The organism is Brachybacterium ginsengisoli, assembly GCF_002407065.1.
Classification (GTDB): domain Bacteria; phylum Actinomycetota; class Actinomycetes; order Actinomycetales; family Dermabacteraceae; genus Brachybacterium; species Brachybacterium ginsengisoli.
Genome location: NZ_CP023564.1, coordinates 223,060 through 338,402 on the forward strand (window position 1 = coordinate 223,060; position 115,343 = coordinate 338,402).

93 protein-coding genes (1 of these 93 running past the window's edge) are annotated in these 115,343 nt (G+C 71.4%); 64 read left to right on the forward strand and 29 right to left on the reverse strand.

What is annotated here, in order from left to right:
* Positions 1-499: 499 nt before the first annotated feature.
* Positions 500-1,021, reverse strand: a complete 522-nt coding sequence (locus CFK41_RS01040; protein ID WP_227873155.1) for a GtrA family protein — start codon at positions 1,019-1,021, stop codon at positions 500-502.
* A 236-nt stretch (positions 1,022-1,257) separates the two neighbouring features.
* On the opposite strand from CFK41_RS01040, the gene CFK41_RS01045 reads away from it, so the two are divergent.
* The 17 genes from CFK41_RS01045 (at position 1,258) to CFK41_RS01125 (ending at position 15,719) form a co-directional block, all read left to right on the forward strand.
* On the forward strand, positions 1,258-2,058 hold the full coding sequence (locus CFK41_RS01045) for a hydroxymethylpyrimidine/phosphomethylpyrimidine kinase (protein WP_096797996.1): 801 nt from the start codon (positions 1,258-1,260) through the stop codon (positions 2,056-2,058).
* Positions 2,059-2,442: 384 nt separating this feature from the next.
* The gene (locus tag CFK41_RS01050) at positions 2,443-3,333 is read left to right on the forward strand and encodes an amino acid ABC transporter ATP-binding protein (RefSeq protein WP_227873156.1); all 891 of its coding nucleotides are present in this window, start codon (positions 2,443-2,445) and stop codon (positions 3,331-3,333) included.
* Between the two features lie 106 nt (positions 3,334-3,439).
* Positions 3,440-4,411: a glutamate ABC transporter substrate-binding protein gene (locus tag CFK41_RS01055; protein ID WP_096797997.1), complete on the forward strand. Its 972-nt coding sequence runs from the start codon at positions 3,440-3,442 to the stop codon at positions 4,409-4,411.
* A 127-nt stretch (positions 4,412-4,538) separates the two neighbouring features.
* Positions 4,539-5,237: an amino acid ABC transporter permease gene (locus tag CFK41_RS01060; RefSeq protein ID WP_096797998.1), complete on the forward strand. Its 699-nt coding sequence runs from the start codon at positions 4,539-4,541 to the stop codon at positions 5,235-5,237.
* A 114-nt stretch (positions 5,238-5,351) separates the two neighbouring features.
* Positions 5,352-6,173 carry an amino acid ABC transporter permease gene (locus CFK41_RS01065; RefSeq protein WP_096797999.1) on the forward strand — a complete coding sequence of 274 codons (822 nt, stop codon included), beginning with the start codon at positions 5,352-5,354 and terminating at the stop codon, positions 6,171-6,173.
* A 12-nt stretch (positions 6,174-6,185) separates the two neighbouring features.
* Positions 6,186-7,010, forward strand: coding sequence for a class II glutamine amidotransferase (locus tag CFK41_RS01070; protein ID WP_096798000.1), 825 nt, complete (start codon positions 6,186-6,188; stop codon positions 7,008-7,010).
* 118 nt (positions 7,011-7,128) lie between these two features.
* The gene (locus CFK41_RS01075; protein WP_096798001.1) at positions 7,129-7,980 is read left to right on the forward strand and encodes an ABC transporter ATP-binding protein; all 852 of its coding nucleotides are present in this window, start codon (positions 7,129-7,131) and stop codon (positions 7,978-7,980) included.
* The gene (locus CFK41_RS01080; RefSeq protein WP_096798002.1) at positions 7,977-8,627 is read left to right on the forward strand and encodes an ABC transporter permease; all 651 of its coding nucleotides are present in this window, start codon (positions 7,977-7,979) and stop codon (positions 8,625-8,627) included. Before CFK41_RS01075 ends, CFK41_RS01080 begins: the two co-directional genes overlap by 4 nt.
* Positions 8,624-9,292 (forward strand): ABC transporter permease, encoded by a 669-nt coding sequence (locus tag CFK41_RS01085; protein ID WP_096798003.1) that lies wholly within the window; start codon positions 8,624-8,626, stop codon positions 9,290-9,292. Before CFK41_RS01080 ends, CFK41_RS01085 begins: the two co-directional genes overlap by 4 nt.
* Before the next feature lie 47 nt (positions 9,293-9,339).
* Positions 9,340-10,299, forward strand: a complete 960-nt coding sequence (locus CFK41_RS01090) for an ABC transporter substrate-binding protein (RefSeq protein ID WP_096798004.1) — start codon at positions 9,340-9,342, stop codon at positions 10,297-10,299.
* A complete protein-coding gene (locus CFK41_RS01095) occupies positions 10,299-11,138 on the forward strand; it encodes an SDR family oxidoreductase (RefSeq protein WP_096798005.1) in 840 nt (279 codons plus the stop codon). Before CFK41_RS01090 ends, CFK41_RS01095 begins: the two co-directional genes overlap by 1 nt.
* A gap of 78 nt (positions 11,139-11,216) precedes the next feature.
* The gene (locus CFK41_RS01100) at positions 11,217-11,705 is read left to right on the forward strand and encodes an SRPBCC family protein (protein WP_096800876.1); all 489 of its coding nucleotides are present in this window, start codon (positions 11,217-11,219) and stop codon (positions 11,703-11,705) included.
* 116 nt (positions 11,706-11,821) lie between these two features.
* The gene (locus CFK41_RS01105) at positions 11,822-12,301 is read left to right on the forward strand and encodes an SRPBCC domain-containing protein (protein ID WP_096798006.1); all 480 of its coding nucleotides are present in this window, start codon (positions 11,822-11,824) and stop codon (positions 12,299-12,301) included.
* On the forward strand, positions 12,298-12,741 hold the full coding sequence (locus tag CFK41_RS01110; RefSeq protein ID WP_096798007.1) for an ArsR/SmtB family transcription factor: 444 nt from the start codon (positions 12,298-12,300) through the stop codon (positions 12,739-12,741). Before CFK41_RS01105 ends, CFK41_RS01110 begins: the two co-directional genes overlap by 4 nt.
* A 56-nt stretch (positions 12,742-12,797) precedes the next feature.
* Positions 12,798-13,307 (forward strand): SRPBCC family protein, encoded by a 510-nt coding sequence (locus tag CFK41_RS01115; RefSeq protein ID WP_096798008.1) that lies wholly within the window; start codon positions 12,798-12,800, stop codon positions 13,305-13,307.
* Between the two features lie 118 nt (positions 13,308-13,425).
* Positions 13,426-14,298 (forward strand): formate dehydrogenase accessory sulfurtransferase FdhD, encoded by an 873-nt coding sequence (gene fdhD / locus CFK41_RS01120; protein WP_096798009.1) that lies wholly within the window; start codon positions 13,426-13,428, stop codon positions 14,296-14,298.
* Positions 14,299-14,636: 338 nt separating this feature from the next.
* Positions 14,637-15,719 (forward strand): hypothetical protein, encoded by a 1,083-nt coding sequence (locus CFK41_RS01125; protein ID WP_096798010.1) that lies wholly within the window; start codon positions 14,637-14,639, stop codon positions 15,717-15,719.
* Positions 15,720-15,933: 214 nt separating this feature from the next.
* On the opposite strand, the gene CFK41_RS01130 is transcribed toward CFK41_RS01125, so the two are convergent.
* Entirely contained in the window at positions 15,934-16,893 is a 960-nt protein-coding gene (locus CFK41_RS01130; protein WP_096798011.1) for a sugar-binding transcriptional regulator, read from the reverse strand.
* 142 nt (positions 16,894-17,035) lie between these two features.
* On the opposite strand from CFK41_RS01130, the gene CFK41_RS01135 reads away from it, so the two are divergent.
* The 4 genes from CFK41_RS01135 to putP all read left to right on the forward strand — a co-directional run bounded on the left by CFK41_RS01135 (position 17,036) and on the right by putP (position 23,192).
* Positions 17,036-18,778 carry a glycerol-3-phosphate dehydrogenase/oxidase gene (locus tag CFK41_RS01135; RefSeq protein ID WP_096798012.1) on the forward strand — a complete coding sequence of 581 codons (1,743 nt, stop codon included), beginning with the start codon at positions 17,036-17,038 and terminating at the stop codon, positions 18,776-18,778.
* A 153-nt stretch (positions 18,779-18,931) separates the two neighbouring features.
* Positions 18,932-19,651 (forward strand): MIP/aquaporin family protein, encoded by a 720-nt coding sequence (locus tag CFK41_RS01140; RefSeq protein WP_096798013.1) that lies wholly within the window; start codon positions 18,932-18,934, stop codon positions 19,649-19,651.
* An 86-nt stretch (positions 19,652-19,737) separates the two neighbouring features.
* Positions 19,738-21,282: a glycerol kinase GlpK gene (gene glpK / locus CFK41_RS01145; RefSeq protein WP_096798014.1), complete on the forward strand. Its 1,545-nt coding sequence runs from the start codon at positions 19,738-19,740 to the stop codon at positions 21,280-21,282.
* A 332-nt stretch (positions 21,283-21,614) separates the two neighbouring features.
* Positions 21,615-23,192, forward strand: coding sequence for a sodium/proline symporter PutP (gene putP, locus CFK41_RS01150; protein ID WP_096798015.1), 1,578 nt, complete (start codon positions 21,615-21,617; stop codon positions 23,190-23,192).
* Positions 23,193-23,246: 54 nt separating this feature from the next.
* On the opposite strand, the gene CFK41_RS01155 is transcribed toward putP, so the two are convergent.
* Positions 23,247-24,098 (reverse strand): SMP-30/gluconolactonase/LRE family protein, encoded by an 852-nt coding sequence (locus CFK41_RS01155; RefSeq protein ID WP_096798016.1) that lies wholly within the window; start codon positions 24,096-24,098, stop codon positions 23,247-23,249.
* A gap of 303 nt (positions 24,099-24,401) precedes the next feature.
* Here CFK41_RS01155 and CFK41_RS01160 point away from each other — a divergent pair, with 303 nt between their 5' ends.
* From CFK41_RS01160 to CFK41_RS01170, 3 genes are read left to right on the forward strand one after another with little or no spacing between them, the layout of a single operon-like run.
* Complete coding sequence (locus CFK41_RS01160; protein WP_151904629.1) at positions 24,402-25,280, forward strand: carbohydrate ABC transporter permease; 879 nt, start codon at positions 24,402-24,404, stop codon at positions 25,278-25,280.
* Positions 25,277-26,209: a carbohydrate ABC transporter permease gene (locus tag CFK41_RS01165; protein WP_096798018.1), complete on the forward strand. Its 933-nt coding sequence runs from the start codon at positions 25,277-25,279 to the stop codon at positions 26,207-26,209. The genes CFK41_RS01160 and CFK41_RS01165 overlap by 4 nt, the downstream gene beginning before the upstream one ends.
* 40 nt (positions 26,210-26,249) lie before the next feature.
* Positions 26,250-27,605 carry an ABC transporter substrate-binding protein gene (locus CFK41_RS01170; RefSeq protein WP_096798019.1) on the forward strand — a complete coding sequence of 452 codons (1,356 nt, stop codon included), beginning with the start codon at positions 26,250-26,252 and terminating at the stop codon, positions 27,603-27,605.
* 236 nt (positions 27,606-27,841) lie between these two features.
* On the opposite strand, the gene CFK41_RS01175 is transcribed toward CFK41_RS01170, so the two are convergent.
* Together CFK41_RS01175 and CFK41_RS01180 are read right to left on the reverse strand one after the other, a co-directional pair.
* Complete coding sequence (locus tag CFK41_RS01175; RefSeq protein WP_096798020.1) at positions 27,842-29,863, reverse strand: glycogen debranching N-terminal domain-containing protein; 2,022 nt, start codon at positions 29,861-29,863, stop codon at positions 27,842-27,844.
* 80 nt (positions 29,864-29,943) lie between these two features.
* Positions 29,944-31,431: an FGGY-family carbohydrate kinase gene (locus CFK41_RS01180; RefSeq protein WP_096798021.1), complete on the reverse strand. Its 1,488-nt coding sequence runs from the start codon at positions 31,429-31,431 to the stop codon at positions 29,944-29,946.
* A gap of 341 nt (positions 31,432-31,772) precedes the next feature.
* On the opposite strand from CFK41_RS01180, the gene CFK41_RS01185 reads away from it, so the two are divergent.
* The 4 genes from CFK41_RS01185 (at position 31,773) to CFK41_RS01200 (ending at position 36,380) form a co-directional block, all read left to right on the forward strand.
* A complete protein-coding gene (locus tag CFK41_RS01185; RefSeq protein WP_096798022.1) occupies positions 31,773-32,726 on the forward strand; it encodes a sugar-binding transcriptional regulator in 954 nt (317 codons plus the stop codon).
* Positions 32,727-32,978: 252 nt separating this feature from the next.
* Positions 32,979-34,067, forward strand: coding sequence for a zinc-binding dehydrogenase (locus tag CFK41_RS01190; RefSeq protein ID WP_096798023.1), 1,089 nt, complete (start codon positions 32,979-32,981; stop codon positions 34,065-34,067).
* Positions 34,068-34,147: 80 nt separating this feature from the next.
* The gene (locus CFK41_RS01195) at positions 34,148-35,503 is read left to right on the forward strand and encodes an MFS transporter (protein ID WP_096798024.1); all 1,356 of its coding nucleotides are present in this window, start codon (positions 34,148-34,150) and stop codon (positions 35,501-35,503) included.
* A gap of 91 nt (positions 35,504-35,594) precedes the next feature.
* Positions 35,595-36,380, forward strand: coding sequence for an SDR family oxidoreductase (locus tag CFK41_RS01200; RefSeq protein WP_096798025.1), 786 nt, complete (start codon positions 35,595-35,597; stop codon positions 36,378-36,380).
* A 31-nt stretch (positions 36,381-36,411) separates the two neighbouring features.
* Here CFK41_RS01200 and CFK41_RS01205 read toward each other — a convergent pair whose 3' ends face one another.
* From CFK41_RS01205 to CFK41_RS01225, 5 genes are all read right to left on the reverse strand, one after another.
* Entirely contained in the window at positions 36,412-37,782 is a 1,371-nt protein-coding gene (locus tag CFK41_RS01205; RefSeq protein WP_096798026.1) for an MFS transporter, read from the reverse strand.
* Between the two features lie 208 nt (positions 37,783-37,990).
* Positions 37,991-38,482, reverse strand: coding sequence for an NUDIX domain-containing protein (locus CFK41_RS01210; protein WP_096798027.1), 492 nt, complete (start codon positions 38,480-38,482; stop codon positions 37,991-37,993).
* A gap of 27 nt (positions 38,483-38,509) precedes the next feature.
* Positions 38,510-40,234, reverse strand: coding sequence for a 5-oxoprolinase subunit B/C family protein (locus CFK41_RS01215; protein ID WP_096798028.1), 1,725 nt, complete (start codon positions 40,232-40,234; stop codon positions 38,510-38,512).
* Entirely contained in the window at positions 40,231-40,998 is a 768-nt protein-coding gene (locus tag CFK41_RS01220) for a LamB/YcsF family protein (RefSeq protein WP_096798029.1), read from the reverse strand. The genes CFK41_RS01215 and CFK41_RS01220 overlap by 4 nt, the downstream gene beginning before the upstream one ends.
* Positions 40,999-41,058: 60 nt before the next feature.
* On the reverse strand, positions 41,059-42,417 hold the full coding sequence (locus tag CFK41_RS01225; protein WP_096798030.1) for an NtaA/DmoA family FMN-dependent monooxygenase: 1,359 nt from the start codon (positions 42,415-42,417) through the stop codon (positions 41,059-41,061).
* Between the two features lie 239 nt (positions 42,418-42,656).
* On the opposite strand from CFK41_RS01225, the gene CFK41_RS01230 reads away from it, so the two are divergent.
* The 6 genes from CFK41_RS01230 (at position 42,657) to CFK41_RS01255 (ending at position 50,124) form a co-directional block, all read left to right on the forward strand.
* Positions 42,657-44,318, forward strand: coding sequence for an ABC transporter substrate-binding protein (locus CFK41_RS01230; RefSeq protein ID WP_227873157.1), 1,662 nt, complete (start codon positions 42,657-42,659; stop codon positions 44,316-44,318).
* Position 44,319: 1 nt separating this feature from the next.
* On the forward strand, positions 44,320-45,366 hold the full coding sequence (locus CFK41_RS01235) for an ABC transporter permease (protein ID WP_227873158.1): 1,047 nt from the start codon (positions 44,320-44,322) through the stop codon (positions 45,364-45,366).
* Complete coding sequence (locus CFK41_RS01240) at positions 45,363-46,253, forward strand: ABC transporter permease (protein WP_096798032.1); 891 nt, start codon at positions 45,363-45,365, stop codon at positions 46,251-46,253. Before CFK41_RS01235 ends, CFK41_RS01240 begins: the two co-directional genes overlap by 4 nt.
* Positions 46,250-47,908, forward strand: coding sequence for a dipeptide ABC transporter ATP-binding protein (locus CFK41_RS01245; protein WP_096798033.1), 1,659 nt, complete (start codon positions 46,250-46,252; stop codon positions 47,906-47,908). The genes CFK41_RS01240 and CFK41_RS01245 overlap by 4 nt, the downstream gene beginning before the upstream one ends.
* Positions 47,905-49,185 carry an acyl-CoA dehydrogenase family protein gene (locus tag CFK41_RS01250; protein ID WP_096798034.1) on the forward strand — a complete coding sequence of 427 codons (1,281 nt, stop codon included), beginning with the start codon at positions 47,905-47,907 and terminating at the stop codon, positions 49,183-49,185. The genes CFK41_RS01245 and CFK41_RS01250 overlap by 4 nt, the downstream gene beginning before the upstream one ends.
* 63 nt (positions 49,186-49,248) lie before the next feature.
* Complete coding sequence (locus tag CFK41_RS01255) at positions 49,249-50,124, forward strand: hypothetical protein (protein WP_096798035.1); 876 nt, start codon at positions 49,249-49,251, stop codon at positions 50,122-50,124.
* A gap of 7 nt (positions 50,125-50,131) precedes the next feature.
* On the opposite strand, the gene CFK41_RS01260 is transcribed toward CFK41_RS01255, so the two are convergent.
* The 6 genes from CFK41_RS01260 to CFK41_RS01285 form a co-directional block, all read right to left on the reverse strand.
* Positions 50,132-51,127 carry an NAD-dependent protein deacetylase gene (locus CFK41_RS01260; protein WP_096798036.1) on the reverse strand — a complete coding sequence of 332 codons (996 nt, stop codon included), beginning with the start codon at positions 51,125-51,127 and terminating at the stop codon, positions 50,132-50,134.
* Positions 51,124-51,774, reverse strand: a complete 651-nt coding sequence (locus tag CFK41_RS01265) for a DedA family protein (protein WP_096798037.1) — start codon at positions 51,772-51,774, stop codon at positions 51,124-51,126. The genes CFK41_RS01260 and CFK41_RS01265 overlap by 4 nt, the downstream gene beginning before the upstream one ends.
* 104 nt (positions 51,775-51,878) lie before the next feature.
* The gene (locus CFK41_RS01270) at positions 51,879-52,886 is read right to left on the reverse strand and encodes a hypothetical protein (RefSeq protein WP_096798038.1); all 1,008 of its coding nucleotides are present in this window, start codon (positions 52,884-52,886) and stop codon (positions 51,879-51,881) included.
* A 135-nt stretch (positions 52,887-53,021) separates the two neighbouring features.
* Positions 53,022-55,124: a hypothetical protein gene (locus CFK41_RS01275; protein WP_096798039.1), complete on the reverse strand. Its 2,103-nt coding sequence runs from the start codon at positions 55,122-55,124 to the stop codon at positions 53,022-53,024.
* The gene (locus CFK41_RS01280) at positions 55,121-56,434 is read right to left on the reverse strand and encodes an ABC transporter substrate-binding protein (protein WP_096798040.1); all 1,314 of its coding nucleotides are present in this window, start codon (positions 56,432-56,434) and stop codon (positions 55,121-55,123) included. The genes CFK41_RS01275 and CFK41_RS01280 overlap by 4 nt, the downstream gene beginning before the upstream one ends.
* 38 nt (positions 56,435-56,472) lie before the next feature.
* Positions 56,473-57,786, reverse strand: a complete 1,314-nt coding sequence (locus CFK41_RS01285) for an ABC transporter substrate-binding protein (protein ID WP_227873159.1) — start codon at positions 57,784-57,786, stop codon at positions 56,473-56,475.
* Between the two features lie 300 nt (positions 57,787-58,086).
* Between CFK41_RS01285 and CFK41_RS01290 the strand changes: the two genes are divergently transcribed.
* The 12 genes from CFK41_RS01290 to CFK41_RS01345 all read left to right on the forward strand — a co-directional run bounded on the left by CFK41_RS01290 (position 58,087) and on the right by CFK41_RS01345 (position 73,249).
* Positions 58,087-59,391 carry an ABC transporter substrate-binding protein gene (locus CFK41_RS01290; RefSeq protein WP_096798042.1) on the forward strand — a complete coding sequence of 435 codons (1,305 nt, stop codon included), beginning with the start codon at positions 58,087-58,089 and terminating at the stop codon, positions 59,389-59,391.
* A gap of 89 nt (positions 59,392-59,480) precedes the next feature.
* Positions 59,481-60,419, forward strand: a complete 939-nt coding sequence (locus CFK41_RS01295) for a carbohydrate ABC transporter permease (RefSeq protein WP_096798043.1) — start codon at positions 59,481-59,483, stop codon at positions 60,417-60,419.
* Positions 60,412-61,338 (forward strand): carbohydrate ABC transporter permease, encoded by a 927-nt coding sequence (locus CFK41_RS01300; RefSeq protein ID WP_096798044.1) that lies wholly within the window; start codon positions 60,412-60,414, stop codon positions 61,336-61,338. The genes CFK41_RS01295 and CFK41_RS01300 overlap by 8 nt, the downstream gene beginning before the upstream one ends.
* Positions 61,339-61,428: 90 nt before the next feature.
* Positions 61,429-62,781 carry a Gfo/Idh/MocA family protein gene (locus CFK41_RS01305; RefSeq protein ID WP_096798045.1) on the forward strand — a complete coding sequence of 451 codons (1,353 nt, stop codon included), beginning with the start codon at positions 61,429-61,431 and terminating at the stop codon, positions 62,779-62,781.
* Positions 62,778-63,947, forward strand: a complete 1,170-nt coding sequence (locus CFK41_RS01310) for a Gfo/Idh/MocA family protein (RefSeq protein ID WP_096798046.1) — start codon at positions 62,778-62,780, stop codon at positions 63,945-63,947. The genes CFK41_RS01305 and CFK41_RS01310 overlap by 4 nt, the downstream gene beginning before the upstream one ends.
* Positions 63,948-63,961: 14 nt before the next feature.
* Positions 63,962-66,691 carry a glycosyl hydrolase gene (locus CFK41_RS01315; protein WP_096798047.1) on the forward strand — a complete coding sequence of 910 codons (2,730 nt, stop codon included), beginning with the start codon at positions 63,962-63,964 and terminating at the stop codon, positions 66,689-66,691.
* Between the two features lie 309 nt (positions 66,692-67,000).
* The gene (locus CFK41_RS01320) at positions 67,001-68,101 is read left to right on the forward strand and encodes an ABC transporter permease (protein ID WP_096798048.1); all 1,101 of its coding nucleotides are present in this window, start codon (positions 67,001-67,003) and stop codon (positions 68,099-68,101) included.
* Complete coding sequence (locus CFK41_RS01325; protein WP_096798049.1) at positions 68,098-69,015, forward strand: ABC transporter permease; 918 nt, start codon at positions 68,098-68,100, stop codon at positions 69,013-69,015. The genes CFK41_RS01320 and CFK41_RS01325 overlap by 4 nt, the downstream gene beginning before the upstream one ends.
* Positions 69,015-70,103: an ABC transporter ATP-binding protein gene (locus CFK41_RS01330; protein WP_096798050.1), complete on the forward strand. Its 1,089-nt coding sequence runs from the start codon at positions 69,015-69,017 to the stop codon at positions 70,101-70,103. Before CFK41_RS01325 ends, CFK41_RS01330 begins: the two co-directional genes overlap by 1 nt.
* Positions 70,096-71,187: an ABC transporter ATP-binding protein gene (locus CFK41_RS01335; protein ID WP_096798051.1), complete on the forward strand. Its 1,092-nt coding sequence runs from the start codon at positions 70,096-70,098 to the stop codon at positions 71,185-71,187. The genes CFK41_RS01330 and CFK41_RS01335 overlap by 8 nt, the downstream gene beginning before the upstream one ends.
* Positions 71,184-71,435: a hypothetical protein gene (locus tag CFK41_RS01340; protein WP_096798052.1), complete on the forward strand. Its 252-nt coding sequence runs from the start codon at positions 71,184-71,186 to the stop codon at positions 71,433-71,435. Before CFK41_RS01335 ends, CFK41_RS01340 begins: the two co-directional genes overlap by 4 nt.
* A complete protein-coding gene (locus CFK41_RS01345) occupies positions 71,432-73,249 on the forward strand; it encodes an ABC transporter substrate-binding protein (RefSeq protein ID WP_227873160.1) in 1,818 nt (605 codons plus the stop codon). Before CFK41_RS01340 ends, CFK41_RS01345 begins: the two co-directional genes overlap by 4 nt.
* A 216-nt stretch (positions 73,250-73,465) precedes the next feature.
* Here CFK41_RS01345 and CFK41_RS01350 read toward each other — a convergent pair whose 3' ends face one another.
* Both CFK41_RS01350 and CFK41_RS01355 read right to left on the reverse strand, forming a co-directional pair.
* On the reverse strand, positions 73,466-74,773 hold the full coding sequence (locus tag CFK41_RS01350) for an ABC transporter substrate-binding protein (RefSeq protein ID WP_096798053.1): 1,308 nt from the start codon (positions 74,771-74,773) through the stop codon (positions 73,466-73,468).
* Between the two features lie 184 nt (positions 74,774-74,957).
* Positions 74,958-77,246, reverse strand: coding sequence for a family 78 glycoside hydrolase catalytic domain (locus CFK41_RS01355; protein WP_096798054.1), 2,289 nt, complete (start codon positions 77,244-77,246; stop codon positions 74,958-74,960).
* Between the two features lie 546 nt (positions 77,247-77,792).
* On the opposite strand from CFK41_RS01355, the gene CFK41_RS01360 reads away from it, so the two are divergent.
* The 4 genes from CFK41_RS01360 to CFK41_RS01375 all read left to right on the forward strand — a co-directional run bounded on the left by CFK41_RS01360 (position 77,793) and on the right by CFK41_RS01375 (position 82,008).
* A complete protein-coding gene (locus tag CFK41_RS01360; RefSeq protein ID WP_096798055.1) occupies positions 77,793-79,085 on the forward strand; it encodes an ABC transporter substrate-binding protein in 1,293 nt (430 codons plus the stop codon).
* Positions 79,086-79,089: 4 nt separating this feature from the next.
* Entirely contained in the window at positions 79,090-80,022 is a 933-nt protein-coding gene (locus CFK41_RS01365) for a carbohydrate ABC transporter permease (protein WP_096798056.1), read from the forward strand.
* On the forward strand, positions 80,019-80,849 hold the full coding sequence (locus tag CFK41_RS01370) for a carbohydrate ABC transporter permease (protein ID WP_096798057.1): 831 nt from the start codon (positions 80,019-80,021) through the stop codon (positions 80,847-80,849). The genes CFK41_RS01365 and CFK41_RS01370 overlap by 4 nt, the downstream gene beginning before the upstream one ends.
* A gap of 172 nt (positions 80,850-81,021) precedes the next feature.
* Positions 81,022-82,008 (forward strand): LacI family DNA-binding transcriptional regulator, encoded by a 987-nt coding sequence (locus CFK41_RS01375; RefSeq protein WP_151904805.1) that lies wholly within the window; start codon positions 81,022-81,024, stop codon positions 82,006-82,008.
* 17 nt (positions 82,009-82,025) lie between these two features.
* Here CFK41_RS01375 and CFK41_RS01380 read toward each other — a convergent pair whose 3' ends face one another.
* The 11 genes from CFK41_RS01380 to CFK41_RS01430 form a co-directional block, all read right to left on the reverse strand.
* Positions 82,026-83,534, reverse strand: a complete 1,509-nt coding sequence (locus CFK41_RS01380) for a rhamnulokinase (protein ID WP_096798059.1) — start codon at positions 83,532-83,534, stop codon at positions 82,026-82,028.
* A gap of 86 nt (positions 83,535-83,620) precedes the next feature.
* On the reverse strand, positions 83,621-85,693 hold the full coding sequence (locus tag CFK41_RS01385) for a bifunctional aldolase/short-chain dehydrogenase (RefSeq protein WP_096798060.1): 2,073 nt from the start codon (positions 85,691-85,693) through the stop codon (positions 83,621-83,623).
* A 2-nt stretch (positions 85,694-85,695) separates the two neighbouring features.
* Positions 85,696-86,874: an L-rhamnose isomerase gene (gene rhaI / locus CFK41_RS01390; protein ID WP_096798061.1), complete on the reverse strand. Its 1,179-nt coding sequence runs from the start codon at positions 86,872-86,874 to the stop codon at positions 85,696-85,698.
* 158 nt (positions 86,875-87,032) lie between these two features.
* A complete protein-coding gene (locus tag CFK41_RS01395; RefSeq protein WP_096798062.1) occupies positions 87,033-88,970 on the reverse strand; it encodes a polysaccharide lyase family protein in 1,938 nt (645 codons plus the stop codon).
* 46 nt (positions 88,971-89,016) lie between these two features.
* Complete coding sequence (locus CFK41_RS01400) at positions 89,017-90,354, reverse strand: Gfo/Idh/MocA family protein (RefSeq protein ID WP_096798063.1); 1,338 nt, start codon at positions 90,352-90,354, stop codon at positions 89,017-89,019.
* Between the two features lie 54 nt (positions 90,355-90,408).
* Complete coding sequence (locus CFK41_RS01405; protein ID WP_096798064.1) at positions 90,409-92,517, reverse strand: hypothetical protein; 2,109 nt, start codon at positions 92,515-92,517, stop codon at positions 90,409-90,411.
* Positions 92,514-94,121: an extracellular solute-binding protein gene (locus CFK41_RS01410; RefSeq protein WP_096798065.1), complete on the reverse strand. Its 1,608-nt coding sequence runs from the start codon at positions 94,119-94,121 to the stop codon at positions 92,514-92,516. Before CFK41_RS01410 ends, CFK41_RS01405 begins: the two co-directional genes overlap by 4 nt.
* A gap of 34 nt (positions 94,122-94,155) precedes the next feature.
* Positions 94,156-95,022, reverse strand: coding sequence for a carbohydrate ABC transporter permease (locus tag CFK41_RS01415; RefSeq protein ID WP_096798066.1), 867 nt, complete (start codon positions 95,020-95,022; stop codon positions 94,156-94,158).
* A 65-nt stretch (positions 95,023-95,087) separates the two neighbouring features.
* Positions 95,088-96,098 (reverse strand): ABC transporter permease, encoded by a 1,011-nt coding sequence (locus CFK41_RS01420; protein WP_407641132.1) that lies wholly within the window; start codon positions 96,096-96,098, stop codon positions 95,088-95,090.
* A gap of 240 nt (positions 96,099-96,338) precedes the next feature.
* Positions 96,339-97,340: a LacI family DNA-binding transcriptional regulator gene (locus tag CFK41_RS01425; protein WP_096798068.1), complete on the reverse strand. Its 1,002-nt coding sequence runs from the start codon at positions 97,338-97,340 to the stop codon at positions 96,339-96,341.
* A 107-nt stretch (positions 97,341-97,447) separates the two neighbouring features.
* Positions 97,448-98,446 carry a LacI family DNA-binding transcriptional regulator gene (locus CFK41_RS01430; RefSeq protein ID WP_096798069.1) on the reverse strand — a complete coding sequence of 333 codons (999 nt, stop codon included), beginning with the start codon at positions 98,444-98,446 and terminating at the stop codon, positions 97,448-97,450.
* Positions 98,447-98,837: 391 nt separating this feature from the next.
* Here CFK41_RS01430 and CFK41_RS01435 point away from each other — a divergent pair, with 391 nt between their 5' ends.
* The 14 genes from CFK41_RS01435 to CFK41_RS01500 all read left to right on the forward strand — a co-directional run.
* Positions 98,838-99,494: a DUF1961 family protein gene (locus tag CFK41_RS01435; protein ID WP_096800879.1), complete on the forward strand. Its 657-nt coding sequence runs from the start codon at positions 98,838-98,840 to the stop codon at positions 99,492-99,494.
* Complete coding sequence (locus CFK41_RS01440; RefSeq protein ID WP_096798070.1) at positions 99,494-100,174, forward strand: DUF624 domain-containing protein; 681 nt, start codon at positions 99,494-99,496, stop codon at positions 100,172-100,174. Before CFK41_RS01435 ends, CFK41_RS01440 begins: the two co-directional genes overlap by 1 nt.
* An 86-nt stretch (positions 100,175-100,260) precedes the next feature.
* Positions 100,261-101,793 carry a type 2 periplasmic-binding domain-containing protein gene (locus tag CFK41_RS01445; protein WP_096798071.1) on the forward strand — a complete coding sequence of 511 codons (1,533 nt, stop codon included), beginning with the start codon at positions 100,261-100,263 and terminating at the stop codon, positions 101,791-101,793.
* A gap of 73 nt (positions 101,794-101,866) precedes the next feature.
* The gene (locus tag CFK41_RS01450) at positions 101,867-102,856 is read left to right on the forward strand and encodes an ABC transporter permease (protein ID WP_096800880.1); all 990 of its coding nucleotides are present in this window, start codon (positions 101,867-101,869) and stop codon (positions 102,854-102,856) included.
* 8 nt (positions 102,857-102,864) lie between these two features.
* Positions 102,865-103,743: a carbohydrate ABC transporter permease gene (locus CFK41_RS01455; protein WP_096798072.1), complete on the forward strand. Its 879-nt coding sequence runs from the start codon at positions 102,865-102,867 to the stop codon at positions 103,741-103,743.
* A 67-nt stretch (positions 103,744-103,810) separates the two neighbouring features.
* Positions 103,811-105,886: a rhamnogalacturonan lyase gene (locus tag CFK41_RS01460; protein WP_096798073.1), complete on the forward strand. Its 2,076-nt coding sequence runs from the start codon at positions 103,811-103,813 to the stop codon at positions 105,884-105,886.
* A gap of 43 nt (positions 105,887-105,929) precedes the next feature.
* A complete protein-coding gene (locus tag CFK41_RS01465) occupies positions 105,930-108,590 on the forward strand; it encodes an exo-rhamnogalacturonan lyase family protein (protein WP_227873161.1) in 2,661 nt (886 codons plus the stop codon).
* A complete protein-coding gene (locus tag CFK41_RS01470; protein WP_096798074.1) occupies positions 108,587-108,946 on the forward strand; it encodes an L-rhamnose mutarotase in 360 nt (119 codons plus the stop codon). Before CFK41_RS01465 ends, CFK41_RS01470 begins: the two co-directional genes overlap by 4 nt.
* 39 nt (positions 108,947-108,985) lie before the next feature.
* The gene (locus tag CFK41_RS01475) at positions 108,986-109,984 is read left to right on the forward strand and encodes an alpha/beta hydrolase (RefSeq protein WP_096798075.1); all 999 of its coding nucleotides are present in this window, start codon (positions 108,986-108,988) and stop codon (positions 109,982-109,984) included.
* Between the two features lie 4 nt (positions 109,985-109,988).
* Positions 109,989-111,389 carry a BNR-4 repeat-containing protein gene (locus CFK41_RS01480; RefSeq protein ID WP_227873162.1) on the forward strand — a complete coding sequence of 467 codons (1,401 nt, stop codon included), beginning with the start codon at positions 109,989-109,991 and terminating at the stop codon, positions 111,387-111,389.
* The gene (locus CFK41_RS01485; protein ID WP_227873163.1) at positions 111,386-112,414 is read left to right on the forward strand and encodes a glycoside hydrolase family 43 protein; all 1,029 of its coding nucleotides are present in this window, start codon (positions 111,386-111,388) and stop codon (positions 112,412-112,414) included. Before CFK41_RS01480 ends, CFK41_RS01485 begins: the two co-directional genes overlap by 4 nt.
* A gap of 277 nt (positions 112,415-112,691) precedes the next feature.
* Positions 112,692-113,681 carry an ABC transporter permease gene (locus tag CFK41_RS01490; RefSeq protein ID WP_227873164.1) on the forward strand — a complete coding sequence of 330 codons (990 nt, stop codon included), beginning with the start codon at positions 112,692-112,694 and terminating at the stop codon, positions 113,679-113,681.
* Between the two features lie 13 nt (positions 113,682-113,694).
* A complete protein-coding gene (locus tag CFK41_RS01495) occupies positions 113,695-114,648 on the forward strand; it encodes a carbohydrate ABC transporter permease (protein WP_151904630.1) in 954 nt (317 codons plus the stop codon).
* Positions 114,649-114,727: 79 nt separating this feature from the next.
* On the forward strand, positions 114,728-115,343 hold the 5' end (the start) of the coding sequence (locus CFK41_RS01500) for an ABC transporter substrate-binding protein (RefSeq protein WP_096798076.1). 944 nt of this gene lie beyond the right edge of the window; 616 of the gene's 1,560 nt are visible here — the first part of the coding sequence; the start codon lies at positions 114,728-114,730; the stop codon falls past the right edge of the window.

Genomic DNA, 115,343 nt, shown 5'->3' on the forward strand with positions numbered 1-115,343 from the left:
ACGGAGCCGACGCAGGAGCAGCAGCGCATGGAGATCATCGTCCGACCGGGGGACATCACGCTCGAGACCACCGACGCCGTCGTCAACGCCGCGAACTCCTCCCTGCTCGGCGGCGGGCGAGCGGGCGGCGCGATCCACCGTGGCATCGGCTGCGCGGACTGTCAGCTGGCGAACCAGATCCGCGCCGCCTGCCGCTGCCTGCCGCCGCTTGCCGCCGCCTGCCGCCGTCCGCCGCCGCCTGCCGCTGCCTGCCGCTGCCTGCCGCTGCCTGCCGCTGCCTGCCGCTGCCTGCCGCTGCCTGCCGCCGCCCGCCGTCGCTTGCCGCCGCCTGTGCGGACTGTCAGCTGGCGAACCAGATCCGCGCCGAGAGTGGCTCGCCAGCTGACGGTCGACGGCGCGGGGTCTGGGCGCGGAGCGCGTCGACGGCGCGGGATCTGGGTGCGAGTGCGGGCGCGGGCGTGGCGCGCAGTGCGGCCCGGGCGTGCCCCGATCGCGCCGCTCAGTGCTTCGGGAAGACCAGCCGCCCGTAGGTGACATACCGGAACGAGGTCGAGACGACCTGCCCGATCAGGGTGCCGGAGATGTTGTCAGCCAGCACGGAGTCGAGCCCCAGCACGTAGCGGGAGAAGCCCAGGCAGGAGAGCTGCAGGCCGGCCGCGATGAGGTTGACCAGGATGAACAGCATGATCGACCGGGTGGTGCCGGGCCGCGGGCGGTCGCCGAAGGTCCACAGGCGGTTGCCCAGATAGGTCAGGCAGGAGGCGACCGCGATGGTCAGCACCTTCGCGGTCAGCGGGGTCCCGTGCATGAGCCCGGTGCCCCAGCCGTGGCTCGGGCTCCAGAACACGAGCAGGTTGTACATCGCGGTGTCGAGCAGGAACACCACGCCGCCCACCAGCAGGAACTGGATCGTGGGGCGCAGATGCTCGCGGAGCATTGCGGAGCTGCGATCACGCAGGGAGGTGCTGGTGGAAGTGGGGCGGGCAGGGGTCTCCTGCGCGGTCGGATCCGGCGTCAGCACGCACGGCACTGTACCCGAGGCGATAGGATCGGGCCTCGCCGTCGCGACGGGTCGGAGCCACCTCACAGGTGCCGGCCCTGGGAGCGCGCGGCGCATCCGCGGCGACGGGCTGGCGGGTCCTCGGAGGATCCCGGCCCTGGGAGCGCCCGGACCCCGCCGCAGCGACGGCTCCGTCGGTCTCGGCCGACGGGCGCGGACGCGCGGCATCGATGACGACCCCTCCAAGGAAGGCCCCCATGACTCACGTCGCCCTCACCATCGCCGGCTCCGAGACCACCGGAGGCGCCGGGGCGCAGACGGACCTCAAGACGTTCCATCAGCTCGGCACCTTCGGCACTGCGGCCCTGACCTGCATCGTCTCCTTCGACCCGAAGAATGACTGGGGCCACCGCTTCGTGCCCGTGGACCCCCAGGTGATCGCCGACCAGATCGAGGCCACCACCGCCGTGCACGAGATCGACACGGTCAAGATCGGCATGCTCGGCACCCCCGTCACGATCGACACGGTCGCCGCCTCGCTCGCCGAGCGCTCCTTCACCAATGTGGTCCTGGACCCGGTGCTGATCTGCAAGGGCCAGGAGGCCGGCGCCGCTCTGGACACGGACAACGCGCTCAAGGAGAAGATCCTGCCGCTGGCCACCTTCGTGACCCCGAACCACTTCGAGGCGCTCACCCTCTCCGGGATGGACAGCATCGAGTCCGTCGAGGACCTCACCGAGGCGGCCCGCCGCATCCACGACACCTACGACGTGATCGTGCTGGCCAAGGGCGGCGTGGTCCTCGAGGGCGACGAGGCCGTGGACGTCTTCTACGACGGCGAGCAGACCGTCGAGCTGCGCAGCCCCAAGATCGGCGAGCACCGCGTCTCCGGCGCCGGCTGCACCCTCGCCGCCGCGGTCACCGCCGAGCTCGCCAAGGGCGCCACCCCGCTCGAGGCCGCCCGCACCGCCAAGGCCGTGGTGACCAGCTCGATCGAGAACCGCCAGGGCGGCGCGACCCCCTTCGACGCCGTGTACCAGGGCGCGTATCAGGGCTGAGCCGCCGCCGCCCCGCGCGGGCTGAGCCGCTGGCGCCCCGCGCGGGCTGAGCCGCCAGGGTCCCCCACGCGGGCTGAGCCGCCAGGGTCCCCCGCGCGGGCTGAGCCGCCAGGGTCCCCCACGCGGGCTGAGCCGCCAGGATCCCCCGCGCGGGCTGAGCCGCTGGCGCCCCGCGCGGGCTGAGCTGGCGGGCTCCCGCCTCCCCGCTCGGTGACCGAGCGGTCATGCGCGGTTCTGAACCAGGATCTGGTTCAGAACCGTGCATGACCAGGAGGTAACGCGACCCCGTCAGGCACCGTCATCTGCGGTCACGAAAACATCCCGACATGCGACCAGTCGTGCCGTCATGTGGACAGATGTCGCCGAGCACAGCATTCTCGGGGGATGGACGACAGCAGCACGCCCGCCTCGGCCGACGGGTCCGGCGCCCCCGACACCGCCGCAGGCGCCCCCGACACCGCCGCAGGCGCCCCCGCGAGCGCTCCCGGCGGTGCCTCGGCCGGCCAGGCCTCCGCGGCCCCCGTGCCGAAGCAGATCGGCGAGGCCCTCATCTCCGCCCGCGGGGTCGACAAGTTCTTCGGCGACTTCCAGGCGCTGAAGAACATCGACCTGGACATCCATCGCGGCGAGGTGGTCGCGCTGATCGGCGCCTCCGGCTCCGGCAAGTCGACCCTGTGCCGCTGCCTGAACCGCCTGGAGACCATCTCCGCCGGCGAGATCACGATCGACGGCGAGAAGCTCCCGGAGGAGGGCAAGGACCTCACCCGCCTGCGCGCCGACGTGGGCATGGTGTTCCAGAGCTTCAACCTCTTCCCGCACCTCAAGGCGATCGACAACGTCACCCTCGGCCCGCGCCGGGTGCGCGGCACCGCCAAGGCCGAGGCCGACGAGCAGGCGATGGAGCTGCTGCGCCGCGTCGGCCTCGAGGACAAGGCGAACTCGCTTCCCACCGCGCTGTCCGGCGGCCAGCAGCAGCGCGTGGCAATCGCCCGCGCGCTGGCGATGAAGCCCAAGGCGCTGCTCTTCGACGAGCCCACGTCGGCCCTCGACCCCGAGGTGATCAACGAGGTCCTCGACGTCATGACCGAGCTCGCCGAGCAGGGCATGACCATGCTCGTGGTCACCCATGAGATGGGCTTCGCCCGGCACGTGTGCGACCGCGTGGTCTACATGGACCAGGGGGAGATCGTCGAGCAGGGCGATCCGGAGGCGTTCTTCACCGCGCCCGAGAGCGATCGCGCCAAGGCGTTCCTGTCCAAGATCCTCGCCCACTGACCCCTCGCCCCTGACCTCCTCGCCACCGACCCCGGCTCCCCGCCAGGCGCCGTCCCATCCATCCCCGCCGCACCGCCCGGAGCGGCACGAGACATCGGAGAGATCCATGACCCGCACCAGCTTCCGACCCGGCCGCCGCGCCGTCGTCGCCGCAGCCGCCGCCCTGCCCCTGGCGGGCCTCGCCGCCTGCTCCTCCGACACCGGTGAGGGCCCCGACCTCGGCGGCGGCGGCGAGGGCGAGGAGAAGGCCGGCTCGATGGCCGACGTCCTCGCCTCGGGCCCCGTCGCCTCCGAGGAGGCGATCGCCAAGAGCCCCTGGGCGCAGTCGATCAAGGAGAAGGACCAGCTGATCCGCGGCGGCACCGTCGCCAACCAGGTCTTCTCCCTCGCCTCCACCAGCGGCGACCAGCCCACCGGCTTCGACGCCGGGATCACCCAGCTGCTGGCGAAGTACATCCTGGGCGAGGGCGGCGAGGAGAAGGTCGAGTACATCGACACCACCGTCGAGACCCGCGAGACCCTGGTGCAGAACGGCACCGTGGACTGCGTGATCGCCACCTACTCGATCACCCCCGAGCGCCTGGAGGTCATCGACTTCGCCGGCCCGTACTACCTCTCCGGCACGGCCATCCAGGTGCGCGCGGAGGACAAGGACACGATCTCGGGCCCCGACGACCTCACCGGTCTCAAGCTCGTCACCCAGTCCAACTCCACCGGCGTCCAGGCCATCGAGGACAACGTCACCGATCCCGGCGACGTGCAGTCCCTCCCGGACAACGAGTCCTGCGTGGCCGCGCTCAAGCAGGGCCGGGCCGACGCATACGTCCTGGACCAGGGCGTTCTGCTGGGCAACTCCGCCGCGGACCCCGACGTGGTGGTGGTCGGCGAGCCCTTCGTCGACGATCCCTACGGCGTGGGCCTGTCCCAGGAGGCGGAGGGAGCGCTCGACCTCGTCAACGCCTTCCTGAAGGAGATCATCGACTCCGGCACCTGGAAGTCGCTGTGGACCGCCACGATCGGCGAGGTCGTCGACGGCGAGGCTCCCGAGCCGCCCGTGCCCGGCGACCTGCCGGCCTGAGCCGCGCCGCGGCGCGGACCGGCACCGTCGGCCGCGCCGCTGATCCCCACCCCCGACCCGCGCCGACGGGGGCGCCCGCACCGGGCGCGACCCGTCGGCCGCCCCGGACCCCACCGAGAGGGACCCGATGGATGCCATCCGCGAGAACCTCCCCCTGCTGCTGCAGGGGGTCGGGACCACGATCGCGCTCACGCTGCTGGGCTACGCCTTCGCGCTGGTCCTCGGCACGCTCCTGGCCGTGGCCAGGGTCAGCCCGATCCCGCCGCTGCGCGGGATCGCGACGGTGTACGTGGAGATCTTCCGCAACATCCCGCTGCTGAGCCTGCTGATCCTCATCTCCTTCGGCCTGCCGGACGTGGGCCTGCTGCTGCCGTACTTCTGGTGCGGCGTGCTGGGGCTGACCCTCTCCTCGGCGGCGTTCGTGTGCGAGAACGTGCGCTCGGGCATCAACACCGTGCCGATCGGCCACGCGGAGGCGGCGCGGTCGATCGGGCTCGGCTTCTTCGGGACGCTGCGCTGGGTGGTGCTCCCGCAGGCCTTCCGCTCGATGGTGCAGCCGCTGGTCAACGTGTTCATCGGGACCGTGATCGGCTCGGCGCTCTGCTCCGCGATCGCGGTCCAGGAGGTCACCTGGGTGACCCAGACCCTGAACATCCGCTACGCGCAGGCGGTGCTGATGTTCCTCATCGCGGGCGCGGTCTACCTGGTCCTGTCCCTCGGCGGCGCCGCGCTCGGCGGCGTCATCGAGCGCGCGGTCGCCCCCGGCCGGACCCGCGGCGCCGGGTCCCGCCCCGCACTGGACGTCACGGCGGGAGCGCAGGCATGAGCACTTCTTCAGCCGGTCGACGAACTGCGAGGAACGAGCGGGAGGAGATGGGCGCATGAGCACTTCTTCAGCCGGTCGACGAACTGCGAGGAACGAGCGGGAGGAGATGGGCGCATGAGCACTTCCTCAGCCACGCAGGTCCTCTTCGACGCCCCGGGCCCGAAGGGGCGACGACGCATCCTGCTGCTCTCGATCCTCAGCGTGGTGCTCATCGCGGCGCTGCTCGCGGGGGCGCTGTGGCAGTTCCACGCCAACGGGCAGCTGGACCCGAACAAGTGGGTCGTCTACCTCCGCGCCGACTACCTCGCCTTCCTCGGCCAGGGCCTGTGGGGCACCCTCAAGGTCACGGCCCTCGCGGCGGTGGTCGCCTTCCCCTTCGGCCTGCTGCTCGCGCTGGCGCGGATGTCCCGCCTGCGCCTGCTGAGCGCGGTCGCGATCACCTGGATCGAGTTCTTCCGCGGCATCCCGATGCTGCTGGTGGTCTACGCGTTCCTGCTGGCGCTGCCCGCCTTCGGCGTCACCTTCCCGCGGTTCTGGATGCTGGTGGTGCCGATGATCCTGGTCTCCAGCGCGGCCACCGCGGAGGTGTTCCGGGCCGGGATCCGCGCGGTGGACAAGGGCCAGCACGAGGCGGCCGACGCGATCGGGCTCAGCCGCCGCGACTCCCTGCTCTACGTGATCCTGCCGCAGGCGGTGCGCCTGGTGCTGCCCAGCCTGATCCTCGCCCTGGTCACCCTGCTGAAGGACTCCACGCTCGGCTACGTGGTCAGCTACAACGAGCTGCAGTTCCAGGGCAAGACGCTGGTCTCGATCACCCGTTACCTGGTGCAGACCTACCTCGTCGTCTCCGTGATCTACATCGTCATCAACCTCCTGCTCACCCGCCTCGCACTCGCGCTGGACGCGCGGATGAAGAAGCGCGCGGCGGCGAGCTGAGAAGGGATCCCCATGTGCCGTCTGCTCGGCGTCGTCTCCCGCGAGGGCGGGACCCTGCCCCAGATCGTCCCGGCGGAGCTGCCGCTGTTCACCGCGCTGTCCGAGCGGCACAAGGACGGCTGGGGCGTGGCCTGGTACCCGGACGGCTCGGGGGCCGACGGGGGCGATGACCCCGCGCCCCGTCGGCCGATGCTGCGCCGCGGCGTCGACACCGCGCTGGCCTCCGGCGACTACGGCGAGGCGGTCGAGGCGGCCCGCGGCGAGGTGATCGTGGTGCACCTGCGCCGTGCGAGCGTGGGCCTCGCCCTCACCCCCGACAACACCCACCCCTTCGACGAGGGGGAGCTGACCTTCAGCCACAACGGCCAGTTCGACCTCTCCGACGAGCTGCGCGAGAGGATCCTCGCCCGCGGCGGCCGACCCCCGCACGGCACCACGGACTCGGAGCTGTTCCTCTCGCTGATCACCGCCCACCTCGCCGAGCTCCCGGCCCGGGAGGGCCGCCCGGACCTCGCCGGCGCTGTCCAGCACGCCGCCGCGGAGCTCACCGACCTGCTGCTCGAGCTGTCCGGACGCCCGCCGGAGTCGCTGAACTGCCTGCTGACCACCCCGGGAACCCTCGTCGCCTACGCCCAGCACGATCCCTCGCAGGCCCCGACGGATCAGCCCCCGGAGGTGTACGACCTGCGCTGGCGGGCCGATCACGACCGGGTGCTCGTCTCCTCGACCGGCTACCCGCAGCAGGGCTTCGCGACCCTCGCCCAGGGTGCCGCGCTCGAGGTGCACCGCGGCAGCCTGCGGGTCGAGGAGCGGGCACCGCTCGACGACGGCGCCTGACCGGCGGGATCATGCGGTGTCGGGACAGCCCGGGACCGCAGAGGGGCCCGAAGGATGCAGTACTGTCGACACCGCAGAACTCGACCTTCTGTACGACGATCCCAACCAGGGAGGCCCCGTGATCGGCTTCGAGAACGTCCGCAAGGAGTACCCCGGCGGCACGCTGGCCGTCGAGGACTTCAGCCTGGACATCGACTCCCATGAGGCCGTCGTGCTCGTGGGCACCTCGGGATCGGGCAAGACCACCCTGATGCGGATGATCAACCGCATGGTCGATCCCACCGCGGGCCGGATCCACATCGACGGCGATGACGTCGCGAGCCTGGATCCCGTTCAGCTGCGCCGCTCGATCGGCTACGTCATGCAGGCCTCCGGTCTGCTCCCGCACCGCACCGTGCTCGACAACATCACCACCGTCCCCGTGCTGCGCGGCACCGGTCGGGCGGAGGCCCGCACGCGCGCGCACGAGCTGATGGAGACCGTCGGCCTCGACGCCGCGCTCGCCGAGCGCTACCCCTCCCAGCTCTCCGGGGGCCAGCAGCAGCGCGTGGGGGTGGCCCGGGGCCTCGCCGCGGATCCGAACATCCTGCTCATGGACGAGCCCTTCGGGGCCGTCGACCCGATCGTGCGCGCAGAGCTGCAGCACGAGCTGCAGCGCCTCCAGCGCGAGCTGCGCAAGACGATCGTCTTCGTCACCCACGACATCGACGAGGCCTTCCTGCTCGGCGACCGGGTCGTGATCCTGAAGCCCGGCGGCGTGATCGCCCAGGTCGGCACCCCGCAGGAGATCCTCGCCGCTCCGGCCGACGACTTCGTGACCAGCTTCGTCGGCGCCGACCGCGGCGCCCGCACCCTCCATGTCGAACGGGTCGACGGGCGCGACGTCGTGATCGACGCAGACGGGCGCGCCGCCGGCGTGCTCGCCGCGGCCGACGGACCCCGGGACGCGGGCCCGGAGCGCTCCTCGTGACCTGGATCCTGGCGAACCTCGGCGTGATCGCCGAGTACACCGGCGCGCACCTGCTCCAGTCGCTGCCGCCGATCCTGGTGGCGCTGCTGCTGTCCCTGCCGCTGGCGAAGCTGTGCAACGCCCGCGGCTGGCTGCGCACCGGCGTGACCACCGCCTCCGGGCTGATGTACGCGATCCCCTCGCTCCCGCTGTTCGTGCTGCTGCCGGGCCTGATCGGGACCGGGGTGCGCAGCCCGCTGAACATCATCATCGCGCTGTCGCTGTACGGGCTCGCGCTGATGGTCCCCACCGCCTCGGACGCCTTCCGCTCCGTGAACCGGGACGTGCTCGGCGCGGCCACCGCCCAGGGCTACGCGCCCGGCGCCCGGTTCCTGCAGGTCGAGCTGCCGCTGGCCGGCCCCGTTCTGCTGGCCGGGGTGCGGGTGGTCGCGGTGAGCACGATCTCCCTGGTCACCGTGGGCGGCGTGCTCGGGGTGCCGAGCCTGGGCATGCTGTTCGTGGACGGGCTGCGTCGCGGGATCGTCGCGGAGATCGCCGCCGGGATCATCGCCACCGCCGCCCTCGCCCTGCTCACCGACGCTCTGCTGGTGCTGCTGGGACGCGCGGTGATGCCCTGGACCCGTCGGCAGGAGGGACGCAGGCCATGAACGGCAACCCCTTCCTCGACGCCCTCGTCTGGCTGGGCGACCCGTCCCGCTGGTCCGGTCCTGCCGGGGTGCCGGTGCGCACCCTCGAGCACCTGGGCTACACCGCGCTCGGCGTGCTGATCGCCGCCCTGATCGCGGTCCCGATCGGCCTCTACGTGGGGCACACGGGCCGGTTCAAGGGACTCACCGTGGCGGTCGCCGGTGCCGCCCGGGCCCTGCCCACCCTGGGCCTGGTGACCCTGTTCGCGCTGCTGGTGGGCATCGGGCTCACCGCGCCGATGCTCTCCTTCGTCATCCTCGCGATACCCTCCCTGCTGGCCGGGGCGTACTCGGCCGTGGAGTCCGTGGACCCGGCCACCGTCGACGCCGCCCGCGCGCAGGGGATGACCGAGCGGCAGATCCTCACCCGGGTCGAGATCCCGCTCGGGCTGCCCCTGCTGATCGGCGGCGTGCGCGGGGCGACCATGCAGGTCGTGGCCACCGCGATGCTCGCCGCCTATGTGGGCAGCGGCGGGCTGGGCCGCTTCATCTTCCAGGGCCTCGGCTCGCAGAACTATCCGCAGATGATCGCCGGCTCGCTGCTGGTGATCGTCCTCGCCCTGGTCCTGGACCTCTCCCTGCTGCTGCTCCAACGGCTCACCGCCCCGCGTGGGACCGCCGCCTGATGTCCCTCCGACCGACCCGACCCGACCTCGCACCCCAGGAGCTCCCCATGACCCTTCACAGCACCCGTCGTCATCTGCTGGGCGCGCTCGGCCTCGGCGGGGTCGCGCTCGGCGCCGCCGCCTGCGGCAGCTCCGACCCCTTCGCCGAGGGGGACGGCTCCGGCGGCGAGGGCGGCGCGTCCGACGGCGGCTCGGACGGCGGCGGCGCGGCCTCCCTCGCCGTCGGCTCCCAGGCCTACTACTCCAACGAGATCCTCGCCGAGCTGTTCGCGCAGGTGCTCGAGGCGGAGGGGCATACGGTGGACCGCCAGTTCCAGATCGGCCAGCGCGAGGTCTACATGCCCGAGCTCGAGGCCGGGAAGCTCGACGTGATGCCCGAGTACCTCGGCAACCTGCTCCAGCACTACGACTCGGAGGCGGAGTCCGCGAGCCCCGAGGAGATCCACAGCGCGCTCGGCGAGGCGCTGCCCGACGGGCTGCGGGTGCTCTCCTTCGCGGAGGCCACCGACCAGGACTCCTACACGACCACCGCCGATTTCGCCTCGACCCATTCCCTGAAGACCATCGGCGATCTCGCCGGTGTCGACGAGAAGCTCAAGGTCGCGGCCAACAGCGAGTTCGAGGTGCGGCCCTACGGCCCCGAGGGCGTGAAGTCGGTCTACGGCGTGGACCTCTCCGTGGTGCCCGTCGAGGACTCCGGCGGCCCGCTCACCGTCAAGGCCCTCACCGACGGGGACGTGCAGCTCGCGGACATCTACACCGCCGACCCCGCGATCGTGGAGAACGACCTGGTGGTGCTCGAGGACCCGGAGTCGCTGATCCTGCCGCAGAACGTGGTCCCCGTGGTCTCGGAGAAGGTCGACGAGGCCGCTGCGACGGCGATCGACGGCGTGCTCGCCCAGCTCAGCGCCGACGACCTCGTGGAGCTGAACCGCCAGAGCGTGGTCGACCAGACCTCCTCCGCCGAGATCGCGAAGGGCTGGCTGACGGAGAAGGGCCTGGTCTGATGCGCATCGTCCTGACCGGCGCGAGCGGTCGGATCGGGGCTGCGGCGGCGCGCCGCCTCGTCGGCGCCCCGGGAGTGCAGCTGCGCCTCGTGGGCCGCTCCCTCGACCGGCTTCCGCGGATCGAGGGCGCCGAGGTCGCCCAGGCGGAGTTCTCGGACGCCGCCGCCTGCCGCGCCGCCTTCGCGGGGGCCGACGCCCTGCTGCTGGTCTCCGCGGGGGAGGCGGCGGACCGTCTGGACCAGCACCGCATCGCGATCGAGGCGGCCACCGAGGCGGGAGTGGGGCATGTCGTGTACACCTCCTTCCTCGGGGCCTCGGAGGATGCCGGCTTCACCCTCGCCCGGGACCACGGCGCGACCGAGCAGCTGCTGCGCGGCTCGGGCCTCGCCTGGACCCTCCTGCGCGACAGCTTCTACGCCGACGTGCTCCTGGACTTCGCCGGACCCGATCGCGTGATCCGCGGCCCGGGCGGCACCGGTCGCTGCGCCTTCGTGTCCCGCCGCGACGTCGCGGAGGTCGCCGCGGCGGTGCTGCGCGATCCCGCACCCTGGGCAGGGCGCACCCTCGACCTCACCGGGCCGGTCGCGGTGAGCTTCGCCGAGGCCGCGCTCCTGATGACCCGCGCCCGCGGCGAGGAGTACGAGTTCGTGGACGAGACGCTCGCCGAGGCGCGCGCCTCCCGCGCCCCGTACGGCGCCCCGGACTGGCAGGTCGACGCCTGGATCAGCACGTACACCGCGATCGCGGACGGCGAGCTCGACGTGGTCGGCGGGGGAGTGGAGGAGGTGCTCGGCAGGCCGCCGCGCACCCTCGAGCAGGCGGTCGCGGAACCGCTGTGACCTGCGCAGGTGCCCCACATCGACCGTCCGGTCGATTCCGCGGATGACATCGGCGCGCTCGGACGGCAGAGTGGCGGCATGACCAGCAACCAGACCCACGTGACCGTCACCCGCACGATCGACGCCCCCGCGAAGGACCTGTTCGCCCTGCTCACGCTGCCCGCGCGGCATCCCGAGTTCGACGGCTCCGGCACGGTGCGCAGCGCCGAGGACACCGAGCGCATCGACAAGTCCGGCGAGAAGTTCGTGATGAACATGCACCGCGAGGCGATGGGCGGGGACTACCGCACCCACAACTTCGTCACCGCGTACGACGAGAACAAGATGATCGGCTGGCAGCCCGCGCCCGAGGGCGAGGACGGCTCCGCCCCCGAGGGCCCGCTGGGCTGGGAGTGGCTCTACACCCTCACCCCGCAGGGCGCCGACGCGACCGAGGTGGAGCTGACCTACGACTGGTCGCGCATCACCGATCAGAAGCTGCTGCAGAAGGTGGGCTTCCCCGCGATCCCGCAGGAGGACCTCGAGCAGTCGCTGAACCTGCTCGCCGCAGCGGTCACCAAGGGCTGACCCGGCTCCGACCACCCCTAGTGCAACCGGAGGGTTGCATCAAAGGGGATCCCGTGCGACGCTGGACCCGTCGGCCGCTCCGGTCGGCGGGTCCATCGAACGCACCGGGAGAGACCATGACCGAGCAGGACACCGCACAGACCTCCGCCGCCACCGCTGACGTGCCGGACGAGATCCTCCGCAGCATCCACGTCGCCGCCACCGCCGAGACGGTGTTCGCGGTGGTCAGCGAGCCCGGCTGGTTCATCAACAGCGGTGAGTACCGCGCCCACGGGATCACCGTCGAGGGCGACATCTCGCGCCTGGTCGACCCGGACCACGGCGAGTTCGCGATCCGCACCGTCGAGCTCGATCCGCCCCATCGCGCCGTGTTCCAGTGGCTGGCCGGGGAGAACGGCGACCTCGCCGACCACCCCGCGACCACCGTCGAGTTCACGCTCGAGCCCGAGGGTGACGGCGTGCTCCTCACCGTGCGGGAGACCGGCTTCGCGAGCATCTCCCGCGACGCCGCGGAGCGCCGCACCCGCTTCGAGGACAACACCCGGGGCTGGATCGAGGAGCTCGAGGTGGCCCGGCTCCGCGCCGAGGCGGCATGAGCGCGCGCACCCCGAGCCTGGTCCTGCTGGGGGAGGGGGCCGATGAGACCTTCGCGGCCCTCGCCGACCGCACCCGTCGGCAGATCCTGGTGCGCCTCGCGGAGACCCCGGACGACGCCGGCTCCGTGGCCCGTGACCTCGACGTGAGCCGGCAGGCCGTCGCCAAGCACCTGCGGATCCTCGAAGGGGCCGGTCTGGTCCGCGCCGCCCGCGCCTCCCGCCGACGCGTGCACAGCGTCGACGCGGAGCGGATCCTCGAGGTCTCCGACCTGCTCGGGATCGTCGCCCGCGGCTGGGACCGGCGGCTCGAGGGGATCCGCGAGGAGGCGGAGCGGCGCGACCGGGAGCCGCGCGACCGAGAACAGAGCGAGCGCGGGCTGGGCGAGGTCGAGCGGGGCGAGGTCGGGCGGGGCGAGGTCGCCCCGTCGGCCGAAATCTGAGAGTCTCTCCTCACGCGGCGACGAGGCCGCCATCCCCCGCCCCGAGGAGCACTGCCATGGCTGACGATTCCGCTCTGCCCGCCGATGTGAGCGTCCCTGACGAGATCGAGCGCAGCGTCCTGATCAAGGCCAGCGCCGAGAAGGTCTTCGCGATCGTGCGCGAGCCGGGCTGGTTCATCAACGACGGCGAGTACCGCGAGCACACCATCACCCGCACCGGACCCGTCACCCGGGTCGTGGACCCCGTGCACGGCAGCTTCCAGCTCGCGCTCGAGGCCCACGAGCCCCCGCACAAGATCGGATTCCGCTGGCTGGGCGGCGGCCTCGGCGAGATCTCGGACGCGCCGCACAACACGGTCACCTTCATCATCGACCCCGCCGGGAGCGCTTCGCGCAACCTGGTGCGGCTCACCGTGCGAGAGCGCGGCTTCGCACGGATCGACGTCGACGAGTCGCTGCGCCGCAGGAACTACGAGGAGAACTCCCGCGGCTGGGAGCAGCAGCTCGAGGTGGCGCGGGCCCTCGCCGAAGGCGGCCCGCGCCAGGAGGCCGACGGCGAGGGATGACCTCGCGGCGTCCGCCGTCGCTGGTTCGACCGGCCGGTGCTGGCGATCGCCGTCGGCCCGTCGGTCGTCCCGCCTGGTCGGCCGCCGTCGGCCCGCTCGTCCGGGATACCCTCGGAGGATGGGCAGGGTCACCGACACCGCACGCCTCCGCACCGTCCGGGTGCGCGACGGCCGGCTGTACTCAGGGCGCAAGGGCGACCACGTCGCCGTCGAGGAGCCGCTGGACATCCGCCTGAACGGTCAGCAGCTCTCGCTGACCATGCGCACCCCGGGTCACGACATCGAGCTGATCCACGGGTTCCTCCACGGCGAGGGGCTGATCGCTCATCGCGAGGACATCCGCGAGGCCCGCTACTGCGACGGCGCCGTGGTCGACGACGGCACCGGGTTCGCCCGGAACACCTACAACGTCATGGACTTCACCACCGCCCGGCCGCAGCTGCTGCCGGTCGCCGCGAGGAGCTTCTCCGCCGGGTCCGCCTGCGGGGTGTGCGGGGCGGAGAGCATCGACGCGGTCCGCCAGAAGGCCCGCCATGACCTGGAGCGGAGCTGGAGCATCGACCCCCGCGTGATCCTGGCGGCGGCCCGCACGCTCGGCGAGCAGCAGCCCGTCTTCGCCCGCACCGGGGGAGTGCACGCCGCGGCGCTCGTGGATCTCGAGGGGAACCTGCTGGTGGTCCGTGAGGACGTGGGGCGGCACAACGCGGTGGACAAGGTGATCGGCTGGGCGCTGCTCGCGGACCGCCTGCCGCTGCGTGACTGCTTCCTGCTGGTCTCCTCCCGCGCCAGCTTCGAGATCGCGCAGAAGGCCTGCCTCGCCGGGATCCCGCTGCTGGCCTGCGTCTCCGCCGCGACCTCCCTCGCGGTCGACACCGCCGAGGAGTTCGGCCAGACCCTCGTGGGCTTCACCCGCGCCGCGGACGACGGCGACGGCCGCCTGAACATCTACACCCACCCGGGCCGCCTGGACCTCTCGGGCGTCGAGGGCTGAGGCGGGCGCCGGCCCGCGCCCCTGCCGTCCCACCCTCCCGCGGGCCCATCGGCGCAGGTGGGCCCGTCGGCGCGGGTCGGCCCGTCGGCGCGGGTCGCCGACGGTCAGCTGGCGAACCACTTCTGCCCCCGAAGTGGATCGCCAGTTGACCGTCGGGTTCCCGTCGCGATCGACGGGCGGGCGAGGTCGACATCAGCCGGGTCGACATCAGCCGGGTCGGTGCAGCCGTGTCGGTGCAGCCGGGCAGCGGGTCGCCACCGTTCCTCCCTAAGTGCAGGTCGTCCACAGCGTCCGGGCCGGGCGCGTGATGATGTCACCGGATTCGTACTGTCGGCCTCATGGCGAAGAGCTATCGGGACTACGGCGGGGCGCTCCTGACGAGGCGGGAGTGGATGCGCCTCGGGGCGCACAGCCGCGACCTCGCCGGGCCGGAGTTCACCACGGTTTTCCATGGTCACCTCACCCTGACGGATCGCCCGATGACCTTCGACGCGATGGCATGGGTGCTGCAGGACGCCGTGCTGCCGGGGAGCGTCCTGAGCCACTCCAGCGCCGCACTGATCTGGGGCATACCGCTGCCGCTGCAGCTCGACGACGGGGTCGCACGGATCCTCGGGCGGGAGGACGGCGAGCGTCGTGGCGGGCCACTGCCCGCCCTTGCCGACGATCGGTCTCTGCGCTCCGGCGCGGCCCTGCCGCTGCTGCACTGCCGCATCGCGCCGGGAACAGGTGCCGGGACCATCAGGGGCGTCCGAGTGCACAGATGGGAACCCGGGCCGACGATGACCAGCGGGCGCCTCCTGGTCTCCTCTCCGTCGGAGACGCTGCGCGAGCTGGCGACGGTCCTGCCGCGCTGGGATCTCGTCGCGGCGATCGATGCGGTTCTCGCCGGGAGGACCTCCTGTCCGCCCACCAGCCCGGAGCAGCTGAGGGAGCATCTCGCGACGATGCGCGGGCATCGAGGTGTCGCAGAGCTGAGGCGGGCCCTCGACCTGGCCCGAGAGCGTGCCTGGTCCCCGGGAGAGACCATCATGCGGCTGATCATCACCGGCACGGGTTTCCCGGAGCCGAGTCTCAACCTCCCCGTCCAGGAGCGACGGGGCGGTCGGCAGCGCTATCTCGACCTCGTGTGGTCGGCAGCGGGATGCGTCCTGGAGTACGACGGGGACGGGCATCGGACGAAGCAGCAGTGGCGGGAGGACGAGATGCGGCGTGACGAGATCGCCGCGCTGGGGTGGACGGTCATCCGGGCCACCGGCGCCGATCTGCAGAGGCCGCGCCGCATCCTCGTGCGGCTCGCCGACGCCCTCGGGGCGCGGGGGATCGAGGTGCCCGGCGAGGCCAGGATCAACACCTACCTCGCGGACCTCGGACGCTCGCGGCCCTCATGGCGCATCGCCGGTGCGCCGCCGCCGTGGTGAGGCGAGCTCGGTGCCGTCCGCCCGACGGTCAGCTGGCGAACCAGATACGGGGCGGATCTGGTTCGTCAGCTGACAGTCCGCAGTGGGGGAGTGGTGCGGGGCGAAGGTGGAGCGTCGGGCTGCTGGACTTGCTGCCGCTGCCGGGGTCGACCAGCGCCGATGTGCGAGCCGCCGTGGGCCCCGCCGCCGTGGCCCCGCCTCCGTCGCTCCCGGCTCAGCGCAGGGCGAGGAGGCTGCGGGCGGTGACCTCGTCGACGACCACGTCGGTCGCGAGGCCGGCCCGCAGCGCCGCCCGCAGCGGGAGCGCCTTGCGCGAGCCCGAGACCACGAGCAGCCGTCGCGGGATCCGCAGCAGCCGGTCGGGCGCGATGCCCGAGCCGCGCCGGTTCAGGGCGATCTCGCGGTGGGTGCCGTCGGCGCGGAGGAAGACGGTGCACACGTCCCCGACCGCCCCGTCGGCCCGCAGCGAGCGGAGATCGTCCTCGGTGAGGTAGTTGTGCGTGTACACGTGGCTGGGCACCTCGGCGTCGAAGGCGCCCACGCTGAACACGGCGACCGTGGCCTCGCGCTGAGTGGCGAGCACGCGCTGCACGGAGCGCTCGCGCCACATCGCCTCCCGGGTCGCGGGGTAGTCGAAGAAGGCCGGCACCGGGAACTGGTGCACGGTCGCGTCCCAACGGGTGGCGGCCCGGGCGAGCACCGTGGCGATGTAGGTCAGGCCCGAGCCCTCTGTGTTGATGGCACCGTTGAGCTGCACGATCCGCAGCCCGGGCACCGGCCGTGCACGGACCGTCCCCAACAGTGCCGCCATCGTGGTGCCCCAGGCGATGCCGAGCGTGGTGCCCGGTTCGAGCATGTCGTCGAGCAGGTCGCCGCCGGCCTCGGCGACCGTGGACAGCCGCTCGCGCTCGTCGGCCCCGGACGAGGTGGGCACCACGTGCACCTGCACGCCGTACTGGCGCGCGATGCGGTGGGCCAGCTCCCCGACCCGCTGGGCCTCCGGCGGGCGGAGGCTGATCTGCACCAGACCCTCGTCCCGGGCGTCCCGGAGCATGCGGGAGACCGTGGAGCGGGAGACGTCGAGATCGCCAGCGATGGCCTCCATCGTCTGCCCGTCCCCGTAGTACATCCGTGCAGCCGTGTAGAGCAGGTCCAGGCGCGATTCGCGGGGCATGTCCTCAGTCTTGCACGTTCGTGCACCGCACTTGCGTCCGGATGCACGACCGTCCCACTATGGCGCTCACCACGCCCTTCCCGGGAGAACCCCGCGACGATGAGGGCGGGAGCCGAAGGTGTCGACGCGAAGGAGCAGTCAGGTGTCCGATCAGCAGCGGTCCGCACTCACCCCGGCGGGCCGGGCGGAGCATCTCTCCCGCCTCCGCGCCGCCACCGCGAGCAACCCCCTGGACGTGCTCGTCGTCGGCGGCGGCGTGAACGGCGCGGGCGCCGCGTTCGACGCCGCCACCCGCGGCCTGTCCGTCGGCCTCGTCGAGACCCACGACTGGGCCTCCGGCACCTCGTCCCGCTCCTCGAAGCTCATGCACGGCGGCCTGCGCTACCTGCAGATGCTCGACTTCGCCCTCGTCGCCGAGGCGCTGCGCGAGCGTGACCTGCTCATCGAGCACACGGCCCCGCACCTGGTGCGCCCGATCAAGTTCGTCTTCCCCTTCTTCAAGAAAGTCGTCGACCGTGCGTTCATCGGCTCCGGCGTCGCGCTCTACGACGTGATGCAGTCCGTCGGCCGCAGGCGCGCCGTCCCCTTCCACCGCCACCTCCTGCACAAGAAGATGCTCGAGGTGTTCCCCGGCCTGGACGGCGAGAAGTCCGTCGGCGCGCTGGAGTACTACGACGCCCAGATGGACGACGCCCGCTTCGTGATGATGCTGGTGCGCTCCGCCGCGCAGCATGACGCCGCCGTCGCCAACTACACCACCGTCGTCGGCTACCTCCACGAGGGGAGGACGGTCGTCGGCGCCCGGGTGCGCGACGAGGAGAGCGGCGAGGAGTTCGAGGTCCACGCCCGCGAGACCATCCTCGCCGGCGGCGTGTGGACCCAGGAGCAGCAGGAGCTGGCCGGGGCCGACGCCGGCCTCGAGGTGCTCGCCTCCAAGGGCATCCACATCACGGTGGCCCGCGACCGCATCCCCGCCGTCCCCGACACCGGGATCATCACGCAGACCGAGAAGTCGGTCCTGTTCATCATCCCGTGGGACGAGTACTGGGTCATCGGCACCACCGACACCCCCTGGACCCAGGACCCGCGCGACGTGGGCGCGACCGGGGAGGACATCGAGTACGTCCTCGAGCACGCCAACGCGGTGCTCAAGGACGACCTCACCCGCGAGGACGTCATCGGCGTGTACTCCGGACTGCGCCCCCTCCTGCAGCCCGTGAAGAAGGGCTCGGACAAGGGGTCCACGAAGGTCTCCCGCGAGCACACCGTCATGGAGGTCGAGCCCGGCCTCAGCGCGATCGCCGGCGGCAAGTTCACCACCTACCGGGTGATGGCCGAGGACGTCGTCGACTTCGCGATCAAGGACTCCCAGCCGGGCCGCCCCAGCCTCACCCGCTCGATCCCCGTGATCGGCGCCCAGGGATACCAGGCGCTCGTGCAGGACAAGGCCGTGATCGGCCGACGCCACGGGTTCGACGAGATCCGCACGGACCGCCTCCTGTTCCGCTACGGAGCGCTCCTGCAGGACGTCCTCGCCCTCATCGACGAGGACGCCTCGCTGGCCACCCCGCTCGAGCACGCGCCGCGCTACCTGCGCGCCGAGGTGCTGTACGCGGTGCGCGCCGAGGGCGCCCGCCACCTGGTCGACGTGCTGCAGCGCCGCACCCGACTGGACTACGAGACCCGCGACCGCGGTGTCGCCGCCGCCGACGAGATCGCGGCGCTGATCGCGCCCGAGCTCGGCTGGGACGACGCCACCAGGACCCGCGAGATCGAGACCTACCGCGCCGTCATCGAGGCACGGCTGGCCGGAGAGGCCACGACCTCGGATGCCGAGGTCGCGGCCCGGATCGCGACCGCTCCGGAGGTGCCCGCCGAGAACTGATCGACCCTCCGGCCCGGCCGCGATCCGGCCGGGCGGAGGAACTGCTCCACCCCCGCGGGCCACAGCCTGCGGCTCGAGCGCGGACGCCGTCCGCCTCGAATCCGGATGCCACTGATCCCGCACAGATGCGGGATCGTTCGACGAGGAGGTCCCATGGCAACCATCTTCCTGTACGAGATCGCCGGCACGGCGATGCTCACCCTGCTGGGCGGCGGCGTCGTCGCCAACGTGATCCTGGGCAAGACCAAGGGCAACGGCGGCGGCTGGCTGCTGATCAACTTCGGCTGGGGCCTCGCGGTCTTCGCCGGTGTCTATGTCGCCTACAAGACCGGCGCCCATCTGAACCCCGCCGTCACCGTCGGCCTGCTGGCCGGCGGCGGAGGCGAGTACGCGGACGGCATCCCGGTCACGTTCGCGAACACGATCGCCTACTTCGCGGCCGAGATGATCGGCGCCTTCCTCGGCGCGATCATCTGCTGGCTGGCGTACAAGACGCACTACGACCAGGAGAAGGACGCCGGCACCATCCTCGGCACCTTCTCCACCGGCCCGGAGATCCGCTCCTACGGCTGGAACCTGGTCACCGAGATCATCGCGACCTTCGTGCTGGTCTTCGTCATCATCATGTTCGGCAAGACCCCGAGCGGCCTCGGCCCGCTCGCCGTCGCGCTGCTGGTCGTCTCGATCGGCGCCTCCCTCGGCGGGCCCACGGGCTACGCCATCAACCCCGCCCGTGACCTCGGTCCGCGCCTCGCGCACGCCATCCTGCCGATCCCGAACAAGGGCGGCAACGACTGGGGCTACGCATGGGTCCCCGTGGTCGGTCCGCTTCTCGGCGGTCTCCTCGCGGGCCTGGCCAGCATGGCCTTCTGACCCCCGCCGGACGGTGCCCGCGACCCCTCGCAGGCGCCGTCCGGCACCATGGCACCACCCCCGTTCATCCACACGAAGGAGTTCCGATGACCGACTCTCAGAAGTACATCCTCTCGATCGACCAGGGCACCACCTCGACCCGAGCGATCGTCTTCGACCACGCCGGGCAGATCGTCTCCACCGGCCAGAAGGAGCACGAGCAGATCTTCCCGAAGTCGGGCTGGGTCGAGCACGACGCCCTCGAGATCTGGCGCAACACCCGCTCCGTGGTGGGCGAGGCCCTCACCGGCGCGGACATCAACCGCCACCAGCTCGCCGCCGTGGGCATCACCAACCAGCGCGAGACCGCCGTGGTGTGGGACAAGACCACCGGCGAGCCCGTGTACAACGCGATCGTCTGGCAGGACACGCGCACCCAGAAGATCTGCAACGAGCTCGCGGGCGACGAGGGCGCTGACAAGTACAAGGAGCGCGTGGGCCTGCCGCTGGCGACCTACTTCTCCGGTCCCAAGGTCAAGTGGATCCTCGACAACGTCGACGGCGCACGCGAGAAGGCGGAGGCCGGTGACCTGCTCTTCGGCAACACCGACTCCTGGCTCGTATGGAACCTGACCGGTGGCACCAACGGCGGCATCCACGTCACCGACGTCACCAACGCCTCGCGCACGATGCTCATGAACATCGACACCCTCGACTGGAACGAGGACATCGCGAAGGACATGACGGTCCCGCTGTCGATGCTGCCGGAGATCCGCTCCTCCTCCGAGGTGTACGGCACGGGCCGCAAGAACGACCTGCTCATCGACACCCCGATCGCGGGCATCCTCGGCGACCAGCAGGCCGCGACCTTCGGCCAGGCCTGCTTCGAGATCGGCATGGGCAAGAACACCTACGGCACCGGCAACTTCATGCTGGTCAACACCGGTGAGGACCTGGTGCGCAGCGAGAACGGGCTGCTCACCACCGTCGCCTACAAGATCGGCGACCAGAAGGCGATCTACGCGCTGGAGGGCTCGGTCGCGGTGACCGGCTCGCTGGTGCAGTGGGTGCGCGACAACCTGGGCCTGATCAAGGACGCCCCGGAGATCGAGACCCTCGCCAAGCAGGTCGACAACAACGGCGGCCTGTTCATCGTCCCGGCCTTCTCGGGCCTGTTCGCCCCGCACTGGCGCTCCGACGCCCGGGGCGCGATGGTGGGCATGACCCGCTTCCACAACAAGGCCCACGTGGCCCGCGCGGTGCTGGAGGCCACGGCCTTCCAGTCCCGCGAGGTGCTCGACGCGGCGATCGCCGACGCGGCCTCGGAGGGCGTCGAGCTCACCGAGCTCAAGGTCGACGGCGGCATGGTCATGAACGAGACCCTCATGCAGTTCCAGGCCGACATCCTGGGCGTGCCCGTGGTGCGCCCGAAGGTCATCGAGACCACCGCGCTGGGCGCCGCCTACGCGGCCGGCATCGCGGTGGGCTTCTGGGACGGCGAGCAGGACGTCATCGACAACTGGGCCGAGGACAAGCGCTGGGAGCCCGCGATGGACGACGAGACCCGCGACCGCTACATGCGCCTGTGGCGCAAGGCCGTCGAGCGCACCCTGGACTGGGTGGACGAGGACACCGAGGCTCTGTTCGGCTGAGCCGCAGCCCCACCAGGAGCGCGCGGGTGCCGGGGACGGCGCCCGCGCGCTCCTGTCCGTGCAGGGGAGGGCGGGAGCGCGAGGGATGTCACCGTCGTGCAACGAGAGCTGAGATCTGCGTCTCCGGGGCGTACTGTCGGGGCCACCCTGGTGACCGGACGCTGCTGGCGTCCCTACGGCGACCCGTCGGCCGTCGGCGTCCGAGGCCGGGGTCGTCGTGCGGATGGCTCCATGAGGTCCCGGCCCGTGGCAGCGCACCGTCGCGATCTCCCGTCCCTGTCCGGTCCGACCTCCTCGTCCCCCGTCCCTTCCCCTGAGATCGGAGACCTCTCATGGATCTCGTCTTCAAGATCATCGCCCTGGCCGTGTACTTCGGCGCGATGATCGCCATCGGCCTCTACGCCTTCCGCAAGACGGAGGACGGTGAGGACTACATGCTCGGCGGCCGCCAGCTGCACCCCTTCACCGCCGCCCTCTCGGCCGGCGCCTCCGACATGTCCGGCTGGCTGCTCATGGGCCTGCCCGGCGCTCTGTACATGAACGGCCTGGTCGAGGCATGGATCGCCGTCGGCCTCACGGTCGGCGCCGGACTGAACTGGTTCTTCGTCGCGCCGCGCCTGCGTCAGTACACGCAGATCGCCGGCAACGCGATCACGGTGCCGAGCTTCTTCGGCAACCGCCTCCACGACCGCACCCACTTCCTGCGCATCGCTGCAGGCGTGATCATCCTGGTGTTCTTCACCTTCTACGTCTCCTCCGGCATGGCCGCTGGCGGCATCTTCTTCGAGTCGACCTTCGGCGGCTCGTACCTCCTGGGCATGCTGCTGGTCGCCGGCGTCACGATCCTGTACACGCTGTTCGGCGGCTTCCTCGGCGCGAGCTACACCGACGTCGTCCAGGGCATGATCATGCTGGTCTCGCTGCTGGTGGTCCCCGTCGTCGCGATGTTCGTCGTGGGCGGTCCCGCTGAGATGTTCGCCTCCGTGCGCGAGGTCAACGCGGACTTCGGCTCGATGACCGCGGGTGGCACCTTCATCGGCATCATCTCCTCGCTCGCCTGGGGCCTGGGCTACTTCGGCCAGCCCCACATCATCGTGCGCTTCATGGCGCTGCGCTCCTCGCGCGATGCGAAGTACGGCCTCGTGGTGGGCATGAGCTGGATGGTCCTGTGCGTGCTCGGCGCCGTGTTCACCGCGCTGGCGGGTCTCGCCTACTTCCAGCAGAACGCCAACGCGGTCCTCACCGACACCACCAACGGCGAGTCCGTGTTCCTGGACCTCTCGCAGATCCTCTTCCACCCGCTGATCGCGGGCCTGCTGCTGGCGGCGGTGCTCGCGGCGATCATGTCCACGATCTCCTCGCAGCTGATCGTCTCCAGCTCCGCGCTGATCGAGGACCTGGTGGGCGGCCTCGGCATGAAGCTCAGCGCGAAGGGCGCCCTGTGGGGCGGCCGGATCGGCGTGCTCGCCGTCTCGGTGATCGCTCTGATCCTGGCCCTGGACCCGAACAGCTCGGTGCTGGCGCTGGTCTCCTTCGCCTGGGCCGGATTCGGCGCCGCCTTCGGCCCGATCGTGCTGCTGTCCCTGTTCTGGCGCCGCCTCACCACGGCCGGTGCCGCCACGGGCATGATCGCCGGTGCGGCCGTCGCCTTCATCTGGGGCAAGTTCACGCCCGACGTGAAGGTGGGCCTGTTCGGCGAGCAGCACCTCTACGAGATCATCCCCGGCTTCCTCATCTGCCTGGTGCTCGCGGTCGTGGTCAGCATGATCACCCCGCAGCCGCCGGCGAAGGCGATGGAGGAGTTCGACGACATGCTGGACTCGCTCGCCACGGGCGAGGCCCGCGACCGCTCGGCGGAGGCCGCCGCGGCATCGGGCACGGGCACGACCGCCCCGGGCACCACCGCCTGAGGGGTGGTCCGGCCCGTCGGCCCCGGGATCCCGCGGCCGACGGACCGTACGCTCTCAGCTGCCGAAGAGCAGCTCGTCCTGCGGACCACGGACCCCGGGGCGGATCGCGAACAGCGATCCCGCCGCGGGGTCCTCGCCGTCGGGGAGGTTCTCGCGGCTGGTGGTGATGTACAGGGTTCCGCGGTCCTCGCCGCCGAAGGTGCAGGCCGTCACCTGCCGCGCCCCCACGCCGATGCGCTCGACCACGGCGCCGTCGGCGTCGAGGCCCAGCACCTGGGAGCCGCTGTGCATCGCGACCCACACGTTCCCCGAGGCGTCGAGGCAGAGCCCGTCGGGATGGCCGTCCTCGCCGGAGAGGTCCGCGAAGGGGCGGCGGCCGACGAGACCCTCCTCGTCGGACCAGTCGAGGACGTCCACGCGGCCGGTCGGGGTGTCGATGTAGAAGGCCCGGGTGCCGTCGGCGGAGAACGCGAGGCCGTTGGAGATCGTCAGGTCGCCGAACAGGCGGGTGGTGGTGCCGTCCGGCATCAGGCGCCACATCGCGGCGGCGCCCGGGCGCTGGTCGTAGGCCATCGAGCCGCACAGGAACGAGCCGTCAGGAGCGATCGCGCCCTCGTTCATGCGGATCTCCTCGTCCCACAGCGGGGGCAGCGTGGCGATGGAGCCGTCGGCGTCCTCGAGGGCGAAGCCCTTCTCGACGGCGAGCACCGCGCCGCCGCTGGAGGCGGGGCGCACGCAGGCGACCACCGGGCTCGGTGTGGGGAGCCGGGTGACCTCGCCGTCCGCGTCCAGATGCAGGATGTCCCCGGCGAGCATGTCGACCCAGCGCAGACCGCCCCAGGTGTCCGACCAGCACGGGCCCTCGGCGTGGTTGCTGATCGACTCGGTGATGCGTTCGGCGTGCATGGCAGCCTCCGGTTCGGTGCGCGGTCCGGGCCGTGGAGGGGCCCACGTCCCGCGGCCCACCGTACGCGGCCGGAGGCCCGGCGCGCCGGTTCCCGCGCACTGCCCCGAAACCTGCCCGGAACCGCTGGGCACGTGCTCATAATGGGCATCAGCGGCCGGCACCGACGCCGATCACGCCCGCTCTGACCGAATGAGCTCCTCATGACCGACTCCTCGAGAACGGTCCCGGGCACCGCCGCCCCGGGGACCGGTTCTCCGCTGCCCCCCGGACGCACGGGTCCCGCGGTGCGCAGACGGCGCGGCATGAGCCGCCGCGCACGCCGCGACGCCCTCGTGTTCCTGGCCTTCGCCACCCCGAACCTCGTGCTCATCGCGATGTTCACCTACCGCCCGCTGATCCTGAACATCCAGTACTCGATGCTGGACTGGACCCTCGGCTCCCGCAGCGCGAGCTTCATCGGGCTGGGGAACTACCTCGAGTTCTTCACCTCCGACGAGGGCCTGGAGAGCCTGCGGATCACCGCGATCTTCACCCTCCTCACGGTGGGCGGGGCGATGGTGCTGGGCCTGCTGATCGCCCTGGCGCTGAACATCGACATCCCCGGTCGTACCGTCGCACGCTCAGCTGTTTTCGCGCCGTACGTGCTCTCGGGTGTGGGCGTGGGCCTGGTGTGGCTGTTCATCTTCGACCCGAACTTCGGGGTGCTCGCCTGGATCCTGCGGCAGCTGGGGCTGGGGAGCCCGCAGTGGTTCCTGGATCCGGACATGTCGCTGGTGATGGTGATCGTCGTGTACGTCTGGAAGAACCTCGGCTACTGCGCGATCGTCTACCTGGGCGGGCTGCAGTCGCTCTCGCAGGACGTCATGCAGGCCGCGCAGATCGACGGGGCGGGCGCGGTGCGCCGCTTCTTCAGCATCGCCCTGCCGCTGCTCTCGCCCACCACTTTCTTCCTGCTGATCACCACCACGCTGAACAGCCTCCAGGCCTTCGACCTGCTGCGGATCATGACGCCCACCGGGCGCGGCACGAACACGATGATCTTCGAGTCCTACCTGCAGGCGTTCGGCGGCTACTCGCGCGCCGGCTACTCCGCCACGATCTCGGTGCTGCTGTTCGTGATCCTCCTGGTCATGACCGTCGCGCAGATCCTCTTCGTCGAGAAGAAGGTGCACTACTCATGAGCGCCCCCACCCGACCCACCGGGACCGGCGCCGGCCGCGGCGCCGAGGATGCCGAGCGCCCCGTCGTTCGCCGTCGGGACAACGGTCCCTTCTCCCGCCAGAACCTCTGGGCCACCCTCACCGGCGGCTACCTCCCGCTGGTGCTCGCCACGCTCGTGATGGTGCTGCCGCTGCTGTGGATGATGGTCAGCTCCCTCAAGGCGCCCCAGGAGATCCTCTCCACCTCGCTGGTGGTGCTGCCCGCAGAGCCCTCGCTGGCCAACTACGAGCGGGCCTGGAACTCGGTCCCCATCCCGCGGTTCTTCCTGAACTCGGTGATCGTCACGAGCATCGGCGCGAGCATCAAGGTGCTGCTGGCGATCTTCACCGCCTATGCGCTGGTGTTCGTGCGCTTCCCCTTCAAACGCGTCATCTTCGTGCTGATCCTGGTGGCGCTCATGGTCCCGCCGCAGGTCTCGATCCTGCCCAACTACGTGCTGATCGCGGGTCTCGGAGGGGTGAACACCTACTGGGGGATCATCCTGCCGGGGCTCGGCACCGCCTTCGGCACCTTCCTGCTGCGACAGTTCTTCCTCACCATCCCGCCCACCATGCTCGAGGCGGCGGAGCTGGACGGTGCCGGGCATCTGCGCACCCTCTTCTCGGTGGTCGTGCCGATCTCGGTGCCGACGGTCGCGACCGTCGCCCTGGTCACGATCGTCACCGAGTGGAACGACTACATCTGGCCCCTCATCATCACCTCCGAGGCCAGCCGGATGACCCTCCCGGTGGGCCTGACGGCGCTGAGCAACTCCGAGGGCAACACCGGCTCGGGCTGGGGCATCCTCATGGCCGGCACGGTGCTGGTCATCGCTCCCGTCCTCCTCGTCTTCGCGATGCTGCAGCGGCACATCGTCTCCGGCCTCACCCAAGGCAGCGTGACCGGCTGACGCGCCCGCGTCCGCCCCACCACCCGAAAGGAACCGTCCCATGACCAGCTCGCTCCACCTTCCCCCGCGATTCGGCCGACGCTCCCTGCTCGGCCTCGGTGCGCTCGGCGCCGGGGCGATGGGTCTCGCCGCCTGCGGCGGGCCCGAGATCGGCGGCGGTGACGGCGGCGGGGGCGCCTCGGAGGAGGCCGACGTCGACTTCTCCGGCGTCGACCCCGCGAAGAAGATCGACTTCTGGACCAGCCACCCCGGCGGATCCCAGGAGGTCGAGGCCACCCTCATCAAGGGCTTCACCGAGGAGACCGGCATCGAGGTCAACCAGGTGACCGCCGGCTCGAACTACGAGGAGATCGCCCAGAAGTTCCAGACCGCGCAGGCCGCGAACTCGGGCCTGCCCGCCGTGGTGGTCCTCTCGGACGTGTGGTGGTTCCGCTACTTCATCAACGGGAACATCATCCCGATCGACACCCTCGTCGAGCAGCTCGAGATCGACCTGTCCGACTACCGCGACTCGCTCGTGCAGGACTACCAGTACGACGACCACCAGTGGGCGCTGCCCTACGGCCGCTCGACGCCGCTGTTCTACTACAACAAGGAGCACTTCGCGGACGCGGGCCTGCCCGACCAGTCCCCGGAGACCTGGGAGGAGTTCGCCGAGTGGGCGCCGAAGCTCACCCAGGGCGAGACCGCGTACATGTACCCCGACCTCGCCGGCTACGCGGGCTGGACCCTGCAGAACCTGCTGTGGGGCCAGAACGCCGCGTGGTCGGACGAGTGGGACATCACCTGCAACTCGAAGGAGGCCGTCACGGCCCTCCAGTGGGTCCAGGACTCCGTGTTCTCCGACGGCTGGGCGCAGGTCGCCTCGAGCGACTCGGCGGACACCTTCGCCGCCGGCGTGTGCTCGACGACCATCGCCTCGACCGGCTCGCTCGTGGGCGTGCTCGAGTCCTCCTCCTTCGACGTGGGCGTGGGCTTCCTGCCCGGCGGCACGGCCGACGGGCCCGTGTGTCCCACCGGCGGCGCTGGCCTGGGCATCCCCGCGGCGATCAGCAAGGAGGAGCAGCTGGCCGGCGCCATGCTCATCGAGTACATGGGTCGTCCCGAGAGCACGGTCGCCTTCTCCGCGGCGACCGGCTACATGCCGGTGCGCAAGAGCGCGGACCTCACCGAGCTGGTGAAGAAGACCCCGCAGATCCAGACCGCGGTGGACCAGCTCGAGGTCACCCGTCCCCAGGACTTCGCCCGCGTCTTCCTCCCCGGTGCGGACCAGGAGATGGCGAAGTCGATCGCCGAGATCGTCACCGCCGAGGGTGACGTCCAGGAGGCGATGGACGGGCTCAAGGAGACCCTCGAGGGCATCTACACCAAGGAGATCGAGCCGAAGCTGTCCTGAGGCGGGGGAGGGAGGCGCGGCGAGGCGGGGCGGGGCTCGTCCGAGCTCGCCCCACCTTTGTCCCGGGCACCTCACCTGCGTTCCGGGCACGCGATTGTGCGCTCTGCTTCCCCACTCGGAAGCACAGCGCACAATCGCGTCACCGCGGGGCCGGGTGACGTCGCGGGACCCGGTGACACCGCGGGGCCGGGTGGCGCCGCGGGGCCGGGTGGCGCCGTGGGGCGTCCTCGCGCGGGTCAGAGCGCGCCGAGCGCCTGGGCGAGAGGGACGGCTGCGGCGGCGGCCCAGGCCTGGGGTCGGCAGGAGGCCGGGTAGGGCACGGGTCGGATCGCCGTCGCGGCGTCCTCTCCGCTGAAGAGCTCCGGCAGGCGCTGGTCGAACCCCTCGGCCGCCCGCAGCAGGCCGCGGGCCAGCACCCGCGCCTGCTCCTCGAAGCCGCTGCGGAGCATGCCCCGCAGGACCATCGCGGTGTCGTGGGTCCACACGCTGCCCGCGTGATACCGCAGCGGCCCGTAGCCCCCGTTCGTGGTGGACAGCGTGCGGATCCCGTAGCCGGAGAGCGTGCTGGGGTGCAGGAGGCGGTCCACCACGATCTGCTCCTGCGCGGCATCGAGCAGACCGGTCCCGAGCAGGTGCCCCATGTTCGAGGCGACGCCGTCCACCGGTCGCTTGCCCCCGTCCAGGGCGAGGGCGATGAACGGTCCCAGCTCGTCCTCGCACCAGAAGGCGTCGTGGAACCGATCCCGCAGTCGCTGCGCCCAGGCGCGCAGCCGGGAGGGGAGGTCGGTGGGCGGTGCGGCTGCCGCGTTCGGCGCCTCGACGGTTCCGGCGTCCCCGAGCGTCCGCTCGAGCAGGTCGGCGGCGTGGAGGGCGGCGGCGTAGGCGTAGCCCTGCACCTCGGCCGGGGCGATCGTGCCCTCGGCGAGGGTGCCGTCTGCGAAGCGGATCGAGTCCCCGGAGTCCTTCCATCCCTGGTTGGCGAGCCCGTGCCCGGACTCGTCGATGTACTCGAGCAGTCCGTCGCCGTCGGCATCGGCGTGCTCGAGCAGCCAGGTGGCCGTCCCCTCGAGCGCGGGCCGCAGCTCGGCGAGCACCTCGTCGGGCAGCCCTGCCTGCCGCGCCTCGTGGAGCAGCTCGATCCACAGCGGCGTCGCATCGATCGTCCCGAAGTAGACCGGGGGCAGGTGCGCATCCGCCATCTCCATGCCCGCCGCGCGCACCTCGTGAAGGATCTTGCCCGGCTGCTCCGCGGTGACCGGGTCGGTCGCGGTGCCCTGGCGCCGGGCGAGGGTGCGCAGGGTGGTCTCAGCGGTCCGCGGGTCCACCGGCAGGGCGAGCGAGGCGGCGATCAGCGAGTCGCGGCCGAACAGGGTGAAGAACCAGGGCGCGCCGGCGGCGAAGAACGCCTGGTCGGGGTCCCCGGGGACCTCCAGGCGCAGCGCGTCGAGGTCCGCGAGGGAGCGCTCGAGCAGCCGACCGACGGCGCGGGCCTCGGGGGAGGAGACGGAGGATGCGGTCGATGCCGGGATCCCCGCCGGACTCGCCGCGACGAAGGGCACGGCGGGATCGCCGAGGGAGAGCCGCCAGGAGTCGGCGGCCTCTCCGCGCGGGGGCACCTCGAGCACCAGGCTCCAGGTCACCACGGCCCCGGCCACCTGCAGCTCGTCGGCCCCGTCGCCGAGCTCGAGGCGCGCCGCGCCGCCGTCGGCCCCGATCGCCCAGCGTGCCCCGGTGCCCGCCGGTGCGGCGTCCGGGCGCGGGTCCGTCGAGGTGGCGAGCAGCCCCGGATCCTTCACCTCGGACATCGACGCCCCGTCGGTGACGAGACCGAGGCGCAGGCGGAGGCTCCGGGGCTCGTCGGCGTCCGAGACGAGGCGCAGCTCCTCGGAGATCCCGTCGGCGTCGGCGCGCCGGGTGCGGCGCAGCGTGAGCTGGGGGTCGCCCGATCCGTCGGTCCGCGAGACCACGTCGCGGAACTCGACCTCCCGCGCCGAGCGCACCTGGGTGCTCAGCGGCGTGAGCACCGCGCCGTCCGGTGTGCAGCGCATCGTGGAGACCACGCGGGTGTCGCCGACGTAGACGCCCTCAGCGCCCTGGCCGGTGATCGCGCCGTCGCTCTGCGACCAGGCCTGCACGGGGGCGTGGAACACCCCGGCGAGGTCATGGACGAACGGCTGGTGGACCTGCACCGGGCGCTCGGTGCCGAGTCCCGGCGGGGTGGCGTGCGGAGCGGGCCGAGGGGTGGTCGCGGCGGGCATCGGGTCCTCCGTTCCCGGCGCAGGTCGTCCTCGCCGGTGGTCGTGCGGGTCGGCGGGGGGGGGGGCGTGCCCGCGGCGTCTCAGCCCTGCTGCATCCGGGCCAGGGCGTGGGCGATGTCGCGGGTGGCGGGGTAGAGCTCGCGGTACAGGCGGTACAGCTCGTCGTAGCGCTCGCGACGCGACGGGTCGGGGACCACGAGGTGGTCCGCCGGATTCCAGGCGGAGGTGTCCAGGCCGTGCGCGAGCTCGGCGGCCAGGCGCGCCCCGCCGTAGGAGGCGCCGACGGTGCTGCGCGGGATCTGCTGGCTGAGCCCGGTGACGTCGGAGACGATCTGCGGCCAGAGGTCGCGGCCCGCACCGCCGCCCACGGCGATCGCGCGCTCGACGGGCAGGCCGGAGGCCTCGAGGGTCTCCAGATGGTGGCGCACGCCGTACGCCGCGGCCTCGAGCGCCGCGCGGTACAGGTCCCCGCGGGTGTGGTCGAGGGTCAGCCCGGCCACCACGCCGCGGGCCGACGGGTCCGCGATGGGGGAGCGCTCGCCGGCGAAGTAGGGGAGCATCACCAGGCCGTGGGCCCCGGGAGGGCTCTGCTCCGCCTCGGCCACGAGGGCAGTGAAGTCGTGCTCGCCGGTGAGATCGCGCAGCCAGCCGGTGATCGCGCCGGAGGCGGCCATGCCGCCGGCGAGGCTGTAGGTGCCCTCGGCGGTGCCCGAGGTGGGCCAGAGGGTGCGGCTCGCGACCGGCTCGTCGGTGGTGGCGATGAGGAAGGTGGTGGTCCCGTACATGAGCATCAGGTCCCCGGGGCGGGTGGCGCCCACGCTGACGGCCTCGGTCCAGGCGTCGATCGACCCGCTGATCACCGGGATCCCGGCCGGCAGGGCGGGGAGCTCGGCCGCGAGGGCGGGGGTCACGGTGCCGGCCGCCTCGCCCATCCAGGTCAGTCGCGGCAGCTCGAGACCGGGGGCGACGTGCTCGGGCCAGTCCGCGTGCCAGTCCTGGCGCCGCAGGCTGTACAGGGGGACGGACTGGCTGGCGCTGGTGCGGTCCAGGACGTACTCGCCGGTGAGCCGGTGCGCCAGGAAGGACGCCGGCATGAACAGGCGGCGGGCCCGGGCGTAGACCTCGGGCTCCTTCTCGAGCACCCAGCGCACCTTCGGCCCGGCGGCCTGCGAAGTGAGCAGGGCGCCGCAGTGCGCGAGGATCTCCTCCTTGCCGAGCACGCGGGTGATCTGCTCGATCTGCTGCTCGGCCCGGGTGTCGACGCCGTAGAGGATCGCGGGGCGCACCGGGGTGCCGTGCTCGTCGGTCAGCAGGACGCACGGCCCCATCCCGGAGACGCCGACGGCGGTGACCTCGACGTCGCCGGGGTCCGTGAGCTCGCGGGTGATCGAGAGGAACTCGCTCCACCAGATCTCGGCGTCCATCTCCACATGCCCGGGGGAGGGGCGCTGCACCTCGTGCTCCCGCACGGTGCTGCGCAGGATCTCGCCGTCGAGGCCCACCAGCACGCCCTTCGTGCTCGCGGTGCCGATGTCGACGCCGAGAACCGCGTCCGTCCGTGCTGCCATGTCGTCGTCCGTCCTCCTGATCCGCCGTGCTCCGGGCTCGCACCGGCGGCGTGGTGGGGCGTCCCTGGACCGCGCCGTCCGGATCCCCGCCCAGCCGACTCGCTGCAGGCGCTGCCGGGATCGCATGTGCCGACCTATCCTGCCACCGACGGCCGTGGGATCGGCCGAAGGACAGCCCCTTCCGCGCCGCTGCGTGGGGAGTTGCTCGCTGGACAGAAGTGCGGAACTATTGTTCCGAGGTGGCGACGGCAGCCTCCCCGCTCCGCTCCCGGGCGTCGGGTCCGTGCTGTGGTCACCGCGGCCCGATGGCGAGCCCGACCAGGAAGCGGAGGTGGAGCCCCGTGCTCGAGACCTCGATGGACCTCCATCAGCTGCATCGTGCGGCATCTGCGTACTACCTCGACGGCCTGCGCCAAGCCGAGGTGGCGGACAGGATCGGCGTCTCCCGCCCGTCCGTGAGCAAGCTGCTGGCCGAGGCGCGGCGGATCGGCATGGTCCGCTTCGACGTGCTCGACGTCCCCACCGTCGACCTCACCGAGCTCGCCGGGCGCCTGCGGGAGCTGCTCGGCGTGGACTCGGTGCGGATCGCCCCCGGTGACCAGGTCCAGCGCGACTTCCGCGGCATCGGCGACCTGCTCGCGGTGGAGCTGGCCGAGCTCGCGATCGGTGCGGGGGAGGTGGTGCTGGTGTCCTCCGGCAAGACCATCCACGCTGTCACCGGCATGGGCGGCATGCCCCGGATGCCGGGCGCGTTCATCGTCCCCATCGTCGGCGGGCAGCAGGAGCCGGACCCGTCCTTCCAGACCAACGAGACCGTGCGCCGCCTCGCGGACCGCACCGGCGCCCAGCCCCGCTTCCTCTTCGCCCCGGCGCGGACCAGCCCCACCCTGTGGGCCTCGTTGCAGGCCGACCCCGGATTCCGCTCCGTGGTGGACCTGTGGGACGGCGCGCGCGCCGCCATCGTGGGCATCGGCGGCCCGTACCGCGACCGCACCAGCCTCACCTCGGTGGTGCCGCGCGGCGAGCCGGCGCTCGCGAGCGCCGCGGGGGACATCTGCCTGCACTTCTTCGACGCCGACGGCGCCACGCTCGGCTTCCCCGGCTCCGAGTTCCTGGTGCGCCCGTCGCTCGAGACCCTGCGCGCGATCCCCTCGACGATCGCGCTCGCCGCGGGCCGCGAGAAGGTCGCCTCGATCCGCGCCGGCGCCCGGGCCCGCCTGTTCACGACGCTGATCACCGACGTGCCGACGGCCGAGGCCGTGCTCGCCGAGGCGGGCGTCCCGCTGCCCTCCTGACCCTGCCGGGCACCCGGTGGCGCGGCAGGACGGCCCCGTCGGCCGCCCTGCCGGCGAGGATCCTGCGCGCACCAGGCCGGAACATTTGTTCTTGACGAATGTTCGCGCCTCGCCTAGGGTCGATGCCGACGGGTGGCCCGACGAGGTGTCGACGACATGTCCGGTGACCGCCCACCGGCCCCGCTCCCGGCGTGGCGCCGCTTCTCTCAGCCGGGATCGCCTCCCGGAACGTATCGAAGGAGATGTGTCGAGATGACCGAGATCCCGCAGACGATGCAGGCCGTCGTCATGCATGCCCCGGAGGACTACCGCCTCGAGGAGCGCCCAGTCCCGACCCCCGCCGCCGACGAGCTGCTGTTGCGCGTGGAGGCCACCGGCGTCTGCGCGAGCGACCTGAAGGCCTACGCCGGAGCCGCCAAGTTCTGGGGCGACGAGAACCGCCCGCGCTGGGTCCAGCCGGGCATCATCCCCGGTCACGAGATCACCGGCGAAGTGGTCCAGGGATCGGAGGCGGCGCTGACGAAGCACGGCGTCTCCGTCGGCGACCGCATCGTCGTGGAGCAGATCGTGCCCTGCGAGGAGTGCATGTACTGCAAGCGCGGCTGGTACTGGATGTGCGACCCGCACGACATGTTCGGCTTCAAGCAGTACAACGGCGGCATGGCGGAGTACATGATCGTGCCGCCGCTGGCCCGTGCGCACCGCATCTCCAAGGACATCGCCCCGCAGCACGCCGCCTACGCCGAGCCGCTCTCCTGCTCGCTGCACGCGGTCGAGCGCGCGGAGATCCTCTTCGAGGACGTGGTGGTCATCGCGGGCGCCGGCCCCATCGGTCTCGGCGCGACCATCGGCGCCGCCCACAAGACCCCCAGGCTGCTCGTGGTCCTCGACTTCGACGACGCGAAGCTCGAGCTCGCCCGCAAGTGCGGCGCGGACCTCACCCTGAACCCCTCGAAGGTGGACGTCTTCCAGGAGATCCGCGACCTCACCGGCGGCTACGGGGCCGATGTCTACATCGAGTGCACCGGCCACCCGAGCGCCGTGCCGCAGGGCCTGAACCTGCTGCGCAAGCTCGGCCGCTTCGTGGAGTACTCCGTGTTCAAGGAGAACGTCTCCGTGGACTGGTCGATCATCTCCGACGACAAGGAGCTCGACGTGCGCGGCGCGCACCTGGGCCCCCACACCTGGCCCGGCGCCATCAAGATCATCGAGAAGGGCGAGCTCCCGCTCGAGGACATCTGCACCCACCAGTTCGGCCTCGCCGACTTCCAGAAGGCGCTCGACGCCGTCGCCGACTCCGCCGGCTCCTCCGTCAAGGTCTCGATCGTCCCGGGCCTCTGACCACCAGCGGGACGGCCGGCCGCGCCCCGGGCCCGTCGGCCGTCCCCGCCCCTCGTCTCCCCGCACACAGGAGTGCAGACATGAGCACCGCTTCACCCTCGACCGCCGACGGCACGGCCGTCCCCTCCGCCGGGTCCTCCCAGGAGACCCGCCTGGACCGCCTCGGCATCCCCCACGCCCTGCGCTGGGGCTTCCTCGGCGTCCTCGTCTTCATGACCGGCAACGGCGTGGAGACCAACTTCGTCTCCCCGCACATGGCCGAGGTGTTCGGCGGCGGGGACGCGATGATCAACCTCGCCGCCACCGTCATCACCTTCTACTCCCTGGCGGCGCTGATCGGCTCCTACCTCGCCGGCGCGCTCTCGGACCTCTGGGGCCCCCGCCGGGTGATGCTGCTCGGCGTGATCGTCTGGGTGGTGTTCCAGGCGGCCTTCCTCGGCGCGCTGTCCACCGAGTCGGTGCCGCTGATCTTCGCCGCCTACACGCTGCGCGGCTTCGGCTTCCCGCTGTTCGCCTTCTCGTTCCTGGTGTGGATCAACGCCGTGGTCCCCAAGGAGCGCAACGGCGCGGCCGTGGGCTGGTTCTACGTGATGTTCACCGGCGGCATGCCCACCATCGGCTCGCTCGTCGCGATCGGCATGATCCCCGCCTTCGGCGGCAGCTTCTTCGGCGAGCGGTGGGCCATGGCCGCCTCCACCGCGATCGTGGTGGCAGGCTTCCTCATCGCCCGGTTCGGGGTGCGCGAGGCGCACGGCGACCGGCGCCTGGCCCCCGAGGGCGAGAGCTCCTCGCAGGTGATCCTCTCCGGCGTGCGGCTCGCCCTGACCAACAAGCGCGTGATGATGGGCTTCCTGACCCGCCTGATCAACACCGCCCCGCAGTTCGGCATGTTCATCATCCTGCCCACCGTGATCGCCGAGACCCTCGGCTGGGGGCAGTCCCGCTGGCTGCTCATGACCTCGGTGATCTTCGCCGGGAACATCCTGTTCAACGCCGCCTTCGGTGCGCTCGGCGACCGCTTCGGCTGGACCGCGACGGTGCGCTGGTTCGGCATCGTCGGCTCGGCGATCGGCCTGCTGCTGTGGTGGTACGTGCCGCACTGGGTGCCGGCCGGCTCCGACTGGGGCTTCGTCGTCTCCGTCGTCGCGGGCACCGTCTTCGGCATCCTGCTGGCGGGCTTCGTGCCGCTCGGCGCGATCATGCCGGCGCTGGCCCCGAACCACAAGGGCGCCGCGATGGCCATGTACACCACCGCCGCGGGCGGTGCGACCTTCCTCGGCTCGGCCGTGGTCGCCCTCGTCCGCCCCTGGGGCGGGAACGTGGGCGTGGTGTGGGCGTTCGTGGTCCTCTACGGCCTGGCCTTCCTCATGACCTTCGCGCTGAAGGTCGACCAGCCGCGGCTCGGCAAGAAGGACCTCGCCGCCGCCGAGGCCTGATCTCCCCGTCCCGACCCACCCCTCTGCACCGATCTTCCCTCCCGCGACGCGCCGCCCGGCGTGCTCGCCGATCTCCGAGAAGGAGCCCGACATGACACAGAGCATCTCCCCCCTCTTCGACCTCACCGGACGCACCGCGCTGGTCACCGGCGGCGCGAAGGGCCTGGGCCTCGCGATGGCCCGCGGCCTGGCCGACCACGGCGCCGCCATCGTCCTCGCCGACATCGACGACGAGACCGGCGAGCACGCCGCCGAGGAGCTCGCCGCCGCGACCGGCGTCTCCGTCTCCTACCGCCACCTCGACGTCACCGACCAGACGATGGTCGAGGAGGTCGTCGCCGCGATCGACGAGGAGACCGGCGGGATCGAGATCCTGCTGAACAACGCCGGCCGCACCATCCACCACCCCCTCGAGGACGGGGACGGCGAGAAGTGGCGCGCGGTGATGAGCCTGAACCTCGACGGCGTCTACCACGTGCTCTCCGCGGTGGGCCGGCGCATGCTCGAGCGCGGGCACGGCAGCATCATCAACACCGGCTCCATGAGCGGCATCATCGCCAACGTCCCGCAGACCCAGGCGTCGTACAACGCCTCCAAGGCCGCGGTCCACAACCTCACCCGCAGCGCGGCGCTGGAGTGGGCCGAGCGTGGCGTGCGCGTCAACGCGATCGCCCCGGGGTACATGCGCACCGAGCTGACCCGCGGCTTCTACGAGGCCGGCGGCGCCCAGATCGACCAGTGGAACCTCATGACCCCGATGAGCCGCCCCGGCGAGCCCGAGGAGCTGGCCGGCGCGGCCGTGTACCTCGCCTCGGACGCGAGCAGCTTCGTCACCGGCTCGATCCTGTCCATCGACGGCGGCTACACCGCCGCCTGAGCCGCTGTGCGCGGCAGGTCCCGTCTCGCGGCTACTCCGCGAGCGACCTGCCGCGCTGCTCGGGCAGCGTGAACGCCGCGGCCGCGGCCAGCAGGAAGCAGACCGAGAAGACGGCGAAGACGACCATCTGGTCTCCCACGGCCAGCAGGACGGGCACCAGGAACGGGGCCGCCATCGAGGCGATGCGCCCGAACGCCGCGGCCGCGCCGGTGCCGGTGCCGCGCACGCGGGTGGGGTAGAGCTCCGGCCCGATCGCGTACAGCGCGCCCCAGGCGCCGAGGTTGAAGAAGCTCAGCGCGCAGCCGGCCGCGATGATCGCCCACTCGGTCTCCGAGAGGCCGTAGAAGGACGCGGCCACCGCCGAGCCGGTGAGGAAGACGGTGAGGGTCCAGCGACGCCCGAACACCTCGATCAGCCAGGCCGCGGCCGCGTAGCCGGGGATCTGGGCGAGGGTGATGATGAGCGTGAAGGCGAAGGAGCGGGTGAGGTCGAAGCCGCGGTCCACCAGCAGCGTGGGGATCCAGATGAACGCGCCGTAGTAGGAGAGGTTGATGCAGAACCACACCGCCCACAGCCCGGCGGTGCGGGCCCGCAGCGGCCTGGACCAGATCCCGCCGGTGGTCTCGACCGGATCGGCCTCGGCGATCTCGTCGGAGCGGATCTGGTGGGCCGCGTCGGCGTCGATCCCGGCGGAGGCCTCGAAGCTGCGCACCACCTGCTCCGCCTCCTCGGTGCGGCCCTTCTTCTCCAGGAAGCGGACCGACTCGGGCATGCCCCAGCGGATCACGAGGGAGTAGATCGCGGGCACGAGGCCGAGCGCGAGCGCCCAGCGCCAGCCCGTCGGCCCGGAGGCGGCGATGAAGGTGCCGATCAGGGCGGCGAGGATCCAGCCCAGCGCCCAGAACGCCTCGAGCCAGACCACCACGCGGCCCCGGATCCGCGCCGGGGCGAACTCGCTCATCAGGGTGGAGGCGACGGGCAGCTCGGCGCCGAGCCCGAGGCCCACCACGAAGCGCAGCGCGATCAGGGCGCCCACGCCCATCGCGAGCGCGGAGGCGCCGGTGGCCAGGCCGTAGATCAGCAGGGTGAGCGCGAAGACGGAGCGGCGGCCGATGCGGTCGGCCAGCAGGCCGCCCACGCTGGCACCGATCGCCATGCCGGCGAACCCGGCGGAGGCGATGAGCGAGCCGTCCCCCTTGCTCAGCTCCCAGTGGACGCTGAGCGCGGCGATGACGAAGGAGATCAGGCCCACGTCCATCGCGTCGAGCGCCCAGCCGATGCCGGAGGCGCCGAGGAGCTTGCCGTGCTTGCGGGTGAAGGGGAGGCGATCCAGGCGCTGGGACCGGGTCGGCGCGGCGACGACGGTGCTCGGGGCCGGGGAGGAGGAGGCCGAGGGGTTCATGCATGTCTCCGTCGACGGGGAATCGGGCTGGGGCACATCATGGCCCATCCCCGAGGGGAATCCTGCGGCCCCGATCACAGGGGAGCGCCGCCCGGCGTGACCTGCGGGCACGGCCCTCCTGGTCGGAGTGAGAAAAAGGCCGAGGTCTCAGATGCGTCTCGGATTCGCCCGGGCGCGTCCGGACTCCCGGGTCAGGGCTTCCGGGGCGTCAGGGCCGTGGGTGGGCGACCAGGTCCACCTCGGCCTCGCCGCGGAGCACCGCGAGCGCCCGCCGCGCACGGGCGGCGCCCCAGGGGGAGAGCAGGTGTGCCTCCGACTCGGGGATCAGCGCCCAGTCGTCGAGCTCGGCGGCCTGCGGGACCACCTTCGCCTCCAGCTCGGCCCGCGGGATCACCCCGGCGTCGAAGAGGAAGTGCACGCCCATCGGGGCGCTGCGCACGGCGCTCGCGGGCAGCCAGTCGACGGCGAGCAGCCGCCCCACCTCGAGGTCGAGGCCGAGCTCCTCGAGCACCTCCCGCTGGGCGCACTGCCGGGCGTCCTCGCCCGCGTCGACCCCGCCGCCGGGCAGCAGCCAGTGGTCGCGGTAGTTCGGCTTCTCGATGACCAGATGGTCGTGCTCGTCCCGCAGGATCACGGCGCCCGAGGTGATGGCCTTGGGCAGGGAGGCGAAGTAGGCGGGCTCCGGGAGCAGGCGAGGCATGGGGCCATCGTGTCATGGGGTCACCTGTCACGGCACGAGCACGAACCGCAGCCCCGTCCCGGCCCCCGCCTGCGCCAGGCGGTCCAGCCCGGTGCGGGTCACCACGGCGATCACCGGATAGCCGCCGGTGGTGGGATGGTCCGGGCCGAACACCACGGGGAGCCCGGAGGGCGGCACCTGGATCGCGCCCGGCACCATCGGCTCGCTCGGCAGGGTGGCGGAGCCCGACGGGACGGTGAGCGGCTCGCCATCCAGCCGCACCCCCACCCGGTTCGAGTCCGGGCGCACCCGCCAGGGGGTGGCCAGCAGCTGGTCGAGGGCGGGCGCCCCCAGCAGGGCGTCCCGCGGGCCGGCGTGCAGGGGGATCTCGAGCGGATCCGTCGCGGTCGAGGAGTCTCCAGCGGGAGGGGGCTCGCGAGCAGGGATCGGGACCGGCACGGCGTCCAGGCCCGTCGTGGGGCCGACGACCAGCAGGTCCCCGGCCGTCAGCGCCGCCGGACCCAGGGCGGAGAGCGTGTCGCGCGAGCGGGAGCCGAGCACGGGGAGCGTGCCGGAGGTGCCGAGCAGGCCGCCGCGCACGGCCAGGACCAGGCGCAGCCCGTCGGTCACAGGGCCCACCTCGAGCAGGTCCCCGGGGTCCAGGGCGAGCGGCAGCTCGTGGCTCGCCTGCGGGTCGAGGTCGCGGTCGGCGCCCTCCTCGTCGGCGCGGTGCAGCGCGATCGGGGCGCGGGCCCCGGAGACGGCGAGCACGATCGGCGCGAGGGCGCGCAGCTGCAGCCCTCCGGCGAGGGCCTCGAGCACGGCGGCCCCGGAGGGGTTGCCCACCGCGAGATCCGCCCGCAGCATCGCGCCCTGATCGAAGGCGCCGGAGCGGCTCACCCCGCTCGCGGCCCGGCCCGGGCGGCCGCCGTCCTCCAGCAGGGCGAGGGGGCCGGGGGAGAGGATCTCCAGGGCGGGCCGTGCCGTCGTGGGGGAGCTGTTCTCCGGCTCCGCCGGGCGGCGTCGGACTCGGCGCCCGACGGCGGGCACGGGGATCCTCGCGCTCGCCCGCTGCGGGGTGAAGCGCACCCGGGTGCCGGGCGTGAGCAGGGCGGGCGGCTCCCGGTCGGCGTCGAACAGCGCGGCGTCGCTGCGGCCGATCAGCTGCCAGCCGCCGGGGGAGGGGCGGGGGTAGATCCCGCAGTACCGGGAGGCGAGGCCGACGGCGCCTGCGGGCACGGTGGTGCGGGGCTCGGCGCGGCGCGGCACCTCCCACGGCGTGCCGACGGGGGCGGCGCCTGCGTCAGCGCCGCCGTCGGCCCCAGGAGCCGGCTCCGGCAGCAGGTAGGCGAAGCCGGGGGCGAAGCCGCCGAAGGCCGCGGTCCAGAGGGTCCCGCTGTGCGCGGAGATCAGTGCCCCGGTGCTCATGCCCAGCAGTTCGGCGACCTCGGCGAGATCCTCCCCGTCGTAGACGACGTCGATGCTCACCTCGTCGCCCGCTCCGGCCTGCCCGGCGGAGGCCGGGAGATCCCGCAGCAGGGCCGCGAAGTCCGGCAGATCCCGGGCCGCGCTCCCCACCAGCAGCAGCGTGCGCTCGGCAGGGACCAGGTCGATCAGATGCGCCGGGTCGAGCTCGCGCACCGCGGCCGCCGCGGCGAGGACCTCGGCGGTGCCGGGGTACTGGGCCAGCAGCGCGCTCTCCCCGGCGCGGTGCACGGCCGAGGGCGGATCGAGCCGGGCCGGGCGAGCCGGGCGGCCGGGAGCCTCACTCACAGCGCGGCCCCGAGCACCACACCGGCCTCCTCGAGGCGGGCGTGGACCGTGCGGGCGAGCTCCACCGCTCCGGGGGTGTCCCCGTGCAGGCACAGCGACCGCACCGGCAGATCCACCCAGCTGCCGTCGGCCGCCCGCACCCCCTGCTGCGTCGCGATCGACAGCGCCTGCGCCGCGACCGCCGCGGGATCCGTCAGCACCGCCCCCGGGAGGGTGCGCGGGGTGAGCGTGCCGTCGGCGCGGTAGGCGCGGTCGGCGAAGCCCTCGAGGACCACCTCGAGCCCGGCTTCCCGGGCGGGCTCCACGACCGCGGCGCCGGGGGCGGCCACCAGCGGCAGTCCCTCGAGCTGACACAGCGCCTCGACCACGGCGGCGGCCTGGCCCGCGTGGTGGGCGAGGGCGTTGTAGAGGGCGCCGTGCGGCTTCACGCCCCGCACGCTCGTCCCCTCGGCGCGTGCCATCGCCTGCAGCGCCCCGACCTGCACGATCACCTCGTCGGTGAGATCCGCGGGGGCCATGTCGAGGAAGCGTCGGCCGAAGCCTGCACGGTCCGGGTAGGCGACGTGCGCCGTGATCGCCACGCCGCGGGCGGCGGCCGCCCGGGTCGCCGCGCGCATCGTCCGGGCGTCGCCCGCGTGGCCGCCGCAGGCGATGTTCGCGGTGGTCACCACCTCGAGCATCGCGGCGTCGTCGCCCATCGACCAGTCGCCGTAGCCCTCTCCGAGGTCGGCGTTGAGATCGAGCAGCGGCTGCGGGGCGGTCATGGGGGATCGGCTCCTTGGTCCGGGCGGTGCGTCCCGACCATTGTCAGCCCTGCGGGGCGGTCAGACCCCGCGCCCGTGGAACGCACCGCGGTGCGCGGCGGCCGGGTGCTCCTCGGGCAGCCGGTCCGTGCCGGTCAGGCGCGCGCGCAGCGTCGAGCCCTGCTCGGGCAGGCGACCGCGCTCACGCAGGATCGGGGAGACCAGCTCGGCGAAGTCGCGCACCGTGTCGAAGGAGTGGTACTGGCGCAGGTTGATGCCGTCGATCCCGTCCACGTCCAGCCAGTGCTCGATCGCGTCGGCCACCACCTCGGGCGTGCCCGCCACGAAGAACCGGTCCTGCCAGGCCTCGTCCACCGCGTCCAGCAGATCGCCGACCGTCTCGTGCGCGCCCTTGCGCCCCACGGGGGTGTCCGGCGGGAGGCCCTCGACCTCGAGCGCCTCGGCGATGGTCCGATCGCGCGGATGATCCAGGGCGCGGATCGGGACCGACTGGTGCACCAGCATCCCCTCGGTGGAGCGATGCTCCAGGTACTGGGCGAGCTTCGCGTCGACCTCCTCCTGGGTGGGGGCGGTGATCACGGCGGCCTGCACCACGAACTTCGGGTCCGACGGGTTCCGGCCCGCCTCCTCGGCGGCGGCGCGCACCGCCGGGACGGTCCGCTCCAGCAGCGGGCCGTGGGTGAACACCAGCTCCGCGTGGCGGCCCGCGCGCAGCGCACCGGCCGGGGAGGCGGTGGCGAGGATCAGGGTGGGCGTGCGCTGCAGGGACGGCTCGGACAGATGCGGCCCGGCGACCGAGAAGTGCTCCCCCTGGTGGTCGATGCGGTGCACCTTCTCCGGATCGGTGTACACGTTCCCCTCGGCGTTCCGCACCACGGCCCCCTCGTCCCAGGAGCCCTCCCACAGCTTGTAGAGCACCTCGAGGTATTCGTCGGCGATCTCGTAGCGGTGGTCGTGCTCGATCTCCTCCGCGAGACCGAAGTTCCGCGCCGCATTGGGGAGGTACGAGGTGACGATGTTCCAGCCCACGCGGCCCTTCGTGAGGTGGTCCAGGGTGGACATGCGCCGCGCGAAGGCGAACGGCGGCTCGTAGCTGGTGGAGAAGGTGATGCCGAAGCCGAGGCGCTCGGTGACGGCGGCCATCGCCGGGACCACGAGCATCGGGTCGTTGTTCGGGATCTGCAGCCCCTCGCGCAGCGCGGTCTCGGCGGAGCCGCCGTAGACGTCGTACGCGCCCACCACGTCGGCGATGAAGATCGCCGTGAACCCGCCCTCCTCCGCGATGCGCGCGAGCTCCGTCCAGTACTCGAGGTCCGTGTAGCGGTGGCGGTTGTTGTCCGGCAGCCGCCACAGCCCGTGCGTGATGTGGCCGACGCAGTTCATCTCGAAGAGGTTCAGGATCAGGGGCTTGGGAGCCATGGGTCGTCCGTTCGGCCGGGGGAGGTGGTCCTGGAACCCTCACGCCCAGCGGCCGCTTCGCGCACCTCCCGTGAACTCCGATGACGGCGGATGGCCCCACGGGCCCCGTCGCGCCCCGCACGGGAGGGCGGATGTCATCGCCGTTTACGTGCCGTCACGGTGCTAGGTGCAGCTTGGGGCAGTCCCTAGTGTTTCCGAGGTCCGGGATCCGCCGGACGTCCCCGGAAGAAGGAGGCCCCGTGCGCCGACGATCCCTCATGACCGGCCTCGCCGCCGCTGGCGCGGGCTCCGTGCTGGGCGCCTGCGGGAGCACGGGCGCGTCGCCGGCCGCGGATCTCCCGGCCGGCACCCGGGAGGGCGGCGAGCTCGTCTTCGCGACCGACCGCGAGCCCACCTGCCTGGACCCGCACAACAGCGGGGACATGCCCCAGACCTACATCTCCCGCCAGTACCTCGACTCGCTCGTGTCGATGCGGCCCGACGGCAGCGTGGTGCCGTGGCTGGCGAGCTCGTGGGAGATCTCCGAGGATGGGCTGGTCTACGACTTCACCCTCCAGGAGGGGGTGCGCTTCACCGACGGCGAGGTGCTCGACGCCGACGCGGTGGTCGCGAACTTCGAGCAGATCATGGATCCCGAGACCCAGTCCTCCACCGCGCTGCTCTATCTCTCGCCGTACTTCGTCTCCGCCGAATCGGTCTCCGACCTCGTGGTGCGCGTGACGCTCAAGCGCCCCTACTCCCCGCTGCTCACCGTCCTGGCGCAGGCGTTCTTCGGCATCGAGTCGCCGAAGGCGATGGCGCGCGGGCTGGCGGAGAACTGCGAGGCGCCCGTGGGGACCGGGCCCTTCAAAATCCTCGAGTGGCGGCGCAACCAGGAGGTGGTCATGGTGCGCAACGAGGACCACAATTCCGCCCCGGCCGATGCGAAGCATCAGGGACCCGCCTACGCGGAGCGGCTCATCTGGCGCTTCCTCAAGGACAACACCGCCCGCTACGGCGCGCTCGCCTCCGGGAAGGTGCACGCGATCTTCAACCTCCCGCCCGAGTCCGTGCCCACCGCGACGGCCGACGACCGGATCGAGACGCAGGACTTCGTGCACTCCTGCGTGCCCTATGCACTGGACCTCAACACCACCCATCCGGCGCTCGCCGACCTCCGCGTGCGCCGCGCCCTCGTGCACGCCGCGGACGCACCGGGGATCGTCACCAGCGCCTATGCCGGGGTGTTCCCCTATGAGGGCAACGCGATCTCGACCGGCACCCCGTTCTACGACGAGGCCTACCACCAGCCCTACCCCTACGACGAGGCCCGCGCGAACGCGCTGCTGGACGAGGCGGGCTGGACCGCGCGCGACGAGGCCGGGTACCGCACCCGCGACGGGGAACGCCTCACCCTGCGCCTGCCCTACGCCTCCGACCCCGGCGAGACGCCTCCGGCGGACCTCACCATCCTCCAGAACTTCCAGGCCATGGAGCTCCGGGTCGGGGTGGACGTGCAGCTGATCCCCACCGACGCCGCCTCCCTCACGGCGATCCGCCGCGACAGGACCGCCTTCGACATCCGCGCCGGCTACTGGAACAGCCCCACGGCCGGGGTCATGTACATCAAGTTCTCGCAGGAGACGTACGAGATCGACAACGGCCAGAACGTCTCCTACGCCTTCGACGAGGAGCTGGACCAGACCCTCCTCGAGGCCGCCGCCACCACCGACGCCGACCGGCAGCAGGAGCTCTACACCCGTGCCCAGAAGCTGCTGACCGAGCAGGCCTGGCACATCCCGCTCTACCCGATCCAGACCCGGCTCGCGATCCGCGCCGACCTCGTCTCGGACATCTGGATCGAACCCAGCGAGGGCGAGCCGGTCCTCCACGACGCCTACCTGATCCGGGACGGACTCTGAGATGACCGCGACGACGACACCCGCCGACACCCCGGCCGCCCCCGAGGTGCCCGACGCACTCTCCCCCCGGGAGGCTCCCGCCGCCCCGGAGGGACGACGCGCCCGCCCCCTGCTGCGCCGGATCCTGACCACCATCGCCTCCTCTCTCCTGCTGCTGTGGGCGGTGGCGACGATCGTGTTCTTCCTCCAGCACATGGTGCCCGGGGACCCGGCGCTGACCATCCTCGGCGGCGCCTCCGCGAACCCGCCCGAGGAGACCCTCGAGGCGGTGCGCGAGCAGTACGGCTTCGACCAGCCCGTGCTGGTCCAGTACGGCCACTTCCTCGCCGGGCTCGCCGTGCTGGACCTCGGCGAGTCCTACACCATGAAGCAGTCCGTGGTCTCGATCGTCGCCGAGCAGATCGCCCCCACGCTGCAGCTCACCGGGGCCGCGCTGCTGATCGCCTGGGCGATCGCGATCGCCCTGACCCTCGCCACCGCCGGGCGCCCCGGCCGCTGGGGCCGCCTCGGCTCCGCGATCGAGGTCGTCCTCGCCGCGCTGCCCCACTTCTGGCTGGGCGTGGTGCTGCTGGTGGTCTTCGCGGTGGTCCTGCAGTGGCTGCCCGTGGTCGACGACGGCCCGGCCGGGCTGATCCTGCCCGCGCTCACCCTCGGGATCCCGCTGGGAGGCTTCCTCGCCCAGGTCACCCGTGACGAGTTCGACGTCGCCCTGCGCCAGCCCTTCGTGCTCTCCGCCCTCTCCCGCGGCGCCCGCCCCGGGGACGTGAGATGGCGCCAGGTGCTGCGCCACGCCGCCCTTCCCGGGATCGCCCTCTCCGGCTGGGGCCTCGGCTCCCTCATCTCCGGAGCGGTGGTGGTCGAGGTGATCTTCTCCCGTCAGGGCATCGGCCAGGTGCTCGTCGCCGCCGTCACCGCCCAGGACCTGCCGCTCGTGATCGGGGTGACCTTCGTGGTCGCCGCCGTCTACGTGGTCGCCAACATCCTCAGCGACCTCGCCTCCGTGCTCGTCGACCCCCGCCTCCGCCACTCGATCGGACGTGCCGCATGACCACCCTCGCCCCTCCCGCCGCCCCGGTCGCCGAGCCCGAGGCCGCCCCCGTCCCCCGCCCCTCCCGCCGGGCCCCGGCACCCGGCCGGATCGGCCTCGTGGCCGCCGGCGCCGTGGTTGGCGCGGTCGTCCTCGCGGCCCTGCTCCCGGACCTGCTGGCCCCGCAGGACCCGCTGGAGATCAGCCTCTCGGAGAGCTTCGCCCCGCCCAGCGCCGAGCACGTCTTCGGCACCGACCAGTCCGGCCGCGACGTGTTCAGCCGCGTTATCCACGGCGCCCGCCAGTCGCTCGTGATCGGGATCGGCGCGACCGGGATCGGCCTCGCCGGCGCCCTCGTGCTGGGGCTGCTGGGCGGACTCGGCGGTCGGATCGCCGACGGCGCCGTGACCCGCGTGATCGAGGTCCTCTACGCCTTCCCCGGCATTCTGCTCGCCCTGATCCTCATCGCCGTCTACGGCAACAGCGCCCTCACCCAGATGGTCGCCGTCGGCCTCGCGACAATGCCGGGCTACGCCCGCATGGTGCGCGGCCAGCTGCTCGTGGTGCGCGGCAGCGCCTACGTCGAGGCGGCCCGCGCCCTCGGCCACCCGCCGCTGCGGATCCTGGTCCGCACCATCCTCCCCAACGCCTTCCGTCCCCTGACGGTGCTGGTCACCCTGGGCGTGGGCCAGGCCATCGTGTGGGCTGCGGCGCTGGGCTTCCTGGGCATGGGCGTGCAGCCGCCCACCGCGGAATGGGGAGCGATGCTCAACGCCGGACGCACCTACATCCAGCAGGCCTGGTGGATGGACTTCTTCCCCGGCATCACCATCGTGGTGTTCACCCTGTCGCTGACCGTCCTGGGCCGACGGCTGCAGCGCGCGACCGATGCAGGAGCCCTGCGATGACCGACCTGATCACCGCCCGGAACCTCTCCGTCTCCTTCGACGGGCACGAGGTGGTCCACGACGTCTCCTTCTCCCTTGGGCCCGGCACCTGCCTCGGGATCGTCGGGGAGTCCGGCTCGGGGAAGTCCGTGACCGCCCGCAGCCTGCTCGGGCTGAACGGACCCCGCGCCGAGGTCACCGCATCCACCCTCGACGTCGGGGTGGACGTCCTCTCCGCGACCGAGCAGGAGCTCCGCGCCCTGCGCGGCAGCCGCATCGGCTACGTGCTCCAGGACGCGCTGGTCTCGCTGGACCCGCTGCGGAAGGTGGGCACCGAGATCGCCGAGCCGCTGCGAGCCCACGGCGTGCCCCGCTCCCAGCACCCGCAGCGGGTGCAGGACCTCCTCACCTCGGTGAGCGTGCCCGAGCCCGAGCTGCGGGCCCGTCAGCTGCCGAGCGAGCTCTCCGGCGGGCTGCGACAGCGCGCGCTGATCGCGGCGGCCCTCGCCCTGGACCCCGAGGTGCTCATCGCCGACGAGCCCACCACCGCGCTGGATGTCACCGTGCAGTCGCAGATCCTGGAGCTGCTCGAGCAGAACCTCGCCGCCGGCCGCGCCCTGATCCTCATCAGCCACGACCTCTCCGTCGTCGAACGCCTCGCGGACCACGTGCTGGTCATGCACCACGGCCGCGTCGTCGAGGAGGGTCCCACCTCGCAGGTGCTCACCGCCCCGCAGGACCCGTACACGCGGCGCCTGCTGGCCGCGATCCCGTCGGCCGGATCCCGCGGGGAGCGGCTCTCGGACCTGCCGCCCTCCCCGATCACCCTGTCCACCCGCTCCGAGGACGCCCCGCCGCGGGACACGACGGTCCCGGTGCTCACCGCCGACGGTCTGGGCAAGAGCTACCGCGGTCCCGACGGCCGCACCCGCGCGGTCGTCGAGGACGTCTCCTTCTCCCTGCACCCGGGGGAGACCCTCGGCATCGTGGGGGAGTCCGGCTCGGGCAAGTCCACCACCGCCTGGATGGCGCTCGCCCTCACCGAGCCCACCACCGGCGCCGTCGCCCTCGACGGCGAGCCGTGGACGGGGATCCCCGAGCGCCGCCGACGGGCGAGGCGTCGGCGCATCGCGGTGGTGCAGCAGGATCCGCTGTCCTCCTTCGATCCGCGCTGGACCGTGGGCCGCACCATCGCCGACGCCCTCCCGTCGGCCCGGCGCAGAGGTGCCGAGGGCGGACGCTGCGGCGGTGCCGAGGAGCGCACCGAGCGGGTCGCCGAGCTGCTGCGCGCCGTCGGGCTGGATCCGTCCTTCGCCGCCCGGCATCCCCTGACCCTGTCCGGCGGGCAGCGGCAGCGGGCGGCGATCGCCCGCGCGCTGGCCACCGATCCCGAGGTGCTGGTGCTGGACGAGCCGGTCTCCGCCCTGGACGTGTCCGTCCAGGCGCAGGTGCTCGACCTGCTCGCGGATCTCCAGCAGGCGCTCGGCACCGCGTACCTGTTCATCTCGCACGACCTCGGCGTCATCCACCACGTCAGCGACCGCGTGCTGGTGATGCAGCACGGACGGATCGTCGAGTCCGGCACCGCCGACGAGGTGCTGCGCACGCCCCGCCATCCCTACACCCGGCAGCTCGTCGCCGCGCTGCCCCGCCCCGAGCTCGAGGAGATCGCATGATCGCCCCCACCGCCCCCGCAGTCCCCACCGCCCCCGCAGTCGCTTCCCGCTGGGTCCATCCCGCGGCGCCGGACGCCCCCGGCGACTACGCGGCGCTGCGCGAGCGCTTCGCCCCGGTGCTCCAGGAGATCGCCGCCGGCTCCGCCGACCGTGACCGGGAGCGCCGCCTTCCCCATGCGGAGGTGCGGGCGCTCACCGAGGTCGGGTTCACCGCGCTCACCGTCCCGCTCGCGCGCGGCGGCCACGGTGCCGGGATCGAGACCTTCTTCCGCCTGCTCATCGACCTCGGGGAGGCGGATTCGAACCTCCCCCAGCTGCTGCGCGCGCACTTCTCCCACGTCGAGGAGCTGCTGCTGGGGGAGCAGGGGCCCGAGGCCGATCAGCGGCTCGAGTCGATCGCCGCCGGCGCGGTGTTCGGCAACGCCAGCCATGAGCGCAGCACCGCGACGGTCGGCGACCTGAGCACCACCGTGGTCCGCGACGGAGACGGCTATCGGCTGGACGGCGAGAAGCACTACTCCACCGGGTCGCTGTTCGCGGACTGGATCGACGTCTCCGCCCGCACCGAGGACGGCGGGCGGGCCCGTGTCACCGTGCGCGCCGACGCCCCCGGGGTGACCCTGCGCGACGACTGGGACGGCTTCGGCCAGATCCTCACCGGCAGCGGCTCCACGCTCTTCGAGGGCGTGAGCGTCCCCGCCGACCAGGTCCGGGTCCGGCCGAACGGCGGGGACGGCGCCCCCACCACCCAGACCTCCTTCCTCCAGCTCGTGCTGCTCTCCTCGCTCGTGGGCGTGGCGCGGGCCGCCCTGCGCGACGCGGTCGGCTTCGTCCGCTCCCGCACCCGCGTCTACTCCCAGGGCAGCGGCGCCACCGCGGCCCAGGATCCGCTGGTCCAGCAGGTCATCGGCCGGATCTCGGCGCGCGTGGCCGCCGCCGAGGACGCGGTGCTCGCCGCCGCCCGGGCCCTCGAGGTCGCCCGCTCCGCCTCGGAGGATGATCGTGACGCCCGGATCGACGCCGCGGAGCTGCGCACCATCCAGGCGCAGCTCACCGTGGTGCCCGACGTGCTCTCGGTGACCACCGACCTGTTCGAGGTGGGAGGGGCGTCGGCCACCTCGACCTCCCGCGCGCTGGACCGCCACTGGCGCAACGCCCGCACCCTCTCCTCCCACAACCCAGTGATCTACCAGCAGCGGGCCATCGGGGATCGACTGCTGAACGGCACCGACCTGCTGTACTTCTGGTCCACCGGGGAGACTCCGAAGAGCTCCTGAGCGGCGCGGCGGGGTGCCGCGGGCGCTGGACCACCGGCCCCGCCCGGCCGATAGTGTCGAGGGATGAGCGCCCACCCCGCCGACCGGCCCGACGGTTCCGAGACCCCCGGAGAGGTGCCCGATCTGCCGGCGGGCATCGGCGGCACGGACCCGGACCTGCCCCCGCAGCACACCTCGGAGGATCTCGCCGCCGCGGCCGCGCTGCTCACCGAGGCGCAGGGGCGGGAGCCGCTCCTCACCCTCACGGACGAGCAGATCGCTGCGCTCGACGGCTACGCGCGAGCGCAGTTCGTCGCCGCCCCATGGCTGGACGAGCACCCCGAGCAGCGGCGTCTCGCGAGCGGCATCGCCCTTCGCGCCATGGTCGCCTCAGGACAGGTGCACCAGCGCACCGAGCCCGGGACCGGCGCACCGACCTGGCGCGCGGCCCCCGAGATCACGGGCTGCCTGGTGCTGCGCCGGACCGCGCCACTGTTCACCACCGCCGAGCGCACCGTGCAGACCGAGCAGGGCCCGCAGGTGCACCGCCTGCACTGGTACGTGCACGAGGCCGGGGTGCTCGAGGAGGAGGTCTCCGCAGCGGGCCTGCACCGCTTCACCGTCCTGCCCGCCGAGGCCGCCGCCTCGCGGCTCACCGCCGTCCTCGACCCCGACCGGGTCGCCCGCGCCGGAGGCGCCCCGCTGCACGTGAGCGTCTCCGCCCTCGCCGGGCACCCGCTCGCCGAGCGCCTCGCCCGCACCCGCGCCCTGACCGTGCTGACCGTGGTGCACACCGCCGAGGGCTCGGTCCAGCAGCTCCACGCCTACGCGCTGCCCGACGCCGTGCTCACCATGGAGGCGCTCGACCCGGGCACGGAGGATCCGGAGCTCGAGTTCCGGGAGGTCGACCAGGCCGATCTGCAGGCGCTCGCGAGCGTGCTGGTGGGCCGCGCGGGCTGAGCCCTGTTCAGGCCCCGGCCCAGTCCGCCAGCACCTCCTCGATCCGGCCGTGCAGGCGCAGGGCCGCCTCCGGATCGGCGCGCGTGGGCCCGTCGTTGAGGATCACCACGGGCTTGCGCTGACGCCCGGCCGCACGCACGAAGCGCAGCCCGGACTGCACGGTCAGCGAGGAGCCCAGCACCAGCAGCGCGCTCGCCGCCTCGAGCGCGGCGAAGGCTTCGTCCACCACCTCGCGCCGCGCGGACTCCCCGAAGAACACCACGTCGGGCTTGAGGATCCCACCGCACAGCGGGCACGGCGGGTAGCGGAAGGAACTGGTGCGATCCACCTCGGCGTCCCCGTCGGGCGCCTGGGCGGCGTCGGCCGCCAGATCGGGCAGGCGCGCGGCGAGCTCGGGGTTCATCGTGAGCATCCGCGAGTGCAGGGCGGCGCGGGAGGAGAGCGTCCCGCAGCTCTGACAGCGCACCCGGTCCAGCCGTCCGTGCAGGTCGATCACGGGGGAGGAGCCAGCCGCCTGGTGCAGGCCGTCGACGTTCTGCGTGATCACGGCCGTGACCGGGAGGACCGCGGGGGACAGCGCCGCCAGCAGGAGGTGGGCCCGCCCGGGCCGGGCGCCGCGGAACTGCTCCCAGCCCACCGTCGAGCGCGCCCAGTACCGCCGTCGCGCCAGGTCGTGGCCCATGAACTCCTGGTAGGTCATGGGCGAGCGCGGCACCGCATCGCGGCCGCGATAGTCCGGCAGGCCCGAGCCGGTGGACATCCCGGCCCCGGTGAGCACCGCGACCGGTCGGTCCCGCAGCAGCTCGAGCGCGGCGGCGACCTCCTCGGGGGCGCTGCGCAGCCCGTAGTGCGCGCCCTCCATCGGCCCCCAGGCCGGCAGGCGCGGGCCGCCCCGGGTGGGGCCGGGACCGTCCAGCGGGCGGGAGGTGGCCGTCGCGAACCAGCGGCCGACGTCCGCCGCGGGACCGGCGCGGCCGGCAGGGGTGCGGGGGTCGCTGCTCACTCCTCGAGCGTAGGCGGTGCAGGCGCCCCCGGAGGGTCGCGACGGGCGCGTCGATCCCGCAGCCGACGCACCAGGAACCCCGCCCCGGCGAGCACCCCGAGCCCGCCGACGATCCACGAGTACAGCTGCACGAACCCCTCGAGGGTCTCGCCCCCGGCCTGCCCGAAGGAGTAGCCCGCGACCACGAAGACAGCATTCCAGATCCCGGACCCCAGCGCCGTGGCCAGGGCGAACAGCCATATCGGCATCCTCTCGATGCCCGCCGGGATCGAGATGAAGGTGCGCACCATCGGGACGAACCGCGCGATCATCACCGCGGGGAAGCCCCAGCGGGCGAAGAAGCGCATCGCCCCGTCGAGGTCCCGCTCCTCGAGCAGCGGGAGGCGCCGCACCGCCGCCCGCGTGCGGCGCAGCCCCAGGGCCCGCCCCACGCCGTAGACGCCGAGCCCGCCCAGCACGGAGCCGGCCGTGGTCCACAGCAGCGGCACCGCCACGGGATCGCCCTCGGCGGCGGCGCTCACCCCGGCGAAGGGCAGCAGGATCTCCCCCGGGACAGGCGGGAAGAGCGCCTCGGCGGCGATGACCAGGGCGGTGCCCGGCCCGCCGAGGAACTCCATCAGGGCCAGGGCCCATGCGGTGATGTCCACCTCCGGCTCCGTCCCGTGCGCGGTGCTGAGACGGGCAGGCTAGCGCCGCGTGATGGAGCGCAGGTGAACGGTCGGTGGCGGCGGCGGTGATCCCAGGCGGGACCTCAGGCGGGCTGCCCGACGGGCGGCGGATCGGTCGGCCCGGACAGGTCGGTCGGCACGGCGGGCTCGGCCGGGGGCTGCTCGCGCAGGCGCCGACGGGCGCGACCGCGCACCGACGCCAGCACGGCCGTGTGGACCAGCAGGATCGCCGCCGCCGCGATGCCGCCCCCGCTCATCAGGAAGGAGATCGCGACCTGACCGGCCGGGACCTTCCAGACAGCGGAGGGGATCCCCACGAGACCCGGCTGCAGGGCCGCCGCGCTCGCCGCCAGCAGGAGCAGGGCCATGACCGTCGAGGCGAGGGTCGACCAGGCGGTGGTCGCCGCGACGACCCACAGCAGGACCGCCCCCGCCGCCACGACCAGCGCGACCACCGGGTTGAAATCGGCCTCGAACCTCTGCAGGGCCGCGTACACCCCTTCGGCGTGGGCGCCGAACATCAGCGCCATCGCGATCAGCAGGCCCAGCGGCACCAGCACCAGTCCCAGGAGGGAGAGGAACCAGGGCGATCGCGGGCGGCGCCGAGCGATCGCGAGCGCCGTCCCGAGCCCGCCGAGCAGCGGACCGATCACCAGCGGGACGCCGTAGAAGAACCCGTCGAGCAGCTCGGCCGGCACGAACTCGGGACGGACGCCGTACAGCTGCAGCAGCAGGCTCGGCACCGCGGTGAGGAGCACGGCGCCGAGGCCCAGCACTCCGGCCACGATCATCCCGGCAGAGCTGGCGAGGCCGGTGACCACGATGCTCATCAGCAGCAGGATCCCCACGCCGAGGCCGAGCAGGATCTGGGTGGCCATCGGACCGTTCAGGATCTCCGGCAGGAGCGACCTCCCGCCGCCCGAGGTCGTCACGACGCGCTGCAGTCCGCTGCTCCCGAAGGAGAGCAGACCGAGCGCGACCGGGAGCACCACCAGGGCGTACAGCGTGGTCAGCAGCTTCGCGATCACTCCCGAGCCGTGGCGCGGCGGGGTCGCACGGTGGGACTGTCGCAGGGTCGGGTCGGTGCTCATGGGGCCTCCCAGGGTCGGATCGCGCGCCCGCCTCCGGGGCGGACCTCCGCGCCCGCCCCGCCGCCCTCGGCGGCGCACCGTGGCCACAGGGTAGCTCCGGCGCGGCGGTCGGCCGGGGAAGGCGGGCCGTCGTGGTCAGCGCTCCTCGCCGGGCAGCGGCCGGATCCCCTCGTGCCGGGCACCCCACTGCGGGGGCAGGCCGGGGGCGTCCGGGCCCTCGTCCCAGCCCGCCGCCATGAGGGCGAGCGCGAGGAGCGTGCCGCCGTTGGCCGGGAGGTAGGCGGGCAGGCCGGGGCGCTGCGGGAAGTGGCCCGCCGCATCGCAGCGGTTCTTGGGCGTGGGCAGCAGCAGGGCATCGACCGCCTGCTCCGGGCGGCGCAGCCGGGTCGCGGTCATCGCGAGCGCCGGATAGTCCCACCCCCAGGTCGACTCCCAGTCCCACTGCGCCAGGACGTCCTCGAGCGCGCGCTGCGCCGCCTCCTGCGGGACCGTCCCGGTGGGCGGCACCATGCCATGCGCCAGCAGGTGGGAGGGGTGATCCGAGCGCTCCATCGCCGGCCCCGACCGGAACGTGGTCAGCTCGCCCCGGTCGGTGAGCGGCGCATGGATCCGTCGCGCGATCTCGGTGAGCTCGCCGGCTCCACGGTCGCTGCGCAGATGACGCCACCGATCGGCGACGCGCAGGGCCCAGGCCGCATAGGCCAGCTCGAAGGAGGCGTCGCGGAGGGCGGCGCGGTCGCCGACGTGGCGCTCCTGGGCGCCGATGAGCGGCGGGCCGACGCCGAGGCCGTCCGCGTCCTCGCGGAGCAGGTCCACCAGGCACAGCGCCGTCTGCTCCACGACCTCCTGCAGCATCGGGTCAGCGGCGGATTCCGGGTCGGCACGCCGCAGCAGCTCGGCGAGGTGGATCGGGTGCGGCTGCTGCCACAGCAGGAAGGGACCGATGTCGCTCGGGGACTCGTGCAGGTCGGGCCCGATCTGCTTGGGCCAGCGCGCCCCGCGGCAGTGCTGGCGCGCCGCGGTCGCCCGCGCGACGGGCAGGGCCCGGCCGTAGAAGTCCAGGCTCCGTCGCAGCGAGGCGGCATCGCCCCAGACGGCGAAGTGGGCGGCATGCCACCAGTGCATCTCCAGGTGGAACTTCCCCCGCCACGAGTTCGCGAGCAGCCCGGTCTCCGCCGGGGGCAGCACCCCCGCGGCGTGCACGCGCTGGACGTAGCGGGAGAGCACCGCGCGACGCTCGAGCTCGGCGGCGCGCGGATCGTCGGCCGCCCCGAGGTCGAGCACCCCGGTCCCCTCCCAGTGCTCCGACCAGAACCGCGCCGACCGCTCCCGCACCAGGGCGGGAGCCCGGGGGCCGTCGAGGGCGGCGCTGCCCGTCGGTCGGGCCTCCGGGGGCAGCGACAGCGCAGGGACCTCCCGCGGCACCAGCTCGAGCGCCACGTCCAGCGGTCCGTCGGCCGCCGCGCCGCCCGGCACCAGGTGCACCTCGTGCGCTCCGACGGCGCGCAGCCCGGCCCCGTGCACGTGCACGTCATAGGCCAGATCGTCCAGCCGACGACGGATCACCCCGCCCTCGGGGCGGGTGCTGTGGGCTCCGGGACGGTCCCAGTCCGCGGCGAGGTCCCAGGCGGCGGATCCGTAGGGGAAGGAGAGGGCGAGCGCGAGACCGGGGGCGTCGATCCGCAGCGCGAGCGCGGCCTGCTCGGGATCGGCGGCGGTGACCACCGTGCACTCCCGCCCGCGGTAGCGGAAGCGCGAGCGGATCGTGCCGCTCCACAGCTCGAGGTGCTGGCTGGCGCCGGCGAGGTCCGCGGCCGCGGGGGAGCGGCCCGTCCCGGCATCGACCAGCGCGAAGCGCAGCAGGGAGACCTTGTGCGGGTTCTCCCGGAACCATGCCTCGGCGGGTCCGGGATCCTCGGTGCCGCCGGGCAGGTCCATGTACGCCGCCTGGCCGCGCGGGGAGGAGTAGGGCCGCAGGAGCGACTCCCACGGCGCCGGGGGCGGCTGCGGCATCGTGTGCCAGCCCCATTCCGCCATCGTGTTCAGGCGGGCCTCCGCGCTGCCCGGGCCGCACAGAGTCTGGGTGCCGGTGCGGTCCACCCCGGCGGCGAAGCTGCCGTTGCCCACCGAGAGCACGCCGTCGGACGTGCCGTTCACCCGCGGGTCGTGCCGCGAGACCACCGCGCGCCGGTCGATCCGGCCGCCGCCCGGGGCCGGGCGGGCCGATGCCCCGCTCATCCGGAGACTGCCGCGACGGCCTCGTCGTGCCAGGCCTGGGCCGCCTCCTGGGCGGTGGCATCCCCGAACAGGACGGCGTTCTGGTGGCGCGGGGTGATCTCCTGCACCGCGGTGGACCCCGCCGGCCCGATCCAGGTGGGCTTCAGCTCCATCTCGCCCAGCGCCGAGATGTACTCGACCTCCCCGCGGGCCGTCTCCGAGAGCTCCGGCAGGATCGCCCGGCGCACCGACTCCAGGGCCGGGACCCCGCGGTCGGTGAGGATGAGCCGGGCGGCCTGCGGATCGTTGATCAGGAAGCTGACCAGCGCCGCCGCCGTCTTCGGGGCCGAGCTGCGGGCGGAGATCGTGTAGAACTGCGAGGACTGCAGCCAGACCCCGCTCTCGACGGACTCGCCGGGGACCTTGACGATCTCGAGCGGGGCGCCGGAGGCCTCGCTCAGCGGGGTCAGGGAGCTGGACCAGGTGAGCATGAAGGCCGCCGCGCCGCGACCCATCAGTGTCTGCTCGGGGCCCACGTCGGTGAGCTCCACCAGCTCCTCCGCGCCGGGGGAGGCGCCGGAGTCGATGAGCGACTTCGAGTACGCGAAGAAGGCGGCGACGGTCTCGACGTCCACCCCGATCCCGCCCTCCTCGGTGTAAAGGATCTGGCCGTGCTGGCGTGCCCAGAGGTCCAGGGTGTCGTGGGTGAACACGGTGCCGGAGCCGACGGTCCCCTTCCCGGACCCCTCGCTGACCGCCTGGGCAGCCTCGGAGAAGTCCTCCCAGGTCCAGGTCTCGGGATCGGGCAGCTCGACCCCGGCCGCCTCGAGCACCGAGCGATTCACGATCATCCCGGGCGCGTTGATGCCGGTGGTGACCGCGACCTGGGTGCCGCTCACCTGGCCGTTGGTGCGGGCGCCCTCGTCCATGCCGGAGAGGTCCAGTGCGTCCTCCACGGTGGCGAGGTCCAGCAGCACCTCCCGGGCGGCGTACTCGGCGGGGTAGGCGCCGCCCATGGTGATGACGTCGGGCTCGTCCCCGGCGGCGACCGAGGTGGCCAGCTTGTCGAAGTAGCCGGAGATGTCCCCGGGCTCGGCGGCGACCGTCACCTCGGGGTGCGCCGCCACGAACAGGTCGAGGACCTCCTGGGTGGTCGCGGCCCGCTCGGGATTGCCCCACCAGGAGAAGCGCAGCGAGGGCGAGGAGTCGTCCCCCGATCCGCCGCCGGGGGAGGCGTTCGGCCCGCAGGCGGCGAGGGTCCCGGCGGCGAGCGCGCCGAGCAGGGCGGTGCGTCGTCCGGGACGTCGAGGGAACAGCGGGGCGGCGGGCATGGCGTCTCCTTCGACGACGGGCGGCGGGCGGGGCGGGCTCAGGTGCTGGGCTGCATCCCGGTGAGGGCGGAGTGGATCTCCTCGGCGACCTCCGCCGGCGGCCGCTTGCCGAAGAGGGACTCCTCGCCGAGGCGGGAGAGCTCGTCCCCGAAGCCCACGCCGGAGGCGGGCGTGACCAGCGGCGGTCGCACCACCTCCTCCTGCATCGTGCGCGCGAACTCGAGGGAGACCATCTCGTTCTCGTCCAGGACCGACTCGATCTCCGTCTGCAGCTCGGGGAAGGCGGTGACGCCGCGCTCGATCTTGAGGACCTTCGCGGCCTCCTTGTCGCGCAGCAGGAAGTCCACCAGGGTCCCGGCCCGGGTGGGATCGGCGGCCTTGGCCGAGATCGACCAGTACATCGAGGCCTTGTTGACCATCTGGTGGTCGCCGCTGGTGAGGGCCGGCAGGCGCAACAGCGTGAGCGGGGAGCCGGAGGACTTCTGGAAGGTCTGCACCTGCGTATGGAACTGCAGGTGGAAGGCGGCACGGTTGGTGCCGAAGCGGCCCTGCTCGACCCCGGCGGCGGCGTCCTCGAGCTGCTCGGAGGGGGCCGCCGTCGCTCCGGTCTGCACAAGGGTCAGCGCATGCTCGAGATAGGCGGTGATCGTCTCGACGCTGACGAGGGTCTCGTCCTCGCGGGGGAACAGCTGCTCGCCGCTCTGGCGGGCCCAGGCGCCGAGCTCGGCCGCGCCGGTGCCGAAGAAGTCGAAGCCCACCACGTCCTCGCCGGCGGTCTTCGCCCACTCGCTGACCGCGGCGGAGACCTCGGCGAAGTCGTCCCAGGTCCACGTGGTGTCCTCCGGCATCTCGACGCCGGCCTTCTCCAGGATCGTGGGATTGACGCCGACGGAGAAGATCCCGATGCCCAGCGGGGCGCCGACGAGGGTGCCGTCGGCCAGCCGGCCGGTCTCGAGCACCGCCTCGTCCATGGCGCTGAGGTCGAGCACGTCGGAGACGGTCTCGAGGTCCAGCAGCGAGGACCGGGAGCCGTAGGAGTCGATGTACGCCTCGTCCATCTGGAGCACGTCCGGGGCGTCGCCGCCGGCGAACTGGGTGGCGAGCTTGTCCCAGTAGCCGGTCCATTCGCTGTACTCGGGGGCGACCTCGATGTCGTCATGGGCGGCCGTGAACAGGTCCAGCGCCTCGCGCGTCATCCCGTTGCGCAGATCGCCGCCCCACCAGTAGATGCGGAGGGGACCACCGCCGCCTCCGCCGGAGCCTGGGGAGGCGTTGGGGCCGCAGGCGGCGAGGGCGGGAACCAGGCCCGCGGAGGCGAGGAGGGCGAGGGTGCTGCGGCGGGAGATCATCATCGATCCTTCCGGACGGGGGAGACGGCACGACCCTGAAGCGTTTCAGGGCACCGTGGGCGCGACACTAGGCGCGGCCGCCGCGCCGATGCAAGGTCGTCCCGCGGCAGGGCCTCGGGCCCGCCGCCGGCGACCGTCCCACCCGGGGTTTCCATCGTCGGCGCCCGTGATCCGAGCGTGACCGGAGACGGTTGACAAACACGCCGTCAAGCGCTTTCCTGAGGCGAGTCGCAATGGAGGATCCCTCCATTCCACAGTGCTTTAGCAGTCCTCGTCGCATGCTCGAAGATCAAAGGAGATCTGATGCTCTCTCGCCGCTCCGCCCTCTCCCTCGGCATCGCCGTCCCCGGCCTCGCCGCCCTCGCCGCCTGCGGCCCCAACGCCTCGGGAGGAACCGGTGGCGGAGGCGGCGAGGACGGCTCCGCCTCCCTCCGGCTCGCCTGGTGGGGCAACCCCACCCGTGACGAGAGCACCAAGAAGGTCGTCGAGGCGTTCAAGGAGGTCGCGCCGGAGACCACCATCGCCCTCGAGCCCGGGGAGTGGGGCGGCTACTGGGACAAGCTCGCCACCCAGGCCGCCGGCGGCGACTTCCCCGACATCGTCCAGATGGACGAGAAGTACCTCTCCGAGTACGGCGGGCGCGGCGCACTGCTCGACCTCGCCGGCGCCGGCCTGACGACCGATGACTTCGTCCCCGGCTCCGTCGAGGTGGGCGAGCTGCCGGACGTCGGCCTCGCCGCGATCAACGCCGGCCTGAACGCCTTCGCCTTCCTCATCAACCCCGTCGTGTTCAAGGAGGCCGGCGTCGAGGTCCCCGACGACACCACCTGGACCTGGGACGACCTCATCGAGACCGCCGTGAAGATCACCGAGGCCACCCCGGACGGCACCTACGGCATGACCCAGATGGGCTCCGTCCAGGGCCTGTTCCAGGTGTACGTGCGCCAGGCCGGCCAGGACCAGTACAAGGACGGCGCGGCGGGCTTCGACCTGGAGACCGCCACCGCCTGGTTCGACTGGGCCAAGAAGATCCAGGACAGCAAGGCGGGCCCCGGCGCGAGCGTCTCGGTCGAGGACTCGGCGCAGGCGATGGACCAGTCGCTGTTCGCGACCGGGAAGGTCGCGATGACCGTGGCCTGGTCCAACCAGGTCGTCGCCCACGACGGGCTGGTCCCCGAGGGCGTGACCGTGCTGCGGCCGCCGTCGATGTCCGGCTCCGCCGCGGAGGCGCAGCTCTGGTACAAGGCCTCGATGTACTGGGCCGTCTCCTCCACGACGAAGAGCCCCGAGGCCGCCGTGGCCTTCGTGGACTACCTCGTGAACTCGCCCGACGCCGGCAAGGTCCTCTCCGTCGAGAGGGGCGTGCCCGGCAACCTGACGGTGCGCGAGGCGATCGTGCCGGACCTGGACGAGGCGAACACGAAGGCCGTGGACTACCTCGAGTCCATCGAGTCGGAGCTCGGCTCCGCTCCCGAGATCACCCCGCAGGGCGGCGGACAGTTCGAGGACATCCTCACCCGTGCCTGCGAGGACATGCTGTTCGGCAACCTCACCCCGGCCGAGGCCGCCCAGCGGTTGATCGACGAGCTCACCGCCGCGATCGGCTGAGCCACCTGCCACCCCGGCGCCCGTCCGGGCGAGGGACACGCCCCTCGCCGGACGGGCGCCGGGTGACCGACGAAGAAGGGAAGTAGCCAATGAGTGCGGTGGGAGAACTCGCCTCCATCGTGTCCAACCGCCATAAGGGCGGCGCGAAGGAGAAGCACCCCGACAACAAGTCGGCGCTGGTGTTCATGACGCCGTGGCTGATCGGGCTGGTGGGGATCACGCTGATCCCCATGGTCGCCTCGTTCGCGCTGGCGTTCACGGATTACAGCCTGCTGGCCCCGCCGAAGTTCGTGGGGCTGGACAACATCACGAAGATGATCGGCGACACCCGCCTGCACAACTCGCTGGTGGTCACGTTCATCTACGTGTTCGTGGGCGTCCCCCTGCAGCTGATCGCGGCGCTGATCCTGGCCGTGCTGCTGAACCAGGGCATGAAGGGGCTCTCCTTCTACCGCTCGGTGTTCTACCTGCCCTCGCTGCTGGGCGGCTCGGTCGCGATCGCGATCCTGTGGCGCCAGATGTTCGGTGCGAACGGCCTGATCAACCAGCTCGGCGGGATGCTCGGCTTCGAGAACCTGCCCGGGTGGGTCTCCAACCCGGACACGGCGCTGGGCACGATCATCCTGCTGCACGTGTGGACCTTCGGGTCCCCGATGATCATCTTCCTCGCGGGCCTGCGGCAGATCCCGGAGATGTACTACGAGGCCGCGTCCGTGGACGGCGCCTCGAAGCTCGCGCAGTTCTTCCGGATCACGGTCCCGCTGCTCACCCCGATCATCTTCTTCAACGTGGTGCTCCAGGTGATCAACGCGTTCCAGTCCTTCACGCAGGCCTTCGTGGTCTCGGGCGGGACCGGCGGACCGTCGGACTCGACGATGTTCTACACGCTGTACCTGTACCAGAAGGGGTTCGCCCAGTTCGACATGGGCTACGCCTCCGCGATGGCCTGGCTGCTGCTGATCATCGTCGCGATCTTCACCGCCATCAACTTCTTCGTCTCCAAGTTCTGGGTGTTCTACGATGACTGATCTTCAGAGCAAAGCCCCCGCCTCCGGCCCCGCCGCGTCCTCGGACGCCGCCGGCTCCGCCTCGGCGCGCGTCGCCCCCAGGGCCCGGCCCCGCCGCCTGGTGAGCCGCTCGATCCGCCACCTGATCATGATCGTGGCCAGCCTGGTGATGATCTATCCGCTGCTGTGGATGGTCGTCTCCTCGCTGCGGCCGAACGAGGAGATCTTCCGCAACCCGGGCCTGTTCCCGGTGAGCCTGGACTTCTCGAACTACCAGCGCGGCTGGGAGTCCCTCGCGCAGCCCTTCTCGCACTACCTGATGAACTCCACGCTGCTCGTGCTGGGCTGCGTGGTCGGCAACCTCATCGCCTGCTCGCTGACCGCGTACGCCTTCGCGCGACTGCGGTTCTGGGGTCGCAACATCGCCTTCGCGGTCATGCTGATGACGCTGATGCTGCCCATCCACGTGGTGATCGTGCCGCAGTACATCCTGTTCAGCCAGACCGGCTGGGTGAACACGATGCTGCCGCTGATCCTGCCGAAGTTCCTGGCCACGGATGCGTTCTTCGTGTTCCTCATGGTCCAGTTCATCCGCGGCATCCCGCGGGAGCTCGATGAGGCCGCGCGCATCGACGGCTGCGGTCACTTCCGGATCTTCTTCCAGGTGATCCTGCCGCTCATGCTGCCGGCCCTGGCGACCACCACGATCTTCACCTTCATGTGGATGTGGAACGACTTCTTCGGCTCCCTCATCTACCTCACGAGCCCGGACAACTTCACCGTCCCGCTCGCGCTGAAGTCGTTCCTGGACACCCAGGGCTCCTCCGACTGGGGCGCCATGTTCGCCATGTCGGTGGTCTCCCTGATCCCGCTGTTCCTGGTGTTCCTCTTCGGCCAGCGTTTCCTGGTCAAGGGCTTCGCCACGACCGGCATCAAGTAGTCCCCCCCCCGGATCCGTCGGCCGGCCGCAGTCCGCCGGCCGACGGGCCCGTCCCGCTCGCCTCACCACCACTGCCACGGAAGAAGCTCCATGCCCACGCGTTATGCCCTGATCGGTTCCGGCCACCGCGCCCAGATGTACCTCGACGCGATCGCCGGCCCGCACGCCGACGTCGCCGAGCTGGTGGCCCTCCTGGACGTGAACCCCGCCCGGCGCGAGTTCCACCGCGACCGGATCCCGGCCTTCGCGGACGTGGTCCTGGCCGGCCCGGACGAGCTCGAGGACGTCATCCGCGAGCAGCGTGTGGACCGGGTGATCGTCACCAGCGTGGACCGCCTCCACGCAGAGCACGTGGTGCGCTCCCTCGAGGCGGGGGCCGACGTGGTCGTCGAGAAGCCGCTGACCATCGATGCGCCCTCGGCCCGCGCCATCCAGGACGCGATCGACCGCACCGGCCGCAGCGTGGTGGTGACCTTCAACTACCGCTACAGCCCGCGCAACACGGCGCTGCGGCAGGTCATCGCCTCGGGCGAGATCGGTGAGGTCGTCTCGGTGACCTTCGAGTGGGTGCTGGACACCCAGCACGGCGCGGATTACTTCCGCCGCTGGCACCGCGACAAGACCAACTCCGGCGGCCTGTTCATCCACAAGGCCGCGCACCACTTCGACCTCGTGAACTGGTGGATCGCCGACACCCCCGCACGGGTCTACGCCCGCGGCGGGCTGCGGTTCTACGGGGCCGACGCCGCCGCCGAGCGCGGCCAGGCCGCACTGCCCGAGCGCGGCACCCACGACGGCGCGCACGATCCCTTCGAGCTGGACCTCCGCTCCGACGAGCGCCTCGAGGCGCTCTACCTCCAGGCAGAGAAGCACGACGGCTACCAGCGCGACCGCTCCGTGTTCGACGCCGGCATCACCGCCGAGGACAACCTCACCGCGCTCGTGGACTACTCCCGCGGCGCGACCCTCACCTACGCCCTGAACGCCCACAGCCCCTGGGAGGGCTACCGGGTCGCGATCAACGGCACCGCGGGCCGGGCGGAGCTCGAGGTGGTCGAGCGCGCCGAGGTGGTCGCCAAGGGGGAGGACGGCCGTGCGCACGTCGACCCCAGCGCCGTCGCCGTGACCACCGATGACGCCGGTGTGCGCGAGCGCGGCGAGCGGCTGGTCGTCCAGACCCACTTCGCCCCGGCCCGTGAGGTGGAGATCCCCGAGGGCGTGGGCGGGCACGGCGGCGGCGACGCCCTGCTGCTGCGCGACGTGTTCGTGGGCGCGGTCGAGGACGAGCTGGGCCGACCCTCCGACCACCGCGACGGCCTGCGCGCGATCTCCGTGGGGATCTGCGGCAACGAGTCCCTGGCCACCGGCCTACCCGTCGACGTCCGGGAGTTCCTGGGCCTGGACCTCGCCCGCGAGGAGACCCCCGCGGGAGCCGCCCGATGAGCCCTGTCCGCGTCGCCCTGATCGGCACCCGCGGCTTCGGCGCCGTCCACCTGCGCGGCCTCGAGCGTCTCGAGGCGGCCGGGACCGCCCGCCTGGTGGGCGTGGTCGACGTGGCCGAGCCGTCCGCGGAGCTGGCCGCGATCCACCACCGCAGCCTCGGCGACCTGCTCGCCGCGGTGCCGGAGGAGGACCGACCCGAGATCGTCGTGATCGCCACCCCGATCGGCACCCACGTGCCGCTCGCGACCGAGGCGCTCGACGCCGGCCTCGACGTCTACCTCGAGAAGCCGCCGGTGCCCGCGCTCGCGGACCATCGGCCGCTGCTCGAGGCGGCGGATGCCGCGGGCCGCTCGGTGCAGGTGGGCTTCCAGGCCCGCGGCGGCGCCGGCGTGGACCTGCTGCGCCGCGAGGTCGCCGAGGGCTCGCTGGGAACGGTCGACGCCGTGCACGTCTACGGCGCCTGGCAGCGGGACCGCGCCTACTACGCCCGCTCGGCCTGGGCCGGCAAGCGCCGGATGGACGGCCGACGCGTGGCCGACGGCGTGGCCACCAACCCGCTCGCGCACGCCGTGCACGCGGGCCTCGCGATCGCCGGGATCGACGAGGTCGAGGACATCGCGCAGGTCACCACCGAGCTGCGTCGCGCCCACGACATCCAGGCCGACGACACGACGTTCCTGCGCATCGACCCCGTCGGTCAGGGCCCGTCGGTGGTGTGCGCGCTGACCACCACCTCGCCGCAGCAGGAGAGCCCCTGGGTCGAGATCAGCGGCACGGAGGGCACCCACCGGCTCCTGTACACGGAGGACCGTTCCGTGCGCACCGCGCCCGACGGGACGAGCGAGGAGCTGGTCCACGAGCGGGCGGGCCTCCTGGAGAACCTCATCGCCCATGTGCGCGACCGGCGGGTCCCGCTGCTGTCCTCGCTCGCCTCCACCGGCGTGTTCAGCGCCGTGCTGGAGGCGATCCAGTCCGTCCCGGATCCGCTGCCGATCCGCAGCGGCGTGACCTGGGTGGGGGAGGGCGAGGCCGGGCACCCGGTCGTCGAGGACATCGAGGCGGTCCTGCTCGAGGCGCTCCGCGCCGGGCGCCCCTTCAGCGAGCTCGGCGTGAGCTGGGCGGAGCCGGACGCCGTGCAGCGCTGGAGCCCGCCCGCCACCTCCTGACCCCGGAAGCTGTCATGACCTCCACCCCCGGTCCGCACCACCACCCGCTCGAGACCGACGGCGCGCCCGAGCAGCCCGCCCGGGTGCCGGCGACGGGCCGGGTCCCGCACACCGCTGCCGACGTGCTCGGCGCGCTCGCCGCGCCGGACCCGGCGGCGCGGCCCCTGATGCGCTGGTGGTGGTTCGGTCCGGACGTGGACCGGGCGGAGCTGGACCGCGAGCTCGAAGCGATGGCGGCCGCCGGCCTCGGCGGGGCGGAGGTGGCCCTGGTCCATCCGCTGCGGCCGGGATCGCCGGAGTACCTCTCCGACGAGGTGCTGGGCCATCTGCGCCACGCCGCGGAGCGGGCTCGCGCGCTCGGGCTGCGGCTGGATGTGACGCTGGGCAGCGGATGGTCCTACGGCGGCGCGCACATCGGCCCCGAGCACGCCGCGCGCCGCCTGCGCTGGGAGCGTCGGGACCTCGGCCCGGAGGCGCTGAGCTGGGAGCTCACCCCGTCCTGGCCCGGGGATCAGCTGGTCTCGGTCCACCTCGGTGAGGGCCTGCCGCCCAGCGGCTGGGAGCTGCTCGCCCTCGAGGACGGCCGGCTAGAGGTCCCCGTCGGCCGGGGCCCCCGCACCCTGCTCATCGCCTGGTCGGAGGTGACCGGCCAGCAGGTCAAACGCGCCGCGGCAGGGGCCGAGGGCCCCGTCGTGGACCATCTCAGTGCCGATGCCGTGCGCCACCACCTCGACGTGGTGGGCGGTGCGGTGCTCGGCGCGGTCCCCGCCGAGCTGCTCGGCTCCGTGTTCAGCGACAGCCTCGAGGTGTACCGGGCGGACTGGACCGCGGGGCTGCCGGAGCACTTCCGCCGGCGGCGCGGATACGACCTGCTGCCGCTGCTGCACCTGCTGGAGGTGCGCGGCCCCGGTGCCGAGGATCTCCGCGAGGACTACGGCCGCACCCTCTCGGAGCTGGTCGAGGAGGGCTTCGTGGCGACCTGCTGCCGCTGGGCCGAGGAGCACGGGGTCCGCTTCCGCCTCCAGGGCTACGGCCAGCCGCCCATCACCCTCTCCGCCCAGCGCGGAGCGCATCTCATCGAGGGGGAGGGGGCGGGCTGGACCTCCCTGACGCAGTCCCGCTGGGCGTCCTCCGCCGCGCACCTGGACCGGCGCGAGGTGGTCTCCAGCGAGGTGTGGACCTGGGTGCACTCGCCGTCCTTCCGCGCGACGCCGCTGGACCTGCTGGGAGAGGCGCACGAGCATCTTCTGCTGGGGATCACCCACTTCGTGGGGCACGGCTGGCCCTACTCCGCCCCGGACGTGGAGGGGCTCGGCTGGACGTTCTACGCCGCCGGGGCGCTGGATGACCGCAACGCCTGGTGGCCCGCGATGCCCGCGCTGACCGCCGCCCTCACCCGCCTCGGCGCGGCGATGCGGCTCGGCGAGCCCGGCGCGGACGTCGCCGTGCTCCTCCCGTACGTCGACGTGCGTGCCGCCCGCGGCAGCGGCCACGACCTGTGGGCCGCGTGCCGGGCGCACATCGGCGAGCAGCTCCCGGCCGTGATCCGACGGGCCGGTTACGACCTCGACCTGATCGACGACGACGCCCTGCCGGACCTCGACCCCTCCCGGTACCCGGTGGTGGTGCTGCCGCGCCTGTCCCGCCTCCCCGCCGCGACGACGGCCTGGCTGGACCGGGTGCGGGAGGCCGGCGGCGCCGTGCTCTCGGTCGAGTCCCCGGCCTATCCGGCGGGCATCCCCGTGCGCCTGGCCTCGGACGCGCGGGCCGACGGGCACCTCGTCGACCATGCGACCCTCTCGATGGCGGGGGCCGCGAACGACGGGGCCGACGGGGGAGGGGACAGCGCCCTCGCCGCCGCCCTGCGCGCCGTGCTGCCGCCGCCGCTGCAGCTGACGGGCGACGGCGGCGAGGTGGGCACCGTGCGCCGCCGCCTCTCGGGCGCGGACCTGCATCTGCTGGTCAACACCGGGCCGACGCGCCGCGCGGTGGAGGTGTCGCTGCGGGAGCCGCGCGCCGCGCTGAGCCTCCACGACCCCGCCGACCCCGAGGGCGGCGCCGCCCGCCCGCTCCCGCCCGACGGGGCGAGGATCGAGCTTCACCCCTACCAGGCGCTCCTCCTGCTCGCCGCCGACGAGGCGCTGGTGGGACCGGTCCTGCCCGGCGAGCCGGGCCCGTCGGCCGACCTCGCAGCACAGCCGCCGATCCCGCTGGACGGTCCGTGGACCGCCGCGCACCCCGGCGAGCAGCCGCGCCCGATCACCCTGCCCCACCTCCTGGTCGGCGCCGAGGCGGCGGAGACGAGACCACTCCTGCTCGAGACCGAGGTGACCCTCGACGAGCAGGCCGCGCAGGGACCGCTCGTGCTCGACCTCGGTGAGGGCGCCCCGCTCCCGGCCGCGGGCGGCGGCAGCGGCTACCGTGCCCTGCTCGAACCACCGCTGCGCGAGATCGCCGTGGTCGAGGTGGACGGCGAGGAGGTGGGGCTGCTGTGGCGGCACCCGTACCGGATCGACCTCACCGGCCGGCTCCGCGCCGGCACCACGCGGCTCGGCCTGCGGATCCACGGCACCACCGCCGCGGCCGCCGCCGCGCCGGAGAACGCCGAGCCGGCGGCGGCCCAGGTGGCCGCCGCGCGGGAGGCCTACGGCGAACGCTTCCAGATGCAGGAGCTCGAGCGGATGCTCGACGGCGTCGCGATCGGCCTGGGGACCGTGCCGGTGCTGCGACGTCACGCCGACTGAGCGACCGCTCGGTCCCGGTCCCGCACAGGGCACCGTGCGCGGACCGAGCACGCCCTCGCGGCGGCTTAGAAACTTGCACCAGCACCATCGCGCCTCCCGCGCGAATCGTGCCGTGCGCAGGAGACTGTGTGTCACGATCGCGCAACGGAGCGTCCGCGGTGCCTGAGGTCGGGGCGCCCCTTGTCAAGATCGCAGCAGGCAGTGCCCGCTGAGCAGATCTGCTCGAATCGTTACCTGAAAATCCACGTTCGCGCACTCGATATGTGATTAGTGTTCCCTCGAGCACCGTCGCTTCCCCCGAGGAGAGAAATGACCGCTGGAGTGTCGACCCCCGACGCCCGACCCGGGCCCCGCCCGGCCGCGCGCCCGAAACCCTCGATCGGGCACCGCATCTATCACTCGTTCGTGCTGCGGCGCCTGCTGCGCTCGATCTTCGTGATCTGGGTGGTCGCCTCCGGGGTGTTCCTCATGGTGCGCCTGCTGCCCGGCAACCCGGTGGACGTCTACATCAACCAGCAGATCGGCCTGTACGGCAAGAGCTACGACCAGGCGGCCGCCGAGGCGCAGAACTACTTCCGCTTCGATCCCTCGACCCCGATCTGGCGCCAGTACATCGACTATCTGGCCGGCTTGCTGCACGGCGACATGGGCACCTCGATCGCGACGCCCGGCGTCACGGTGACGGAGAAGATCGCCCAGTACCTGCCGTGGACGCTGTACAGCGTGGGCCTGGCCCTGCTGATCTCGATCTCCATCGGCCTGATCCTCGGCATGATCATGGCGTACCGCCGCGGCGGCATCATCGACCACGCCGTCTCGATCATCGGCAGCGGCTTCCACGCGATCCCCAACTACCTGCTGGCGATCCTCATCGTGGTGGTCGGCGCCGTCCAGCTGGGCGTCATCGACTACACCCGCATGCGCGGCAACGTCTCCCCGGGCGTCACCCCGGAGCTGTCCTTCCGGTTCCTCTCGGACATCGGGTACCACGCGACGCTGCCGATGATCACCTACATCCTCACCACCGTGGGGACCTGGGCGCTGATCATGAAGGCCTCCACCACCCAGGTGCTCGGCGAGGACTACGTGACCGTCGCGAAGGCGCGCGGCCTCAAGGAGTCCCGCATCCAGACCAACTACGTCGGCCGCAACGCCCTGCTGCCGCTGATCGCGCAGATCGCGACCCAGGCCGGATTCATCGTGGGCGGCGCGATCTTCGTCGAGCAGACCTTCTCCTACGAGGGCGTCGGCCTGCTGCTGTTCGAGTCGATCAACTCGCGTGACTACCCCACCATCCAGGGCGTGCTGCTGGTCGTGACCATCACGGTCGTGCTCGCGAACCTCGCCGCCGACCTCGTCAACGCCGCGCTCGACCCGCGGATCCGCCTCGGAGAAGGAGGTGCGGCATGACCGCCACGTCACCCCCGGTCAGCACCGACCCGGGCGTCCCGGTCCCCGCGAAGGCCGCCGGCGTCAGCCCGCTGCGCCGCCTGCTGAACGAGCTCACCCGCAGCACCTCGGGCTTCATCGGGCTCCTGCTGGTCCTGCTCATCCTGCTGATCTCCCTGGTGGGGCCGCTGATCATGGGCACCCACGTGGCCGGGGATCCGGCCCGCGCCTGGGAGGCCCCCAGCGGCGAGCACTGGCTGGGGCTCGAGGGCGCCGGCAAGGACACCCTCCACCTCCTGGTCACCGGCGGTCGCACGGTGCTGATGGTCGGCTTCCTCGCCGCCGCCATCACCACCGTGATCGCCGTGGCGATCGGCTCGCTGGCCGGCTACTTCGGCGGCCGCTTCGACGCCGTGATGCTGCAGCTGACCGACATCGTGATGACGGTGCCGCAGATCGTGCTGCTGGCCGTGGTGGGTGCCTTCTACAAGCTGGACTCGCCGATGCTGCTCGCCGTGATCATCGGCGTGCTGAGCTGGCCGGTGCTGATGCGCTCGATCCGCGCCCAGGTGCTCTCCCTCAAGGAGCGCGAGTTCGTCGAGGCGGCGCAGCTGCTCGACGTGGGCTGGGTGCGCATCGTGTTCGGGGAGATCGTCCCCAACATGGCCAGCTACATCCTCATCAACTTCATCATCGCGGTCACCAACGCGATCTACGCGATGGTGGGCCTCTACCTGCTGGGTCTCGCCCCGCAGAAGGGCAGCAACTGGGGAATCATGATCAACGACGCGTGGACCAAGGGCGCGATGTTCAACCCCGACGCGATGCCGTACATCATCGCGCCGGTCACGATGATCGTGCTGCTCCAGCTGGGCCTGATCCTCCTGACCCGCACCCTCGAAGAGATCCTCAACCCCCGACTGAGGGACCGCTGATGAACGAGACCACGCAGAACCCCCAGCCCGCCCCGACCCCGCAGAACGCCCAGGGGGAGCCCGTGCTCTCCGTGCGCGACCTCGAGGTCGCCTACCGCACCGGCAAGGACAGCAGGGTCCGCGCGCTGCGCGGGGTCAGCTTCGACCTCCACCCCCAGAGCTCGCTCGCCCTGGTCGGGGAGTCCGGCAGCGGGAAGACGACGCTGGGCCTCGCCCTGCTGCGCCTGCTGCCCACCCTCGGCGAGATCACCAGCGGCTCCGTGGAGTTCACCGGGGAGGACGGCCGGAAGCGGGATGTCACCGCGATGACCGCCTCCCAGCTGCGTCGCTGGCGCTGGTCCGAGGCGGCCATGGTGTTCCAGGGCGCGCAGAACGCCTTCAACCCGGTGCTCACGATCGGCCAGCAGATGGCCGACACCCTCAAGGACCACTCCCCGGGCCGGATCGGCCGCCGGGAGATCCTCGAGCGCTCCGCCGAGGCCCTCCGCTCCGTGCGCCTCGAGCCCCGGCGCGTGCTGAGCAGCTACCCGCACGAGCTCTCCGGCGGCATGAAGCAGCGCGCCCTCATCGCCACCGGCCTGCTCCTGCGCCCGCGCCTGCTGGTGCTGGACGAGCCGACCACGGCGCTGGACATCCTCACCCAGCGCACCGTGATCGACCTGCTCGCGGAGCTGCGCGAGGAGTACGGGTTCGCGATGATCTTCATCTCTCACGACCTTGCGCTCGCCGCGGAGCTCGCCGACCGCGTGGTGACGATGTACGCCGGGAAGGTCATCGAGACCGGATCCACCCAGGACATCTTCACCGCACCGAAGCACCCGTACACGTCCAAGCTGATCAACGCGGTGCCGCCGGTGACCGGCGACCTGCCGGAGCTGGCCTCCATCCCCGGGGCGCCGCCGTCGCTCGCGACCCTGCCCCCCGGCTGCGCCTTCGCGCCCCGCTGCGAGCTCGCCACCGACGAGTGCCGGCAGGTCGAGCCCGAGCTGATCACCCTCACCGAGCGGCCGAAGGACATGACCCACGCCGCCGCCTGCATCCATCACGATCAGGTCCACCACGAACGGAAGGTGATCGCGCGTGCCTGAGACCACCCCCGACCCCTCGGCCCGTCCCGCCGCCCCGCTCATCGAGCTCGACGGCGCCTCGCAGGTCTTCCACGTCAAGGGCAAGGACCTCCCCGCGGTCTCCGACGTCTCGCTGAGCGTCGGAGCGGGCGAGGTGCTGTGCCTGGTCGGCGAGTCCGGCAGCGGGAAGACCACCACCGCCCGCCTCGCCGCGGGCCTCGCCTCGCCGACCTCCGGAGCGGTGCGCTACGAGGGCAGGGACCTCACCGAGATGACCCGTGCGGAGCGCCGCGAGTACCGGCGCGCCGTGCAGTACATCCACCAGGATCCCTACGCCTCCCTCAACCCGATCCGCTCGGTGCGCAGCACGCTGTCCATCCCGCTGCGGAAGCATGGCCTGGCGAAGACCACCGCCGAGGTGGACCGACGGGTCGACGAGCTGCTGACCACGGTGGACCTCACCCCGCCGGAGAGCTACAGCGGGAAGTTCCCGCACCAGATGTCCGGCGGTCAGCGCCAGCGCGTGTCCGTCGCCCGAGGGCTCACCCTCTCGCCGCGGCTGCTCATCGCGGACGAGTCCACCTCGATGCTCGACGTGTCGATCCGGGTGAGCCTGCTGAACATGCTCACCAAGCTCCGCAAGGAGGAGGGCGTCGGCTTCATCTACATCACCCACGACCTGGCGCTCGCGAAGTACTTCGCGTGGGAGGGCCGCACGGCGGTGATGTACCTGGGCAAGATCGTCGAGGTGGGCCCCACCCAGCAGGTCATCAACAACCCGCAGCACCCGTACACCAGGGCGCTGCTGGACGCGGTCCCCGAGCCCGACCCGGAGCTCGCCGCGCAGAAGAAGGCCGGGGGAGGCCTGCTCAGCGCGGACATCCCCAGCCTGTCCGACCTCCCCACCGGGTGCACCTTCCACCCGCGCTGCCCTCTCGCGCAGGACCGCTGCCGCGAGGTCGTCCCGACCCTCCAGCCCGTCCCCGGCGACGTCGTCCAGGACGTCGCCTGCATGGTCGTGACGGATCCCGGGGCCGACGGGAGGCCGACGGCCGCCGCAGCCGGCACCACCGGCGGCGGGGGCGGAGGGGGTGGTGTCCCGTGATCGACACCGCCACCCGGGCGCTGCTGTCCCTCGGCTGCTTCGTGGGGGTCGGCTCGGCCCTCATGATCCCGCTGACCGCACCCGGAACCGGCGAGCGGGTCGTGAGCATCCTCGCGCTCCTGCTCGGCACAGGCATCGTCGTCGGCTCCGTGGCCGCACGACGACTCAGTGAGAGACGACGCCACCGCGATGGAGCGATGGCCGACCTGATCGACGACCCCGTCGTCACAACCAAGGAGAACTCATGAGCATGAACTGGACCCGACGCGACCTCCTCAAGACGGTGGGTCTGACCACCGCCGTCGGTGCGGGCATGGTCGCCTGCGCCCCGGCCGAGCCCGAGGGCGGCGGCAGCGGCGAGGGCGGGGCCGCCACCGCCTTCCACGGCGCCTGGCCGTACATGGCCGCCCCCGAGGGGCACTTCAACTTCGCCGCGCAGCCCTATGCGGGCGTGCCGACCGTCATCCTCGGCGACGGCCCGTACCGCGATCTGCTGGTGCCGCCGTCGGCCCTGTGGCTGTGGAAGGACAAGAAGTGGGAGTACCTCCTCGCGGAGTCCCATGAGCTCGATGCCAGCGGCGGAACCCTCACCGTGAAGATCAAGCCCGATCTGACGTGGAGCGACGGCTCGGCGCTGACCTCGCAGGACTTCCTGACCACGTTCTACGTGCAGTTCATCCAGCGCGCTGCCTCGTGGGACTTCATCACCGGCCTCGAGGCCCCGGACGACACGACCGTCGTGGTCAACTTCGAGAACCCCCCGGCCGTGCTCGAGCGCTACGTGCTCAAGAGCAACATCCTCTCCACCGCGCAGTACGGCGAGTGGGGCGATCGGGCGAAGGCGATCGTCGAGGCCGGCGGGTCGATGGACGAGGGCGACGGCGAGAAGCTCGGCACCGACTTCCAGGCCTTCAAGCCCGAGAACGTGATCGTCTCCGGTCCCTACGACTTCGACTACGACACGATCACCAACACCCAGCTCACGCTGGTGCGCAACAAGACCGGCTACGGGGCCGACAAGGTCACCTTCGACAACCTGGTCATGTACAACGGCGAGACCACCGAGATCACCTCGCTCGTGCAGTCCGGGGACGTCGACTACGCGACCCACGGCTTCGCCCCGGCCTCGGAGAAGCCCTTCGAGTCCGCCGGCTACACGATCCTGCGCCCGCCGGTGTACTCGGGACCGGCCCTGTACCTCAACCAGGACCGATTCCCGGAGTTCGCCGATGTGCGCACCCGCAAGGCCTTCGCCTACCTCCTGGACCGCGCGACGATCGGCCAGATCGCCCTCGCGGAGTCGGGCAAGGCCGTGGTGAACATGGTCGGCTTCTCCGACAACTTCGTCGACGATTGGCTGACCGACGAGGTCAAGGGCAAGATCGAGAAGTACGAGCTCGATCTCGAGAAGGCCACCTCGCTCCTCGAGGAGGCGGGCTGGACGAAGGACGGCGACGCCTGGAAGACCCCCGAGGGCAAGGCCGCCGCGTACGAGATCCAGTTCCCGCAGACCTACGCGGACTGGTCGGCGGCCGGCAAGAACGTCGCCGAGCAGTTCGGCGAGTTCGGCATCTCGGTGACCGCCCGCGGGCTCGACGACAAGCAGGCCCCGATCGACGTCGACAAGGGCGACTTCGAGATGGCGATGCAGGCCTGGGGCTCCTCCGCCCACCCGCACCCGCACTTCTCCTTCGTGCAGGACCTCTTCGTGCACAACATCCCGATCGCGAAGAACCAGGGCGGCAAGGGCTATGGCTTCCCGCTGCAGGACGTCGAGACCTCCGCCGGGACGGTGGACCTCGAGAAGATCGTCACCGAGTCCGGTGAGGGCCTCGACGTCGAGGACCAGAAGAAGAACGTCTCCGTCGCGGCACTGGCGTTCAACGAGCTGCTCCCGATCATCCCGCTCTTCGAGCGGTACGGGAACAACCCCGCGCTCGAGGGCGTGCGGGTGCAGGGCTTCCCGAAGGACGGGGACCCGATCCTCGAGAACGCGCCGTACGCGGACAACTTCGTGGTGCTGAAGATGTTCCGCGGCGAGATCACCCCCGTCGAGGGCTGATCGCGCCGCCGCAGCCCCGGACCTGACGGGCCTGACCCGTCGGCTCCGGGGCTGCGACCCTGACGCGACGGGCCCGACCCATCGGACCTGTCCCGTCGGACCCGACCCTGCGACCCTGACGCGATTGTGCGCTGTGCTTCCACGGCTGGAAGCACAGCGCACAATCGCGTTCAGTGCCCGGATGCGAGCGGGCCCGGCCGGCCCGGGCCCGGGAGGTCAGCCCTCGGGCTGCATCCCGGTGAGGATCTCGAGGATCTCGTCGGCCGCATCGGAGGGCGAGGTCTGGCCGAAGAGCACCGACTCCGCGACGCGGGTGTACTCGTCGCCGAAGCCGACGCCGCTGGCCGGGGTGACCACCGGCGGCTTCACGACCTCCTTCTGCATCTCCTGGGCGAAGTCGAGGGAGACGAGCTCGCCCTCCGAGAGCTGCGGGCGCACCGCCTCCTGGATCTCGGGGAAGGCGGGGATGCCGCGCTCGATCTTGAGGATCTCGGCGGCGCCGGGGTCGGTGAGCATGAAGCTGGTCAGGGCCGCGGCGGCCTCGGCGTCGCCGGTCTTCGCGCTGAGCGACCAGTACATCGAGGCCTTGTTGACCATCGCCGCCTGCCCGCTCTCCCGGGCCGGCATGCGCAGCAGCTTGAGCGGCTCGCCGGTGGAGTCCTGGAAGGTGAGGATCTGGGAGCTCGGCACCTGCTGGAAGGCGCAGAGGTTGGTGGCGAACATGCCCTGCTCGAGGCTGGCGCCGGCGTTCTCGATCTGGGCTGCGGCCTCGGGTGCGGCGCCCTGGTCGCCGAGGCTGACGCTGTACTCGAGGAGGGAGACGATCGTGTCCTTGGTGACCATCTCCTCGTCCTCACGGGGGAACAGCTGCTGGTTCCCGCTCTGGCGGGCCCAGGCCGCGAGATCGCCGGAGCCGCGGCCGAAGCCGCTGGTCCCGAAGACCTTCTCCCCGGAGCTCTTGCCCCACTCGCTGATCTCCTTGCTGAGGGCGAGGAAGTCGTCCCAGGTCCAGGTGGTGTCGTCGGGGAGGTCGATCCCGGCCTTCTCCAGCAGGGTGGGGTTCATGCCGGTGGCGTAGAGGTTGAAGCCGTTCGGCGCGCCCACGAGCGTCCCGTCGGAGAGTCGGCCCGTCTCGAGGATCGCCTCGTCCATCGAGGAGAGGTCCAGCGAGTCCTTGACGGTGTCGAGGTCGAGCAGGGAGCCCTTGCTGCCGTAGGAGTCGATGTACGCCTCGTCCATCTGGATGATGTCCGGGGCGGCGCCGCCCGCGGTCTGGGTGGCGAGCTTGTCCCAGTAGCTCGACCACTCCGAGTACTCCGGGGAGATCGTCGGATCGGGGTGGTCCTTCGAGTAGAGGTCGAGCACCTCCTGCGTGAGGCCGGCGCGGAGCTCGGCTCCCCACCAGTACACGCGCAGGCCGGAGCCCTCGCCCGAGGAGCTCTGGGCGTTGGGGCCGCACGAGGCGAGGGCGGGGACGGTGCCCGCTGCGGCGAGCAGGGCGAGGGCATGGCGACGGCTGAGCATGAGGCTCTCCAGGGGGATCAGGTCGGGAGCGGGAGACGGCGGGTACGGGTGGGGCCCGGCCCGCGAGGGTGCTGCGAGGCTGCTCCGCCTCGAGTCCCCGCGAGAGGATCCCGCCCCGCACGACCCCAGAGTCTCCGCCGACGGAAGCAGTCAGTCAACCGCTTTCCACCAGTTGCGTCGCTGATCAGAAAGTCGTGACCCCGGCGCCGACGATGCGCACCTCCTCGCCCGGCAGCACGATCTCGGCCTCCGCGCCCTCGGGGATCGTCGCCGTCCCGTGCAGTCCGCCGGCCGTGACCTCCCAGGACACCTCGATGCGCCCGGCGGCGGAATCATAGGCGCCCTTCGCCCAGTCGATGCCGGGTCCGGGGGTGGGCTGGATGAGGATCCGGCGGTACCCGGGCTCGGCGGGGCGGATGCCGAGCACGACCTGGTAGATCCAGTCCGCCACCGCGCCGAGGGCGTAGTGGTTGAAGCTCGTCATCTCGCCGGGGTTGATGGAGCCGTCGGGGAGCATCGAGTCCCAGCGCTCCCAGATCGTGGTGGCCCCCATCGAGACGGGGTACAGCCAGGAGGGGCAGCCCTCCTCGAGCAGCAGGCGGTACGCGTCCTCGACGTGGCCGGTCTCCGAGAGCGCCCAGGTGATGAAGGGCGTGCCCGCGAAGCCGGTCGAGACCCGGTATCCGGCCTCCTGGACGAGGGCGGAGAGACGCTCGCCGGCACGTTCGCGGGTGGTCTCCTCCAGGAGGTCGAAGGCGATCGCGAGCGAGTACACGGTGGTGCAGTCCGAGGTGATCGTGCCGTCCTCGTGGACGTAGGCCTCGGTGAACGCGGCCAGGGTGCGATCGGCGAGCTCCTGCCAGCGTGCGGCGCCGGCCTCCTCGCCGAGCAGGCGGGCCGTCTCGGCGGCGAAGCGTGCCGAGCGGACCAGGCAGGCCGTCGCCACCACGGCCTTGTCGGCCTTCGCGTCGGCGGCCGCCTCCGGCGGGGCGTCCGGATCCAGCCAGTCCCCGAACTGGAACCCGGTGTCCCACAGCCCGCTCGGGGAGAGCGCCCGCTCGACCGACTCCAGGTGCAGCACCATCCCGGGGTAGTGCTGGCGCAGTCGGTCGAGGTCGCCGTAGGCGTTCCAGAGGGCCTCGGCGACCCAGACCGCGGCGTCGCCCCAGATGGCGGTCGGGGTCTCGGTGGGCTCGCCGTCGGAGAACGGGACGGTGCGGCCCAGCTTGAGGATGTCCGGCACGACGAAGGGCACGAAGCTCAGCGGCGGCAGCTCGACCTCGGCCCGCACGTCCAGCAGCCAGTTGTGGAGGAAGTCCGAGACGTCGAACTGATAGGCCGCGGTCGCGGCGTAGGCGGCGATGTCGCCGGTCCAGCCCAGGCGCTCATCGCGCTGCGGGCAGTCCGTGGGCACGGCGAGGAAGTTGCCGCGCTGGGACCAGATCGAATTGCTGATCAGCTGGTTCACCCCCGCGTGGCTCGACTCGAACCAGCCTGTGCGTTCGATGTCCGAGTGGACCACCACGGCCTCGATGTCCTCGGCGGCGAGCTCTCCGGGCCAGCCGGTGACCTCGGCGTAGCGGAAGCCGTGGAAGGTGAAGGTCGGCTCGTAGGCATCGCCGGCAGGATCTCCGGACAGCACGAGGCGATCGGTGGCCTTCGCGGTGCGCAGCGGACGGGTGCCCAGCTCCTCGTGCTCGAGCACCTCGGCATGGCGCAGGGTGATCTCGGTGCCCGCCGGGCCCGCGACGGTGAAGCGCAGCCATCCCACCAGGTTCTGGCCGAAGTCGAGCAGGGTCGCGCCCGACGGGGAGGTCCAGATCTTCTCGGGGCGACGGGACTCGTGGCGCGTGATGAGCGGGGAGGACTGCTCGACCAGCCGGGACCGGTCGAGCTCCGCCAGGGTCACCGGGCGCGGGTCCCCTGCGGCGAGGCGACGATCCTCGTGCTGACCGTGGTAGATCGTCGCGAAGGTGATGGGCGAGTCGACGGCGGTCCAGGACTCGTCCGTGGTGATCGCCTGCGTCGAGCCGTCCTCGTACGTGATGTGCAGGGCGGCGAGGAACGCGTTCTCGTCGCCGTAGTTCGCGTCCGCCTCGCCGAAGCCGAAGTCGCCGTTCCACCAGCCACGGCCGAGCAGCACGGAGAGCTGCACCTCCTCGTCGCCGCGGCGGACCAGCTCCGTCACCTCGAAGCGCTGGACCTGCAGCCGGGATTCGTAGACGGTCCAGCCGGGGTTGAGCACGGACTCCGTGGCGGGCTGCCCGTTGATGCTGGGCTCGTAGACCCCGTGGGCCGTGGCCACCAGGAGCGCGGACGAGATCTGTGCCGCGGGCTGATCGAGAGCGGCAGCGGTGCGGAGCACCGGGGCTCGGCCCTCGGCGCCCGTCGCGGAGATCGCGGCGGCGCCCTCCAGCGCGGGCTGCGGGTCGACCGTGGATCCGGCGGAGGCGACAGTAGGGGCAGTGCTCATGGTTCCACCTCGTGGTGTTGGCGATCAGGGGCGATGCGGGCGGTCTCGCCCGCGGGGTGCCAGGTCCGGCGACAGTGCTGGTCGGGTGTGCGCCGGCGGCCTTCGCTGGTGCCCGCGCACGCCCATTCTTCTGAAACGACTCAACGAAACTAGCACTTCCGGCGTGGCCCAACAAGGGGTGATCCGCCTTTTGTTGGCCAGCATTTCCCTCAGTGTGGGATTGTGGGCGCAGCCGGGTGTCGGCCGTCAATGCCCGGGGCCGTTCGGCGAAGAGAATCTGCAGGCAGTGAGGGATTTCAAGGCGAAGGGGTCGACGGTCGCCCTGTCGTCGGGGACCGGTCGGGGGAGCCGTGAATGGGAAAGCGATTGCCAATTCGGGGGCTCGCGGTCTCCGGCGAGAAAAGTCGCCGCAACTCTGCCCGGAGCCGTTGACAGGGTGGATCGGCCTGCTTACTCTGGCCAAATCTTGGAGCGTTTCAACAATGCTCGGATGGCTCACCGACGACGGTGGAGCCCGTGGCTTACGACGAAGTAGGTGCAAATCTCATGGCATTCTCACGACGCGCGTTCATGGCCGGGACCGGCCTGGCGGCATCCTCCCTCGTGGTCACCGGCTGCAGCGCCGGTGGCGGCGGGGGAGCGGTCACCTTCCTGGTGGACAACGACCCCAACACCATCGCCGCCACCGAATCGCTCATCTCCGCCTTCAACTCCTCGCAGACCGAGCACGAGTTCACGATGGAGTCGCGGCCCGGAGGCACCGAGGGCGACAACCTCGTCAAGACCCGCCTCAGCACGCAGGACATGCCCGACGCGTTCTCCTACAACTCGGGGTCGCTCTTCCAGGCGATACGTCCGGTGCAGAACCTGCTCGACCTCTCGGATCAGCCGTGGGTGAAGCGGCTCGCAGAGGCCTTCCCGGCGTCCGTCACGGCCGAGGGCAAGGTCTACGGAGCACCGCACGGCGGATCGAACTCCGGCGGGATCTGGTACCACAAGCCCACCTATGAGGAGCTCGGCCTCGAGGTCCCGCTCACCTGGGATGACTTCATCGCCAACGCGCAGGCCGCGAAGTCCGCCGGGAAGCATGGAGTGATCCAGAGCTACGGCGACACCTACACCTCGCAGTTCCTGGTCCTGGCCGACTATCACAACGTCGCCACCGCCAATCCCGACTTCGCCGACCAGTACACCGCGAACCAGGTGGGTTTCGCGGACGACCCGGCGGCCTTCGCGTCGTTCCAGCACATCGAGCAGATCGCCAAGGAGGGCCTGCTCAACGAGGACTACGTGTCCACGACGCTCGAGCAGGCGATCGCCTACCTGGCCACGGGCGAGGGCACCCACTATCCGTTCTTCGCCAGCGGCATCTCCGAGATCAAGGCCAACCACCCCGAGCAGCTCGAGGACGTCGGGTTCTTCGCGATGCCGGGGACGGATGCCTCCACCAACGGACTCACCGTCTGGATCCCCAACGGCCTCTACATCCCGGGCACCGCCGAGAACCCGGACGCGGCGAAGGCGTTCCTGGAGTTCGTCACCAGCGCCGAGGGCCTGGGCGCCATGGCCGAGGGCTCCCAGCCCACAGGGCCGTACATGGTCTCCGACGTCCCGCTGCCCGATGACATCCCCACGGCGATCGCCGAGCTGCAGGAGTACTTCGATACCGAGGGCGCCACCACTCCCGCGCTCGAGTTCGTCTCCCCGGTGAAGGGACCGAACCTGGAGAACATCCTCATCGAGCTGGGCACCGGCTCCATCGACGCGAAGACGGCCGCCGAGCGGTACGACCAGGACGTCGAGAAGCAGGCCCAGCAGCTCGGCCTGGAGGGCTGGTGAGCTGATGGCCCTCGCTGTGAACCCCGATATCCGGTCCCGACCCGTCGACGCCCCGGAACCCGCGCGGCGCAGGAGCAGCTACCTCGCCGCGGCGTATCCCCTCTGGTACTACCTGCCGGCCGCGCTGCTCTTCCTCGTGTTCTTCGCGGTGCCGACCTTCGCCTCCTTCTTCTTCAGCCTGACCAGGTGGAGCCTCTTCGACTGGGAGTTCATCGGCCTGGAGAACTTCCGGCAGTTCCTCTCCGAGCCGCAGCTGATCGGCTCGCTGCGGAACACGGTGGTCTATGCCTTCCTCACCAGCGGCGCGAAGGTCGTGCTGGGGATGGCTCTGGGACTCCTGCTCACCTCCGAGATCCGGGCACGGGGCCTGCTGCGGTCCCTCGTGTTCTTCCCGGTCCTCGTCTCCACGATCGGCGTGGGCGTCATGTTCACGACGATGATGCATCCGACCGACGGCCTGCTCAACACGACGCTCGCACTCGTCGGCATCGAGGGGCCGAAGTGGCTCGCCGATCCTCAGCTGGCGCTGATCTCGGTGGCCCTGGTCGACATCTGGAAGGGCGTGGGCCTGGCCACCGTCATCTACATGGCGGGCATCGTCGCCGTGCCGTCGGAGTACTACGAGGCGGCCCGGGTCGACGGCTCCGGCGGATGGAGCACCTTCCGCCACATCACGCTCCCGCTGGTGCGGCCCGCGACGTTCACCGTCATCACGCTCTCGCTCATCGGCGGGCTGCGCAGCTTCGACCTGATCTGGGCGATGACCAGCGGCGGTCCTGGATTCGCCTCCGACGTGATCGCCTCGGTGGTCTACAAGCAGTACCAGGCCGGCTTCTACGGGCTCTCGACGGCGGGCAACGTGATCATGTTCCTCGTCGTCATGGTGATCGTGCTCCCCCTGAACTACTTCATGCGCCGCGCGGAGGTCGACCAATGAGAAACCGGATCCGAGTCAACCTCGTCAGCGCGCTGACCCCCGTCGTCTTCCTCATCGTCTTCGTCGTTCCCTTCCTGCTGGTCCTCGTCAACGCCGTGAAGGATCGGCAGGAGGCCTCGGAGCTGAACCTCTCCCTCCCCAGCTCGTTCCATCTGGTCGAGAACCTCCGGGAGGTGTTCGAGGCCCGCGACTACATGCTGGTCACAGCGATGGTGAACAGCACCGTGCTCACCATGACGAGCGTGGCGGGCATGGTCATCGTGGCGGCGATGGTGGGATTCGTGCTCCAGCGCCGACGCAGCAGGATCAACGGCCTCGTCAACGCGGCCGTGCTGATGGGACTGATCGTGCCGCCGGCCGTCGTCCCCACGATCTGGGTGCTCCAGTCGATCGGGCTGTTCAAGACGCTGCCCGGTCTCATCCTCGTGGAGATGACCTTCGGCATCTCGTTCTGTGTGCTGCTGTTCCGCGCCTTCATGTCGACGGTCCCCAAGACCCTCGACGAGGCGGCGATCATCGACGGCTGCGGGCCGCTGCGCCTGTTCTTCCAGGTGATCCTCCCGCTCCTGAAGCCCACCGTCGTGACGGTGATCGTGGTGCAGTCCGTGGCGGTGTTCAACGACTTCGTCCACCCGCTGTACTTCCTCCCCGGGGAGAAGAACGCGACCGTGCAGCTCACCCTCTACAACTTCATGAGCCAGTACTCCACCCAGTGGAACCTGCTGTTCATGAACATCCTCCTGATCACGATCCCCCCGCTGCTGGTCTTCCTCTTCTTCAACCGGCAGATCGTCGCGGGGATGACCTCCGGAGCGGTGAAGGGTTGAGCTCGGCACAACCGGCCAGGTGGGCGCGGCGTCAGGACGGCGTGCGGCGGGTGAGAGACGCTAAAGTCGCAGGATCCAGGGCTCTCCAGATCTCGACCGATCGGATCTACACCGGGGAGCCCTGCGAGCCGAGCGAGGGGAGTGGGCCGTGGCCGGAGGCCGTCTGGTGAGCATGAAGGACGTCGCGCGGCGCGCAGGCGTCTCCGTGGGCACCGTCTCCAACGTCCTGAACCGCCCCGAGATCGTCTCCGGGGACCGCCGCGAACGGGTCGAGGCGGCGATCTCCGAGCTCGGGTATGTGCGCAACGACGCGGCGCGTCAGCTCAAGCTGGGCCAGTCCCGCACCGTCGGCGCCATCGTGCTGGACTCCGCGAACCCGTTCTACGGCCAGCTCGTGGGCGGTATCGAGGGCGCCGCGGAGGACTCGCAGCTGATGGTGATCGCCGGCAGCACCGGCAACCGCGAGCAGCGGGAGCGCCTGTACCTCTCGCTGTTCGAGGAGCAGCGCGTGCGTGGGATCCTGCTCGCCTCCACCGGAGGCAGCGCCGAGCTGGTCGCGGCCATCCGCGGTCGCGGCACCCCGGTGGTGCTCGTGGAGAGCGAGCCCGGCGCCCACGGCTCCTCCGTGCGCGTGGACGACATCGCCGGCGGCCGGATCGCCGTCGAGCACCTCGCCGGCCTGGGCCGCCGACGGATCGGGGTCGTCGCCGCGCGCCAGGACCTCCGTCAGGTCGCCGACCGGCTGCGCGGGGCTCGAGCGGCCGCGGAGGCCGCCGGGATCGGATTCGAGGTCATCGAGGCCGAGGACCTCTCCGTGCTCGCCGGCCGCACCGTCGGTGAGGCCGTGGTGGCCCGGCCGCGCGCGGAGCGGCCCGACGCCGTGTTCTGCGTCAACGACCTGCTCGCGGTGGGCGTGCTGCAGGCCTTCGCCTTCCGCCACCAGGTCGCCGTCCCGGAGGAGATCGCCCTGGTGGGCTACGACGACATCGCCTTCGCCCGCTCCACCGTGGTGCCGTTGACCTCCGTCTCCCAGCCCGCGGACCTCATGGGCCGCACCGCCCTCGCACTCCTCGAGGAGGAGATCGCGAGCCCCGAGGCCCCGCCGCGGCAGGTGAGCTTCACGCCGACGCTGGTGGAGCGGGAGTCGACGATCGGCTGATCCTCGGGATGGGACGCTCAGGCCCCCGGCACGAACTCCTCCAGCTCCACGCTCGCCCGCACCAGCTCCCGGATCGCCCCGGGCTCGTCGGCGATCGCGCCGAGGGCGCGGCACTGCAGCGCCACGTTCCCCAGCGCGGTCGCCTCCATGGGGCCGGCGACCACGTCGATCCCCAGCGCCTCGGCGGTGAGGCGGTTCAGCAGCGCGTTGCGGCTGCCCCCGCCCACCACGTGCAGCCGCTCCGGGAGCGGCACCTCGGCGAGACGGCACGCGGCGTGCAGCTCCTCGCGGTAGGTCTCGGCGAGGGACTCGAGGATGCAGCGCACCAGCTGGGCGGGGGTGCGCGGGGCCTCGTCCTCGCCGGCCAGCGGTCGGGCCGCGGCGGTGACGCGGTCGGCCATCCGGCCGGGGGCGAGGAAGTCCGGGTCGGTGGGGTCGATCCGGAAGCGGTCGCCCGGCACGGCGGCGGCCGCCTCCAGCAGGTCCGCGAGGTCGACGTGCGCGCCGTCCTCCTCCCACTGTCGGATCGACTCGCTGACCAGCCACATCCCGGCGACGTTCTTCAGCAGGCGCACGGTGCCGCCCACTCCGCCCTCGTTGGTGAAGCCGGCCTTCCGGGCCTCCTCGGTGAGCACCGGGGCGTCGAGCTCGAGCCCGATGAGGGACCACGTGCCGGAGGAGATGTAGGCGACCGGGCCGGTGCCGGGGGAGGGGACGGCGAGCACCGCCGAGGCGGTGTCGTGGGACCCGACGGCGATCACCGGCACCTCGCCGATCCCGAGCCGCTCGGCGAGCTCCGGCCGCACCGTGCCGAGCTGCTCTCCGGGGTGGATCAGCGGGGCGAACAGCGAACGGTCCGCCCCGACGGCGTCGAGGAGCTCGTCTTTCCAGTCCTCGCCGTCGGCGGCGAGCAGACCGGTGGTCGAGGCGTTGGTGCGCTCCGTGCGACGTCGGCCGGTGAGGAGGAACCCGACGAGATCCGGGACCAGCAGCAGCGTGCTGCCCTCCGGCAGATCCGTCAGGCGATCCTCCGCGGCGAGCTGGTAGGCGGTGTTGAAGGGCTGCTGCGCGATGCCGGTCAGCGCGAACTGACGCTCGCGCGAGACCTGCTGCGCGACCCGCTCGGCGACGCCGTCTGTACGGGAGTCGCGGTAGGCGACGACCTCCCCGATCAGCGCCCCGTCGCCCGCGTCTCCGTCGGGGCCGACGACTCCGTAGTCCACCGCCCAGGAATCCACGCCGATCGAGGCGAGGCCCGGGAGCCCGCGCACCAGCGCGAGATCGTGCGCGTCGGCGAGGCCCTGACGGATCTCCGCCCACAGCGCGTCGAGGTCCCAGCTCAGGTGGCCGTCACGCTCCACCAGCCGGTTCTCGAAGCGATGCGCGGGCACCAGGTCGATCCGGCCGTCCTCGAGCACCCCGAGCATCACCCGGCCGGAGGTCGCCCCGAGATCGACCGCCGCGACCCCGAGCGGCGCGGCCGCCCGCTCGGCACCCGTCGGCCCCGCACCCGTCGGCCCCGCCATCTCCCCGCGCCGGCGCGGTTCGGACCCACCAGCGGGTTCAGAACCGCGCCTCGGCGGCGCGTGGCCGTCGCCGAGGGACCCCGCGCTCATCGCAGGAATGCCGCGGCGACCCCGGCGTCGACCGGGATGTGCAGGCCCGTGGTGTGCGAGAGGTCCCCGGCGGTCAGCGCGAACACGGCGTTGGCGACGTTCGCAGGGAGCACCTCGCGCTTCAGGAGCGTGCGCTGGGCGTAGTACTCGCCGAGCTTCTCCTCCTCGACGCCGTACACCTTCGCGCGGCTCGCGCCCCAGCCACCGGCGAAGATGCCGGAGCCGCGCACCACCCCGTCGGGGTTGATGCCGTTGACGCGGATCTGATGCCCGCCGAGCTCGGCGGCGAGCAGCCGCACCTGATGCGCCTGGTCCGCCTTCGTGGCCGAGTAGGCGATGTTGTTCGGGCCGGCGAACACGGAGTTCTTCGAGGAGATGTAGATGATGTCCCCGCCCATGGCCTGGTCGATCATCACCCGCGCCGTCTCCCGGGAGACCAGGAAGCTGCCGCGCGCCATGACGTCGTGCTGCAGGTCCCAGTCCTTCGCCGTGGTCTCCAGCAGCGGCTTGGACAGCGAGAGCCCGGCGTTGTTGACGATGAGGTCCAGGCCGCCGAAGGCGAGCACCGCCTCGGCCACCATGGCGATCACGGCCTGCTCGTCGGAGACGTCGGCCCGCAGCGCCACGGCGCGGTCGCGGCCGCCCAGCTCCTCGGCGGTGGCCTGCGCGTTCTCGAGGTTCAGGTCCGCGATGACCACGCAGGCGCCCTCGGCGACGAGCCGCTCCGCGGTGGCCTTGCCGATGCCGGAGCCGCCGCCGGTCACGAGCGCCACGCGGGTGGCGAGCGGCTTCGTTGCGGGGCGGCGCTGCAGCTTCGCCTCCTCGAGGGCCCAGTACTCGATCCGGAACTTCTCCGACTCCTCGATGGGGGAGTAGGTGGAGATCGCCTCGGCGCCGCGCATCACCCCGATCGCGTTGACGTAGAACTCGCCGGCCACGCGGGCCGTCTGCGCGTCGGCCCCGAAGGAGAACATGCCCACGCCCGGGACCAGCACGATCGCCGGATCCGCGCCGCGCATCGCGGGGGAGTCCGGCGCGGCGTGCCGCTCGTAGTACGCCGAGTAGTCGGCCCGGTACTGCTCGTGCAGCTCCTTCAGCCGCGCCACCGAGTCATCGACCGGGGCGTCCGCGGGGAGATCCAGCACCAGCGGCTTCACCTTGGTGCGCAGGAAGTGGTCCGGGCAGGAGGTGCCGAGCTCGGCGAGCGGGGCGAGCTTCTCGCTCGCGAGGAACTCGTGGACGGCCTCGGTGTCCGTCCAGCGGCCCACCATCGGGGCGTCCGTGGAGGCGAGCCCGCGAATCACGGGGAACAGGGCCGACGCCTTCGCGCGGCGCTCCGCCTCGGGCAGCGCCGCGCGGCTCCCGTCATGCGTCCCGAAGGGCTCCGCCGTCCCGGTGCGCTCGATGAACGCGGTCGCCTCGGCGATGATCCGCAGCGAGTTGGCCTGCGCCTCCTGGGAGGTCTCGCCCCAGGCGGTGATGCCGTGACCGCCGAGGATGCAGCCGATCGCCTGCGGGTTCTCGCGCTTGATCGCCGCGATGTCCAGGCCCAGCTGGAAGCCGGGACGGCGCCACGGCACCCACGCCACCGCGTCGCCGAAGCACTCGCGGGTCAGGCGCTCGCCGTCGGCCGCGGTGGCGAGCGCGATCCCGGCATCGGGGTGCAGGTGGTCCACATGGGGTGCATCCACGAGCGCGTGCATCGCGGTGTCGATCGACGGGGCCGCGCCGCCCCTGCCGTGCAGGCAGTAGTCGAAGGCGCCGACCATCTCGTCCTCGCGCTCCACGCCCGGGTACACGTCCGCCAGGGCGCGCACGCGGTCCAGGCGCAGCACGGCCAGGCCTTTCTCCTGCAGGGTGCCGAGGTCGCCGCCGGAGCCCTTGACCCACAGCAGCTCGGTCTCCTCGCCGGTGACCGGGTCGGCGGAGGTGCCCTTGGCGGAGGTGTTGCCGCCGGCGTAGTTGGTGTTGCGGGGGTCGGCGCCCAGCGCGTTGGAGCGGGCCAGGAGCTCGGCGACGGCCGGGTTCGTCGGCGCTGCCGACGGGTCGGTGGTGGTCGATCCGGTCATGCTCAGGCTCCCCATCCCATCTGGTTGCCGCCGACGCGTTCCGCGGCGACCTTCTCCTCGTAGCCGCTGGCGCGGAACGCCTCGAAGGGCTCCGCGGGCAGGCCCTGCTCCTCGCGGAAGGCCGCGAGCGCCGGGCGGACGTCGGTCCAGAAGGCGTCCATGAGGATCGCGTTGGCCTCGAGCACGTCGTGGCGGTCCTGGGCGTCGGCGAGGGCCGCGCGGTCCACCAGCAGCGCCTTGGCGAGGGTCTCCTGCACGTTGAGCACGGAGCGGATCTGCCCCTGGATCTTGGACTCCAGGTTGTGGCACTGGTCGAGCATGAAGTTCACGCCGGAGGCAGGGCGGTGCGCATCCTGCTGGACGATCTCGAACAGGATCCGGAACAGCTGGAACGGATCCGCGGCGCCGACGATCAGGTCGTCGTCCGCGTAGTTGCGGGAGTTGAAGTCGAAGGCGCCCAGACGGTTCTGGCGCAGCAGCTGCGCCACGATGAACTCGATGTTGGTGCCGGGGGCGTGGTGGCCGGTGTCGAGCACCACCTGCGCCCGCTCGCCGAGGGCCAGGCAGTGCAGAAGGCTCGTGCCCCAGTCGGGGACGTCCGTGTGGTAGAACGCCGGCTCGAAGAACTTGTACTCGAGCACGATCCGCTCGCCCTCGCCGACGCCCGCGTAGATCTCGGCGAGCGAGTCGGCCAGGTGGTCCTGCCGGGCGCGGATCGAGTCCTGGCCGGCGTAGTTCGTGCCGTCCGCCAGCCAGATCTTCAGCTCGTGGGAGCCCGTGGCCCGCATGACCTCCAGGCACTCCAGGTGGTGGTCGATCGCCCGGCGGCGCACCGAGGCGTCGCGATGGGTGAGCGAGCCGAACTTGTACTCGTCGTCCTGGAAGGTGTTGGAGTTGATCATGCCGATCGAGACGCCCTGCTCGCCGGCGAAGTCCCGCAGCGCGGAGAAGTCCTCGACCCGATCCCAGGGGTAGTGCAGCGAGACCCGTGGCGCGGAGCCGGTGAAGGCATGCGTCTGCGCGGCGTCGGCGATCTTCTCGAAGGGGTCGCGCGGGGTGCCGGGCGTGCCGAACACCTTGAAGCGGGTGCCCGAGTTGCCGTAGCCCCAGCTGGGGACCTCGATCGAGAACTCGGCGAGGTCGCGGGCGACCTCGGTGGGCAGGGTGGTGGGAGTGGTCATGAGGACTCCTTCGGTGGTCGCGGAGGCGCGGAGGCTGCACGATGAGGGCTGACGTGGCGGCGGCGCCTGCGGAAAGGCCCGCGAGATTGTTGAAACGACTCAAACAAGGGTAGCACGAGAGGGTTCGGATCCGGTGGGGAGCGGGGCGGGGGCGGTTCTCAGAGCATGCGCAGGCGGAGCGCGTCGTAGGTTGCCTGGACGGCGACGTCCGGGACGTCCTCATTGATGGTCATGGTGATCGTGTTCTCCCCGGCCCGCAGGTCCTTGCCGGGCAGTCGGAAGGACCTGCGATAGTTCCGTGCTCGATTCGCGCTGCGATAGATCGCCCCGCGGGCGTCGTCGCCGAGGAACTCCCAGACCTGCGGTGCACCGTCGTTGCAGCGCACCGTCAAGGTGCTGGGGAGGTCCGGATTCGGCACGGCGGAATCCAGTGACCAGCCCGCCAGGGCGATCGTCAGCTCCGCCGTCCGGTCCCGAGCCGGTGCGCTACGGAGATCGAAGATGATCCGCCATGGCGCGGCGGGTTCGCCGTCGACCAGCTGGGGCTGCGTGAAGTACCAGTCCGGGTGCTCGGCCCCGATCACGTGCTCGACCCCGTCGGGGAACAGCTCCGAGTACTCGGAGAGGCTGTCATAACGCCGTGCTCGTGCGCCGCCGGGGAACTCCACGGAGGTGCCGTCCGGGGAACCGATCTGCCAGAGCTGCTCAGGGGGCCGGGTCCCTTCGCCCTGTGAGCTCACGTCCGACGCTCGCCACCGGACCGTCAGGCGAAGATCCCCCTCCACCTCGACACCGTCCTGTACGTGCTGGTCCCAGATGCCGTCTCTGCGGACCGTGAGGCGATAGGTCCCCGGTCGCACCCCCTCCAGCCGGAAGCTGCCGTCGGGGCTCGTCGAGCTCCAGTGCTGGAAGCCCTCGGTGGTGTCCTGGGCCGGCACACCCTCGTCGGAGAGGACCACCAGCGCACCGTCGGGGCCGTGCTGCTCGCCGCGATCGGCGCCGAGGAGCTGCACCCGGCCGCTGACCGTCGCCCGTTTCGTGGTGGGGACCCAGCCTTCAAGACCCGCAGCATCGTAGAGGCGGAGGTGCTCGGGGTCCGCCACGCGCTGCTCGGCCTGCGCTCGCAGCTCCTCCGGTGAGCCGGCGACGCCGAGATGCACGTAGTGCGGGCCGTACGTCTTGGACCAGTCCCCGTCGACGACCACGGGGCGGGCGCCGTAGTGCGTCGCGTGCGGCTCCAGGAGGAGGACGGGGGCGTCGCTCGTCTGATGCAGGGTGAGGTCCTGGCGGTCCGGACCACCGTTGAAGCTACTGCGATCAGAGAGGACGGCGAAGGCGCCCACCCAGCGGTCCTCGAGTCGGCCGTACAGGCCGTGCACCGCATGCTCGCGCATCGAGATCGCCCAGTCGTACTTGGTGTAGTGACGCCGTGCATAGGCGCTGTCGAGGCCGTCGAGGTCGTAGGTAGCATCCATGACCATCTCCGCTGCGGCAAGCTCGGCGGGCGTCGGCAGGAGGGCCGCCCCCGCTCGCCACGGCTCGCCGAACTCGTCGTCCTCGAGGCTCGCGTGCGTGAAGATCTCCGGATCCAGCCAGCACACGAAGCGATGCTGCTCGATGCTGATCGCCGGGTGGCCTTCCTGGTGGGCGAAGCGAGGAGCCAGGTGGAATCCCGCCTCGCCGGCCCGAAAGAGGTACACCCGGTCCCGACGGTACGGAGCGCCGGTCGATGGAGGGATCGTCACCGTCACCACCACGGCGTCCGCGACGCGCCGCACCTCGTAGCCCACGCTCTGCTGGGGCATCTCGACCAGCTCGCCGAGCACCGTGACGTTCTGGTCGAATCGTCCCCTGCCCTTCTCCCCGATCAGCTCCTGTCCGTCGAGCTGCAGAGAGGTCATCCGTCCGTCGGACTCCTTCCACAGCACGGCGCGGACCCGGCCGTTGTCGATGATGATCTCGGTGGGGGTCTCGGTGACCTCGGGCATGGCTGTTCTCGCGGGGTCCGCAGAGGCAGAGGGGAGCACCCCTGTCGCCAGGAGCGAGCCGGCGGCTGCGCCGGCGGTGAGATGGAAGCTGCGGCGGGTGATCGGCATGAGGTCCTCTTCGTCGAAGGTGGATGCGGTGTCGTGCTCGGGGGCGTCAGAGCGGGAGCGAGAACGAACCGACGTCGACCGTGCACCCCTGGGAGAAGGACTGGTCGGCGGCGATGCCGATGGCGGCGCTTCGCAGGCCGTCGGTCCAGGTCGCGCGGCGCCCCAGAGGATCCGGAGCATCGCCGACGAAAATGTCCTCCAGGAGCATCGCGTCGCCACCGCCATGGCCGCCACGCCCCTCGGGGATGGGGATCTCGACCGCCCGCTCCCACTGGCGCTGGAGACGCAGCGTGCTCCGGCGCGGGCGGACCTCGGAGGCCGAGGTGGTGGAGGCCCCCTCTTCCTGGGAGCTCGGGTCGATCTCCGCATCGGCGGTCGCCCGATGGGGGCGCTCGCACACGTCGAGCTCGATCCTGCCGCGGGTGCCGTTCAGGGCCACCCGGTATCCCTCCCAGGGCGCGTAGGCATACAGGCTGTAGGTCAGCGCCGCTCCGCCGCGGTACCCCACCAGCACGTTCATGGTGTCTTCGATGGTGACGCCCTCGCCGAACACGTTCTGGTCCCGCGCATAGCCGTCGGCCCGCTCGGCGTCGAGGTTGAGCGCCCGCAGACGGTCATCCGCCGCCAGATCGACGCGGAAGGGATCGGAGGGCGGAAGCTCCCGGCTGGTGCGGGCCGACGGATCCACGCCGTGCTCCGCCGCGTGCTCGGCTCCGTAGAACCGTCTCGACCCCAGCGCGGTCACCTGGGCGGGTGAGTCGCCGAGCCACCAGTTGACCAGGTCGAAGTGGTGCGAGGCCTTGTGGATCTGCAGGCCGCCGGACATCTCCTTCTGTCGGTGCCAGCGACGGAAGTAGTCCGCCCCATGGCCCGTGTCGAGCAGCCACTCGAAGTGCACAGAGGTCACGGTGCCGATGGAGCCGTCGGCCACCAGCTGGCGCACCAGGGTGTTGCGCGGCGAGTATCGGTAGTTGAAGGTCATCAGGATGCGACCCGAGGATCGCTGCGCGGCCCCCGCGATCGCGCGCGCCTTCTCGGCGGTGGTGGTGATCGGCTTCTCGACCACGACATCGAGGTCATGGGCCAGGGCGCGCACGATGTAGTCGCTGTGGAGGGCGTCGGGGGTGGTGATCACGATGACATCGGGGGACGTGGCGGCGACCATCGCGTCGAAGTCATCCGGGGCCCAGGAGGAGGGAACCGGGGTGGAGGGCGACAGCTCGGCGACGAGCCGGTCGTAGTACTGCATTCGGATGGGGTTCGTGTCGCACCAGGCGACCGGCGTCCCAGCGTCCGCATGCTGGCCGAGGACGGCCCGGACGTACATCTCGCAGCGATGGCCGGTGCCTACGAAGGCGAAGCGGCGGGGTCGAGGGGTGTTCATGAAGCTCTTCTCCTGCACCCCTAGGGGCGCGGCTCGGACGGGAGGCGGATGATCTCAGGGGGAGGGGATGAAGCCCTCGGAACGGATGTCCCAGTCGGGCGGCAGCCCGGGGCACGGGCGGTCGGGGGACCCGTCCCAGCCGCCGGCCATCAGGGCGATCGCGGACAACAGCCCTCCGTTCCCGGGCAGGTAGAGCGGCAGCGAAGCCGTCTGTCGGTTGTGACCGTTGGCGAGAACGACGTTCTTTCCGGTGTCGGTGAGGAGCAGGTCGACGGCCTGGTCGGGTCGTCCCAGCCGGGCGGCGGTCATGGCCATGACGGGGTAGTCCCATCCCCATGTGCTCGACCAGTCCCAGTTCGAGAGCACGTCGTCGAGGGTTGCCCCCATGACACCCGCATCGATCAGCGCCGTCCCCGGCAGCACGCCGAGGGCGCACAGCATCGAGGGGTGGTCCGATCGGATGGTCCATGGCGAGATCCCGATCGCGGGGTAGATCCCGTTCCGCGGCGTCGGAGCACGCATGCCCTCGTGCACGGCCACCCACTTCTCGGGCGGCTCCTGGCCCCGTTCGCGGACCCACTCACAGGCCAGCCCCAGCGCCCAGTGCCACGCGATGAGCTCGAAAGTGGGATTGCGAACCTCTCGCCGCATGCCGCCGTAGCTTTCCTGCGCAGGGATCAGCGGAGGGGGCAGCTCGTAGCCGTGCTCGGTGCGGATCGCGAAGGACGCCATGAAGTCCGCGGTGGCACGGATCAGGTCGTCGAACTCGTCGGTGACCTCTCGCGCCGCCTCCCCTCCCTGATCGTGAATCGCAGCGCGGCGCAGCAGCTCGACGTAGTGGATCGGGTGGGTCTGCTGCCAGATCAGGAACGGAGCGATCCCGCTGGGAGTCTCCTCGCCCTCGGGGCCGACCTGCTTGGGCCAGCGGGCGCCCTCGAAACCCTGCAGGGAAGCCATGTCCAGGGCGCGCGGCAGGATCGTCCGGTACCAGCTCAAGCTGCGTCTCAGCAGTTGGGGCCGTCCCCAGAGCGGGAAGTGCGCGGAGTGCCACCAGTGCATCTCCAGATGCGACTTCCCGCGCCAGGAGTTGCAGACCAGGCCGGTCTCCTGCGGCGGCATCTCGCCGGAGCAGTGGATGGCGGTGAGGTACTGGGAGAGCACGACGCGCCTCTCGAGCTCCTCGGCGCGCGGGTCGTCGACCGCTCCGAGGTCGAGCGCGGCACCGGAGTCCCAGAAGTCCCGCCAGTGCGAGGCGCAGCGTTCCTGGACCATGTCGACGTCCAACGGCTCGTCCTCGCGGCCCGGGGGGAGGAAGTCAAGGACGAGATCCATATCGGGGGTCGGCGACGTCAGTTCCACGAGGTGCTCTTCGGAGGAGGAGACCTCGGCATCGCTCCGGAGCAGAACGCTGTACCGGGTGTCGTCCAGCTCGCGCTCGACACGCCACAGACCCTCGGCGAGGCGCTCGGTCGCAGAGCCGTGGCGGCTCGGCGATCCCCAGTCCTGAGCGTTGTGCCAGGCCGTGTTCCCGTAGCTGAAGGTCAGAGCGACGGAGAGGCCGTGCTGCAGCGCGGAGGATCGGATCCTCGCCGCGACAGCGCTGCGCTGCGGATCGCAGCAGGTCTCCACGTCGACCCGGTGACCCTCGATCTCCCACTGCGAGGTGATGGTTCCGGTCAGCAGCTCGAGCCGCTGTCGCACGGGAACCACCTCGCCGAGCTCGAGCGGCCGGCCGTGCCGGCGGAACCCGATGGTCCCCAGATCGAGGCGGTGGGGGTTTCCGCGGAGCACGAGGTCCTGGGGTCCGGAGCCCTTCTCGGTGCCGCCGGAGACCGACCCGTGCATGTCGACGTACTGGACAGGTCCTCGATCGGAGTCGTACCAGGTCAGCGAATCCCTCCAGGAGAACTCCGCAGCGTCGGGGTTCCGGTGCCAACCCCAGGTAGACAGCGTCCCGAGCAGGGTGCCGGGGTCCTCGGCGGGATCGCGGGGCGACACCGGATACGACGTCGGCAGCGACTGGAGTCCTGTGGCGTCGACCGTCACGGCGAAGTTGCCGTTCCCCGTTCCCAAGGGAGATCTCGGGTCGATCCCGGTGAGCACGACGTCGTGCCGGGAGACGAGGGCGCGACGGTCGATGCCCCGACGGAGGGCAGTGGTCACTTCTCGCCCGCCAGGAGGGCGAGGTACTCGTCGCGGATCGCGTCGCCGCCTGCGGCCTTCCAGTCGGCCACTGCGGTGTCGAAGTCGGCGACCGGCCGGCGGCCCTGCACGATCTCGTCCATCATCGCCGAGACGGCCTTGCTGATCTGGCCGCCCTTGCGGGTGTCGGTCTCGGAGTACATGCCCTCCGTGGGATCCGGGACGCTCTCGGGGATCACAGCCAGCATGTGCTCGTGCTCGCGGCGGATCCCCTGTTCGCTGCCCGGGTGGTAGAGCACCATCGGGGCGTCTGCGATGTACTGCTGCCCTAGGTACAGCTCCCCCTGGGTCTCGGGGTTCGGCACCGGGTCGCCGCCATCCATCTCGTAGTGAACGCCGTCGACGCCGAACTTGCGGAAGAGGTACTCCTCGGTCCCGAAGGGGGCGGCGAGCCAGTTCATGATCGATAGCAGGGTCTCCGTCCGCTCCGCGGACGACTTGTTCAGCGCGACGATGCTGTGCGTGGGGGAGCGGCGCCACAGCGCGCCGCGGCCGCCGTCGAAGCCGACCATGTCGATTGCGGAGAGGGCGAAATCGTCCGCCTTCCCCAGGGCGAGGTAGGCGGGCCACGCGCTGTAGGAATCACCGGTGAAGTACGCCGTCCCTGCCATGAACCACTGCTTGTACTGGGCGCTGTTCGAGGCGAAGGAATCGGGGACCACGACGCCGGCCTCGACGACCTTCCGGGTGGCCTCGAGAGCCTCCTTCATCTGGGGGTGCTCGTAGGAGCGGGTCAGCTCACCGCCCTCGTAGCTCCATACGTTGGGGACCGCGAGCATCTGCTGGATGTAGTTCCCCGGTGCGGACGTGAAGGCCCAGACGTTGCCCCGTTCGTCGGTGACCTCTGTGGCGAGGTCGAGGAGCTCCTCGAAGTTCTTCGGTCCGGAGTCGATCCCCAGGGAGTCCAGCAGATCCTGGCGCTGGTAGAGGATCGTGCACTGCATGACGCCGCGGGGGATCGGGACCGCCATGATCTTCCCGTCGAGCATGACGTTCTGCCAGCTCTCGGTCGGTATGTTCGCGAGCATCGGGTAGTTCGCGATCGCGTCCCCCGACAGGTGCTCGCTCAGATCCACGGCCTTCGCCTGCAGCATCTGGGGAACGGAGTTCGCACCGCGGGAGACCTGGAAGATGTCGGGGAGATCGTCTCCCGTCATCACCGTCGCGAACTTCGCGTCGTAGTCGTTCGCCGGGGTGATCGCGATCTGGAACTCGGAGCCGATCCGATCGTTGAGCTCCTGCCAGTACTTGTTCTGATCCATCGACGGCGGGATCGGTTCCGAGGACTGGGCCATCAGCGTGACGGGTTCGCCATCTCCCGGGGTCCCCTCGATCGCCTTCGTGGGTGAGTCCGGATACGTGAAGAATGCAGGCGGGATGCCGTCCTCGGTCCCTTCGAGGTCAGGGGTGACGCCGGCGTACCGGGTGTAGGTCGGGAACTCCCCGCTGCCGGAGACGGTCGCGGCGGGACCGGATCCGCCACAGCCGGTGAGCGAGGCACTGGTGAGGACCCCGAGGGCGGCTGAGCCTGCGAGGAGCGAGCGGCGGGGGAGCGTGAAAGACATGGTGATCTCCTGTGATCGAGGTCGTGGAACGGGGTCAGCCCTTGACGGCGCCGGTGAGGACGCCCTTGGCGAAGTGCTTCTGCAGGAAGGGGTAGATGACGAGGATCGGCACCAGGGAGATGACGAGGATCGCCATCTGGATGGAGGGTTGGGGCGGCAGCGACTCCAGCGTCGAGAGATCGCCCTGATCGAGCTGCGCATTGTTGATGACATAGGTCCGCAGAACGAGCTGCAGAGGCCATCTGGCCGAATCGTTGAGGTAGATCATGGCGTTGAAGAACGAGTTCCAGTAGCCCACCGCATAGAACAACCCGATGACGGCCAGCACCGCTTTGGAGAGCGGCAGGACGATGCGTCCAAACACCTGGAGCTCGCTGGCCCCGTCGATCTTCGCGGACTCGATGAGCTCCGCCGGAATTCCCCCGAAGAATGCACGCATGACGATCACGTTGAAGGCGCTGATCATCGTCGGGATGATGAGTGCCGCCAGCGAATCGATCAGCCCCACCCCGCGCACCACCAGATACGAGGGGATGAGCCCGGGGGAGAAGAGCAGCCCGAACAGGACCAGCATCAGCATCGTCCTGCCGGCGAAGAGGCCGGGCCGGGAGAGCGCGTACCCCAGGAGGCTCGTCACCGCGAGCGAGCTGAGGGTGCCGACGATGGTGACGAAGGCGGAGACCGCGAGGGCCTGGGTGACCACGCCTCCTCCGAGGATGGAGGAGTAGGCCTCCCAGTGGAGCGAGTCGGGGAGGAGGACGAACCCGCCGTTGCGCGTGACATGCTCGGGGCTCGACACGCTGGTGGAGAAGATGCCGACGAATGGAACGATCACCAGCGAGCAGCAGATCGTGAAGGCGATGCCCTTGAGGATCCGCAGGGGAAGGCTCGGGGCCTCCATGCCGTTGGCGGTGCGCCGCCGTCTCCGACGTGGTCGGGCCGTGGACTGTTCATGCGTTATGGCGGTCATCCCTTGTACACCCCGTTCTCCCCGAAGATGTGGGCGAGCTTGTTGGCTGCGAGTACGAGGATCACGCCCACCAGGCCCTTGACCAGGCCGACTGCTGTCGAGACTCCCCAGCTGCCACCCACGATCCCGTTGTTGTAGACGTAGGTTTCGAGGACCTCCGAGTGGGCGATGCCCACGGCCGGCTGCTGGAGGATGATCTGCTCGAATCCCACGGACAGGGAATCGCCCAGCTTCAGGATGAGCAGCAGGATCACGATCCCCTTGATGCCCGGGAGCGTCACGTGCCACATCTGGCGCCAGCGGCCTGCGCCGTCCACGGATGATGCCTCGTACAGGGTGGAGTCGATCTGGGAGAGCGCCGCCAGGAAGATGATGGTCGACCAGCCGGTGTCCTTCCAGATCACCTGCGCCGTGATCAGCCCGAAGAAGATGTCGGGATTCCCGAGGATGTCGAGGGTCTCCCATCCGTTCGCACGGAGGAAGTTGTTGAGGAGTCCTGCGCCGCCGAGCATGCTCTGGAACAGGGCGACCACCACGACCCAGGAGAGGAAATGGGGCAGGTAGAGCACGGACTGGATCACTCGCTTGAGCCTCTCGGACAGCAGGCTGTTGAGCGAGAGCGCGAGGATGATCGGGGCGGGGAACACCAGGACGGTCTGGATCAGGGTGAGCACCAGCGTGTTCTTCAACGCGATGAGGAACGCGGAGTCGCCGTTGACGAGGACCGAGAAGTTCTCGAGCCCCACCCAGATCGAATCCCGGATGCCGAGGAAGGGCTGGTAGTCCTGAAAGGCGATCACGTTGCCCAGCAGCGCCACGTAGTGGAACACGATGAACAGCAGCATGCCGGGAAGTGCGAAGAGAAGCAGCGCCCTATCGCGCCGCAGACGCGTACGCCAGGAGAGCGGGGGGCGGGGCGGAGGTGGGGAGGGGGAGTCGTCGGGCGAGGAGGTCTCACCGGACGCTCCGGGTGACGGAGGAACTCTTCCGTCGATGGCTGAAGTCATGGAGGGCGCTCCACTCGATCGATGATTGGGACGTTTCAACATCGGGTCGTCAGTCACCTTCGACTGTTCGTGGCGGCGAGGTCGTGCGCTCAGCCGCTGGCGATGTGCGGTGAAGCAAACCATGGGAGCAGGGCACCGTCAAGGGCAACCGTTTGCCTGAATCTCGTCAGGCGCGTTCAATAGGCCACCTGACCTGTGCGTAGCTCTGTCAATCGAAAGGAAAAAATATGCCTCGCGAAGTCAGATCGTGGAGCCGCGCACGACGATCTGGGACGGGACGACGATCTGGCGATCAGCGACCTCTCGCCCCTCGAGCACGTCGAGGAGCAGGGTTCCTGCGAGACGGCCGATCTCGGTGAGGTCCTGATCGATGCTGGTCAGACCCGGAACTGTGGCGTCCACCATGGCGTCCCAGTTCCCGAAGCCGGTGATGGCGACATCCTCCGGGATGCTCCGGCCGTGGGCCCGGAGGCGCTCGAGGGCGCCCCGGGCGATCTGGTCCGAATCGCAGCAGATCCCATCGAAGTCCACCCCCGAGGCGATGGCGATGTCCACGGCTCGGCGTCCCCAGGCCTCGCTCCAGGTGCCGTGCATCGAGGGCTGCACCAGATGGTCCCCGGCGGCATCCCTGACCGCGGCGGCCTTGACCGGAGCGGTGCGCGCACGGAGCGGCCCGGAGATGTGGAGGAGGCGGGTTCTGCCGAGGGCGAGGAGGTGCTCCACAGCGAGCGTGATGCTGTGGGCACGGTCGCTCACCACGGCGAGCTCGTCGGGAGAATCCGGGGTGTCGAAGGTGTAGACGGTGGGAATGCTGCTGGTCAGCGGACCGCTGATCCCCTGAGGGCGGTTGGTGATGATCAGCCCGTCGACGCGACGCTCGTGCAGCGATCTCAGCAAGTGCTGCTCGCGCGCGTAGTCGTCTCGGGTGTCGCTGAGGATCACCGCCATCTTGCCCACGGCCAGTGCATCCTCGGCCCCCATCAGGATCGGCATGGAGAAACGGCCGAAGCTGTCGGTCGTCAGGAAGCCGACCGTGTACGAGCGCCCCTGCGAGAGGCCGCGCCCGCGCGGGTCCGCGACGAAGCCGAGCCGGTCGGCGACGGACTGCACGCGGTCACGGGTTTCCTGCTTCAGGGATCCGGTGCCGTTGAGCGCCTTGGAGACTGTGCCCACGGAGACTCCGGCTGCGCGTGCGACGTCGCCGATCCGTGCTTTGCCTGGAGATGTGCTGCGCGTGGGCATGCGGGAACTGTACGACACCGGACTCTCGGACGGGTTCTCCTGGCACGGGTCGGTCTCGGCGTCGCCGGGTGGGCGGAAACCGATTGCCGTCGCGCCGGCGCCCGCCCTCACCGCACCGGCGCCGGCCCCACCGACTCCCGCCAGATGACCTCCGTGATCGACGGCTGGTCCATCGTCGGTGCGTCGCCCCGCATCACCCGCAGCAGCTCCTCGAGCAGCTCGCCGCCCTGGCGGTGGTGGTCGATGCGCACCGTGGTCAGCGAGGGGGCCATCCAGGCGCTGAGCGGCAGGTCGTTCCAGCCGGTCACGCTGAGCTCCTCGGGGACCCGCCAGCCGCGCTCGGCGGCGCCGCGGACCGCCCCGGCGGCGAGCAGGTCGTCGTCGGCGAGTACCGCGGTGGGGCCCGTGTCGGAGGGCAGGTCGAGCACTGTGCGCCGTGCGGCGTCGGGATCCCAGCCGCAGTCCACGACCTCCGCCGCGGGCAGGTCGAGCTGTTCGGCGGTGTGCAGGAACGACTCCCGGCGCCGCCGGGAGGAGGGGTGGGCATGGTCGCCGCCGAGCAGGAGGAGCGAGCGGTGACCGAGGTCCACGAGACCCGTGACCAGCTCCGCCATCCGGTTCGCCTCGGAGAGCGGCCCCACGTCACGCAGCTTCCGGTCGTACACGGGGGCCGAGACGATCGGGGTGGTGCCCAGGCGGCGGCCCTCCGTCTCGGGGAGGTCGGTGAGCGAGAGGACCGCCTCGTACAGCCCGGAGTCGGCCAGCTCCACCACGCGCTCGTCGAGCCGGTCGCCCGGGGGCAGGGTCACCACCTCCACGCCGAACCCGGCGACCCGTGCGGCGTCGGTCGCGCCGCCGATCAGCTCGAGGGAGTGCCGGACCTCTCCGGCGGGGACGATGAGGGCGAGCCGTCCAGTCGAGCGGTTGCGCATCGCGCGGGCGACGAGGTTCGGGCGGTAGTCGAGCTGGGCGACGGCCTGGTCGATGTGGGCGGCCAGCATCGGGGAGACGGCGGCGTCGCCGCGCAGGTGCCGGGAGACCGTCTGGTGCGAGACCCCGGCGAGACGGGCGACATCGCGGATGGTGGGCCGGCGGGCCTGCGTCATGGGGCCTCCTCGATGGGTGGGTCTCGGCGCCGACGGCGACGGTGCGCAGATCACGATCTCACAACGGGTGACCGTTCATCCGGCATTCGGTCCGACGGTTCCGAGTGACAGCCTCCGGGCCGCCCTCTCGGCGGGCCGGATGGCGCTGTGGAGAGCGAGTCCGCAGGTCCCGGGAGCGCGCCGATGCTCGGCGCCGACATCCATGAGTCCGCAGGTCATTGCAGAGTGAACGGTCACTCGGACGAGGGTGGACTGCAGGCCCGACGGGTCCCGGAACCTTTTTCAGGAAAGCGGTTGACAGCCAGAACTGGAACGATTCAAGATGGCGCTCGTCGACGCGCTGCTGGGCTCACGGACGAGCCCGCCGAACCCCGGAGGAGGCGGAGACACGATGACCACGATCCACGCTTCGCCCCTCTCTGCCCCCGAGCACCTCGAGGGCTGGAGGGTCGAGGGGCCCATGGCGGCGAGCTTCCCGACCGGCCGGCTCCGCCTCGAGAGCGCCGTCGATCCTGCCGCGGGGCAGGCCGCGAACTTCGTCGCCTGGCTGCCCGTCGAGCACGAGGGCGATGTGCGCGTGTCCTGGAGCTTCCGCCCGCTGCGCGAGCCCGGCCTCGCGATGGTCTTCTGGTCCTCCCGCTCCCGGGTGGGCGGCTCGATCCACGACCCCGAGCTGCCGCCGCGCACGGGGGAGTACGAGCAGTACCACTCGGGCGCCATCGACGCCTACCACCTCTCCTACTACCGCCGCAGGTGGCCCTCCGAGCGCAGCCTGCACACCTGCAACGTGCGCAAGAGCCATGGCTTCCACCTCGTGGCCCAGGGCGCCGACCCCCTGCCCCCGGTGCTCGACGCGGACCGCGACTACCGCCTGGTCCTCACCTGGCAGCGGAGCACCGTCGACCTCACGATCGACGGCATCCCGTGCCTGCGCTGGACCGACGACGGCTCCGTGGGCGGCCCCGCCCACCGGGGCGGCGCGCTCGGTCTGCGGCAGATGGCGCCGCTGATCGCCGAGTACTCGGACCTCCTCGTGGAGGCGCTCTGATGGGGCGGGCGGCGCAGGCGCTCTCGGGCGGGATGGATCTCGTCCTGCGCGCGCTGGTGCTCCAGGGCATCTGGCTGCTGGGCACGCTCGCGGGCGGCCTCGTGCTGGGCTGGGCCCCGGCGACCATGGCCGCGCTCGACGCCGCCACCTGCGCCGAGCGGGGCGAGCCGATCCGCTGGCGGCGCGCCGCGCAGGTGTGGAGAGGCTCCTTCCTCCGCAGCCAGGTCACCCTGGGCCTGCCGGGGCTGTTCCTCGTGCTCGCGGTCGCCGCCGCGCTCAGCGGACTCCTGCCCGTCGGCCTCGAGGTCGTGCTGTGGCTCGCGGCCGGTCTGCTGCTCATCGCCCTCGCGCACATCCCCGACCTCGACCGCCGCTACCGCCTCCCGGCCACCCGGGTGCTCGGCCGGTCCCTCGTGCTGGGCCTCGCCCAGGCTCCCACCTCGCTGCTCATGCTGGCGGTCCTCGCGCTGTGGACCGGCATCGTCCTCGCCGTGCCCGGCCTCGCGCCCTTCCTCGGAGCGGGCGTGCCGCTGCTGGTCATCCACCACCTCGTGGACCGGTCCCTGGACCGCAACGAGGACCTGCTCTCCCGCCCGGCGGATCCGCCGGACGGGTACCGGGCCCGACCGCCGAGGGGCACCGCCGCCCCGCCCCGGCCGCGCCCAGCAGCCACCGCCTGAGCCGCTACGCGTCGAGCTCCCCTCGACGCGGCACCACCTCCCTCGCGACGTCGCACCCCGCGGCGGCGCCACAGAAAGGAACAAGGATGTTCTCTCGACGCACACTGCTCGGAGGCGCCACCGCCGGAGCCGCCACCCTCGGACTCGCCGCCTGCGGCGGCACCGGGGGAGGCTCGGGCGACGCCGGAGCCGAGATCACCTCGCTGCGGATCATGGCTCCGCTGCTCTCCGACACGGCACCGGACCCGGAGGGCGCGCTCCAGAAGGCCGTCGAGGAGCTCATCGGCATGCCTCTGGAGATCACCTGGGTCCCGAACTCCAGCTACGGCGACCGCGTCACCGTGACCATGGCGTCGGACAGCATCCCCCACGTCATGGTGCAGACCGGGAAGACCGCCGAGTTCGCGCAGACCGCCGAGGCCGGCGGCTACTGGGACCTCACCGACATCCTGCCCGAGTACCCGAACCTCACGCCCGAGAGCGAGGAGGTCGCGCACGGGGCGAGCATCAACGGACGCACCTACGGCATCTTCCGCCTGCGCGATGCGATGCGCGCGGCGATCAGCATCCGCAAGGACTGGCTGGACACCCTCGGCCTCGACGAGCCCGAGACCACCGACGACCTCATGGAGATCGCCCGCGCCTTCACCGAGGACGACCCCGCCGGGGACGGCTCGGCCACCACGGGCCTGATCATCCCGGCCTGGAGCGGGTACGGGAACAACGGCCCCTACGACCTCTGGGAGACCTGGCACGGCACCGCGAATGTCTGGAAGGACGAGGGCGGGAAGCTCGTCCCGGCCTTCCTCGCCCCGGAGTTCCTCGAGGCGAACCGCACGATGCGCGAGATGGTCGAGGCCGGGCACGTCAACGCCGACTTCGCCACGATGGACAGCGCCACCTGGAACGAGCCCTTCTTCACCGGGCAGGGTGGCCTCATCGCGGACGTCTCCTCGCGCGGCATGCAGCTGATGGGCCTGTTCAAGGACGCGGACCCCGAGGCCTACGGCGACAAGGTCACCATGGTCGGGAACCTCAAGAACCCCGACGGGACCCTGTGGGCGCTGCCCACCCCGGGCTTCTCCGGCTATCTCTCCATCCCGAAGGCCGCGGTGCCGGGCGACGCCCAGCTCGCCACCGTGCTCGCCGCCCTGGACAAGCTCTCCTCCGAGGAGGGCCAGCGCCTGCTCAACAACGGCATCGAGGGCGTCAACTACGAGGTCGACGGAGGGCAGGCGGTCGCGATCGAGAGCGATGAGGCCTCGCTCGTGCAGAGCGACGTCTCCGCCTTCGCGCAGATCGGCAGCCAGTCCAACGGCTACATCGGCTATCCCTCCAAGCCGGAGGGAGAGGCCGAGGCCGCCCTGGACGAGAAGCGATTGGCCTTCCACGAGGAGGACTCGGCGTCCGCGGTGTTCAACCCCGGCGCTGCGTACATGTCGAAGTCCTATCTCCAGAACGGCGCGATCCTCGACCAGATCGTGGTCGATGCCCGTCTGAAGTACCTGGCCGGCCAGATCGACGAGGCAGGTCTCACCGCCGAGCTCGAGCGCTGGACGAGCAGCGGCGGCCAGCAGGTGGTCGACGAGATGAACGAGCTGTACCAGGGCTCGAACTGACGATCGGCCGACGGGGGCGCCGCACCGCACGCGGCGCCCCCGTCCCCACCACGAGGACGGATGGACCATGGTCATGACCAACAGCCCCGGCGCCGCCGCGCCGGTCCCGCTGGCGGTGGAGGAGCCGCCCGCCCCCGCGGCGAGCGGCCCCCGCCGCCGACGGAGCCTGCTCCGGCGTCTGCGCCGCTCCCCGGTGCTCTACCTGATGCTGCTGCCGGGCATCGTGTACTTCGCGGTGTTCAAGTACGCCCCGATGTACGGCATCACGATCGCCTTCCAGGACTACCTGCCGTTCCTGGGGATGCAGGGCAGCCCCTGGGTGGGCTGGGACCACTTCCAGCGGCTGTTCAGCGGTCCGGACTTCGGGCGCCTGCTGAGCAACACCCTGATCCTGGCCTTCCTGAACATCGTCATCGCGTTCCCGGCGCCGATCATCGTGGCGCTGATGCTCAACGAGCTGCGCAAGCAGATGCTCAAGAAGTTCATCCAGACCGCGATCTACATCCCGCACTTCCTGTCCTGGGCGATCGTCTCGGGCCTGACCTACCTGCTGTTCGCGCTCGACATCGGCCCGATCACGGTGCTCTTCAACGATCTCTTCGGCGGTCGGGTCAACTTCCTGGCGGATCCCGACTGGTTCCGGCCGCTGATCATGACGCAGACCCTGTGGAAGGGCACCGGCTGGGGCACGATCATCTATCTCGCGGCGCTCGCGGGCGTGGACAAGCAGCTCTACGAGGCCGCGATGATCGACGGCGCCGGCCGCTTCCAGCAGCTGCGCCACGTCACCATCCCCGCGATCATCCCGACGGTCATCATCATGCTGATCCTGAACATCGGGAACTTCCTGGACACCGGGTTCGAGCAGATCTACATGCTCACCAACTCGCTGAACCGCGACGTCGCGGACGTCTTCGACACCTACGTGTACTTCATGGGCATCACCAACGGCGCCTACAGCTACTCGACGGCCATCGGCCTGTTCAAGTCGCTCGTCGGCCTCGTGCTGATCCTCGGGGCGAACTGGCTCGCCAAGAAGTTCACCGAGTCCTCACTGTTCTAGGAGCCCCGATGTCCATCCAGCACGACTCCCGACGGGACCGGATCTTCGACGGCGTGAACATCGCGCTCCTGCTCGCCTTCGCGGCGGTCACGATCCTGCCGTTCCTCTACGTCCTCGCCGCCTCCTTCGCGAGCGAGTCCGAGATCGCCGCGCGACCGTTCTTCCTGTGGCCGGACTCGCCCACCCTGGAGACCTACCGCTACATCTTCTCGACCGACACCTTCCTGCGCTCCCTGGCGGTGACCATCGGGGTCACCGGTGTGGGCGCGCTGGTGCAGATCACGCTGACGATGCTGATGGCGTATCCGCTCTCGGACCCGAACCTCGTGGGCCGCGGTCTGATCATGCGCCTGGTGCTCTTCGCGATGCTGTTCTCCGGCGGCATGATCCCGATGTTCCTGGTGGTCAAGCAGCTGGGCCTGCTGGACTCCTACTGGGCGCTGATCCTGCCGCTGGCGATCAACCCGTTCAACCTGATCGTCATCCGCACCTTCTTCCAGCAGCTCCCGCACGAGCTGCGCGAGGCCGCGGAGATCGACGGCGCCAACGAGTTCACGACCTTCTGGCGGATCATGCTCCCGCTGTCCAAGCCGGTCATCGCCACGTTCTCGCTGTTCTACGCGGTGAGCCTGTGGAACGACTTCATGTCCCCTCTGCTGTACATCTCGGACAGCTCGAAGTGGACCCTGCAGATGTTCGTGCGCCAGGTGACGATCTCGAGCGATCCCTCGACCACGCTCGGCAACCTCGACCCCAACTACGTGCCGCCCAAGGAGGGCCTGAAGTTCGCGGTGATCGTCATCGCGACCCTCCCGATCATGCTCGTCTACCCCTTCCTCCAGAAGCACTTCGCCAAGGGCGTCATGATCGGCTCCGTCAAGGGCTGACCGGCGCTTCTCCCAGCAGTTCCTCAGCACCACTCCCCGCGATACCCATCCCCCGAACGGAGCAACGATGCACCCGAGGACCACCACCCCCGATCCGGCGCCGCACCCCGCTCGCCGCCCCCTCCCGTCAGCCCTGCACCGCTCGGCGGCGCTCCTGCTCGCCCTCCCGCTCGTGCTCGGCGGGGCGGCCGTCGCGGCGGGGGAGGCCGGCCCTGCCGCACAGTCCGCGCCCGCCGCACCCCTGCAGCGCGACGCCGAACGCCTCGATCACAGCCCCGTCGCCGCGGTCTCGGAGGGCGGCGTGCTCCTCTCCTGGCGCCTGCTCGGCGACGAGTCGATGGACACCCGCTTCGTCGTCTTCCGGGACGGGGAGCGGATCACCCCCGAACCGATCACCGACTCGACCAACCTGCTGGATCCGGACGGCACCGCGGAGTCCAGCTACCGCATCGCGATCGAGGGCGGGAACGCCAGCGGCACCCCGAGCCCCGGTGGGAACCAGGGCAGGAACCTGGTGTGGGCGAGCGAGGAGTTCACCCCGTGGGCGGAGCAGTTCCTCGACGTCCCGCTCCAGAAGCCGGCGGACTTCGTCGCCGTCGACGGCAGCACCCAGTCGTACCGCGCCAACGACACCCTCACCGCGGATCTGGACGGCGATGGGCAGCTCGAGCTGGTCGTGAAGTGGGACCCGACGAACTCGCAGGACAACTCCCGCCCCGGCCACACCGGGAACGTCTACCTCGATGCCTACGAGCTCGACGGCACGCAGCTGTGGCGCATCGACCTGGGCGTCAACATCCGCGCCGGCGCCCACTACTCCCAGCCGCAGCTCTACGACTTCGACTCGGACGGCCGGGCCGAGCTGATGGTCAAGACGGCCGACGGCACGGTCGACGGGGCCGGCACCGTGATCGGCGACGCCGACGCGGACCACCGCAACGCCGAGGGCTACATCCTGGAGGGACCCGAGTACCTCACCGCCTTCGACGGGGAGACCGGCGCCGCGCTGGACACCATCGACTACGGGGTCCCGCGGGGCACGGTCTCCGACTGGGGCGACGGCTACGGGAACCGCGTCGACCGCTTCCTCTCGGCGACCGCGTACCTCGACGGGGAGCACCCGTCGGCCGTCTTCGCCCGCGGCTATTACACCCGAGCGACCCTCTGGGCCGTCGACTTCGACGGCGAGCAGCTCAGCGAGCGCTGGCTGTTCGATTCGGACCAGCCGGGCAACGAGGGCTACGCCGGTCAGGGGAACCACAACCTCTCCGTCGCGGACGTCGACGGCGACCAGCGGGACGAGATCGTCTACGGCTCCGCGACCATCGACGATGACGGCACCGGCCTGTACTCCACCGGGCTGGGTCATGGCGATGCGCAGCATGTGAGCGACTTCGATCCGTCCCGACCGGGTCTGGAGGTGTTCTCCGTGCACGAGGACATGGGCGCGACCGGAGATCTCGGGGCGACCTTCCGTGATGCCGCCACCGGTGAGGTGTTCTGGTCCGTCCCGGCGAACAAGGACACCGGCCGCGGCGCGATGGCGGACATCGACCCCCGCCACGAGGGCGCCGAGGGCTGGAACGTCGGCTACGACGCCGAATGGGACTCCCCGGTCGGCTCCCTGCGCTCCGCGAGCGGTGAGCTGATCTCCACCGAGATCCCCGCGGCGAACTTCACCGCCCTCTGGGACGGCGACCTGCTCAGCGAGATCGTCGACCACGAGTTCGACGACGGCCCCCGCACCGGGGTCCCCACCGTCTCGAAGTGGGAGTACGAGAACCAGCAGCAGGTGGAGATCTTCCGCGCGGAGGGCACCGTCAGCAACAACGACACCAAGGGCAACCCGGCCCTGCAGGCGGACCTGCTCGGGGACTGGCGCGAGGAGCTCGTGTTCCGCACCGAGGACTCGACCGCGCTGCGGATCTACACCACCACCGATGTCACCGAGCACCGGCTGCGCACGCTGATGTCCGATCCCCAGTACCGGCTCTCCATCGCCTGGCAGAACGTGGCCTACAACCAGCCTCCCCACACGGGCTACTTCCTCGGGGAGGGCATGGAGACCCCGGCGGCCCCGTCGCTGCGGTACACCACCCCCGCACCGAAGGCGGAGCCCGTGCGCGGTCACGAGGGCGGCTGACCACCCGCCCCCAGGACCGCGCCCGCCCCGCCGAGAGGACCCCATGACCCACCGCCCGTCGTCGTTCCCCGAGACCACCCCGCTGCACCTGCTCGAGGAGCGCGGCGGGGCGGTCCCGGTCCCCACCCAGTTCGGCGTCCCGTGGCCGCGCGGGAGCCTGCCGGAGCCGGGCGGTTTCGCCCTCGAGCACGCGGGCGGCTCCCTCCCGGTGGACACCTGGGTCACCGCCCGCTGGCCCGACGGCTCGGTGAAGTGGACCGGGCACGCGGGGATCGCCCCCGACGGTGCGGCGCTCCTCGTGCCGGTCCCGGCCGTCGGCGAGGGTGCCTCCCCGGTCCGGGTCGAGGAGGGGCCGGGCGGGCGGATCAGCGTGGACACGGGGACGCTGCGCCTGGTGGTCGCCCCGCACGACAGCGCCCCGCTGCGCACCCTCGAGGTCGACGGGCGGGTCGTGGGCCGGGACGGGCGGATCCTCGCCTCCTCTCAGGCGAGCCCGGGGGAGGGCGAGCCGCGGCGCGAGCACGCCGTGCGCACCACGGCCGTGACGATCGAGCGCCGCGGACCGCAGCAGGTGGTGCTGCGCCTCGAGGGGCAGCACGAGGTGGCGGGGGAGGAGGTGCTGCCCTTCGTGCTGCGGCTGTACGCGACGGCGGGATCGCCGCGGCTGCGGGCGGTGCACTCGCTGGTCTGGGACGCGGATCCCGAGACGCTCTTCCTCACCTCCCTCGGGCTCCGCCTCGAGGTCCCGCTCCGCTCGGCTCCCCATGACCGCCACGTGCGGCTCGCCGGCTCCGCGGGCGGGTTCCTCACCGAGGCCGTGCGCGGGCTGACCGGGCTGCGCCGGGACCCGGGGGAGGAGGCGCGCGCCGCCCAGATCGCCGGCCGGGTCACCCCGGCTCCGGAGACCTGGGCCCCGGCCGTCTCCCGACGCCTGCCCCTGATCCCCACCTGGGACGCCTGGACCCTGCGCCAGCTCAGCGCGAACGGGTACACGGTGGCCAAGCGCACCGCCGAGGACCGGCCGTGGATCACCGCCGGCGGCGGCACCCGCAGCCGCGGCTACGCCTATCTCGGCGACCTCCAGGGCGGGATCGGCGTCGGGCTGCGCGACTTCTGGAAGCTCGTCCCCACCCAGCTCGACGTCAGCGGGGCCTCCACGGGCCTCGGCGCGGTGACCGCCTGGATGCACGCCCCGTCGGCCGCACCGATGGACCTGCGCTTCTATCACGACGGGCTCGGGCAGGACGATCACGCGGCGCAGCTCGAGGCACTGGAGATCACCTACGAGGACTACGAACCCGGGTACGGCGACGCCCGCGGCATCGCCCGCACCCACGAGCTCGTGATCGACGCCTTCGCGGCGACCCCCACCCACGAAGAGCTCGCGGACCTCGCCACGACCTGCGCGCTGCCGCCCCAGCTGCTCGCGTCCCCCGAGCGGCTGCGCGCCGCCGGGGTGCTGGGCACCTGGGACGTCGTGGACCGCTCCACCCCGCAGCGCGCCGTGATCGAGGACCGCCTGGTGTGGCTGCGGGAGTTCTACCGCGACCAGGTCGACCAGCGCGGCTGGTACGGGTTCTGGGACTACGGCGACGTCATGCACACCTATGACGCCGACCGCAGCACCTGGCGCTACGACGTGGGCGGCTACGCCTGGGACAACTCGGAGCTCTCCCCGGACCTGTGGCTCTGGCTGGACGCGATGCGCAGCGGCTCGGCGGACGCCTTCCGCCTGGCCGAGGCCATGACCCGCCACACCAGCGAGGTCGACGTCTACCACGCCGGTCGCTTCGCCGGCCTCGGCACCCGCCACAACGTCCAGCACTTCGGCTGCAGCGCCAAGCAGCTGCGGATCTCCAACGCCGCCTACCGGCGGCACTTCCACTTCCTCACGGCCGACGAGCGCACCGGGGAGCTGCTCGACGAGATCGCCGCCTCGGAGCAGGCGCTGCTCGCCGTCGACGCGACGCGCAAGGTGCGCGAGGACGTCTACGCACCGGACCCCCGCGCCCTCGCGATCGGGCTCGGCACCGACCTCGGCGCCCTGCTCGGCGCCTGGATCACCGCCTGGGAGCGGCACGGCGACGCCGAGGCGGAGCACAAGGTGCGCGGCGCGCTCGCCGGCGTCGGCGCCCTGCCCCAGGGGTTCTTCACGGGCGAGGCCCTCTGGGACCTGCAGACCCACCGTTTCGACGACTCCCGCGATCGGGTGCAGGTCTCCCACCTCGCCGCCGTCTTCGGCCTCGTCGAGGTGGTGGCCGAAGCGCGGGACCTCGTGGACGACCCCGCCTTCGAGCGGGCCTGGCTCGAGTACTGCCGCTACTACCTCGCCACCCCCGAGGAGCAGACCGAGCGCTTCGGCGCCCCGCTGACCGGGATCTCCCTGGTGCCGGCCTACAGCCGACTGCTCGCCGTCGCCGCCGCGGAGCACGAGGACCCGGCGCTCGCCCGGCGCGCCTGGGACGCGTTCTTCGTGGGCCTCGGCGACCAGCTCAACGTCAATGCCCTGGTGGCCGAGCAGGAGTGGCACCGCACCCGCGTCGACGGGCCCACCGTGCTCGAACCCGTCGACGAGGCGGTGTTCGTGTCCACCAACGACGCCGCCCAGTACGGCCTCGCCGCCATCCAGAACCTCGCGCTGATCGGCGATCATCTGGAGACCACCGACACCGACCCGACCCCCACCCCCAGGAGCCACGCATGAGCACCCCGGACCTCGACCGACTGCTGGCAGACAGCCCCGCCCGCAGCCCGCACCGCTGCTGCTTCGTGCTGCAGGTGCGCCCCGAGAAGCTCACCGAGTACGTCGGCGCGCATCAGGACGTCTGGGCCGAGATGCGGCAAGCGCTTGCCGAGGCGGGGTGGAGGAACTACTCTCTGTTCCTGCGTGCCGAGGACGGCATGATCATCGGCTACTTCGAATCCGAGGACGTCGAGGCGGCCCAGGAGGCGATCGCCCGCGCCGCCATCAGTCCGCGCTGGGAGGCGGCGATGAGCGAGTACTTCACCCCCGGCGGCGGCGAGAAGCAGATCCTGCCGCAGTACTTCCACCTCGCCTGACCCCTGTCGCCGCACCGCACCGCCCGAGAGGACCGACGCATGACCGTCACCGCCCCCACCGAGATGGAGCGCCGCCTGCGGGTCTTCGCCGCAGCCGCCGCCCGCGGCCCGCTCACCGAGGCCGATCACGACGCCTGGAACGCCTCCTACGGCCGCAGCGAGGCCTGGGACCTGCGGATCGAGCACCGCGAGGCGCCCGGTCCCCACGGCCCGGTGCCGCTGCGGGTCTACACCCCGATCGCCCCGGCCGACGGCCCGCGGCCCGTGCTCGTGTTCTGCCACGGCGGCGGCTTCATGCACGGCGACCTCGAGATGCCCGAGGGCGACCACACCGCCCGCGGCGTGGCCGGTCGGGCGGACGCGGTCGTGGTCTCGGTCGACTACCGGCTGTGCGATGCCCCGGGCGACGGCGAGCCCGCCCGCAGGATCCCCGGCACCGCCGAGGACCTCGACGTGCGCGCCCCGATCCCCTGTGACGACGTGATCGCCGCGGTGGACTGGACCCGCGCCTCCGCGGAGGAGCTCGGCATCGACCCGGACCGCCTGGCCCTCGGCGGCGCGAGCGCCGGCGGCAACCTCGCCGCCGCCGCCTCGCTGCGCCTGGCCGAGGCGGGCAGGGCCCCGGCCGCCTCGCTGCTGATGTACCTCGTCGCCCACCCGCTGAACCCCGAGGCCACCGAGGAGGAGGCGGCCGCGCTCGCCGAGCTGCCCCTGCAGCTCCGCTTCACCCCGGAGGGCATGCGGGGGATGAGCGAGAACTACCTGGGCGGTCCGCTGGAGCGGGCGACCCCGCACGACTTCCCCGGGCTCGGCACCCCGGAGCAGCTCGCGATCCTGCCCCGCACCTACATCGAGGCCGACGAGTTCGACGACCTGCGCACCAGCGCCCGTCGCTACGCCGAGCAGCTGGCCGAGGCAGGCGTCGAGGTCGAGTTCGAGGTGCGCCGCGGAGTCACCCACGGCCATCTCAACAAGGTGGGCCTGCCGCAGGCCGCCGAGTCCCGTGACCGCATGGCCGCCCTGATGCAGGAGCTCTGACCCCGTGGAGAACACCCTCCCCGTCTCCGACGTGACCGCTGCGATCAGCGACAACGGCGGATGGTGCTGGTTCCAGGACGAGCGCGCCCTGGTCGATGCCACCACCGGGACCCTTCTCGTCGGCGCCGTCGCGAGCCGCGGGGGAGCGGGGGGCGACCGCCGCGGCGGGGACGTGGACCTCCACGTCGTGGACCTCGACCGCCTCGGCGAGGCGGGCGCGGCCACCACCGTCACCCTCCACCCCGGCCTCGAGTCCGACGACCACGACAACCCCGCCCTGTGGCGCCGGGCCGACGGCCGCTGGCTCACCGTCTTCAGCCGCCACAAGAGCGACGACCTCACCCGCTGGCGGATCAGCGAGGGCGAGGACCCCACCGTCTGGGGGCCCGAGCAGTCCTTCGACTGGCGCACCCTGTTCGAGACGCCGGAGCAGGCCGAGGCGCTCGGCGGCGGGCGGGGCGTGACCTACCAGAACCTCCATCAGCTCGACGGGGTGCTGCACTGCTTCGTCCGCGCGATCAACGACGACCCCTGCTACCTCGTCTCGCACGACGACGGCGGCACCTGGCAGTTCGGCGGCCGCCTGCTGACCCGCGAGAAGGTCGGCTACGTCAACGGCTACGCCCGCTACGCCTCCGGCGCCCGTTTCGGCACCGACGACCGCATCGACCTGATCATCACCGAGCACCACCCGCGCGACTACGCGACCTCCATCTGGCACGGCTACCTGGCCGGCGGCCGGCTCCACCGCGCCGACGGCACGGCGGTGGGCGAGCTCGGCCGCGGCCTCACCGACCCCACGCTCCGCGCCGAGGACCTCACCCCCGTGCTCGGCAACGGCTCCGCCGCCGGCGGCGCGACCCTCACCCACGCCTGGACCACCGATCTGCGCCGCTTCGCCGACGGCACGCTCGTGGCGCTCATGACCGCCCGGGCCGACGACACCGCCGGGACCAGCACGGCCCGTCACGCCTGGGATGCGCCGACCCACGAGGTCGACCCGATCGACCACCGCTTCGTCCGCGCCGTGCTGCGGCCGGGCTCGGGCCGGTGGGAGGTCGCGGAGCTCGCCGAGGCCGGCCCGCAGCTCTTCCCGCACGAGGAGGACTACACGGGTCTGGCCACCATCGACCCCGACGACCCGCACGCCCTGTGGATCTCGACCGTCGTCGACCCCCGCACCGGGGCGACCCTCGCCCACCACGAGATCTTCCACGGGGTCACCCGCGACGCCGGCGCGAGCTGGACGTGGACCCCGGTCACCGAGGACTCGACGGCGGACAACATGCGCCCGATCGCCGTGCCCGGGGATCCCTCCCGCAGCGTGCTCGTCTGGTACCGCGGCAGCCTGAACACCTCCCAGGACTACGACGCCGAGGTGGTCGTCCAGGTGCGGCCGCGGTGACCACCCCCGACGCTCCGGAATACCCGCTGACCCTGCCGGAGATGCCCCTGCACGACCCGTACGTGCTCGCCGACGAGGCCACCGGCCAGTACTTCCTGTACACCTCGAACGTGGCGGCGATGAGCGGCGAGGACGTGGTGGGCACGATGGTCTACCGCAGCCGTGACCTGCGGCGCTGGTCACGGCCGAGCGTGGTGTTCCGGGCGGCGGAGCCCATGGCCGCCCGGCAGGGCGCCTGGGCCCCGGAGGTCCATGTCCACCGGGGCCGGTACATCCTCCTGGTCACGCTGCACGATGAGGAGGCGACCCTCCCGGTCCCCGCGGCCGACGGATACGGCCTCCCGGTCCCCGTGCGGAACCATGTGCGCGGCACCTTCGCGGCGGTCGCCGAGTCGCCGTCGGGCCCCTTCCTGCCCCTCGCCGAGGGGTCCCTGACCCCGCCCGACTTCATGGCGCTGGACGGCACGCTGTTCGTGGATCCCGAGGGCGACCCCTGGCTGGTCTACGCCCATGAATGGCTGCAGAAGATCGACGGGACCATCGAGGCGATCCCGCTGCGCGAGGACCTCGCCGCCGCCGCGGGGGAGCCGATCCACCTCTTCCGCGGCTCGGAGGCCGCCTGGCTCACCGCCGACCTGCCCCGGCCCTCCGCACACCAGCTCGCGCCCTACGTCACCGACGGCCCGCAGCTGCTGCGCGCGCCCTCCGGTGCGCTGATCATGCTGTGGTCCACCTACGCGAAGGACCGCGCCACGGCGACCGGGATGGTCGAGGGCGACTACGTCCAGACCTGGGCGGTCGCGGAGTCCGGGGAGCTCGCCGGGCCCTGGGTCCAGCAGGAGCCGCTGCTGCGGCAGGACAGCGGGCACGGCATGGTGTTCCGCGCCCTCGACGGCGATCGTCGCCCGCTGCTCATCGTGCATCGGCCGTTCCGCGATGCCCGCGGGAAGCTGTACGACCTGGAGATCGAGGGCTCCGGCCTGCGGATCGGCCGTCAGCTGACGGAGCTCGACGGCGGCGGATGAGCCGGACCGGATCGCCCCGGCCGTGACCTGATCGTGTCCGAGGAGATGCTCGACTCCCCTTTTTTCATGGGTTAGGTTAAGCCTCATCGCAGGGCGGGCAGAGACGCTCGCACCGCCGAGGGCACTGGAGCCGCGGCGTCGGCACTGCGATCCGACGAAAGGCATCCCCGATGAGCCTTCCCCTGCACCCGGCGCGCGCCGTGCGCGCCGCGGCGGCGCCCGGACGCACCCCCGGCGCGCCCCTGCTCCCCGGTGCCGACCTGCGAGGAGGCCGACGGTGGCAGTGAACGCAGCCGCACCTCTCGCCCAGGCCCCGACGGACTCCCGCCCCTCGCCCGCCGAGGGCCGCCGCCGGCGCACCCTCGGCCAGAAGCTGTGGGGCAACCGCGCCCTGCTGATCATGTGCCTGCCGGCGATCATCTTCTTCATCGTCTTCAGCTACGGCCCGCTGCCCGGCAGCTGGATCGCCTTCACGAACTACAACTTCCGCGACGGGATCTTCGGCAGCGAGTTCGTGGGCTTCAAGAACTTCGAGTTCCTGGTGAAGTCCGGCCAGCTGTGGCTGCTCACCCGCAACACCCTGCTCTACAACATCGCCTTCATCGTCATCGGCAACGTCCTGCAGATCGCGCTGGCGATCATGCTCAACGAGGTCCGCCAGAAGTACTTCAAGAAGATCAGCCAGGCGGTGATGTTCCTGCCGTACTTCATCTCCGTCGTGCTCATCGGCGTCATCGCCTTCAACCTCCTGAACTACGACACCGGAGCGATCAACGCCCTGCTGGCCAAGACGGGCGCGGATCCGGTCAAGATCTACAGCGCCGCAGGTCTCTGGCCGATCATCATCGTGCTCTTCCACCTCTGGCAGAGCACGGGCTACGGATCGATCGTCTACTTCGCGGCCATCATGGGCATCGACAACACGATGTTCGAGGCCTCCGCGATCGACGGCGCCTCCGCCTGGCAGCGGATCCGGTTCATCATCCTGCCGAGCCTCAAGCCGACGTTCATCATCCTGCTGCTGTTCTCCCTCGGCGGGATCATGCGCGGCAACTTCGGCCTCTTCTGGAACCTGATCGGGAACAACTCCGCGCTGTTCTCCTCCACGGACATCATCGAGACCTCCGTGTACCGAATGATCATGTCCCAGAACAACTTCACGGCGTCCACCGCCGTGGGCCTCTACCAGTCGCTCTTCGGATTCGCGCTCGTGCTGCTGTGCAACTGGATCGTCCGCCGCATCAACCCCGACTACGCGCTGTTCTGAGCGGAGGAGAACCATGAGCACCATCGCCCCCGGGGCCCTGCCCTCCACCGCCGCCGTGACCCCGCGACGCAAGCCCGTCAAGGTCAAGCTGGACCGCAGCGAGGTCGTGCTGAGGTCGATCTCCTACTTCTCGGTCACGCTGTTCACGATCTTCTGCGCGCTGCCGTTCATCCTCATCCTCTCGGCCTCCGTCTCGAGCGAGTCGGAGATCATGAAGGATGGCTTCGGGCTCCTCCCGCGCGGCTTCTCCCTCGAGGCCTACGAGTTCATCTTCCGGTACCCCCGCGCGATCATCGGCTCGTACGTCGTGACCATCACGATGACCGTGGCCGGCACGGCGATCGGCCTGTTCATCATCGCGATGACGGGATTCGCCCTGCAGCGCCGGGACTTCATCTACCGCAACCACATCTCGTTCTTCATCTACTTCACGACCCTGTTCTCGGCGGGCCTCGCCCCGACCTACATCTGGGTCACGCAGGTCCTGGGCCTCAAGGGCTCCTACCTCGCCGTGTTCCTCCAGCTGCTGCTGACGCCGTGGCTGATCATCCTCATGAAGAACTTCGCCCGCTCGGTCCCGTGGGAGATCGTCGAGTCGGGCAAGATCGACGGCGCCGGCGACTTCCGGATCTTCGTCCAGCTCGCCTTCCCGATGCTCAAGCCCGCACTGGCCACCGTCGGCCTGTTCCTGGCGCTCGGCTACTGGAACGAGTGGTACCTGTCCTCGCTGTACCTGGGCAGCGCCGTGGAGTTCAAGCCGCTGCAGTACTACCTCTACAACGTCATCAACACCGCGAACGCGCTGAAGAACTCCGTCGCCGGCGCGAACGTGACGGTGACGGCCCTGCCCACGAACACGCTGAAGATGGCCAGCGCCGTCGTGGCCACCGGCCCCATCATCCTGCTCTACCCCTTCGTCCAGAAGTACTTCGTCTCCGGCCTCACCGTCGGCGCCGTGAAGGGCTGATCGCGGATCCTCCGCAGGCCCACCTGTTCGGCCACCATCACCACCCCCGTGTCATAGACAAGGAAGTTGAGGACACCTCATGGAACGCAGGACTCTTCTCAAGATCGGGGCGGCCTCCGTCCCCGCGCTCTTCGTCACGTCCGCCCTCGCCGGGTGCGGCTCCTCCTCGGGAGGCGACGGCGGCGGCACCCCGACCATCACGATGCTGGTGCTGGGCGACAAGCCCACCAACGGCCGCCTCGAGGCGATGCTCGAGAAGCTCAACGCCGTCCTCACCGAGAGGGCGAGCGCGATCCTCGCGCTGTACTACGTGGAGTGGGCGGACTGGCAGACCCAGTACAACGTGCAGCTGCTCTCCGGTGACGGCTCGATCGACCTCATCGGCACCGCCTCCGACTGGCTCTTCGCCTGGGACAACGCGAGCAAGGGCGCCTTCCTCGAGCTCGAGGAGCCGCTCCTGCAGGAGAACGCCCCGAAGACCTGGGCGCAGGTCGACGAGTCCGGCGACTGGGACCTCACGAAGCTCGACGACGTCATCTACTTCGTCCCCGAGGACAACTACACCCAGTACACCAACCACGGCTTCTTCTACCGCGGCGACTGGGCCACAGAGGCCGGCTTCACGGACGGCACCATCACGAAGTTCGAGGACTTCACGACCTACTTCCAGTGGGTCAAGGACAACCAGTCCGAGG

Excerpts from the sequence above, each read along its gene's own strand:
- CFK41_RS01045 (WP_096797996.1), top strand. The coding sequence starts at position 1,258 with ATGACTCACGTCGCCCTCACCATCGCCGGCTCCGAGACCACCGGAGGC.
- CFK41_RS01050 (WP_227873156.1), top strand. The coding sequence starts at position 2,443 with ATGGACGACAGCAGCACGCCCGCCTCGGCCGACGGGTCCGGCGCCCCC.
- CFK41_RS01055 (WP_096797997.1), top strand. The coding sequence starts at position 3,440 with ATGACCCGCACCAGCTTCCGACCCGGCCGCCGCGCCGTCGTCGCCGCA.
- CFK41_RS01060 (WP_096797998.1), top strand. The coding sequence starts at position 4,539 with ATGGATGCCATCCGCGAGAACCTCCCCCTGCTGCTGCAGGGGGTCGGG.
- CFK41_RS01065 (WP_096797999.1), top strand. The coding sequence starts at position 5,352 with ATGAGCACTTCCTCAGCCACGCAGGTCCTCTTCGACGCCCCGGGCCCG.
- CFK41_RS01070 (WP_096798000.1), top strand. The coding sequence starts at position 6,186 with ATGTGCCGTCTGCTCGGCGTCGTCTCCCGCGAGGGCGGGACCCTGCCC.
- CFK41_RS01085 (WP_096798003.1), top strand. The coding sequence starts at position 8,624 with ATGAACGGCAACCCCTTCCTCGACGCCCTCGTCTGGCTGGGCGACCCG.
- CFK41_RS01090 (WP_096798004.1), top strand. The coding sequence starts at position 9,340 with ATGACCCTTCACAGCACCCGTCGTCATCTGCTGGGCGCGCTCGGCCTC.
- CFK41_RS01095 (WP_096798005.1), top strand. The coding sequence starts at position 10,299 with ATGCGCATCGTCCTGACCGGCGCGAGCGGTCGGATCGGGGCTGCGGCG.
- CFK41_RS01100 (WP_096800876.1), top strand. The coding sequence starts at position 11,217 with ATGACCAGCAACCAGACCCACGTGACCGTCACCCGCACGATCGACGCC.
- CFK41_RS01105 (WP_096798006.1), top strand. The coding sequence starts at position 11,822 with ATGACCGAGCAGGACACCGCACAGACCTCCGCCGCCACCGCTGACGTG.
- CFK41_RS01110 (WP_096798007.1), top strand. The coding sequence starts at position 12,298 with ATGAGCGCGCGCACCCCGAGCCTGGTCCTGCTGGGGGAGGGGGCCGAT.
- CFK41_RS01115 (WP_096798008.1), top strand. The coding sequence starts at position 12,798 with ATGGCTGACGATTCCGCTCTGCCCGCCGATGTGAGCGTCCCTGACGAG.
- fdhD (WP_096798009.1), top strand. The coding sequence starts at position 13,426 with ATGGGCAGGGTCACCGACACCGCACGCCTCCGCACCGTCCGGGTGCGC.
- CFK41_RS01125 (WP_096798010.1), top strand. The coding sequence starts at position 14,637 with ATGGCGAAGAGCTATCGGGACTACGGCGGGGCGCTCCTGACGAGGCGG.
- CFK41_RS01130 (WP_096798011.1), bottom strand. The coding sequence starts at position 16,893 with ATGCCCCGCGAATCGCGCCTGGACCTGCTCTACACGGCTGCACGGATG.
- CFK41_RS01140 (WP_096798013.1), top strand. The coding sequence starts at position 18,932 with ATGGCAACCATCTTCCTGTACGAGATCGCCGGCACGGCGATGCTCACC.
- glpK (WP_096798014.1), top strand. The coding sequence starts at position 19,738 with ATGACCGACTCTCAGAAGTACATCCTCTCGATCGACCAGGGCACCACC.
- putP (WP_096798015.1), top strand. The coding sequence starts at position 21,615 with ATGGATCTCGTCTTCAAGATCATCGCCCTGGCCGTGTACTTCGGCGCG.
- CFK41_RS01155 (WP_096798016.1), bottom strand. The coding sequence starts at position 24,098 with ATGCACGCCGAACGCATCACCGAGTCGATCAGCAACCACGCCGAGGGC.
- CFK41_RS01160 (WP_151904629.1), top strand. The coding sequence starts at position 24,402 with ATGAGCCGCCGCGCACGCCGCGACGCCCTCGTGTTCCTGGCCTTCGCC.
- CFK41_RS01165 (WP_096798018.1), top strand. The coding sequence starts at position 25,277 with ATGAGCGCCCCCACCCGACCCACCGGGACCGGCGCCGGCCGCGGCGCC.
- CFK41_RS01170 (WP_096798019.1), top strand. The coding sequence starts at position 26,250 with ATGACCAGCTCGCTCCACCTTCCCCCGCGATTCGGCCGACGCTCCCTG.
- CFK41_RS01175 (WP_096798020.1), bottom strand. The coding sequence starts at position 29,863 with ATGCCCGCCGCGACCACCCCTCGGCCCGCTCCGCACGCCACCCCGCCG.
- CFK41_RS01180 (WP_096798021.1), bottom strand. The coding sequence starts at position 31,431 with ATGGCAGCACGGACGGACGCGGTTCTCGGCGTCGACATCGGCACCGCG.
- CFK41_RS01190 (WP_096798023.1), top strand. The coding sequence starts at position 32,979 with ATGACCGAGATCCCGCAGACGATGCAGGCCGTCGTCATGCATGCCCCG.
- CFK41_RS01195 (WP_096798024.1), top strand. The coding sequence starts at position 34,148 with ATGAGCACCGCTTCACCCTCGACCGCCGACGGCACGGCCGTCCCCTCC.
- CFK41_RS01200 (WP_096798025.1), top strand. The coding sequence starts at position 35,595 with ATGACACAGAGCATCTCCCCCCTCTTCGACCTCACCGGACGCACCGCG.
- CFK41_RS01205 (WP_096798026.1), bottom strand. The coding sequence starts at position 37,782 with ATGAACCCCTCGGCCTCCTCCTCCCCGGCCCCGAGCACCGTCGTCGCC.
- CFK41_RS01210 (WP_096798027.1), bottom strand. The coding sequence starts at position 38,482 with ATGCCTCGCCTGCTCCCGGAGCCCGCCTACTTCGCCTCCCTGCCCAAG.
- CFK41_RS01220 (WP_096798029.1), bottom strand. The coding sequence starts at position 40,998 with ATGACCGCCCCGCAGCCGCTGCTCGATCTCAACGCCGACCTCGGAGAG.
- CFK41_RS01225 (WP_096798030.1), bottom strand. The coding sequence starts at position 42,417 with ATGGCTCCCAAGCCCCTGATCCTGAACCTCTTCGAGATGAACTGCGTC.
- CFK41_RS01235 (WP_227873158.1), top strand. The coding sequence starts at position 44,320 with ATGACCGCGACGACGACACCCGCCGACACCCCGGCCGCCCCCGAGGTG.
- CFK41_RS01240 (WP_096798032.1), top strand. The coding sequence starts at position 45,363 with ATGACCACCCTCGCCCCTCCCGCCGCCCCGGTCGCCGAGCCCGAGGCC.
- CFK41_RS01245 (WP_096798033.1), top strand. The coding sequence starts at position 46,250 with ATGACCGACCTGATCACCGCCCGGAACCTCTCCGTCTCCTTCGACGGG.
- CFK41_RS01250 (WP_096798034.1), top strand. The coding sequence starts at position 47,905 with ATGATCGCCCCCACCGCCCCCGCAGTCCCCACCGCCCCCGCAGTCGCT.
- CFK41_RS01255 (WP_096798035.1), top strand. The coding sequence starts at position 49,249 with ATGAGCGCCCACCCCGCCGACCGGCCCGACGGTTCCGAGACCCCCGGA.
- CFK41_RS01270 (WP_096798038.1), bottom strand. The coding sequence starts at position 52,886 with ATGAGCACCGACCCGACCCTGCGACAGTCCCACCGTGCGACCCCGCCG.
- CFK41_RS01275 (WP_096798039.1), bottom strand. The coding sequence starts at position 55,124 with ATGAGCGGGGCATCGGCCCGCCCGGCCCCGGGCGGCGGCCGGATCGAC.
- CFK41_RS01280 (WP_096798040.1), bottom strand. The coding sequence starts at position 56,434 with ATGCCCGCCGCCCCGCTGTTCCCTCGACGTCCCGGACGACGCACCGCC.
- CFK41_RS01285 (WP_227873159.1), bottom strand. The coding sequence starts at position 57,786 with ATGATGATCTCCCGCCGCAGCACCCTCGCCCTCCTCGCCTCCGCGGGC.
- CFK41_RS01290 (WP_096798042.1), top strand. The coding sequence starts at position 58,087 with ATGCTCTCTCGCCGCTCCGCCCTCTCCCTCGGCATCGCCGTCCCCGGC.
- CFK41_RS01295 (WP_096798043.1), top strand. The coding sequence starts at position 59,481 with ATGAGTGCGGTGGGAGAACTCGCCTCCATCGTGTCCAACCGCCATAAG.
- CFK41_RS01300 (WP_096798044.1), top strand. The coding sequence starts at position 60,412 with ATGACTGATCTTCAGAGCAAAGCCCCCGCCTCCGGCCCCGCCGCGTCC.
- CFK41_RS01305 (WP_096798045.1), top strand. The coding sequence starts at position 61,429 with ATGCCCACGCGTTATGCCCTGATCGGTTCCGGCCACCGCGCCCAGATG.
- CFK41_RS01310 (WP_096798046.1), top strand. The coding sequence starts at position 62,778 with ATGAGCCCTGTCCGCGTCGCCCTGATCGGCACCCGCGGCTTCGGCGCC.
- CFK41_RS01315 (WP_096798047.1), top strand. The coding sequence starts at position 63,962 with ATGACCTCCACCCCCGGTCCGCACCACCACCCGCTCGAGACCGACGGC.
- CFK41_RS01320 (WP_096798048.1), top strand. The coding sequence starts at position 67,001 with ATGACCGCTGGAGTGTCGACCCCCGACGCCCGACCCGGGCCCCGCCCG.
- CFK41_RS01325 (WP_096798049.1), top strand. The coding sequence starts at position 68,098 with ATGACCGCCACGTCACCCCCGGTCAGCACCGACCCGGGCGTCCCGGTC.
- CFK41_RS01330 (WP_096798050.1), top strand. The coding sequence starts at position 69,015 with ATGAACGAGACCACGCAGAACCCCCAGCCCGCCCCGACCCCGCAGAAC.
- CFK41_RS01345 (WP_227873160.1), top strand. The coding sequence starts at position 71,432 with ATGAGCATGAACTGGACCCGACGCGACCTCCTCAAGACGGTGGGTCTG.
- CFK41_RS01350 (WP_096798053.1), bottom strand. The coding sequence starts at position 74,773 with ATGCTCAGCCGTCGCCATGCCCTCGCCCTGCTCGCCGCAGCGGGCACC.
- CFK41_RS01355 (WP_096798054.1), bottom strand. The coding sequence starts at position 77,246 with ATGAGCACTGCCCCTACTGTCGCCTCCGCCGGATCCACGGTCGACCCG.
- CFK41_RS01360 (WP_096798055.1), top strand. The coding sequence starts at position 77,793 with ATGGCATTCTCACGACGCGCGTTCATGGCCGGGACCGGCCTGGCGGCA.
- CFK41_RS01365 (WP_096798056.1), top strand. The coding sequence starts at position 79,090 with ATGGCCCTCGCTGTGAACCCCGATATCCGGTCCCGACCCGTCGACGCC.
- CFK41_RS01370 (WP_096798057.1), top strand. The coding sequence starts at position 80,019 with ATGAGAAACCGGATCCGAGTCAACCTCGTCAGCGCGCTGACCCCCGTC.
- CFK41_RS01375 (WP_151904805.1), top strand. The coding sequence starts at position 81,022 with ATGAAGGACGTCGCGCGGCGCGCAGGCGTCTCCGTGGGCACCGTCTCC.
- CFK41_RS01380 (WP_096798059.1), bottom strand. The coding sequence starts at position 83,534 with ATGGCGGGGCCGACGGGTGCGGGGCCGACGGGTGCCGAGCGGGCGGCC.
- CFK41_RS01385 (WP_096798060.1), bottom strand. The coding sequence starts at position 85,693 with ATGACCGGATCGACCACCACCGACCCGTCGGCAGCGCCGACGAACCCG.
- rhaI (WP_096798061.1), bottom strand. The coding sequence starts at position 86,874 with ATGACCACTCCCACCACCCTGCCCACCGAGGTCGCCCGCGACCTCGCC.
- CFK41_RS01395 (WP_096798062.1), bottom strand. The coding sequence starts at position 88,970 with ATGCCGATCACCCGCCGCAGCTTCCATCTCACCGCCGGCGCAGCCGCC.
- CFK41_RS01400 (WP_096798063.1), bottom strand. The coding sequence starts at position 90,354 with ATGAACACCCCTCGACCCCGCCGCTTCGCCTTCGTAGGCACCGGCCAT.
- CFK41_RS01410 (WP_096798065.1), bottom strand. The coding sequence starts at position 94,121 with ATGTCTTTCACGCTCCCCCGCCGCTCGCTCCTCGCAGGCTCAGCCGCC.
- CFK41_RS01415 (WP_096798066.1), bottom strand. The coding sequence starts at position 95,022 with ATGGAGGCCCCGAGCCTTCCCCTGCGGATCCTCAAGGGCATCGCCTTC.
- CFK41_RS01420 (WP_407641132.1), bottom strand. The coding sequence starts at position 96,098 with ATGACTTCAGCCATCGACGGAAGAGTTCCTCCGTCACCCGGAGCGTCC.
- CFK41_RS01425 (WP_096798068.1), bottom strand. The coding sequence starts at position 97,340 with ATGCCCACGCGCAGCACATCTCCAGGCAAAGCACGGATCGGCGACGTC.
- CFK41_RS01430 (WP_096798069.1), bottom strand. The coding sequence starts at position 98,446 with ATGACGCAGGCCCGCCGGCCCACCATCCGCGATGTCGCCCGTCTCGCC.
- CFK41_RS01435 (WP_096800879.1), top strand. The coding sequence starts at position 98,838 with ATGACCACGATCCACGCTTCGCCCCTCTCTGCCCCCGAGCACCTCGAG.
- CFK41_RS01440 (WP_096798070.1), top strand. The coding sequence starts at position 99,494 with ATGGGGCGGGCGGCGCAGGCGCTCTCGGGCGGGATGGATCTCGTCCTG.
- CFK41_RS01445 (WP_096798071.1), top strand. The coding sequence starts at position 100,261 with ATGTTCTCTCGACGCACACTGCTCGGAGGCGCCACCGCCGGAGCCGCC.
- CFK41_RS01450 (WP_096800880.1), top strand. The coding sequence starts at position 101,867 with ATGACCAACAGCCCCGGCGCCGCCGCGCCGGTCCCGCTGGCGGTGGAG.
- CFK41_RS01455 (WP_096798072.1), top strand. The coding sequence starts at position 102,865 with ATGTCCATCCAGCACGACTCCCGACGGGACCGGATCTTCGACGGCGTG.
- CFK41_RS01460 (WP_096798073.1), top strand. The coding sequence starts at position 103,811 with ATGCACCCGAGGACCACCACCCCCGATCCGGCGCCGCACCCCGCTCGC.
- CFK41_RS01465 (WP_227873161.1), top strand. The coding sequence starts at position 105,930 with ATGACCCACCGCCCGTCGTCGTTCCCCGAGACCACCCCGCTGCACCTG.
- CFK41_RS01470 (WP_096798074.1), top strand. The coding sequence starts at position 108,587 with ATGAGCACCCCGGACCTCGACCGACTGCTGGCAGACAGCCCCGCCCGC.
- CFK41_RS01475 (WP_096798075.1), top strand. The coding sequence starts at position 108,986 with ATGACCGTCACCGCCCCCACCGAGATGGAGCGCCGCCTGCGGGTCTTC.
- CFK41_RS01495 (WP_151904630.1), top strand. The coding sequence starts at position 113,695 with ATGAGCACCATCGCCCCCGGGGCCCTGCCCTCCACCGCCGCCGTGACC.